Source organism: Rhizobium sp. RHZ02 (genome assembly GCF_014851575.1).
Taxonomy (GTDB): domain Bacteria; phylum Pseudomonadota; class Alphaproteobacteria; order Rhizobiales; family Rhizobiaceae; genus Rhizobium; species Rhizobium altiplani.
In genome coordinates this window covers 1-111,667 of record NZ_JACUZX010000010.1, presented here as the reverse complement: position 1 = coordinate 111,667, position 111,667 = coordinate 1, and the positions used below count along the sequence as shown (strand labels likewise).

At 59.9% G+C, this 111,667-nt stretch carries 118 protein-coding genes, 2 tRNA genes, 3 pseudogenes and 1 riboswitch (1 of these 124 cut by a window edge); of the genes and pseudogenes, 40 read left to right on the top strand and 83 right to left on the bottom strand.

What is annotated here, in order from left to right; genetic code table 11:
* From gatA to IB244_RS16885, 3 genes are all read right to left on the bottom strand, one after another.
* Nucleotides 1-962 carry the 5' portion of an Asp-tRNA(Asn)/Glu-tRNA(Gln) amidotransferase subunit GatA gene (gene gatA / locus IB244_RS16895; protein WP_018857012.1) on the bottom strand. It extends 520 nt beyond the left edge of the window, so the window shows 962 of its 1,482 coding nt (coding positions 1-962); it begins with the start codon at nt 960-962; its stop codon lies off the left edge, out of view.
* Nucleotides 963-1,016: 54 nt separating this feature from the next.
* Complete coding sequence (gene gatC / locus IB244_RS16890) at nt 1,017-1,304, bottom strand: Asp-tRNA(Asn)/Glu-tRNA(Gln) amidotransferase subunit GatC (RefSeq protein WP_018857013.1); 288 nt, start codon at nt 1,302-1,304, stop codon at nt 1,017-1,019.
* Nucleotides 1,305-1,428: 124 nt separating this feature from the next.
* The gene (locus tag IB244_RS16885) at nt 1,429-2,133 is read right to left on the bottom strand and encodes a metal-dependent hydrolase (RefSeq protein ID WP_018857014.1); all 705 of its coding nucleotides are present in this window, start codon (nt 2,131-2,133) and stop codon (nt 1,429-1,431) included.
* 115 nt (nt 2,134-2,248) lie between these two features.
* Between IB244_RS16885 and ruvX the strand changes: the two genes are divergently transcribed.
* On the top strand, nt 2,249-2,743 hold the full coding sequence (gene ruvX / locus IB244_RS16880; RefSeq protein ID WP_018857015.1) for a Holliday junction resolvase RuvX: 495 nt from the start codon (nt 2,249-2,251) through the stop codon (nt 2,741-2,743).
* On the opposite strand, the gene IB244_RS16875 is transcribed toward ruvX, so the two are convergent.
* The 4 genes from IB244_RS16875 to IB244_RS16860 all read right to left on the bottom strand — a co-directional run bounded on the left by IB244_RS16875 (nt 2,680) and on the right by IB244_RS16860 (nt 6,384).
* The gene (locus IB244_RS16875) at nt 2,680-3,012 is read right to left on the bottom strand and encodes a DUF6105 family protein (protein WP_018857016.1); all 333 of its coding nucleotides are present in this window, start codon (nt 3,010-3,012) and stop codon (nt 2,680-2,682) included. The genes ruvX and IB244_RS16875 overlap by 64 nt on opposite strands.
* Before the next feature lie 292 nt (nt 3,013-3,304).
* The gene (locus IB244_RS16870; RefSeq protein ID WP_192304848.1) at nt 3,305-3,967 is read right to left on the bottom strand and encodes a TetR/AcrR family transcriptional regulator; all 663 of its coding nucleotides are present in this window, start codon (nt 3,965-3,967) and stop codon (nt 3,305-3,307) included.
* Between the two features lie 150 nt (nt 3,968-4,117).
* Nucleotides 4,118-4,735 (bottom strand): GNAT family N-acetyltransferase, encoded by a 618-nt coding sequence (locus IB244_RS16865; protein WP_018857019.1) that lies wholly within the window; start codon nt 4,733-4,735, stop codon nt 4,118-4,120.
* Nucleotides 4,735-6,384 carry an acyl-CoA dehydrogenase family protein gene (locus IB244_RS16860; protein WP_018857020.1) on the bottom strand — a complete coding sequence of 550 codons (1,650 nt, stop codon included), beginning with the start codon at nt 6,382-6,384 and terminating at the stop codon, nt 4,735-4,737. The genes IB244_RS16865 and IB244_RS16860 overlap by 1 nt, the downstream gene beginning before the upstream one ends.
* 180 nt (nt 6,385-6,564) lie before the next feature.
* Here IB244_RS16860 and IB244_RS16855 point away from each other — a divergent pair, with 180 nt between their 5' ends.
* From IB244_RS16855 to dprA, 4 genes and pseudogenes are all read left to right on the top strand, one after another.
* Complete coding sequence (locus tag IB244_RS16855) at nt 6,565-7,521, top strand: aspartate carbamoyltransferase catalytic subunit (RefSeq protein ID WP_018857021.1); 957 nt, start codon at nt 6,565-6,567, stop codon at nt 7,519-7,521.
* Complete coding sequence (locus tag IB244_RS16850; RefSeq protein ID WP_018857022.1) at nt 7,518-8,807, top strand: dihydroorotase; 1,290 nt, start codon at nt 7,518-7,520, stop codon at nt 8,805-8,807. Before IB244_RS16855 ends, IB244_RS16850 begins: the two co-directional genes overlap by 4 nt.
* A gap of 20 nt (nt 8,808-8,827) precedes the next feature.
* Nucleotides 8,828-9,445 (top strand): glycerol-3-phosphate 1-O-acyltransferase PlsY, encoded by a 618-nt coding sequence (gene plsY, locus IB244_RS16845; RefSeq protein ID WP_192304846.1) that lies wholly within the window; start codon nt 8,828-8,830, stop codon nt 9,443-9,445.
* Between the two features lies 1 nt (nt 9,446).
* Nucleotides 9,447-10,555, top strand: a pseudogene (gene dprA / locus IB244_RS16840) (DNA-processing protein DprA).
* Between the two features lie 5 nt (nt 10,556-10,560).
* Here dprA and IB244_RS16835 read toward each other — a convergent pair.
* Nucleotides 10,561-10,740: a hypothetical protein gene (locus tag IB244_RS16835; RefSeq protein ID WP_018857024.1), complete on the bottom strand. Its 180-nt coding sequence runs from the start codon at nt 10,738-10,740 to the stop codon at nt 10,561-10,563.
* Between the two features lie 258 nt (nt 10,741-10,998).
* Between IB244_RS16835 and topA the strand changes: the two genes are divergently transcribed.
* The 5 genes from topA to rpmG all read left to right on the top strand — a co-directional run bounded on the left by topA (nt 10,999) and on the right by rpmG (nt 18,211).
* Nucleotides 10,999-13,650 (top strand): type I DNA topoisomerase, encoded by a 2,652-nt coding sequence (topA, locus tag IB244_RS16830; protein WP_192304897.1) that lies wholly within the window; start codon nt 10,999-11,001, stop codon nt 13,648-13,650.
* Nucleotides 13,647-16,019 (top strand): ribonuclease R, encoded by a 2,373-nt coding sequence (gene rnr / locus IB244_RS16825; RefSeq protein ID WP_192304845.1) that lies wholly within the window; start codon nt 13,647-13,649, stop codon nt 16,017-16,019. The genes topA and rnr overlap by 4 nt, the downstream gene beginning before the upstream one ends.
* 31 nt (nt 16,020-16,050) lie before the next feature.
* Nucleotides 16,051-16,506 carry a DUF983 domain-containing protein gene (locus tag IB244_RS16820; RefSeq protein ID WP_018857027.1) on the top strand — a complete coding sequence of 152 codons (456 nt, stop codon included), beginning with the start codon at nt 16,051-16,053 and terminating at the stop codon, nt 16,504-16,506.
* 256 nt (nt 16,507-16,762) lie between these two features.
* Nucleotides 16,763-17,950 (top strand): MFS transporter, encoded by a 1,188-nt coding sequence (locus IB244_RS16815; protein WP_018857028.1) that lies wholly within the window; start codon nt 16,763-16,765, stop codon nt 17,948-17,950.
* Nucleotides 17,951-18,043: 93 nt separating this feature from the next.
* On the top strand, nt 18,044-18,211 hold the full coding sequence (gene rpmG / locus IB244_RS16810; RefSeq protein WP_003587245.1) for a 50S ribosomal protein L33: 168 nt from the start codon (nt 18,044-18,046) through the stop codon (nt 18,209-18,211).
* Nucleotides 18,212-18,917: 706 nt separating this feature from the next.
* Here rpmG and IB244_RS16805 read toward each other — a convergent pair.
* A complete protein-coding gene (locus IB244_RS16805) occupies nt 18,918-20,288 on the bottom strand; it encodes a PleD family two-component system response regulator (protein WP_018857029.1) in 1,371 nt (456 codons plus the stop codon).
* Nucleotides 20,289-20,306: 18 nt separating this feature from the next.
* On the bottom strand, nt 20,307-20,678 hold the full coding sequence (locus IB244_RS16800; protein ID WP_007531841.1) for a response regulator: 372 nt from the start codon (nt 20,676-20,678) through the stop codon (nt 20,307-20,309).
* 132 nt (nt 20,679-20,810) lie between these two features.
* Between IB244_RS16800 and IB244_RS16795 the strand changes: the two genes are divergently transcribed.
* Nucleotides 20,811-21,119 carry a DUF3572 domain-containing protein gene (locus IB244_RS16795; protein WP_018857030.1) on the top strand — a complete coding sequence of 103 codons (309 nt, stop codon included), beginning with the start codon at nt 20,811-20,813 and terminating at the stop codon, nt 21,117-21,119.
* A 2-nt stretch (nt 21,120-21,121) separates the two neighbouring features.
* A complete protein-coding gene (locus tag IB244_RS16790; RefSeq protein WP_018857031.1) occupies nt 21,122-21,793 on the top strand; it encodes a hypothetical protein in 672 nt (223 codons plus the stop codon).
* On the opposite strand, the gene IB244_RS16785 is transcribed toward IB244_RS16790, so the two are convergent.
* On the bottom strand, nt 21,768-22,355 hold the full coding sequence (locus tag IB244_RS16785; protein WP_192304843.1) for a GNAT family N-acetyltransferase: 588 nt from the start codon (nt 22,353-22,355) through the stop codon (nt 21,768-21,770). The genes IB244_RS16790 and IB244_RS16785 overlap by 26 nt on opposite strands.
* Before the next feature lie 75 nt (nt 22,356-22,430).
* Here IB244_RS16785 and IB244_RS16780 point away from each other — a divergent pair, with 75 nt between their 5' ends.
* Together IB244_RS16780 and IB244_RS16775 are read left to right on the top strand one after the other, a co-directional pair.
* Nucleotides 22,431-23,720 (top strand): DNA polymerase IV, encoded by a 1,290-nt coding sequence (locus IB244_RS16780; protein ID WP_026371766.1) that lies wholly within the window; start codon nt 22,431-22,433, stop codon nt 23,718-23,720.
* A gap of 94 nt (nt 23,721-23,814) precedes the next feature.
* On the top strand, nt 23,815-25,050 hold the full coding sequence (locus IB244_RS16775; protein ID WP_018857034.1) for a L,D-transpeptidase family protein: 1,236 nt from the start codon (nt 23,815-23,817) through the stop codon (nt 25,048-25,050).
* A gap of 2 nt (nt 25,051-25,052) precedes the next feature.
* Here IB244_RS16775 and dnaE read toward each other — a convergent pair whose 3' ends face one another.
* Nucleotides 25,053-28,553 (bottom strand): DNA polymerase III subunit alpha, encoded by a 3,501-nt coding sequence (gene dnaE, locus IB244_RS16770; protein ID WP_169681808.1) that lies wholly within the window; start codon nt 28,551-28,553, stop codon nt 25,053-25,055.
* Between the two features lie 303 nt (nt 28,554-28,856).
* On the opposite strand from dnaE, the gene IB244_RS16765 reads away from it, so the two are divergent.
* Nucleotides 28,857-29,441, top strand: coding sequence for a hypothetical protein (locus tag IB244_RS16765; RefSeq protein WP_113470093.1), 585 nt, complete (start codon nt 28,857-28,859; stop codon nt 29,439-29,441).
* Between the two features lie 68 nt (nt 29,442-29,509).
* On the top strand, nt 29,510-29,974 hold the full coding sequence (locus tag IB244_RS16760; protein ID WP_018857038.1) for a DUF5680 domain-containing protein: 465 nt from the start codon (nt 29,510-29,512) through the stop codon (nt 29,972-29,974).
* Here the strand turns inward: IB244_RS16760 and IB244_RS16755 are convergent, their stop codons facing one another.
* From IB244_RS16755 to IB244_RS16635, 25 genes are all read right to left on the bottom strand, one after another.
* Nucleotides 29,975-30,658 carry an ABC transporter ATP-binding protein gene (locus IB244_RS16755; protein WP_018857039.1) on the bottom strand — a complete coding sequence of 228 codons (684 nt, stop codon included), beginning with the start codon at nt 30,656-30,658 and terminating at the stop codon, nt 29,975-29,977.
* Between the two features lie 14 nt (nt 30,659-30,672).
* Nucleotides 30,673-31,980 carry a lipoprotein-releasing ABC transporter permease subunit gene (locus IB244_RS16750; RefSeq protein WP_018857040.1) on the bottom strand — a complete coding sequence of 436 codons (1,308 nt, stop codon included), beginning with the start codon at nt 31,978-31,980 and terminating at the stop codon, nt 30,673-30,675.
* A 16-nt stretch (nt 31,981-31,996) separates the two neighbouring features.
* A complete protein-coding gene (proS, locus tag IB244_RS16745; RefSeq protein WP_018857041.1) occupies nt 31,997-33,319 on the bottom strand; it encodes a proline--tRNA ligase in 1,323 nt (440 codons plus the stop codon).
* A 575-nt stretch (nt 33,320-33,894) separates the two neighbouring features.
* The gene (locus IB244_RS16740; protein ID WP_018857042.1) at nt 33,895-34,176 is read right to left on the bottom strand and encodes a DUF1467 family protein; all 282 of its coding nucleotides are present in this window, start codon (nt 34,174-34,176) and stop codon (nt 33,895-33,897) included.
* A gap of 124 nt (nt 34,177-34,300) precedes the next feature.
* On the bottom strand, nt 34,301-34,705 hold the full coding sequence (gene mce, locus IB244_RS16735) for a methylmalonyl-CoA epimerase (RefSeq protein ID WP_018857043.1): 405 nt from the start codon (nt 34,703-34,705) through the stop codon (nt 34,301-34,303).
* Between the two features lie 3 nt (nt 34,706-34,708).
* Nucleotides 34,709-36,379, bottom strand: coding sequence for a ribonuclease J (locus tag IB244_RS16730; RefSeq protein ID WP_018857044.1), 1,671 nt, complete (start codon nt 36,377-36,379; stop codon nt 34,709-34,711).
* Nucleotides 36,380-36,396: 17 nt separating this feature from the next.
* A complete protein-coding gene (locus tag IB244_RS16725; RefSeq protein WP_192304841.1) occupies nt 36,397-37,161 on the bottom strand; it encodes a biotin--[acetyl-CoA-carboxylase] ligase in 765 nt (254 codons plus the stop codon).
* A complete protein-coding gene (gene nuoN / locus IB244_RS16720; RefSeq protein WP_018857046.1) occupies nt 37,161-38,606 on the bottom strand; it encodes an NADH-quinone oxidoreductase subunit NuoN in 1,446 nt (481 codons plus the stop codon). The genes IB244_RS16725 and nuoN overlap by 1 nt, the downstream gene beginning before the upstream one ends.
* An 18-nt stretch (nt 38,607-38,624) precedes the next feature.
* Nucleotides 38,625-40,136, bottom strand: a complete 1,512-nt coding sequence (locus tag IB244_RS16715) for an NADH-quinone oxidoreductase subunit M (protein WP_018857047.1) — start codon at nt 40,134-40,136, stop codon at nt 38,625-38,627.
* Nucleotides 40,136-42,136, bottom strand: coding sequence for an NADH-quinone oxidoreductase subunit L (gene nuoL, locus IB244_RS16710; RefSeq protein ID WP_018857048.1), 2,001 nt, complete (start codon nt 42,134-42,136; stop codon nt 40,136-40,138). The genes IB244_RS16715 and nuoL overlap by 1 nt, the downstream gene beginning before the upstream one ends.
* 7 nt (nt 42,137-42,143) lie before the next feature.
* Entirely contained in the window at nt 42,144-42,452 is a 309-nt protein-coding gene (nuoK, locus tag IB244_RS16705) for an NADH-quinone oxidoreductase subunit NuoK (RefSeq protein ID WP_007531803.1), read from the bottom strand.
* 29 nt (nt 42,453-42,481) lie between these two features.
* The gene (locus tag IB244_RS16700; protein ID WP_018857049.1) at nt 42,482-43,096 is read right to left on the bottom strand and encodes an NADH-quinone oxidoreductase subunit J; all 615 of its coding nucleotides are present in this window, start codon (nt 43,094-43,096) and stop codon (nt 42,482-42,484) included.
* A 141-nt stretch (nt 43,097-43,237) separates the two neighbouring features.
* On the bottom strand, nt 43,238-43,729 hold the full coding sequence (nuoI, locus tag IB244_RS16695; protein ID WP_007789671.1) for an NADH-quinone oxidoreductase subunit NuoI: 492 nt from the start codon (nt 43,727-43,729) through the stop codon (nt 43,238-43,240).
* A gap of 40 nt (nt 43,730-43,769) precedes the next feature.
* On the bottom strand, nt 43,770-44,813 hold the full coding sequence (nuoH, locus tag IB244_RS16690) for an NADH-quinone oxidoreductase subunit NuoH (RefSeq protein WP_018857050.1): 1,044 nt from the start codon (nt 44,811-44,813) through the stop codon (nt 43,770-43,772).
* A gap of 12 nt (nt 44,814-44,825) precedes the next feature.
* Nucleotides 44,826-46,907 (bottom strand): NADH-quinone oxidoreductase subunit NuoG, encoded by a 2,082-nt coding sequence (gene nuoG / locus IB244_RS16685; protein WP_018857051.1) that lies wholly within the window; start codon nt 46,905-46,907, stop codon nt 44,826-44,828.
* 219 nt (nt 46,908-47,126) lie between these two features.
* Entirely contained in the window at nt 47,127-47,750 is a 624-nt protein-coding gene (locus IB244_RS16680) for a 5' DNA nuclease (protein WP_169681802.1), read from the bottom strand.
* A gap of 4 nt (nt 47,751-47,754) precedes the next feature.
* A complete protein-coding gene (nuoF, locus tag IB244_RS16675) occupies nt 47,755-49,059 on the bottom strand; it encodes an NADH-quinone oxidoreductase subunit NuoF (protein ID WP_018857053.1) in 1,305 nt (434 codons plus the stop codon).
* Between the two features lie 10 nt (nt 49,060-49,069).
* Nucleotides 49,070-50,206, bottom strand: a complete 1,137-nt coding sequence (locus IB244_RS16670; protein WP_018857054.1) for an NADH-quinone oxidoreductase subunit E — start codon at nt 50,204-50,206, stop codon at nt 49,070-49,072.
* A gap of 16 nt (nt 50,207-50,222) precedes the next feature.
* Nucleotides 50,223-50,495, bottom strand: coding sequence for a hypothetical protein (locus IB244_RS16665; RefSeq protein WP_025659948.1), 273 nt, complete (start codon nt 50,493-50,495; stop codon nt 50,223-50,225).
* Nucleotides 50,495-51,685: an NADH-quinone oxidoreductase subunit D gene (locus IB244_RS16660; protein ID WP_025659947.1), complete on the bottom strand. Its 1,191-nt coding sequence runs from the start codon at nt 51,683-51,685 to the stop codon at nt 50,495-50,497. Before IB244_RS16660 ends, IB244_RS16665 begins: the two co-directional genes overlap by 1 nt.
* A gap of 73 nt (nt 51,686-51,758) precedes the next feature.
* Nucleotides 51,759-52,361 (bottom strand): NADH-quinone oxidoreductase subunit C, encoded by a 603-nt coding sequence (locus tag IB244_RS16655; RefSeq protein WP_192304839.1) that lies wholly within the window; start codon nt 52,359-52,361, stop codon nt 51,759-51,761.
* A gap of 15 nt (nt 52,362-52,376) precedes the next feature.
* Nucleotides 52,377-52,961, bottom strand: a complete 585-nt coding sequence (locus IB244_RS16650) for a NuoB/complex I 20 kDa subunit family protein (protein ID WP_018857058.1) — start codon at nt 52,959-52,961, stop codon at nt 52,377-52,379.
* Nucleotides 52,952-53,317, bottom strand: a complete 366-nt coding sequence (locus tag IB244_RS16645; protein ID WP_018857059.1) for an NADH-quinone oxidoreductase subunit A — start codon at nt 53,315-53,317, stop codon at nt 52,952-52,954. Before IB244_RS16645 ends, IB244_RS16650 begins: the two co-directional genes overlap by 10 nt.
* A 314-nt stretch (nt 53,318-53,631) precedes the next feature.
* Nucleotides 53,632-53,708, bottom strand: a tRNA-Asp gene (locus IB244_RS16640).
* A 52-nt stretch (nt 53,709-53,760) separates the two neighbouring features.
* A tRNA-Asp gene (locus tag IB244_RS16635) sits at nt 53,761-53,837 on the bottom strand.
* Between the two features lie 543 nt (nt 53,838-54,380).
* Here IB244_RS16635 and IB244_RS16630 point away from each other — a divergent pair.
* Both IB244_RS16630 and IB244_RS16625 read left to right on the top strand, forming a co-directional pair.
* Nucleotides 54,381-55,427: a GGDEF domain-containing protein gene (locus IB244_RS16630; RefSeq protein WP_018857060.1), complete on the top strand. Its 1,047-nt coding sequence runs from the start codon at nt 54,381-54,383 to the stop codon at nt 55,425-55,427.
* Nucleotides 55,428-55,560: 133 nt separating this feature from the next.
* On the top strand, nt 55,561-56,166 hold the full coding sequence (locus tag IB244_RS16625; protein ID WP_018857061.1) for a class I SAM-dependent methyltransferase: 606 nt from the start codon (nt 55,561-55,563) through the stop codon (nt 56,164-56,166).
* A 6-nt stretch (nt 56,167-56,172) separates the two neighbouring features.
* Here the strand turns inward: IB244_RS16625 and IB244_RS16620 are convergent, their stop codons facing one another.
* Nucleotides 56,173-56,574, bottom strand: a complete 402-nt coding sequence (locus IB244_RS16620) for a cupin domain-containing protein (protein WP_026371768.1) — start codon at nt 56,572-56,574, stop codon at nt 56,173-56,175.
* Nucleotides 56,575-56,882: 308 nt separating this feature from the next.
* Between IB244_RS16620 and IB244_RS16615 the strand changes: the two genes are divergently transcribed.
* A complete protein-coding gene (locus IB244_RS16615) occupies nt 56,883-57,869 on the top strand; it encodes an aldo/keto reductase (protein WP_018857063.1) in 987 nt (328 codons plus the stop codon).
* 65 nt (nt 57,870-57,934) lie between these two features.
* Here IB244_RS16615 and IB244_RS16610 read toward each other — a convergent pair whose 3' ends face one another.
* From IB244_RS16610 to clpP, 6 genes and pseudogenes are all read right to left on the bottom strand, one after another.
* The gene (locus IB244_RS16610; protein WP_246734429.1) at nt 57,935-60,133 is read right to left on the bottom strand and encodes an esterase-like activity of phytase family protein; all 2,199 of its coding nucleotides are present in this window, start codon (nt 60,131-60,133) and stop codon (nt 57,935-57,937) included.
* An 83-nt stretch (nt 60,134-60,216) separates the two neighbouring features.
* Nucleotides 60,217-60,874 (bottom strand): annotated as a pseudogene (locus tag IB244_RS16605) (EamA family transporter).
* 81 nt (nt 60,875-60,955) lie between these two features.
* Nucleotides 60,956-61,105: riboswitch (FMN riboswitch) on the bottom strand.
* A gap of 122 nt (nt 61,106-61,227) precedes the next feature.
* Nucleotides 61,228-61,503, bottom strand: a complete 276-nt coding sequence (gene hupB, locus IB244_RS16600; RefSeq protein WP_007531759.1) for a DNA-binding protein HupB — start codon at nt 61,501-61,503, stop codon at nt 61,228-61,230.
* Between the two features lie 207 nt (nt 61,504-61,710).
* Entirely contained in the window at nt 61,711-64,125 is a 2,415-nt protein-coding gene (lon, locus tag IB244_RS16595) for an endopeptidase La (protein WP_192304837.1), read from the bottom strand.
* Nucleotides 64,126-64,538: 413 nt separating this feature from the next.
* Nucleotides 64,539-65,816 carry an ATP-dependent Clp protease ATP-binding subunit ClpX gene (clpX, locus tag IB244_RS16590; protein WP_018857068.1) on the bottom strand — a complete coding sequence of 426 codons (1,278 nt, stop codon included), beginning with the start codon at nt 65,814-65,816 and terminating at the stop codon, nt 64,539-64,541.
* 294 nt (nt 65,817-66,110) lie between these two features.
* Nucleotides 66,111-66,740, bottom strand: a complete 630-nt coding sequence (gene clpP / locus IB244_RS16585) for an ATP-dependent Clp endopeptidase proteolytic subunit ClpP (protein ID WP_007792131.1) — start codon at nt 66,738-66,740, stop codon at nt 66,111-66,113.
* 424 nt (nt 66,741-67,164) lie between these two features.
* Here clpP and IB244_RS16580 point away from each other — a divergent pair, with 424 nt between their 5' ends.
* Complete coding sequence (locus IB244_RS16580; protein ID WP_113470091.1) at nt 67,165-68,370, top strand: GGDEF domain-containing protein; 1,206 nt, start codon at nt 67,165-67,167, stop codon at nt 68,368-68,370.
* A gap of 43 nt (nt 68,371-68,413) precedes the next feature.
* A complete protein-coding gene (locus tag IB244_RS16575) occupies nt 68,414-69,658 on the top strand; it encodes a cytochrome P450 (protein WP_018857071.1) in 1,245 nt (414 codons plus the stop codon).
* Nucleotides 69,659-69,733: 75 nt separating this feature from the next.
* On the opposite strand, the gene IB244_RS16570 is transcribed toward IB244_RS16575, so the two are convergent.
* Nucleotides 69,734-71,068 (bottom strand): dicarboxylate/amino acid:cation symporter, encoded by a 1,335-nt coding sequence (locus tag IB244_RS16570; protein WP_026371773.1) that lies wholly within the window; start codon nt 71,066-71,068, stop codon nt 69,734-69,736.
* A 239-nt stretch (nt 71,069-71,307) separates the two neighbouring features.
* On the opposite strand from IB244_RS16570, the gene IB244_RS16565 reads away from it, so the two are divergent.
* Nucleotides 71,308-73,170, top strand: coding sequence for a sensor histidine kinase (locus IB244_RS16565; protein ID WP_018857073.1), 1,863 nt, complete (start codon nt 71,308-71,310; stop codon nt 73,168-73,170).
* Nucleotides 73,167-74,528, top strand: a complete 1,362-nt coding sequence (locus IB244_RS16560) for a sigma-54-dependent transcriptional regulator (RefSeq protein WP_113470088.1) — start codon at nt 73,167-73,169, stop codon at nt 74,526-74,528. Before IB244_RS16565 ends, IB244_RS16560 begins: the two co-directional genes overlap by 4 nt.
* A gap of 54 nt (nt 74,529-74,582) precedes the next feature.
* Here IB244_RS16560 and IB244_RS16555 read toward each other — a convergent pair whose 3' ends face one another.
* The 3 genes from IB244_RS16555 to IB244_RS16545 form a co-directional block, all read right to left on the bottom strand.
* Nucleotides 74,583-74,927 carry a cupin domain-containing protein gene (locus IB244_RS16555; protein WP_113470087.1) on the bottom strand — a complete coding sequence of 115 codons (345 nt, stop codon included), beginning with the start codon at nt 74,925-74,927 and terminating at the stop codon, nt 74,583-74,585.
* A gap of 4 nt (nt 74,928-74,931) precedes the next feature.
* Entirely contained in the window at nt 74,932-76,215 is a 1,284-nt protein-coding gene (locus IB244_RS16550) for an O-acetylhomoserine aminocarboxypropyltransferase (protein ID WP_192304835.1), read from the bottom strand.
* Between the two features lie 111 nt (nt 76,216-76,326).
* Entirely contained in the window at nt 76,327-76,755 is a 429-nt protein-coding gene (locus IB244_RS16545) for a CoA-binding protein (RefSeq protein WP_113470086.1), read from the bottom strand.
* Nucleotides 76,756-76,859: 104 nt separating this feature from the next.
* Here IB244_RS16545 and IB244_RS16540 point away from each other — a divergent pair, with 104 nt between their 5' ends.
* On the top strand, nt 76,860-77,189 hold the full coding sequence (locus tag IB244_RS16540; protein ID WP_113470085.1) for a hypothetical protein: 330 nt from the start codon (nt 76,860-76,862) through the stop codon (nt 77,187-77,189).
* 412 nt (nt 77,190-77,601) lie between these two features.
* A complete protein-coding gene (locus tag IB244_RS16535) occupies nt 77,602-78,438 on the top strand; it encodes an EamA family transporter (RefSeq protein WP_192304833.1) in 837 nt (278 codons plus the stop codon).
* Here IB244_RS16535 and IB244_RS16530 read toward each other — a convergent pair whose 3' ends face one another.
* Nucleotides 78,439-79,272: an enoyl-CoA hydratase gene (locus tag IB244_RS16530; protein WP_018857080.1), complete on the bottom strand. Its 834-nt coding sequence runs from the start codon at nt 79,270-79,272 to the stop codon at nt 78,439-78,441.
* Nucleotides 79,273-79,345: 73 nt separating this feature from the next.
* On the opposite strand from IB244_RS16530, the gene IB244_RS16525 reads away from it, so the two are divergent.
* The 8 genes from IB244_RS16525 to IB244_RS16490 all read left to right on the top strand — a co-directional run bounded on the left by IB244_RS16525 (nt 79,346) and on the right by IB244_RS16490 (nt 85,107).
* Nucleotides 79,346-79,777, top strand: a complete 432-nt coding sequence (locus IB244_RS16525; protein WP_018857081.1) for a PaaI family thioesterase — start codon at nt 79,346-79,348, stop codon at nt 79,775-79,777.
* A gap of 224 nt (nt 79,778-80,001) precedes the next feature.
* On the top strand, nt 80,002-80,466 hold the full coding sequence (gene rplM, locus IB244_RS16520) for a 50S ribosomal protein L13 (protein ID WP_018857082.1): 465 nt from the start codon (nt 80,002-80,004) through the stop codon (nt 80,464-80,466).
* A gap of 2 nt (nt 80,467-80,468) precedes the next feature.
* Complete coding sequence (gene rpsI, locus IB244_RS16515) at nt 80,469-80,936, top strand: 30S ribosomal protein S9 (protein ID WP_018857083.1); 468 nt, start codon at nt 80,469-80,471, stop codon at nt 80,934-80,936.
* A gap of 136 nt (nt 80,937-81,072) precedes the next feature.
* Nucleotides 81,073-81,375, top strand: coding sequence for a putative quinol monooxygenase (locus tag IB244_RS16510; protein ID WP_018857084.1), 303 nt, complete (start codon nt 81,073-81,075; stop codon nt 81,373-81,375).
* A 95-nt stretch (nt 81,376-81,470) separates the two neighbouring features.
* Nucleotides 81,471-82,430, top strand: a complete 960-nt coding sequence (gene speB / locus IB244_RS16505; protein WP_192304831.1) for an agmatinase — start codon at nt 81,471-81,473, stop codon at nt 82,428-82,430.
* A 63-nt stretch (nt 82,431-82,493) separates the two neighbouring features.
* Nucleotides 82,494-83,426, top strand: a complete 933-nt coding sequence (gene argC / locus IB244_RS16500; RefSeq protein ID WP_113470083.1) for an N-acetyl-gamma-glutamyl-phosphate reductase — start codon at nt 82,494-82,496, stop codon at nt 83,424-83,426.
* 14 nt (nt 83,427-83,440) lie between these two features.
* Nucleotides 83,441-84,232 carry a sulfite exporter TauE/SafE family protein gene (locus IB244_RS16495; RefSeq protein ID WP_192304829.1) on the top strand — a complete coding sequence of 264 codons (792 nt, stop codon included), beginning with the start codon at nt 83,441-83,443 and terminating at the stop codon, nt 84,230-84,232.
* A 101-nt stretch (nt 84,233-84,333) separates the two neighbouring features.
* Complete coding sequence (locus IB244_RS16490; RefSeq protein WP_018857088.1) at nt 84,334-85,107, top strand: DUF4239 domain-containing protein; 774 nt, start codon at nt 84,334-84,336, stop codon at nt 85,105-85,107.
* 5 nt (nt 85,108-85,112) lie between these two features.
* Here the strand turns inward: IB244_RS16490 and IB244_RS16485 are convergent, their stop codons facing one another.
* The gene (locus IB244_RS16485) at nt 85,113-85,520 is read right to left on the bottom strand and encodes a DoxX family protein (RefSeq protein ID WP_018857089.1); all 408 of its coding nucleotides are present in this window, start codon (nt 85,518-85,520) and stop codon (nt 85,113-85,115) included.
* Between the two features lie 158 nt (nt 85,521-85,678).
* Entirely contained in the window at nt 85,679-86,569 is an 891-nt protein-coding gene (locus IB244_RS16480; RefSeq protein WP_192241572.1) for an aminoglycoside phosphotransferase family protein, read from the bottom strand.
* 293 nt (nt 86,570-86,862) lie between these two features.
* On the opposite strand from IB244_RS16480, the gene IB244_RS16475 reads away from it, so the two are divergent.
* From IB244_RS16475 to IB244_RS16460, 4 genes are all read left to right on the top strand, one after another.
* Nucleotides 86,863-87,006 (top strand): hypothetical protein, encoded by a 144-nt coding sequence (locus IB244_RS16475; protein ID WP_156828753.1) that lies wholly within the window; start codon nt 86,863-86,865, stop codon nt 87,004-87,006.
* A gap of 7 nt (nt 87,007-87,013) precedes the next feature.
* On the top strand, nt 87,014-87,925 hold the full coding sequence (locus tag IB244_RS16470; RefSeq protein WP_192241570.1) for a dihydrodipicolinate synthase family protein: 912 nt from the start codon (nt 87,014-87,016) through the stop codon (nt 87,923-87,925).
* A 116-nt stretch (nt 87,926-88,041) separates the two neighbouring features.
* Nucleotides 88,042-88,305 (top strand): hypothetical protein, encoded by a 264-nt coding sequence (locus tag IB244_RS16465; RefSeq protein WP_051085589.1) that lies wholly within the window; start codon nt 88,042-88,044, stop codon nt 88,303-88,305.
* Nucleotides 88,306-88,408: 103 nt separating this feature from the next.
* Nucleotides 88,409-88,711 carry a DUF1883 domain-containing protein gene (locus tag IB244_RS16460; RefSeq protein WP_018857094.1) on the top strand — a complete coding sequence of 101 codons (303 nt, stop codon included), beginning with the start codon at nt 88,409-88,411 and terminating at the stop codon, nt 88,709-88,711.
* Here the strand turns inward: IB244_RS16460 and IB244_RS16455 are convergent, their stop codons facing one another.
* Entirely contained in the window at nt 88,712-90,028 is a 1,317-nt protein-coding gene (locus IB244_RS16455) for a replication-associated recombination protein A (protein WP_018857095.1), read from the bottom strand.
* Nucleotides 90,025-91,428 carry a DegQ family serine endoprotease gene (locus IB244_RS16450; protein WP_018857096.1) on the bottom strand — a complete coding sequence of 468 codons (1,404 nt, stop codon included), beginning with the start codon at nt 91,426-91,428 and terminating at the stop codon, nt 90,025-90,027. The genes IB244_RS16455 and IB244_RS16450 overlap by 4 nt, the downstream gene beginning before the upstream one ends.
* Nucleotides 91,429-91,837: 409 nt before the next feature.
* Here IB244_RS16450 and IB244_RS16445 point away from each other — a divergent pair, with 409 nt between their 5' ends.
* The gene (locus tag IB244_RS16445; protein ID WP_245267949.1) at nt 91,838-92,137 is read left to right on the top strand and encodes a lysozyme inhibitor LprI family protein; all 300 of its coding nucleotides are present in this window, start codon (nt 91,838-91,840) and stop codon (nt 92,135-92,137) included.
* A gap of 35 nt (nt 92,138-92,172) precedes the next feature.
* Here IB244_RS16445 and ilvD read toward each other — a convergent pair whose 3' ends face one another.
* A complete protein-coding gene (gene ilvD / locus IB244_RS16440; protein WP_018857098.1) occupies nt 92,173-94,011 on the bottom strand; it encodes a dihydroxy-acid dehydratase in 1,839 nt (612 codons plus the stop codon).
* Between the two features lie 325 nt (nt 94,012-94,336).
* Here ilvD and msrP point away from each other — a divergent pair, with 325 nt between their 5' ends.
* A complete protein-coding gene (gene msrP / locus IB244_RS16435; protein WP_192304827.1) occupies nt 94,337-95,284 on the top strand; it encodes a protein-methionine-sulfoxide reductase catalytic subunit MsrP in 948 nt (315 codons plus the stop codon).
* Complete coding sequence (gene msrQ / locus IB244_RS16430) at nt 95,284-95,940, top strand: protein-methionine-sulfoxide reductase heme-binding subunit MsrQ (protein ID WP_018857100.1); 657 nt, start codon at nt 95,284-95,286, stop codon at nt 95,938-95,940. The genes msrP and msrQ overlap by 1 nt, the downstream gene beginning before the upstream one ends.
* A gap of 37 nt (nt 95,941-95,977) precedes the next feature.
* Here msrQ and IB244_RS16425 read toward each other — a convergent pair whose 3' ends face one another.
* The 29 genes and pseudogenes from IB244_RS16425 to tuf all read right to left on the bottom strand — a co-directional run.
* Entirely contained in the window at nt 95,978-96,361 is a 384-nt protein-coding gene (locus IB244_RS16425) for a VOC family protein (RefSeq protein WP_026371776.1), read from the bottom strand.
* Nucleotides 96,362-96,622: 261 nt separating this feature from the next.
* Nucleotides 96,623-97,045 carry a 50S ribosomal protein L17 gene (gene rplQ, locus IB244_RS16420; protein ID WP_192304825.1) on the bottom strand — a complete coding sequence of 141 codons (423 nt, stop codon included), beginning with the start codon at nt 97,043-97,045 and terminating at the stop codon, nt 96,623-96,625.
* Between the two features lie 45 nt (nt 97,046-97,090).
* Nucleotides 97,091-98,101, bottom strand: a complete 1,011-nt coding sequence (locus IB244_RS16415; RefSeq protein WP_007531694.1) for a DNA-directed RNA polymerase subunit alpha — start codon at nt 98,099-98,101, stop codon at nt 97,091-97,093.
* A 100-nt stretch (nt 98,102-98,201) separates the two neighbouring features.
* Nucleotides 98,202-98,591 carry a 30S ribosomal protein S11 gene (gene rpsK / locus IB244_RS16410; RefSeq protein WP_003547577.1) on the bottom strand — a complete coding sequence of 130 codons (390 nt, stop codon included), beginning with the start codon at nt 98,589-98,591 and terminating at the stop codon, nt 98,202-98,204.
* 134 nt (nt 98,592-98,725) lie between these two features.
* A complete protein-coding gene (gene rpsM / locus IB244_RS16405) occupies nt 98,726-99,094 on the bottom strand; it encodes a 30S ribosomal protein S13 (RefSeq protein ID WP_016553566.1) in 369 nt (122 codons plus the stop codon).
* A 219-nt stretch (nt 99,095-99,313) separates the two neighbouring features.
* The gene (locus IB244_RS16400; protein WP_026371777.1) at nt 99,314-99,964 is read right to left on the bottom strand and encodes an adenylate kinase; all 651 of its coding nucleotides are present in this window, start codon (nt 99,962-99,964) and stop codon (nt 99,314-99,316) included.
* Nucleotides 99,961-101,301 (bottom strand): preprotein translocase subunit SecY, encoded by a 1,341-nt coding sequence (gene secY / locus IB244_RS16395; protein WP_018857104.1) that lies wholly within the window; start codon nt 101,299-101,301, stop codon nt 99,961-99,963. Before secY ends, IB244_RS16400 begins: the two co-directional genes overlap by 4 nt.
* A gap of 239 nt (nt 101,302-101,540) precedes the next feature.
* Complete coding sequence (gene rplO / locus IB244_RS16390) at nt 101,541-102,014, bottom strand: 50S ribosomal protein L15 (protein WP_016553563.1); 474 nt, start codon at nt 102,012-102,014, stop codon at nt 101,541-101,543.
* A 15-nt stretch (nt 102,015-102,029) separates the two neighbouring features.
* On the bottom strand, nt 102,030-102,239 hold the full coding sequence (gene rpmD, locus IB244_RS16385) for a 50S ribosomal protein L30 (protein ID WP_018857105.1): 210 nt from the start codon (nt 102,237-102,239) through the stop codon (nt 102,030-102,032).
* Nucleotides 102,240-102,253: 14 nt separating this feature from the next.
* Nucleotides 102,254-102,823, bottom strand: a complete 570-nt coding sequence (rpsE, locus tag IB244_RS16380; protein WP_007531680.1) for a 30S ribosomal protein S5 — start codon at nt 102,821-102,823, stop codon at nt 102,254-102,256.
* Between the two features lie 132 nt (nt 102,824-102,955).
* On the bottom strand, nt 102,956-103,318 hold the full coding sequence (rplR, locus tag IB244_RS16375; protein ID WP_192304824.1) for a 50S ribosomal protein L18: 363 nt from the start codon (nt 103,316-103,318) through the stop codon (nt 102,956-102,958).
* 12 nt (nt 103,319-103,330) lie between these two features.
* Nucleotides 103,331-103,864, bottom strand: a complete 534-nt coding sequence (rplF, locus tag IB244_RS16370) for a 50S ribosomal protein L6 (RefSeq protein WP_018857107.1) — start codon at nt 103,862-103,864, stop codon at nt 103,331-103,333.
* A gap of 42 nt (nt 103,865-103,906) precedes the next feature.
* Nucleotides 103,907-104,305, bottom strand: a complete 399-nt coding sequence (gene rpsH, locus IB244_RS16365; RefSeq protein ID WP_004674934.1) for a 30S ribosomal protein S8 — start codon at nt 104,303-104,305, stop codon at nt 103,907-103,909.
* 12 nt (nt 104,306-104,317) lie between these two features.
* Entirely contained in the window at nt 104,318-104,623 is a 306-nt protein-coding gene (rpsN, locus tag IB244_RS16360) for a 30S ribosomal protein S14 (protein WP_003573787.1), read from the bottom strand.
* Between the two features lie 32 nt (nt 104,624-104,655).
* Entirely contained in the window at nt 104,656-105,213 is a 558-nt protein-coding gene (gene rplE, locus IB244_RS16355) for a 50S ribosomal protein L5 (protein ID WP_016553557.1), read from the bottom strand.
* Nucleotides 105,213-105,515, bottom strand: a complete 303-nt coding sequence (gene rplX, locus IB244_RS16350; RefSeq protein WP_007531676.1) for a 50S ribosomal protein L24 — start codon at nt 105,513-105,515, stop codon at nt 105,213-105,215. The genes rplE and rplX overlap by 1 nt, the downstream gene beginning before the upstream one ends.
* A gap of 12 nt (nt 105,516-105,527) precedes the next feature.
* Nucleotides 105,528-105,896, bottom strand: a complete 369-nt coding sequence (rplN, locus tag IB244_RS16345) for a 50S ribosomal protein L14 (protein WP_018857108.1) — start codon at nt 105,894-105,896, stop codon at nt 105,528-105,530.
* 260 nt (nt 105,897-106,156) lie between these two features.
* Nucleotides 106,157-106,396 (bottom strand): 30S ribosomal protein S17, encoded by a 240-nt coding sequence (gene rpsQ, locus IB244_RS16340; protein WP_007787739.1) that lies wholly within the window; start codon nt 106,394-106,396, stop codon nt 106,157-106,159.
* Nucleotides 106,397-106,407: 11 nt separating this feature from the next.
* A complete protein-coding gene (rpmC, locus tag IB244_RS16335) occupies nt 106,408-106,608 on the bottom strand; it encodes a 50S ribosomal protein L29 (protein WP_007531673.1) in 201 nt (66 codons plus the stop codon).
* Between the two features lie 12 nt (nt 106,609-106,620).
* Nucleotides 106,621-107,034, bottom strand: a complete 414-nt coding sequence (gene rplP / locus IB244_RS16330; RefSeq protein WP_003573792.1) for a 50S ribosomal protein L16 — start codon at nt 107,032-107,034, stop codon at nt 106,621-106,623.
* A 33-nt stretch (nt 107,035-107,067) separates the two neighbouring features.
* The gene (rpsC, locus tag IB244_RS16325) at nt 107,068-107,787 is read right to left on the bottom strand and encodes a 30S ribosomal protein S3 (protein WP_018857109.1); all 720 of its coding nucleotides are present in this window, start codon (nt 107,785-107,787) and stop codon (nt 107,068-107,070) included.
* The gene (rplV, locus tag IB244_RS16320) at nt 107,787-108,176 is read right to left on the bottom strand and encodes a 50S ribosomal protein L22 (RefSeq protein ID WP_018857110.1); all 390 of its coding nucleotides are present in this window, start codon (nt 108,174-108,176) and stop codon (nt 107,787-107,789) included. The genes rpsC and rplV overlap by 1 nt, the downstream gene beginning before the upstream one ends.
* 2 nt (nt 108,177-108,178) lie before the next feature.
* Entirely contained in the window at nt 108,179-108,457 is a 279-nt protein-coding gene (gene rpsS, locus IB244_RS16315) for a 30S ribosomal protein S19 (protein ID WP_007531666.1), read from the bottom strand.
* 15 nt (nt 108,458-108,472) lie between these two features.
* Nucleotides 108,473-109,309: a 50S ribosomal protein L2 gene (rplB, locus tag IB244_RS16310; RefSeq protein ID WP_018857111.1), complete on the bottom strand. Its 837-nt coding sequence runs from the start codon at nt 109,307-109,309 to the stop codon at nt 108,473-108,475.
* A gap of 11 nt (nt 109,310-109,320) precedes the next feature.
* The gene (locus IB244_RS16305) at nt 109,321-109,614 is read right to left on the bottom strand and encodes a 50S ribosomal protein L23 (protein ID WP_016553551.1); all 294 of its coding nucleotides are present in this window, start codon (nt 109,612-109,614) and stop codon (nt 109,321-109,323) included.
* Nucleotides 109,611-110,231, bottom strand: coding sequence for a 50S ribosomal protein L4 (rplD, locus tag IB244_RS16300; protein WP_192304822.1), 621 nt, complete (start codon nt 110,229-110,231; stop codon nt 109,611-109,613). Before rplD ends, IB244_RS16305 begins: the two co-directional genes overlap by 4 nt.
* Nucleotides 110,232-110,244: 13 nt before the next feature.
* A complete protein-coding gene (rplC, locus tag IB244_RS16295) occupies nt 110,245-110,886 on the bottom strand; it encodes a 50S ribosomal protein L3 (RefSeq protein WP_025659906.1) in 642 nt (213 codons plus the stop codon).
* A gap of 34 nt (nt 110,887-110,920) precedes the next feature.
* Nucleotides 110,921-111,229: a 30S ribosomal protein S10 gene (rpsJ, locus tag IB244_RS16290; RefSeq protein WP_003547547.1), complete on the bottom strand. Its 309-nt coding sequence runs from the start codon at nt 111,227-111,229 to the stop codon at nt 110,921-110,923.
* A gap of 311 nt (nt 111,230-111,540) precedes the next feature.
* Nucleotides 111,541-111,667 (bottom strand): annotated as a pseudogene (gene tuf, locus IB244_RS16285) (elongation factor Tu); the annotation flags it as partial.

The window sequence follows — 111,667 nt, the reverse complement described above, 5'->3', positions numbered from 1 at the left end:
TCGGCCGGGGCGACGATGTAGTAGGCCGGCAGGGCATATTTGGTGTGCGGCAGCGAGATGTTGACGATCTCGGCGCCGGCGTCTTTCAGCCAGGCAATTCCCTGCTGCCAGAGCGTTTCGATTTCCTCCGGCATGCCATCGACACGGTACTCGTTCGGAATGCCGATCTTCATGCCCTTCAGCGACTGGCCGAGGGCTGCCTCATAGTCCGGAACCGGCAGATCGACGGAGGTCGTATCCTTGGGATCGACTGAGGCCATCGACTTCAGGAGGATTGCGGCGTCGCGCACATCGCGCGCGATCGGGCCAGCCTGATCGAGCGACGACGCGAAGGCCACCGTGCCCCAGCGCGAGCAGCGGCCGTAGGTCGGCTTGATGCCGACCGTGCCGGTGAAGGCTGCGGGCTGGCGGATCGACCCGCCGGTATCGGTTGCCGTGGCGCCGGCGCAGAGGTGAGCTGCAACGGCTGCTGCCGAGCCGCCGGAGGATCCGCCGGGCACCAGCTGCTGGTTGGAGCCGGCCGAACGCCAGGGGTTGATCACTGCGCCGTAGTAGGAGGTCTCGTTGGAGGAGCCCATCGCGAACTCGTCCATGTTGAGTTTGCCGAGCATCACGGCACCGTCGTCCCACAGGTTCTGGGTGACGGTCGACTCGTAATGCGGCTTGAAACCGTCGAGGATGTGGCTGCAGGCCTGCGTATGAATACCTTCGGTGGCGAACAGGTCCTTGATACCGAGCGGGATGCCTTCAAGCGCACCGCCCTTGCCGCTGGCAAGCCGCCCATCGGAGGCTTCGGCCATCTGCAGCGCCTTCTCCGGCGTAACCTTGACGTAGGCGTTGAGCTTGTCGTTGGCGGCCTCGATCGCCGAGATGTAGGCCTCGGTCAGTTCGGTCGCTTTGATCTCCTTGGCGCGCAGCTTCGTGCGGGCTTCGGCAATGGTCAGGCTGGTAAGTTCGCTCATGGTAATTCGCTTCAAATCTGGAATGGCAACGGGTTCGGAAAGCGGCGAAAAGCCTTATTCGACGACCTTGGGTACCAGGAAGAAATTCTGATCGGTAACGGGCGCATTCGAGACGATGTCGGCGGCCTTGTTGCCTTCGGTAACTTCGTCCGTGCGCTTCTTCATCTTCATCGGCGTGACCGATGTCATTGCCTCGACGCCTTCGACATCGACTTCGGAGAGCTGCTCGACAAAACCGAGGATACCATTCAACTCGCCAACCATGCGGTTTGCCTCTTCCTCCGAAACGGCAATACGGGCAAGGCGCGCTACGCGCTTAACGGTGGCAAAGTCGACGGACATGACATTCTCCGGATAGGATTTTTCCTACCCGCTATAAAGGCCATGCCCGCCACGTGCAACGGGCATGGCCTTTGGATTGTGTAGAATTCCGCGACCGAAGTCGACGCGGTTCAGCGGACCTCGACTAGAGAGAAAGGCTTTCGCCCGGCGTCGGCGTTTTCACCGCCGTCTTCGATCCATCCATGCCGGAGACGAACTTCTCGGGCGTCTGGTCGATGATCGGGAACGTGCCGTAGTGGCAGGGTATGGCGGTCTTGAAGTTAAAGTAACGCTGGCAGGCGAGAGCGGCAACCGCGCCGCCCATGGTGAATCGGTCGCCAACCGGCACGAATCCGATATCCGGCTGGTGCAGTTCGTTGATCAGCGCCATGTCGGAGAAGATGTCGGTATCGCCCATGGCAAGAATAGAAGCCTCCTCGTCGAAATGCAGCATCAGGCCGTTGGCATTGCCGAGCGCATGAGAGACGCCGTCCTCGGTGATCTGCGCGGACGAATGCAGCGCATTGGTGAAAGTCGCCGAAAAACCGTCGAACGAGATCGTGCCGCCGGTGTTGCCCGCTTCGATCTTCGTCAGGCCCTTCGAACCTAGCCAGGCGGCGAGATCGGCATTGGCGAGAACGACCGCACCGGTTTCCTTGGCAAGCGCAACCGAGTCGCCGACATGGTCGCCGTGACCGTGCGTCAGAAGAATATGCGTGACGCCGCGGGCAACATCCTTTGCAGCCTGCCCCGCAAAGGACGGATTGTGCGTGAGGAACGGATCCAGCAGGATTTTTGCCCTTCCGATCTCGATGCGGAAAGCAGAGTGACCAAGCCAAGTGATCTTCATGAAATTCTCCTTTATTGCCGATGCAAAAGCCTGCTTTGCTCGTTATGGACATATCCGATGCCGCTACAAAGAAAAGCGGCACTGCTTCAAATTCTTTTGACGGGATGGAACGACGATGACGGTGCTGACGATCGAAGAACTGGCAACTGCGCTGCAGCCGGGACAGGCGATCGCGGGTCTCGATCTCGGCACGAAAACGATCGGGCTTTCGATGTCCGATCTCGGCCGGCGCTTTTCGACGCCGCGCCCTGTCATCAAGCGCGAGAAATTCACGATCGATGCGGCAACGTTGCTGGAATTTGCCGAGAAGGAGAAGGCCGCGGCCTTCGTCATCGGCCTGCCTATCAACATGGACGGATCGGCCGGGCCGCGCGTGCAGGCAACACGCGCCTTCGTGCGCAACATGGAGCAGAAGACCGCCTTGCCCTTCGTCTACTGGGACGAGCGTCTGTCGACGGTCGCTGCCGAGCGCGCGCTACTGGAAATGGACGTATCGCGCAGGCAGCGTGCCGAGCGCATCGACTCGGCGGCGGCAAGCTTCATTCTTCAAGGAGCGCTCGACAGGCTTTCCTTGCTCGGCAGAGCGGCATGGGACGATTTCGATGCGTGACGGGCACGCCACCATGCGGTGATCGCCTTACGCCGGCGGAACCCAATAATTGCGAAAACGACAAGACTGTCGACGACGATCGCACGGGCGACCAGCGGCGGAATGGTTTCCGGAGGAATGCCGAGCACCTTCCCATAAATCTCGAAGGTCAGGTCATGGACTTGCCTGCTGAGCATGAAGATACCGAAATTCATGTCGTAGTAAGAGAGCCAGTACCATCCCGCTAGGAAGACAATGGGACCGGCCCAGAAGATCAGGAACCACTTCATGCGGTCGTCTCTCGTTCTTTTCGAATGGATAGTCCCTCGTAAGACACCGCCCATATCGACAACGCCATCGAACCCAAAACCAGCGCCGGTACGGCAATATCCAGCGCAAGCACAGCGAAAAACATCATCGCGGCAACAAGAAACGTGGCTCTCGCGATTTTGGTTCCCATGGTCCCAGACACCCAACATTTTGGACTGCCCAGCAACGTGACTTGTTAACCGCGAGAGCGCAACGTAAACCATTTGTTAAGGTTAACGCGTAACGGGACGCCTGTGGATGGCCGAACTCGCCTCAGCCGTAGACTCCGCGAACGATGCGCTTCAGGGCGGTCGCCGCCTTCTCCCAATCCCTCGGCGTTTTCAATGCGAGGCCCGCGCATTGATCGCTCGAGGACGCGGAAAGCACGAGATGCTGGATAGCTGCGATCAGAATCGCATTGACGGCCAGGACGTCGACACCCTTCGGCGGCGTCAGCGATCCGCGCATGCGATCGAGCCAGTTTGCCAAGGCCTTCGACCGCGCCTCCGAAAGCCGCCTCACCTGCTCGGTGTTTTCGGAAACTTCCCAGGCGACGATGCGGCGAACAAGCGGATCGTCTCGCAAGGCCTCGAGGAACAGCAGCGATAGCCGCTCCATCAGATCGCCGTAAGTCAGGAGAAACATGCCGCCGGTATCTTCGGGAATGCGATCCTTGACCCAGGTACCAAGATCCGCGCCGATCGCCTCCACCAGCCCGTTGAGGCCGCCATAGTAGCGGTAGATCAGCTGCTTGTCGCACCCCGCGCGGCGGGCAACGGCGTTGATGCCGAAATTCTGGAACCCCTCCTCCGCCAGCAGCGACTTGGCTGCCCAGAGGATCGCTTTCTCCGTCGCGCTTCGGTCGCGGATACGCTTTTCGGGTTCGACGACGACGCTGCCGACTACGGGCGCCAACACTATGGGATCATTGAGCATCAGGGATTCGGTCCGAATTGTCACTTTGCGGTGAGTAGCAACGCCGCTCGGACCCGGCAACGGACAGGCCGCTCAAAGATTGTGGACAGTTTTCTATGGGTGCAAACAGGTGAGCAGGTGTCACCGCTCAGCGACACAAGTGCTGTGCCCCTAGAGTTTCTGCCCAAACCAGACGGTCCGGTCGGAAGGCTCCACCAGCGGTGGAGCGAGGCGGGCGAAACCGCGAGAGCCCCAGAATCGTACCGCACCATGATTGCTCGCGCTGGCTCCGAGGTGGACACCCTCCACGCCTGCCTCCAGCGCATCGGCAAACCATCGATCGAGCAGCTTGGTGCCCATCCCCTGTCCCTGTAATCGCGGCAGGAGGTTCATGTGGATGTGGGCCGGAAAGGATTCGACCAGCGCTGCAGGCGCATGCGCCGGGTGATGGATTGTGGCAATGCGCTTCTGATCCGCGTCCCAGCCGGCAGAATCGCCCTGCGGGTCGGCGTAAACCTTGCGAAGCGCCGGCCACCACTCGCGCTCCAGCCGCTCCTCGAAGGAACGCGTGTCGTGAACGCCGACGATATACCCGGCCACGCCCTCAGAATCTTCCGCCACTAAAGCGGTTTCCGGACTGAGCAAGACGTAAGGCGCAGCATAGATGTGTCCGATCAGCTTGCCGTCGCGATGCAATCTGGTCGCATCGCCGCCAGCATCGCCCGTCACCAGCGATATCAGATAGATCTGCTCGAGATCATCGGTGCGGATGGGACGCAGCGCTGTCATCAGCTTGCCGGCGGATAAAGAAGATCGACGATGTAGCTGGCGTCGAAACGTGAATCCAGCATGCCATAGGTCGAGCGCCAGCCGCCCGCGAGGCGGGTCTCGATGAAGGCATCGGCGATCCGCCCCGCCCCAAGGCGATAAAGCTCGGCGGCGCCGGCGGCGAGCGCCAACTGCTCGACCAGGAGGCGCGCAGCGCCCTCGTCCCGCTCGCAGAGCGCCATGGCGGCGCGCAGCACATCAATCGTCTTCTTCCCGGCCGGGCCGAGATCGCGCGCGAGCCCGGCAAACACCGTCTCGAAGAGATCCTTGCCGCGGTTCAGAATGCGCAGCACGTCGAGCGCCATGACGTTGCCCGAGCCCTCCCAGATCGCATTGACCGGCGCTTCGCGATAATGACGAGCGATCGGGCGCTCCTCAATGTAGCCGCTGCCGCCGATGCACTCCATCGCCTCGTAGATCAATGGCGGCGCGATCTTGCAGCACCAGTATTTCGCAACCGGCGTCATGACACGCGCGTAGGCTGCTTCTTCAGCGCTGCCGCGCGCCTTGTCGAACGCATCGGCAAGGCGGAAGGACAGCGCTGTCGCCGCCGCCACATCGAGCGCCATATCGGCCAAGACGCGCGTCATGATCGGCTGGCTGACCAGCATCTTGCCGAAGACGCTGCGCCCACGGGTGTGGTGCACGGCTTCAGCCAGCGAGGCGCGCATAATGCCCGAGGAGGCCAGCGCGCAGTCGAGCCGCGTCAGTGTCACCATGTCGAGAATAGTGCGGATACCGCCATCCGGCGTACCGAGCAGAAATCCGAACGTATCGCTGAATTCAACTTCTGACGAAGCATTGGAGCGGTTGCCGACCTTGTCCTTCAGACGCTGGAAGTGCAGGCCGTTTGCCGAGCCATCTTCCAGCAGACGTGGAACGAGGAAGCATCCCATTCCATCCTTCGTCTGCGCCAGCATCACGAAGGCGTCGCTCATCGGCGCCGACATGAACCACTTGTGACCGGACAGACGGTAAATGCCTTCGCTGACCTTTTCCGCCGTCGTCGTGTTGGCGCGGACGTCAGTGCCGCCCTGCTTCTCGGTCATGCCCATGCCGATGGTCACGGCGGACTTCTGCATGGCCGGCTTGTTGGTGGAATCATATTTGCGCGACAGGATCTTCGGCGCCCAGTCCTTCTGCACGGCCGGCGAAGCCGACAGCGCCGCGACGGACGCACTCGTCATCGTCAGCGGGCACAGGTGACCGGATTCCAGCTGTGCGGTCAGGTAGAAGCGCGCTGCCCTGACCTTGTGCGCCTGGTTCTTCGCCTCGGTGTCCGCCTGCGGATCCCAGACCGACGAGTGGAGTCCCGATGCCATCGAACGGCGCATCAGCGCGTGCCACGCCGGGTGGAATTCGACGACATCGAGCCGCTCGCCGCGCGGACCGTGCGTGCGCAGCTGCGGCGTGCCCTGATTCGCCATGCGCGCCAGCTCCTGCGCTTCCGGCGAGGTCACGTACCGCCCCATATTGTCGAGGTCGTCGCGGATCCCACGCGGCAACGTGCCGGTCAGATCGACGATCAGCGGATCGGACCTGTAGGCATTGATGCCGGACCAAAGGCTCGGCTGGTTGAGTTCGGCAAGTTTCTCTTCGGCAGGCGTCATGAATCGCTTCTAGTGTAAGAGGCAGGCAAAGGGAAACCGGAAGTTATAATTTCCCTACCTCTGCAATAGTTGAATTCGGGTAAAATTGCAGGGGGAGACGGGCCTTTGCCCACAGCGCAAGCTTGCCGCCGCCCGGCTCACTCTTTATAGACCCCGCAGACGACAGCAAGAGGCAGGTTCATGGTCTTCTTTCCCCACCGCCACCTCATCGGTATCAAAGGGCTCACCGAGCAGGATATCACCTTTCTCCTCGACAAGGCCGACGAGGCCGTCAAGATCAGTCGGCAGAGAGAGAAGAAAACCTCGACGCTGCGAGGCCTGACACAGATCAACCTGTTCTTCGAAGCTTCGACGCGCACCCAATCTTCCTTCGAGCTCGCCGGAAAGCGCCTCGGCGCCGACGTGATGAATATGTCCGTCGGCAATTCTTCGGTGAAGAAGGGCGAGACGCTGATCGATACGGCGATGACGCTGAACGCGATGCGGCCCGATGTGCTTGTCATCCGCCATTCGAGCGCTGGTGCCGCCGCCTTGCTCGCGCAGAAGGTTTCCTGCTCGGTGGTCAACGCCGGCGACGGCCAGCACGAGCATCCGACCCAGGCGCTTCTCGACGCGCTGACAATCCGCCGCGCCAAAGGCAAGCTGTCGCGCATCATCGTCGCGATCTGCGGCGACGTCCTGCATTCGCGCGTGGCGCGCTCGAACATCCTTTTGCTGAATGCCATGGGCGCACGCGTGCGAGTTGTCGCGCCGGCAACGCTACTGCCGGCTGGCATCGCCGACATGGGCGTCGAGGTCTTCCATTCCATGAAGGAGGGCCTGAAGGACGCTGATGTGGTGATGATGCTGCGCCTGCAACGCGAGCGCATGTCCGGGGCCTTCGTGCCGTCGGTTCGCGAGTACTATCACTTCTATGGGCTCGACGCGGAGACCCTCAAGGCGGCGAAGGAAGATGCCCTCGTCATGCATCCCGGCCCGATGAACCGTGGCGTCGAGATCTCCTCCGAGGTTGCGGATGGACCGCAGAGCGTGATTGCAGAACAGGTGGAAATGGGGGTCGCGGTGCGCATGGCCGTGATGGAGACGCTGCTGGTCTCGCAAAATCAGGGTCCGCGTACCGAAGGAGCCGGCGCATGAAGAACTCGATCGTCCTCAAGAACGTTCGTATCATCGACCCCTCGCGCAATCTCGATGAAGTCGGCACGATCATTGTCAAGGATGGCATGATCGTGGCAGCCGGCGCGGATGCGCAGAACCAAGGAGCGCCCGCTGGCGCCGACGTGCGCGATTGCACCGGTCTCGTCGCCACCCCAGGCTTGGTGGATGCCCGCGTCCATATCGGTGAACCCGGAGCCGAACATCGCGAGACAATGGCATCGGCGAGCCGTGCGGCGGCAGCCGGCGGCATCACTTCGATCATCATGATGCCGGATACCGATCCTGTCATCGACGACATCGCGCTGGTCGAGTTCGTCAAGAAGACGGCGAAGGACAAGGCGCTGGTCCACGTCTATCCGGCTGCGGCGATCACCAAGCATCTTGCCGGCGAGGAAATGACCGAGATCGGCCTGCTGATGGAAGCGGGCGCAGTCGCGTTCACCGACGGCCGCTCGAGTGTCCACGACACGCAGGTCCTGCGCCGGGTGATGACCTATGCGCGCGAATTCGGCGCGGTGATATCCTGCGAGACCCGCGACAAATATCTCGGCGCCACCGGTGTCATGCATGAGGGACTGTTTGCCAGTTGGCTCGGTCTCGGCGGCATCCCGAAGGAAGCGGAACTGATCCCGCTCGAGCGCGACCTGCGCATCGCCAAGCTGACGCGCGGCAACTACCACGCCGCGATGATCTCCGTGCCGGAATCGGTCGAGGCGATTGAGCTTGCCCGGAGCCGCGGTGCGACCGTGACCTGCGGCATCTCGATCAACAATCTCTCCCTCAATGAGAACGACATCGGCGAGTACCGCACCTTCTTCAAGCTCTACCCGCCGCTGCGATCCGAAGACGATCGCGTCGCGATGGTGGATGCGCTGGCGCGCGGCGCGATCGATATCATCGTCTCCTCGCATGATCCGCAGGATGTCGACACAAAGCGCCTACCGTTCGGCGAAGCGGCTGATGGCGCCATCGGCCTTGAAACGATGCTTGCTGCGGCACTCCGCCTGCATCACAGCGGCCAGGTCAGCCTGATGCGCCTCATCGATGCCATGTCGACGCGGCCGGCGCAGATCTTCGGCCTCGAGGCGGGCACGCTGAAGCCGGGCGCGAAGGCAGATATTACGCTGATCGACCTCGATGACCCTTGGCTGGTTTCGAAGGACATGCTTCTTTCCCGCTCGAAGAATACGCCGTTCGAAGACGCGCGCTTCAGCGGACGCGCTGTAGCGACCTATGTCGCCGGACAGTGCGTGCATAGCATATAAAAAGACCACCGGAGGGGAACATGGTCTCGGATCTTATGACCTGGCAGATCACGCTGCCTATCGCGCTCGTGGCTGCCGCCATCGGCTACTTGCTCGGCTCCATTCCTTTCGGCCTGATCCTGACGAAGGCAGCCGGGCTCGGTGACGTCCGCAGCATCGGATCCGGCAATATCGGCGCGACCAATGTGCTCAGAACCGGCAACAAGAAGCTTGCAGCCGCAACGCTTCTTCTCGATGCTCTGAAGGCGTCTGCAGCAGCCTGGATCGTCGGCTTTTTGGGCAGCGAGGCGGCGCTGATCGCCGGCTTCTTTGCCTTTATCGGTCACCTCTTCCCGGTCTGGATCGGCTTCAAGGGTGGCAAGGGTGTTGCCACCTATATCGGAACACTGCTCGGCATTGCGCCGATCATGGTTCTCGTCTTCGCCGCGGTCTGGCTGGCCGTCGCCTTCACGACCCGGTACTCATCGCTTTCAGCACTGGTTGCAATGCTTGTAATTCCGGTTGCATTGTGGATACTGGGCGCCGAGAAGGTCGCAGCTGTTATGGCCATCATGACTATTATCTCCTACTGGAAGCACAAGGCCAATATCTCCCGCCTGATGAGCGGGACGGAAACCAAGATCGGGGCGAAGGGATAGGATGGACGCTCTCAGCGCCGCGTGGCTGCGTCTCATTCGCTCGGACAATGTCGGGCCTGCGACCTTTCGCGATCTCGTCAATCACTTCGGATCCGCCGAGACGGCGCTGGCCGCCCTGCCCGAGCTTTCTGCGCGCGGCGGCGCCACGCTCTCCATCCGGATAGCGACGGAGAGCGAAGCGCATAAGGAGTTGGAGGCCGCGCGCCGCTTCGGCGCCCGCTTTGTTGGCATCGGCGAGCCAGAATACACACAGGCGTTGAAGCAAGTCGACGTGCGCCGCCGCTGCTTGCCGTCAAAGGCAATCTCGCCGTCTCTTCGCAGCCTGGCGTCGGTATCGTCGGCTCCCGCAATGCCTCCATCAGCGGCGCCAAGTTCGCCGCCACGATTGCGCGCCAGTGCGGCCGAGCCGGCTATGTCGCGGTCTCCGGCCTTGCGCGCGGCATAGATACCGCAGCGCATCGTGCAAGCCTCGATACCGGAACGGTGGTCGCCATGGCCGGAGGTCTGGATCAGCCCTACCCGCCGGAGAATGCCGATCTGCTTGACGATATCTGGAATGGCAACGGGCTCGCCGTCAGTGAGATGTCGTTCGGCTGGGAACCGCGGGCACGCGACTTTCCGCGCCGAAATCGGCTCATCGCCGGCGTTTCGCTGGGGGTCGTTGTCGTCGAAGCAGCGATGCGCTCGGGCTCGCTGATCACCGCAAGACTGGCCGGCGAGTTTGGCAGGCTGGTATTTGCGGTGCCGGGTTCACCGCTCGATCCGCGCTGCCATGGCACGAATGGATTGTTGAAAGACGGTGCCATGATTGTCACGACGCCAGATGACGTCACCGAAGCTCTGGCGCCCCTCTCGCAGATCGAACGGTACTCAACGCCGGTCGCCGAGGAGCCGGAGCGCGAGGGTGGCCGTTCGATGCTTCCGCCCGACGAATCCGATCGCTCGCTTTTCGTCGATGCGCTCTGCCCGAGGCCCGTCGAGATCGATGATATCATCCGTCACACCGGTTTGCCGGCGGCTTCGGTTTATCTTGTCCTGCTGGAGCTTGATATTGCCGGACGGCTTCATCGCCATCCCGGCGGCTTCGTCTCTCTTGCGATTGGCGACTGAGATCCCTACATCCGGGCCTGCAGATCGCCGGCCTCCACATAGGCCATCACGATCAGATAGCAGAGCATATCGGCGTTCTCTTTTTCCGCCACTCGCCGCAACTCAGCCAGCATCTGCCTGATGAACGCGATGTTCTCTTGCGAGCCGGATCGTCCGGTATCTTTCTTTGCGAACTTGGCCGCCATGGGATAGTCTCTGAGGAAAGAGAAACGCCGCCTTTCGGCTAGCCCGAACCACACTCCAAAAACGATACCTAAATTATCCTAACTTGCAATACGTTCGCTATCTCGCATTGGTTGCATCGCGTTGTAATACGCAAAAATGAGGTCAGACCACTTGACCGAAACGATTTCCCTGTCCATGTCGAAGAGCCGGTTATCCTGGCACGGCAGGGATTCCATCTGCTTATGCACCGGCTTGGCACGTTTTTTTAGAGAATCATGATGAATGTTGTAGTGGTAGAATCGCCCGCCAAGGCAAAGACGATCAACAAGTATCTGGGCTCCGGATACAAGGTGCTCGCCTCCTTCGGCCATGTCCGCGATCTGCCTGCCAAGGACGGCTCGGTCCTTCCCGACCAGGATTTCGAGATGCTGTGGGAGGTCGACGGCGCGTCTGCCAAGCGACTGAAGGACATCGCCGACGCTGTGAAGTCATCCGACAGCCTATTCCTCGCAACCGACCCGGATCGCGAGGGTGAAGCGATTTCCTGGCACGTCCTCGACATGCTGAACAAGAAGCGCGTCCTGAACGGCAAGACCGTGAAGCGGGTCGTTTTCAATGCCATCACGAAGAAGGCCGTGCTCGACGCCATGGCCGACCCGCGCGACATCGACGTTCCGCTGGTTGATGCGTATCTCGCTCGCCGTGCCCTCGACTATCTCGTCGGTTTCAATCTGTCGCCGGTTCTCTGGCGCAAGCTCCCCGGCGCGCGTTCGGCCGGCCGCGTACAGTCAGTGGCGCTGCGCCTGGTCTGCGATCGCGAATCCGAAATCGAACGCTTCATCTCTGAAGAGTACTGGAACCTTTCGGCTCTCCTGAAAACGCCGCGAGGCGACGAGTTTGAAGCGAAACTGGTTGCGGCTGATGGCAAGCGGTTGCAGCCTCGCGCGATCGGAAACGGCGAAGAAGCCGGCAAGCTCAAGGCACTTCTGGAAGGCGCGACCTATGTCGTCGACACGGTCGAGGCGAAGCCGGTCAAGCGCAACCCGGGACCACCCTTCACAACCTCCACGCTTCAGCAGGCAGCGTCCTCGAAACTTGGCTTTTCGGCGTCGCGGACGATGCAGATCGCCCAGAAGCTCTACGAGGGTGTTGATATTGGTGGCGAAACAGTTGGTCTGATCACCTACATGCGTACGGACGGCGTCCAGATGGCGCCCGAAGCCATCGACGCGGCACGCAAGGCCATCGTCGATCAATTCGGCCAGCGCTACATGCCCGAGAAGGCGCGCTTCTATTCGACCAAGGCAAAGAACGCACAGGAGGCGCACGAAGCGATCCGCCCGACTGATTTCAATCAGTCGCCCGACCGCGTGCGGCAGTACCTGGATGCCGACCAGTTGAGGCTTTACGACCTCGTCTGGAAGCGGGGCATTGCGAGCCAGATGGCATCGGCTGAGATCGAACGCACGACGGCTGAAATCACCGCCGACAACAAAGGTGAGAAAGCTGGGCTGCGCGCTGTCGGCTCGGTGATCCGTTTCGACGGCTTCATCGCCGCCTATACCGACCAGAAGGAAGATGGCGAACAGAGCGACGACGGTGACGAGGATGGTCGCCTGCCCGAGATCAACGCTCGTGAGAACCTTGCGAAGCAGAAGATCAATTCGACTCAGCACTTCACTGAGCCGCCACCGCGCTACTCCGAGGCAACGCTGATCAAGAAGATGGAAGAGCTCGGCATCGGGCGTCCGTCGACTTACGCGGCGACGCTGGCGACCTTGCGTGACCGCGAATACGTCACCATCGACAAGCGCAAACTGATCCCGCAGGCCAAGGGCCGGCTGGTGACGGCCTTCCTCGAAAGCTTCTTCACCAAGTACGTCGAATACGATTTTACGGCAGATCTTGAAGAGAAGCTCGACCGGATCTCTGCCGGGGAGCTGAACTGGAAGCAGGTGCTGCGCGATTTCTGGAAGGACTTCTTCTCCCAGATCGAGGATACGAAGGAACTTCGTGTCACCAACGTCCTCGATTCGCTTAACGAGGCACTGGCGCCACTTGTATTCCCGAAACGAGAAGACGGCGGTGATCCGCGCATCTGTCAAGTTTGCGGCACCGGCAATCTTTCGCTTAAGCTTGGAAAATACGGCGCCTTCGTTGGCTGCTCGAACTATCCCGAATGCAACTATACCCGCCAGCTTTCGTCAGAAGGCGGTTCGGAGGCCGAAGGCGTTGCGCTGAACGAGCCTAAGAATCTCGGTTCCGATCCGGTGACTGGCGAAGAACTGACCCTGCGTTCAGGACGCTTCGGCCCCTACATCCAGCGTGGCGAAGGCAAGGAAGCCAAGCGTTCTTCCCTGCCGAAGGGCTGGAAGCCTGAGGACATCGATTACGAAAAGGCGATGGCGCTGATTTCGTTGCCACGCGACATCGGCAAGCACCCGGAAACCGGCAAGATGATTTCTTCCGGCATCGGCCGTTATGGGCCGTTCCTGCTGCATGATGGAGGCTACGCCAACCTTGAAAGCGTCGAAGACGTCTTCTCGATCGGCCTCAACCGCGCTGTCACCGTGATCGCCGAGAAGGCGAGCAAGGCGCCGGGTGGGAGGACGGCGGCGGCAGCTCTGAAAGAGCTCGGCGACCATCCCGACGGCGGCGCAATCACGGTTCGCGACGGCAAGTACGGCCCCTATGTGAACTGGGGCAAGGTCAATGCGACGCTGCCGAAGGGCACCGATCCGCAGGCCCTGACCGTCGAGGAAGCGCTGGCGCTGATCGCCGCCAAGGCCGGCAAGGCACCGGCTTCGAAGAGTAAGGCAAAACCGAAGGCGAAGGCCGCTGCGGCTGAAACCAAGACGACCAAGACCGCGGCCAAGCCGAAGACGGCGAAGGCCAAGGCGCCGGCAAAGACGAAAAAGAGCAAAGAGTGAGCAAAATCCCGCGGGAAAGAATGAAGGGCATGGGCAAGCGTCCCGGCAAGATTGGACGCGCCAGCCAACAACCCGCAGCCGAACCGCTGAACATCGCTCACGGAGCCCTGCCTTCCCGCGACGTGATCCTGCGCTTCATCGCCGATCATCCGCAGAAGGCCTCGAAGCGCGAACTCGCAAAGGCCTTCGGGCTGAAAGGCGACAGCCGGGTCGAGCTGAAACACCTCCTGCGCGAACTGGAGCAGGAAGGCATGCTGCAGAAGACGCGCAAGTCGCTGATCCGGCCGGGCGCACTGCCGCCTGTCACCGTGCTCGACATCACGACGCGCGACAAGGATGGCGAACTGATCGGCCGCCCGGCGGAGTGGCCTGACGATCAGGGCGTTGCGCCTGCTGTCGCTATTCGCCAGTCGACCTCGCCTGCCGGGCGCAACGGCAAGGGCAAGGCGCTGGTTGCCGGCATGGGCGATCGCATCCTGGCGAAGATCTTTCCGGCCGCCGACCGTGGTGGGCCGGCCTACACGGCGCGCATCATCAAGATTTTGGACAAGCGCCGCGGTGCGCTGCTCGGGGTCTTCAAGGATGCGCCGGGAGGAGCCGGCCGTCTGCTTCCGATCGACCGACGCGGCGAGGAAATGGTGATCGACCCTGACTACAAGGGCGAGGCCAAGGACGGCGATCTGGTTGAAGTCGAAGTCGCTCGCCTTGGGCGCTTCGGCCTGGCACGCGCCAAGGTCCTGTCGATTGTCGGTTCGGTCGCATCCGAGAAGGCGATCTCGATGATCGCCATCCATGCTCACGGAATCCCTTATATATTTCCGCCTGCTGTGGTCGCCGAAGCCGACGATGCCAAACCTGCGACGATGTCGCATCGCGAAGATTGGCGAGATGTCCCGCTGATCACCATCGACCCGGCGGATGCGAAAGACCATGACGACGCCGTCTATGCGGAAACTGACCCTTCTCCCGACAATCCGGACGGCGTTATCGTTACGGTCGCCATCGCCGACGTCTCCTATTACGTCCGCCCGAGCTCGCCACTCGACCGCGAAGCTCTGAAGCGCGGCAACTCGGTCTACTTCCCCGACCGGGTCGTGCCGATGCTGCCGGAGCGCATCTCGAACGATCTCTGCTCGCTGAGAGAAGGTCAGGACCGGCCGGCGCTTGCCGTTCGCATGGTGTTTTCGAAGGAAGGCCGCAAAATCGGCCACACCTTCCACCGTGTCATGATGAAGAGCGCTGCAAAGCTCTCCTATCAGCAGGCGCAGGCGGCCATCGATGGCAAGCCGGATGACAAGACGGGACCGCTTCTGGAACCAATCTTGAAGCCGTTGTGGAATGCCTACAGGATCATGACGCGCGGCCGCGAGCGCCGGCAGCCGCTTGAACTCGACATGCCGGAACGCAAGATCCTGCTAAAGCCTGACGGCACCGTGGAGCGCGTCTTCGTGCCGCCGCGCCTCGATGCACACAAGCTGATCGAGGAAATGATGATCCAGGCCAACGTCTCGGCCGCCGAGACGCTGGAGAAGAAGCGGCAAGTCCTGATCTACCGTATCCATGACGGGCCGACGCTCGCCAAGCAGGAAGTGCTGCGCGAGTTCCTGGCAACGCTTGGCATATCGCTTGCCAAGGGCGGCAACATGCGCGCCAACAATTTCAACATGATCCTCGCCAAGGCAGACGACACGCCGCACCAGACGATGGTCAACGAGATGGTGCTGCGTTCTCAGAGCCAGGCGATCTACAGCCCCGAGAATATCGGGCATTTCGGCCTGAACCTCATGAAATACGCGCACTTCACCTCGCCCATCCGGCGCTATGCGGACCTGATCGTGCATCGGGCGCTGGTCGGTTCGCTCGGCTTCGGTGAAGGCGGGATCACGCCCGACGAAGAGGCCGCGCTCGACGACATCGCCGCCGAGATCTCAACCTTCGAGCGCCGCGCGATGGCGGCCGAGCGCGAAACGGTGGACCGCCTGATTGCGCATCATCTTGCCGGCCGCGTCGGCGAGGAATTCGAAGGACGCGTATCAGGTGTGACGAAATCGGGACTATTTGTCACTCTCCCGGACTATGGAGCAGACGGCTTCGTTCCTATATCTACGCTCGGAACGGACTACTTCATCTATGATGAGGCGCACCAGGCGCTGTCTGGCGAAAAGACCGGGCTCGGATATCGCCTCGGCGACAGTGTCACGGTCAAGCTTGCAGAAGCCGTTCCGCTTGCCGGTGCGCTACGCTTCGAGATGATCAGCGAAGGGCGAAAAATGCCCACAGCTGTACGTTCGTTCCACAAGGCGGGCCGGCGGGACGCAAGCCGGGCACGCAAGAAGGCCGGGACAAGGCCGCCAAGAGGGCGGCGATAGGCGTGTAGGGCGCCGCGAAAGGAAACGAACGATGACGACCACCTCGAGCGACCAGACGATCCGTTACGGAAGCAATCAGGAGGCGGAACGTCCGCTCGGCCGCTCTGTCAAGCGCGGCATGATGAACACCTGCCCCGCATGCGGCAGCGGCAAACTCTTCAAAAGCTTCCTGAAGCCGGTGGACAATTGTGCCGCGTGTGGCGAGGCCATGTACCATCATCGCTCGGACGACCTACCGCCTTACCTTGCAATCGTGGTGATCGGCCATGTCATCATCGGCGGCTACATGGCAACGGATCTCGTTTGGCCAATGCCCCTCTGGCTGACCTTCGCGATCTGGACACCCATCACATTGATTGCCACGCTTTTGATCATCCAGCCGATCAAGGGCGGTGTCATCGGTCTGCAATGGGCGTTGAAGATGCACGGCTTCGGTGGACAAACCGACGATCATGACGCCTACGAGATACCGGGCCGCAAGCGCTAGGACATTTCTGCCTTCACCTTGACGACACAATTGACGTGTAGTGGCAGCCCCAACGGCGCTGCGGTTCCGCGGGGCGAAATCTCATGTGTATTCGGTAAGCTTCTTTGACTATACGACTTCAAGATCATCCAGGTTATTGCCGCCAGCGCATTTCATCTTGTAAAGCACAGCCGTCACTTGGATTTGGCACGCCTGTGCCTTTCTATGGTGCGTCGCGGTGAGCGATTCTGTGCAGCAGGTCTCTAAGGATGCGTATATGTCTCAGCCGCGGAACGGCACAACACCAGGCGATGTCGAAGAAATTCACTGGCCTTCACTGGTGGCAGCCATTTCGTCCATCTCCGCTGTCGGCATAGCAATCGGCCTGGGACTCCCGCTTCTCAGCATCATTCTCGAAAAGCGCGGCATTCCATCGACACTGATCGGACTGAATACGGCGATGGCCGGGGTTGCCGCCATGGCGGCTGCGCCGATCACCACGAAACTGGCGCACAAATACGGCGTCGCCCCGACGATGATCTGGGCCGTCGTGATTTCAGCGATCAGCGCACTCGGCTTCTACTATGCCCAGGACTTCTGGATGTGGTTTCCGCTGCGGTTCGCTTTTCACGGCGCGACGACGACGCTGTTCATCCTATCGGAATTCTGGATCAATGCCGCCTCGCCGCCCTCCAAGCGCGGCTTCGTGCTCGGCATCTATGCAACCGTCCTTTCGCTCGGTTTTGCAGGCGGGCCGCTGCTCTTTTCGATTCTCGGCAGCGAGGGCGTGCTTCCATTCGCGGTCGGCGCTGGTGCCGTCTTGTTGGCCGCCATTCCCATCTACATCGCACGCTACGAAAGCCCGGTTCTCGAGGAGAAGCCTGAACTTCATTTCATGCGCTACGTCTTCCTTGTGCCCACCGCAACGGCCGCCGTCTTCATTTTCGGGGCCGTCGAAGCCGGCGGTTTGGCACTGTTCCCGATCTATGCGGTGCGCGCCTCCTTTACGGAATCTCAGGCCGCGCTGCTGCTGACGGTGATGGGAATCGGCAACGTGATCTTCCAGATCCCGGTTGGGCTGCTCTCGGACCGAATGAAGGACAAGCGCCCGCTGCTGGCCGCGATGGCCTTCATGGGCCTGATAGGTTCCCTGATGCTGCCGGTTCTCGTGCACAGCTGGATTCTGATGGCGACCGTACTTCTGTTCTGGGGCGGCTGTGTCGCGGGCCTTTATACGGTGGGACTCAGTCACCTCGGCTCTCGCCTGACCGGCTCGGACCTCGCAGCAGCCAACGCGGCCTTTGTATTCTGTTACGCGGTTGGCACTGTGGCCGGGCCGCAGGTTATCGGCGCCGCCATCGACGTTGCCGGCAACAACGGTTTTGCCTGGGCGATCGCCGGATTCTTCGGGCTTTATGCCCTGCTTTCCTCGATCAGGCTGCTTTTCCTCCGAAAGCGGGCTTGACTTTTCGGGCGGGATTCGTAGTTTCGCGCCAGAATTTGCCGTGGAGCCTATCCGGCCTGCCACGGCTTTCATTTTATTAAAGGCAGGACGACCATGGCCAAGGCTACCACAATCAAGATCAAGCTGCTGTCGACGGCCGACACCGGTTTCTTCTACGTCACGACGAAGAACAGCCGTACGATGACCGACAAGATGACGAAGACCAAGTACGACCCGATTGCTAAGAAGCACGTCGAGTTCAAGGAAACCAAGATCAAGTAATCGCTTGATCTGACGTTTTTCGAAGAGGCGCGCGCCCATGGGCTGCGCGCCTTTTTGTTTGCCGGCTTTGCCGTCTGGTCTCGAGGCCTGAAAACAGAAACGCCGTCCTTCCTAAAATGCGGAAAGGACGGCGTTTTCCTGAAAGGGGGTCGACCAGCAAGCAACGCGGCACGAGGAACCGCTTATTGTTGCAAACCAGCCGACCGACCCCACGACCCAGGAGATGCGGCGGACCTGAGCATCATGGGGTACCTCGGACTCCTCACGGGAGTACTTATCTCTTATGGCCGATAATTTGCTCGAAAATGAAAGAAAATCAACAAATTCTTAATGGTTAGATTTCTGGGCTTGATTTCATGGTTAAAAGTACGGCTTTGGGACAGTTTTTAAAGCTTGGAATCGCGTACTTTTGCAAGAATAGCGCCTAATGGGCAAAGAAGGCCGAAACTATAGCCCAATAGTATTAGCTTCCGCCGATGCGGGCCAAAGCTTGTCCATTCGCGGCTACTTGCGAAATGCCGGCTACATCCGATTGATCCTCACATTTGTCCCAGCAACCGCGCGGCATCTGCCTAGCATGATATCAAGAGCGAGCAAACCTTCGGAGGGAAATGCCGGCTTTGCAACTGCAATTACTTCGTTGCCGTGCCGTCCGCCCTTAATTAGCAAGTTGTGGATGACCTGAAATGCCTCATAGAAGCATTGCTCAAGCGGCGGCGACCACGCGATTACGGCCACCCGTTTTTGCCTCGTAAAGCGCAAGGTCCGCCTGCTTCATCAACTGCCCTGGAGTGAGGATGGAGGAGATCCGCGACGAAATGCCGAAGGACGCCGTGACGTCCAGTTCCTGCCCCGTTGACTTCAGCAGAAACGGTACCGTCTCGACCACCGAGCGCAGTCGCTCCGCGACGGCTGCCGCCACTTCGGGTGAGGTATCCGGCATAACCACTACGAATTCCTCGCCGCCGTATCGGCAGGCCAGATCGGCACCACGGACGGTGGAGCGGATGCGCCTTGCAAACTCCCGCAGCACATCATCCCCCGCATCATGGCCATAGGTGTCGTTGACTTGCTTGAAGCGATCGATATCGGTGATCAGCACCGATAGCGGACGACCTCGCGCCATCGAGCGATTGAAGAGCGTGCTGAGGTGATTATCCAGGTAGCGGCGGTTGCTGAGCCCGGTCAGCGGATCGGTCACGGCAAGCTCGATCGTTTGCTTCACGCTCGCGCGCAGGCGATCATTATAACGCTTGCGGCGCATCTGCGTCAGGCTGCGCGCCACCAGCTCATTGGGATCGACCGGCCGGACGATATAGTCGTTGACGCCGAGTTCCAGGGCCCGGATCACCATGTCGTCGTCGCCCTGCTCGGTGATGATCAGGATCGGTAGAAAGCGCGTGCGCTCGAGCGAACGAAGCTGCGAGCACAGGCGCAGCGGATCATAGTTGTCGAAATTGGCGTTGACGATAACCAGTTCAAAGGGGGTTTCCGACGCTTCGAAGAGTGCCGCCTGCGGATCCGAGATTGCCGAGACATCGGCGATGGGCTTCAGCGCCTTGATGATGCGTTCCTGCGAATTGGCGCGTCCGTCGACCAGCAGCACCTGGCCCGATTCGTCGCCCCGCCCCTCGCCGGTTCGCAGCAGTTCATCGATCCCCATGGTCTGCGCTGTTTCGGCGCGAATGCGCAATTCGTCGCTGAGCGTCTTCAGCCGCAACAGGCTCTTCACCCGGGAAATCAGCTGAAGGTCATTGACCGGTTTGGTGAGAAAATCGTCTGCGCCGGCTTTCAGACCACGCACGCGATCGGCCGACTGATCCAAGGCCGTCACCATGACGACAGGTATGTGCGAGGTCTTGGGATTGGCCTTCAGGCGCTCGCAGACCTCGAAGCCGTCCATCCCCGGCATCATGATATCAAGAAGGACAAGATCGACCTGGTTGCGCTCGCATATTGCGAGGGCCTGATAGCCGTCGCCGGCGGTCAAGACATCGAAATACTCCGCGACTAGCCGCGCCTCGAGCAACTTGACGTTGGCCGGAATGTCATCAACCACGAGAATGCGCGCAGTCATAGGCTTCTTTCCGATGCGTCAGGCATCGCCCAAATAGGTCTTGATCGTCTCAATGAATTTAGGAACGGAAATGGGTTTGGAGACATAGGCCTCGCAGCCGCCCTGGCGTATGCGTTCCTCGTCACCTTTCATGGCAAATGCTGTAACGGCGATAACAGGAATGACGTGCAGGTCATCGTCTTCCTTCAGCCATTTGGTAACCTCGAGACCAGAAACCTCGGGGAGTTGGATATCCATCAAAATCAGATCGGGCCGGTATTTGCGCGCGAGGTCGAGCGCTTCCATGCCGTTTCGGGTCTGAATCGTCGTGTAACCGGACGCCTCGATGAGGTCGCGAAAGAGCTTCATGTTGAGCTCGTTATCTTCTACAATCATCACCTGCTTGGGCATGACACGCGTCCTACGTCCGTTCCGGTACCGCTTCCCCGCATGAAGAAGACTTCTGCGATGGCATGGTTCCATAGAACCGATCGCGGCACACTATCGCTATTTGGTTGAAAAATAGGTAATTTACCCAGAAAAATGCAAAGCAACTTCAAGACTTCGAAACAACTCGCGGCCGATCCGCAGCAGACTGCAATCTCCGTTCTTGCCTGGCTTGCCAACGATCCGGATCTGTTCGGTCGTTTTCTCGCATTGACCGGTGTTGAACCGGCCCAGGTGCGCCGCGTGGTCAGCGATCCCGGCTTCCTTTCCGGCATGATGGATTTCGTCATGCAGCACGAGCCGACGGCGATGGCCTTCTGCCAAGCGACCGGCACCGCGCCCGACGCATTGAATGCGGCATGGCTGCACTTTTCGCCGCCGGGACTTGGCTCGGGAGAATTTTGAGCATGGATATTGCTACCAACGTCAGCCAGGTGCGCCTCGGCGACCGGCCTTTGGTTGTGTGCGACATCGACGAAGTGGTTCTCGAGTTCCTCACTCCCTTCACCGCTTTCCTGCGCTCGCACAGCTACGACCTCCTGCCGCGGTCGTTCCGCCTCTACGGTAATATCGTCTCTCTGCTTGACGGCAGCGAGCTGGATAGGGACGCCGTCGATTCGTTCGAGGAAGTGTTCTTCGCGAACCAGCACCTCTGGCAGAAACCGGCGGAAAAAGCCGTTGAAACACTGCAGTCGCTTTCGGCCGACGCCGACATCGTCTTCTTGACCGCGATGCCACCTCGGCACCACGGTATCCGGCGCGAATTTCTCAATCAGCTCGACCTCTCGTTCGACCTGATCGCCACGGAAGAGCCCAAGGGGCCCGTCGTCGCAAGGCTGCATGATGGCCGAAGCCTGCCAGTCGCCTTCATCGATGATATGCAACGCAATCTCCTTTCCGTTGCCCATCATGTGCCTAAGTGCTTGCTCCTGACCATGATGGCCAACGCGGATTTCAAGCCGTTCGCGCCACCGCCAGTTGGAAACATCGTCGCCGCCGCCGGCTGGGACCATGCCGCAGAGTTGCTGAGGGCGCATTTCTCGGCGGATGTCCTCAAGGGCGCAAGTCCAGCCGCATGAGCGGTCGGCCATCCTTTCGTCTGGCCACGGTTTCAAATCCAGCCGCATCGAAGATCGCGGTTGATCCAATACAGAGCGTCACCGACTTCGATTGCTTGACGTGGTCAATCGGACAGCCCTCGAGGTAGCGGGCACCGTGGCGCCACGCATGGTCGATCGCACCGGCAAGCAGTTGATGGCTGAGCCCCTGCCCACGCAAATGCGATGTCAGGAAGAAACAACTCACCGCCCAGAATGACGGATCGTGTGCATCACCCTCTTCCATCGGTCGGGACACTGTCCGCGACGAGTTGAATTGCGGTACGTCGTGCCTTGGCCCGACCTGAACCCAGGCGACCGGTTCCTCATCGGCATAGGCCAGAATACCTGGCGGCGGCCCGACAGCGATCCTGCCAAGCATGTGCGACTTTCGCTCGTCCGGCCTCATCCTCGTCCGCACGGCATGAGGCAAGCGAAGCGCGACACACCAGCAATCATAAAACGCTCCGCGGGGACCGAAGAGCCGTTCGAAGTCACTCCACCGGTCTGCTGTCACCGGCTCGAAACGGAGATCGATATCCAATGCAAACCTCCCAGCCTCTCTTGAGACTCGAAAGTTTAGAGGCTAATGTTGCGATGTTCAATCTTTGTTCTCATCATGACACTTGCCTACGCCAAGACACCCGGCTTCTGTCGCGACTGCCTTGCCGAGCAGAAGGCCGAAACGTGCCGTTGTGTGGCGTGCGGCAGCCCCCGGCTTGTGCGACACAAGGAGCTGTACGAACTGACGCTGGCGCATATCGATTGCGACGCCTTCTATGCAGCGATCGAGAAGCGTGACAATCCAGAACTCGCCGATAAGCCCGTCATCATCGGCGGCGGCAAACGCGGGGTGGTCTCGACCGCATGTTACATTGCGCGTATCCACGGCGTTCGTTCTGCAATGCCGATGTTCAAGGCTCTTGAGGCCTGCCCCCAGGCAGTCGTCATCCGACCCGACATGGAAAAGTACGTGAAGGTCGGACGCGAAGTCCGCACCTTGATGCAGGAACTGACCCCGCTCGTTCAGCCGCTTTCGATCGACGAGGCGTTTCTGGAACTCGGCGGCACCGAGCGGCTGCATCACGATCCGCCGGCGCGCACGCTTGCCAAGTTCGTCCAGCGCATCGAGAAGGAGATCGGCATAACCATCTCCGTTGGGCTCTCCTACTGCAAGTTTCTCGCCAAGGTCGCGTCCGACCTTCAGAAACCTCGCGGCTTCTCGGTCATTGGCCGCGAGGAAGCAGTTTTTTTCCTGGCACCGCGGCCGGTGACGACGATCTGGGGCGTCGGCAAGGCGTTTGCAGCCACGCTGGAGGCCGACGGCATCCGGACGATTGGCCAGTTGCAGACGATGGAGGAAAACGACCTGATGCGCCGATATGGCAGCATGGGGCAGCGGCTGGCGCGTCTTTCCCGCGGCATCGACGACCGCGAAGTGCATCTGAACGACGCGGCGAAGAGCGTCTCGTCCGAAACGACTTTCTTCGACGATATATCCCGCCATGACGAGCTTGTTCCGATCCTCCGCAGTCTTTCCGAAAAGGTCTCCTGGCGGCTGAAGAAAGATGATATCGCCGGCCAGACCGTGGTTCTCAAAATGAAGACGGCGGACTTCAAGCTGCGCACCCGCAATCGCAAACTTGAAGACCCGACCCGGCTTGCCGACCGGATATTCCGTACCGGGCTGGACCTGCTGGAGAAGGAAACGGACGGCACGAAGTTTCGCCTCATCGGGATCGGCGTCACCGACCTTTGCGACCCCGCGCGCGCAGATCCGCCCGACCTTATCGATGAGCAATCGGGTCGTAGGGCCGCAGCCGAAGCGGCAATGGACAAGTTGCGCGACAAGTTCGGCAAAGGCACCGTCCAGACCGGATATACGTTTGGCGGCAAGCGCGATCACTAATACGTGAGGCTGCCTCAGGGTTCCTTATATCAAGTTTTCCTTAAGCTTCACCGACTAGGCTTCGGCTTCAAGTATTGCGTATCGGTTGAGTCATATGTTGTCGCGTCTCGTTTTTGGCCTCGGCTTGCTGTCGGCCACCGCGCTCGTGCATCCCGCTCTCGCGGCGGATGCACGCACGCTGCAGATCTTCGTATCGAAGGATGCGCAGTCGCTTACGCTCTACGACGGCACAGAGGTCGTGGCGACCTCGAAGGTTTCGACGGGGAAGCCGGGCCATACGACGCCGAGCGGCATCTTTTCCGTCATCGAGAAGCAGAGATATCACGAATCCAATATCTATTCGGCTGCGCCGATGCCGTTCATGCAGCGGCTGACCTGGTCTGGCATCGCGCTTCACGAGTCGCATTCCGTGCCGCGCTACCCAGCATCGCATGGCTGCGTCCGAATGCCGGCAGCCTTCGCCAAGCAGCTCTACAAGATGACGGCAATGGGCGTTCCGGTTGTCATTACCGACGCGGAAGTAACGCCGGAACCGATCGATCACCCGACGCTCTTCCGGCCGGATATGCCGGAGCCGCCAGCACTGCTTTCCGACGCTTCGCTGAGGCCGACGATCGGGCAGGCTCCCGTTCAGGTCGCCATGAACGACGTCGCGCCACCGCCTGCACAAATGCCGGCAGCGAGCGCTCCCGCAAACGACACACCGATCCGTATTCTCATTACGCGCCGCAGTCTGCGCGAGGAGATCATCGACCTTCAGACATATCTCAACGAGCTCGGATTTGCCGCGGGTGAACCGGATGGCCTCCTCGGGTCGGCAACGCTTCAGGCAATCAGTGATTTCAAGTTGCAGCATCCAGTCGAGCCGACCAACGACAAGTCACCGGCAAGTGACGCGCTCATTAAGGCGGTCTATGCCGCGGCGGGCAAGGGAGCGCCGCCGAACGGCGTCATCATGGTTCGCCAAGGCTTCCAGCCGGTTCTTGAAGCGCCGATCTCGATCGAGAACCCGGGCCTTGCCCTCGGTACGCATTTCTTCTCTGTCCACAACGTCGATTTCGAAACCGGCTCGGCGGACTGGATGGGAGCGACGCTTCCCAACACACTCGCCCGCGCGATCATGAACCGGCTCGGCATTAGCAGCCTGGAAAGCTCGATCATATCAGGCACGCCGATCGCCAATGCGCTGAGCCGTATCGATATTCCTGAGGAGGCGCGGCGGAAGATCGACGCCATGCTGACCACCGGCTCGACGTTGACAATCTCAGACACCGGCCTCGGACCGGAGACCGGCGAAGGAACCGACTTCATCACCCTTACAAGAGGTTGACGTCAGACCAGCTCGACGTCGATGACGCCGGGCGCTGCGCGCAGTGCGGCAGCAATCTCCGGCGTGATACGATATTTCTGCGGAAGCTCGACTTCCACCTCGCGCTTGCCTTCCTCCTTGATCACGATGAAGGAGACAAGGCCATCGCCCTTGGCATTGAGGTGTGCCGCGACGGCACGAAGCGGCCCGGAATCGCGCACGTAGACGCGCAGGGCCTTCTGCATCTGCAGCGATTTCTCTTCCAGCGACTGAATGGTCTGCAGGCGAAGGCCGATGCCTTCCGGCCGCTCTTCCCCTGTCGCCGTGATAACGAAGGACTTTCCGGACTCCAGCACGTCGCGATACTGGTTCAACATCTCGGAGAACAGAACGGCTTCGAACTGACCCGAGGAGTCGGAGAACACGATGATACCCATCTTGTTGCCGGTCCTGGTCTTGCGCTCCTGCTTGGAAATGACGGTGCCCGCAAGGCGGCCGTTGCTCGCGCCCTGCTTCACGGCCGCCGAAAACTCGGCGAAGGTCTGCACGCGCATCTTCTGCAGAATGCTCTGGTAGCTATCGAGCGGATGCGCGGTCAGGTAGAAGCCTAGGACCTGGAATTCCTTGAGCAGCTTTTCCGAGGCCAGCCACGGCGAAAACGGCGGCAGCGAGATTCTCTCTGGGCCGGATGAAAGAGCGCTGCCGAAGATATCCGACTGGCCGCTCAGCTTGTTTTCCTGCGCACGCTGGGCGTAGCCCATGATGCGGTCGAGCCCGCCCGCCAGTTGCGCGCGGTCGAGCCCGAAACAATCGAAAGCACCGGCGAAGATCAGGCTTTCCAGCACGCGGCGGTTCACCTGTCGCGGATCAATGCGCAGGCAGAAATCCTCAAGGCTCGCGAATGGAGTGCCACCGCGGACCTCCACGATATGATCGACAGCCGATTCGCCGACCCCCTTCAGCGCCGCCAGCGCGTAGTAGATCCTGTTGTCGCCGGTCTCGAAATGGCGGAACGAGGTCTGTACCGAAGGAGGGATTACCTCGATGTCGAGACGCTTGGCGTCCTGCCGGAAGTCGTTGACCTTTTCGGTGTTCGACATATCGAGCGTCATCGACGCGGCGAGGAACTCGACCGGATAATGCGCCTTCATATAGGCGGTCTGGTAGGAAACGATCGCGTAAGCGGCGGCGTGAGACTTGTTGAAACCGTAGTTGGCGAACTTGGCGAGCAGGTCGAAGATCACATCGGCTTGCGGCTTCTTCACGCCGTTCTTGACGGCGCCATCGACGAAGCGCTCGCGCTGCTGGTCCATCTCCGCCTTGATCTTCTTACCCATGGCGCGACGCAGAAGGTCGGCTTCACCGAGCGAGTAGCCCGACAGGACCTGGGCGATCTGCATCACCTGCTCCTGGTAGACGATAACCCCCTGCGTTTCCTTCAGCAGGTAGTCGATCGTCGGATGGATCGACTCGATCTCTTCCTCGCCGTGCTTGCGGGCATTGTAGACCGGGATGTTTTCCATCGGGCCTGGGCGATAAAGCGCCACGAGTGCGATGATGTCCTCGATGCAGTCCGGCTTCATGCCGATCAGCGCCTTGCGCATGCCCGCACTTTCAACCTGGAACACGCCAACCGTTTCGCCGCGCGAGAGCATCTCGTAGGTCAGCTTATCGTCCAGCGGGATCGAGGCAAGATCGACCTTGATGCCACGCTTGGCGACGAAATCGACGGCGACCTTCAACGTGGTCAGCGTCTTCAGCCCGAGGAAGTCGAACTTGACGAGGCCGGCCTGCTCGACCCACTTCATGTTGAACTGGGTGACAGGCATGTCGGAACGCGGATCGCGGTACATCGGCACCAGCTTCGACAGCGGGCGGTCGCCGATGACGATACCGGCAGCGTGGGTCGATGCGTGGCGGTAGAGACCTTCAATCTTCTGGGCGATATCGAGCAGGCGGGCGACGACCGGCTCCTTGTCGGCCTCCTCCTGCAGCTTCGGCTCTTCCTCGATCGCCTTCGACAGCGGCGTCGGGTTGGCCGGATTGTTCGGCACCAGCTTACAGATCTTGTCGACCTGACCGTAGGGCATCTCCAGCACACGGCCGACGTCGCGCAGCGCCGCGCGGGCCTGCAGCGAACCGAAGGTGATGATCTGCGCGACCTGTTCGCGGCCGTACTTGCGCTGCACATAACGGATCACCTCTTCGCGGCGGTCCTGGCAGAAGTCGATATCGAAGTCGGGCATCGAGACGCGTTCCGGGTTGAGGAAGCGTTCGAAGAGCAGCGAGAAGCGCAAGGGATCAACGTCAGTGATCGTCAGCGCGTAGGCAACGAGAGAGCCTGCACCGGAGCCGCGGCCCGGGCCGACGGGGATGTCATGCTGTTTTGCCCATTTGATAAAGTCCGAAACGATGAGGAAGTAACCCGGGAATTTCATGCGCTCGATGACGCTCAGCTCGAATTCCAGGCGCTCGCGGTAATCCTTCTCCTCATAGCCGGGCGACATGCCGAGAGTGGCAAGGCGCTTATCCAGCCCCTCCTCCGCCTGCCGGCGCAGTTCGAGTGCCTCTTCGCGTTCCGCCTCCTCGGGATCGGCGGTGGCGCCGGTGAAACGCGGCAGGATCGGCTTGCGCGTCTTCAGGATGAACGAGCAGCGCCGCGCGATCTCGATGGTGTTTTCCAGCGCCTCCGGCAGATCCGCAAACAGCTTCGCCATTTCGGCGCGGCTTTTCAGGTAGTGATCAGGCGTCAGGCGAAACCGGGTATCATCCGAAACGATGGCGTTGTGGGCGACGGCCATCAGGGCGTCATGCGCATCATAGTCGTCACGGGTCGGGAAAAAGGCTTCGTTGGTGGCGACCAACGGCAGGTCGTGCTCATAGGCAAGGCCGACGAGCTTCTGCTCATGACGCTTGTCGTAAGTGCCGTGCCGCTGCAACTCAACATAGAGCCGGTTACCGAAATGGCGCTTCAGCAGCAGGAGGCGTGCTTCCGCCTGGGCGGCATGCCCATCCTTCAGCGCCACGTCGACCGGCCCCGTCAGGGCGCCGGTCAAAGCGATCAGGCCGTCGGTGCCGATCTCGTCGAGCCAGGAGGCACGAATGTGGATCGATTGACCGTTGCCCTCGCCGCCGAGATAGGCGCGGCTGACAAGGTCCACCAGCCGCTCGTAGCCGGCGTCGGTGGCCGCAAGGAGCACCAGCGACGGCAGCTTGGCGAGCGCCTGCTGGCCGCCGCGCCGTTCCGTCTCCAGTCCATCCTCCATGTCGATCGAGACCTGGCAGCCGATGATCGGCTGAAGGCCCTCGTCCATCGCCTTCTGTGAGAATTCGAGGGCGACGAACAGGTTGTTGGTGTCGGTGATCGCTATGGCCGGCTGGCTGTCGCCCGACGCCTTGTAGAGGATCTTCTTAAGCGGCAGCGCACCTTCAAGGAGCGAATAGGCCGAGTGGACCCGAAGGTGAACGAAGCCCGGCGTACCACCGATGAAACCGCCTTCCGCGTCTTTCTCCGCACCCGCCATGACATGCCTTCCGATCACCTGAATCAATCAGGTCTATTCTCAGCATTGAGGGGTTGATGTCCAGACAAGGGCTGCGCTCGGACCGCATGGCAGCCATGCGGTCCCCGGAATTCTTACATTGCCATGCAGATAAGCGAGAAGCTGGCAACGAACATTGCGATGGAGGTGAATGCTGCGATATCACGGATCAAGTCAGTCATTTGGCTCTCCTGTTCTCTTATGTTTTCAATTTGTTCCGCTATTGTTCTATTGTCAACAGGATTCTTTTCCGTTTTGCTGACCGCATGGCGATGGGAGAAAAGCATGTTTAAGTTTGTATTAATTGCTGGATTGGCTCTATCGGCGGCGTTTACCGCTCGAGCCGAGCAAATCGATCCCACGCGGATCGTCGACGCGGCGACGGGGGATTGGGATGGCGATGGGCGTGCGGACCTCGCGCTGCTGGTTGCTCCCGAGGAGGGCGCCAACTATGATCAAATCGGCATCTACCTCTATCTTCGTGACAGCGACCACGAACTTCTGCGGCTTTCGCTGGCCGCACCAAACAAGATCTGGGGCAGCACCAATGCGGACGGCGTCTTCGGACAGGAACCGTCGTTGAAGGCCGTCGGCAAATCCTCCATCGCCGTACACTCACAGAACAGCGCGATCGGGCGCGATCGCTGGGACCAGACGCTGACGGTGGCCTATCGGAACAAGCAGTTCGTCGTTGCCGGCTATACCTACAACCACTACGACACGCTCGACCCCAATGCCGCCGGCTCCTGCGACTACAATGCACTGACCGGCAAGCTGCAGAAGGATGGCAAGGATGTCAAAGCCGAGCCACGTGTCCTCCCGATCGCTGAGTGGAACGACGACACTGGACAAACGATCTGCGGACCGTGAGGCTTGTTCTTATTTTGTTCTTTACATTTAATAGCGTTGTTGAGACGCTGTCGAGCGGAGGGAACGCCATGGATATTGTCGCATTGAACAGTTTCATCGTCGAGGCGAAGGCGAATACCTATGTCGGTGGCGGAAGCCCTGTGCCCGCCTGCCGGACAGGATCGCGCGACATCGGATATCAGCGCGGCGCCTGGCGCTATCTCGACAGCTATTTCGGCGGCGCAGATTTCGCCGGGCAAGAAGTGGTCTGGCTGGAGAGCGAACCGGTCTGGGCGATGAACTACTTCGGACGCATCGTCGAGCATTCGCTGATCGACGGAGAACGGGCGGGAACGGTGATCAAGGCTGCACTGTCAAAAATGTATGCCGAATATCGGCGCTTCCTCGGCGGCATGGAGTTCGAGCACGCCTTCGGTTACTATGCCGATCAAAGCATAGGGGACTGCAGCCATTTCAGCGGTCGCGAAGTGATCGTCGTGAACGAGCGCAGAGCCTACGAATTGGACTACCGTGGCGGTCTCATCCACCCCTAATCAGAAATCCACGACCTTGCCGTCGGCGATAGTCACGCGGCGGTCCATGCGCCCGGCGAGTTCGTGATTGTGGGTCGCGATCAGCGCCGCCAGGCCTGATTGACGCACCAGCGCTTCAAGCGCGTCAAAGACATAGCTTGCCGTTTCAGGATCAAGGTTGCCAGTCGGCTCGTCCGCCAGCAGCAGGCTTGGCGCATTCGCGACGGCACGCGCAATCGCCACACGCTGCTGCTCGCCACCGGAAAGCTCTCCGGGGCGATGCGCGCCGCGATGGCCTATGCGCATATAATCGAGCAGCTGGCCGGCTCGCTCCTTCGCTTCCTTACGCGGCAGCCCTGCGATCATCTGCGGCATCATGATATTCTCGATCGCAGAAAATTCCGGCAGCAGGTGGTGGAATTGATAGACGAAGCCGATTTCGCTGCGGCGAATCGCGGTGCGCTTATCGTCCGGCAAACCATCGCAGGCCTTTCCGTTGATGATCACCTCGCCGCCATCGGGGTGCTCAAGCAGGCCGGCAATATGTAGAAGCGTCGACTTGCCTGTGCCTGACGGCGCGACGAGGGCGACGATTTCGCCGCTGTTCAGCGTGAAGTCCGCACCCTTGAGGATCGAGAGCAGCGTCTCGCCCTGACCATAGTGGCGCTCGACACCGGAAAGCTTGAGAACGGTATTCCGCTTCATGAAGAGAGCATTCCTTATTCGTAGCGCAGGGCCTGCACGGGATCGAGCTTGGAGGCTCGCCATGCCGGGAAGATGGTGGCGAGGAAGGACAGGGTCAGCGCCATGATCACAACTGAAAGCGTCTCTCTCATACTCATTTCCGCAGGCAGCTGGCTGAGGAAGTAGAGTTGCGGGTCGAACAGCACCGTGCCGGAAACCCAAGAAAAGAACTCGCGGATTTTCTCGATATTGATACAGACAACGACACCAAGCAGGACACCGGCTATCGTTCCGACGACACCGATCGCCGCACCGGTCATGAAGAAGATGCGCATGATCGCGCCAGAGCTCGCGCCCATCGTGCGCAGGATCGCGATATCGCTGCCCTTGTCCTTCACCAGCATGATGAGGCCGGAAATGATGTTCAGCGCCGCAACGAGGACGATGAGCGTCAGGATCATGAACATCACGTTCCGTTCAACCTCGAGCGCCGAGAAGAAGGTCTGGTTGCGTTGGCGCCAGTCGGTAATCGCAATTTGCCGACCGGCTGCGGCCTCGACCTTCGGCCGCATATTGTCAATGTCGTCGGGATTGTCGACGAAAAGCTCGATGGATTGAACCAGGCCCTCGGCATTGAAATAGAGCTGCGCTTCCTCAAGCGGCATGTAGATGATCGTCGCGTCGTATTCCGACATGCCGATCTCGAAAATGCCGGAGACCTTGTAGGACTTCACCCGCGGATTGACGCCCATCGGTGTGACGTCACCTTCCGGTGATATCAGCGTAATGTTGTCGCCTGCCTGGAGGCCGAGTTGGGCAGCCATGCCCGAACCGATCAACACGCCCTGCCCGGCGGCAAAACCGACCAGATCACCGGACTTGATATTACCGGAGACGGTCTTCACCTTTTCCAGGTCTTCAGGTCGGATGCCGCGTACCAGCGCGCCCGTGCCCGCACCGCCCTGACCTGAGGCCAATGTCTGGCCCTCGACCAGCGGCAGCGCAAGCTTAATGCCCGGCACGCCGGCAAGCTTGTCGGTCAACGCCGGATAGTCCGTGAACGGAGTATCGACGGGCTGAACGATCATGTGACCGTTGATGCCCAGAATGCGGGAGATCAGCTCCGTACGGAAGCCGTTCATGACAGCCATGACGATGATCAGCGTCGCAACGCCGAGCATGATGCCGATGAAGGAGAAACCGGCGATCACCGAAATGAACGCCTCCTTGCGGCGGGCGCGCAGATAGCGCCACGCCACAAGCCGTTCGAAGGCGGAAAATGGCCGGCTGGCCGGCGCCGAGCCGGATTTAGAACCCTGCTGGCTCACCGCTACATCTGCCATCCTGCCTCCCGCCTTCTTAGCCCAAGAGCTTGTTGATCGCCGCGTCGATGGTCATCGTTTCGCGGGCGCCCGTTTTGCGGTCCTTCACTTCGACTTCGCCGCTCGCGACCGCACGCGGGCCGGCGATGATCTGCAGCGGAACACCGATCAGGTCGGCGGTCGCAAATTTCGTTCCGGCGCGATCGTCCGTATCATCGTAGAGGACGTCCTTGCCGGCATTCGAGAGCGCCGCATAGATCTTCTCGCAGGCTGCATCGCACGCCGCATCACCGGCCTTCATGTTGATCACGACCGCATCGAACGGCGCTACCGACGCCGGCCAGATGATTCCGTTCTCATCATGCGATGCTTCGATGATGGCGGGAACAAGGCGGGTCGGGCCAATCCCGTAGGAACCCATGTGGACCGTATGTTCCTTGCCATCAGGCCCTTGCACTTTCGCGCCCATCGGCTCGGAATACTTCGTGCCGAAGTAGAAGATATGACCCACTTCAATGCCGCGCGCAGAGAGACGCTCGCCTTCCGGAACGGCGTTGAACGCCGCTTCGTCGTGCATCTCCGATGTGGCGGCATAAAGCGACGTCCACTTGTCGAAAACAGCCTTCAGGCCCTCGACGCTGTCGAAGTCGGTGCCTTCAGCCGGGATATCGAAGTTCACGAAGTCCTTGTGGCAGAACACTTCGGATTCGCCGGTGTCGGCCAGGATGATGAATTCGTGGCTGAGATTGCCACCGATCGGACCAGTGTCTGCACGCATCGGGATCGCACGCAGGCCGAGGCGATCGAACGTCCGCAGATAGGCGGTGAACATCTTGTTGTAGGAATGCTCCGCACCTTCGCGAGTCAGATCGAAGGAATAGGCGTCCTTCATCATGAATTCACGCGAGCGCATGGTACCGAAGCGCGGGCGGATCTCGTCGCGGAACTTCAGCTGGATGTGATACAGGTTGAGCGGCAGGCTCTTGTAGGACTTCACGTAGGACCGGAAGATATCCGTGACCATTTCCTCGTTCGTCGGGCCGTACAGCATCGGGCGATCCTGGCGGTCCGTGATGCGCAGCATCTCCTTGCCATAGGCGTCGTAGCGACCGCTTTCCTGCCAGAGCTCGGCGGACTGCAGCGTCGGCATCGACAGTTCGATCGCGCCGGCGCGATTCTGCTCCTCGCGGATGATGTTGTTGACCTTGTCGAGAACGCGCTTGCCGAGGGGCAGCCAGGAATAGATGCCCTGCGACTGCTGCCGGATCATGCCGGCGCGCAGCATCAGCCGATGAGAGACGATTTCCGCCTCCTTGGGATTTTCCTTAAGGATGGGCATGAAATAGCGAGACAGGCGCATGGCGAATTCCAGAACTGTTGAGACACCGCATGTCGCGGAATCGAAGGCGGATCACAAATATTGGCAGCGTTCATAGCTGCTTCGCGAAAGGAAAGAAACCCGCCGCGGGCTGAAGCGGTCTGCCGTTAAAGCAAGTTCGCACCCGCAAAGCAGACAAAGTAAGAAAAAGGCGAAATTATAATGGTTTGTACGATATTCTTATGAACAGAAAAAATTTGCTGGAGTGTAGCAAAAATGCAAAAAAACCTGATGACAAAGCCCATTCTTTGAGCTAGCTTTAGCCCACAAAACAGGCAGGGAGCTAAATTCCTGCCGATTTCGCGGTCAAGTCTTGGGAGGATCAGATCTTAGGCGCGCTCGTCGCAGCCCCGGCAACGGATAAGGATCACGCGATACTTAAAACAAGGCTTTCAGCCTTGTTTTTTTTTGGCTTTTCTCAACCACGTTCTGCCATCCGAGCCCCTCGCTGCCGTTGCGTGAGGCCTCGCCTGCCGTTACGGCAACTGCATGCCGCAACTTCATGACATGTGTGTGACAGCGAATATCTGTATCCGCCCAAAAACTGGGCAAACGCCCTAAACGTTTGAGAACGATGGGCCAATCTGCGGCAGGGCGTCGAAACCCCAACCGAAGTAATTCGAAGCGATATACCAGAGCCCGTAGATGACAGCCGAGATGATCGTCGTCATCGAAAAGACGAATACCGGCCGAAACCGGCTCGGGGCGCTGTGTACGGTCCCCAACACGATATCGTTATCTTCCGCTTGCGTGCGCAGGCCAATCGGCAGGACGGCAAAGAGCGTGATCCACCAGACGATAAAGTAGACGGCAAAGCCCTGTAGAAATATCTGCAGCATCGAATTGTCCCGCTAGGCTCTCTGCGACTGCGGTGCTTATAAGCCGAAATGTCCGTTAACTCAAAGCCGGTTCGGACCCCAATGACGGTTTTTGCCGCGTCTCGGTCACTCTGCCGCAGCCCGCTCAGACCTGCTCCAGCTCGATCAGGGTGCCGAAAAAATCCTTCGGATGCAGAAAGAGCACCGGCTTTCCATGGGCGCCGATCTTCGGCTCACCATTGCCGAGCACTCTTGCACCACCTTGCACCAGTTGGTCGCGAGCGGCGAGGATGTCGGCAACTTCGTAGCAGATATGGTGCATTCCTCCAGATGGGTTCTTCTCCAGGAAAGCAGCGATCGGCGAGTCCGCTCCCAGCGGCTCCAGCAGTTCGACCTTGGTATTCGGCAGCTCCACGAAGACGACTGTGACGCCGTGCTCCGGCAGAGCCTGCGGGGCAGAGACAGTTGCGCCGAGCGTGCCCCGGTAGGCGGCCGTTGCGGCCGCAAGGTCCGGAACGGCGATGGCGACATGGTTGACCCGGCCGAGCATGGGTCAGACCTTCGTAACAAAGACCGTGACCACAGGCTTTTTGCCCCAGGTCTGGTTTGCGGTTGCGCGGATCGCACGGCGGACCGACTCCTGCAGCAGGTCGAGATCCTTCCGGCGTGCCCGCGGTATGCTCTCGATGGCGCCGACAGCAGCGTCGTAAAGCGTATCTTCCATATCGTCGCCCTCGTCGTCGTAGACAGGCAGACCGATCGCAACAAGGTCCGGATCGCCGACGATATCGTAGCGGCTGTCGATCACGACGTTGACGGCAACGTGGCCGACATAGGAGAGCTTCTTGCGCTCGCCAATGCCCATCTCGTCGAAATCCCCGATGAGCGAGCCGTCCTTATAGATACGGCCGTGCGGCGCCTCGTCGATAACCTCGACTGGTCCTGGTGCCAGACGAAGAATGTCGCCGTTGCGCACGCGCGGCACGATCGGGATGCCGGATTGCTCCGCCAGTTCCTTGTGCGCCGTCAGGTGAGTCGCCTCGCCGTGCACCGGCACGACGATCTTCGGCCGCGTCAGCTCATACATCTTCTGCAGCTCGTTGCGGCGCGGATGTCCGGAAACGTGAACAAGGGCTTCGTTGTCGGTGATGACATGGACACCCTGCTCGATGAGGCCGTTCTTGATGTCCTGGATCGCCTTCTCGTTGCCCGGGATGGCGCGGGAGGAAAATACGACGATATCGCCTGCTGCAAGCGCCACGTTGCGCATCTCGTCACGCGACAGCTTCGCAAGGGCCGCGCGTGGCTCACCCTGGCTACCGGTCAGAATGACGACAACCTTGTCGCGTGGGACGTAACCGTATTCCTCCTCGGAAATGAACGGCTTGATGCCCTCCATCAGGCCGATATCGCGGGAAACGTCGACCACGCGCTTGAGCGAACTGCCAAGCAGTAGTACCTCGCGGCCCTCAGCCTCGGCCGCCTCGGCTACCGTTCGGATACGGCCGACGTTCGATGAGAACGTCGTCACCGCAACGCGGCCCTCGGCGTTCTCGATGATTTTGCGCAGGCTCTCGGAGACGTCCTTCTCGGATGGCGATACACCATCCCGCAGGGCATTCGTGGAATCGCACATCAACGCCAGAACGCCTTCATCGCCAAGCTGGCGAAAACGGGTCTCGTCCGTCAGCGGACCGAGCGACGGCTCATGGTCGATCTTCCAGTCGCCGGTATGGATCACATTGCCGAGTGGCGTGCGGATCACCAGCGACATCGGCTCGGGAATGGAGTGGTTGACCGCCACGCCTTCGACGCTGAAGGGGCCGGCATTGACGGTGTCGCCCGCCGTAAACAATGTCACCGGGATCTCCCCGATGGCCGACTTTTCAAAGTTGCGCTTCGCCTCGAGCAGGCCAGCCGTAAAGCTAGAGGCATAGACCGGCACATTGAGACCGGGCCATAGATCGGCGAGCGCGCCGTAGTGGTCCTCGTGCGCATGCGTGATGAAGATCGCCTTCAGGCTCTTGCGCTCGGTGGCGAGATAACGAATGTCCGGCAGCACAAGATCGACACCTGGCAGATCAAGCCCCGGGAAGGTAACGCCGCAGTCAACCATGATCCACTGGCGGTGGGTCGGTGGGCCGTAGCCGTAGAGGGCGAGATTCATTCCAATCTCGCCAACGCCACCCAACGGCAGAAATACCAATTCGTCCTGCTTCGCCATATTATTCTTTTTTCCAATCAACCAAAGAAGACGTCGCCGGCGGCAATCGTCATCATCCTGCCTGCGCCAATATCGAGCATCAACAGGCCATTATCATCAATTCCGGCGAAGTGGCCGGAAATCGACCGGTCCGGCAGGTTCACCGTTATCTTTTCGCCAATGCCGCAGGCGACCTGGCGCCAGCGTTCCGTGATTTCGCGCACACCGCGGCCCCGATCCCATGCTTCCAGGACTTCGGCCATCGATGCAAAAAGATGGGCGAAAACCTCTTCGGGGGAAGCAGAGCTCCCTTGCTCACGCAGGCAGGTCACCGGATAGAGCGGGTTGTCAGGCATGAATGCGACGTTGATACCGATGCCTATGACGAGCGCATGGCGTCCCTCCGACAGGGCTTCGCCTTCCACGAGAATGCCACAAGTCTTCTTGCGTCCGATCAGGATATCGTTCGGCCACTTCACTTCCAGCGGCTCGGCCGTATGCCGGAGCACACGGCGAACGGCCTGATGCACGGCGACGGCAATTGCCAACGGCAGCGAGCCGAGGCGCTCCATGGGCGCCGGATCGATGAGAAGAAGCGAGGCGTAGAGATTGCCCCGCTCTGAAACCCAGGGGCGTCCCCGGCGGCCACGGCCGCCGGTCTGTTTTTCCGCCGTGATCCAGAGGTGACCGCGGTCCCCTGCCCGCGCACGGGCAAGGCATTCACTGTTCGTGGACGACGTCTCCGGCAGAGCCTCGTGCCTGAAATCGTCGAGCGATATCCGGCGCCGTGCCTCGGAGTTCATCAAAAGAGTGTCGCAGCTGCAAGCTCGGCCGCACCGCCAATCGGACCGCCGATGATGACATAGGCGAGAACGAAGAGGCCGGAGAGACCAAAGACAAGACGGAGCGAGCCCGAAACGCGAGCGAACTCGCCCGTGGCTTCATCGAACCACATCAGCTTGATGACGCGCAGGTAGTAGTAAGCGCCGACAACCGATGCAAGAACGCCGATGATCGCAAGAGCGTAGAGCTTCGCCTCGATCGCAGCGACAAACACGAAGTACTTCGCGAAGAAGCCTGCGAGCGGAGGAATGCCTGCCAGCGAGAACATCAGGATGGTCAGTACCGTCGCCATGAACGGATTGGTGGTCGACAGGCCAGCCAAGTCGTTGACTTCCTCGACAACCGTGCCGTCCTTGCGGCGCATCGACATGATGATCGCAAAGCTGCCGAGCGTCATGACCATGTAGATGACCATGTACAGCATGACGCCCGAGACGCCGGTCTGATTGCCTGCAGCAAGGCCAACCAATGCGTAACCCATGTGACCGATCGACGAATAGGCCATCAGTCGCTTGATGTTCCGCTGACCGATTGCGGCGAAGGAGCCGAGCAGCATGGAAGCGATCGAAATGAAGACCACGACCTGCTGCCAGTCAGCCACGACCGGCTGGAAGGCAGTGATTACAATGCGGGTCAACATCGCCATTGCCGCGACCTTGGGAGCGCTGGCAAGGAAAGCGGTGACCGGGGTCGGAGCGCCTTCGTAAACGTCCGGCGTCCACATATGGAATGGAACAGCGGAGATCTTGAAGGCGATACCGGCCAGGATGAACACGAGGCCGAAGACGAGGCCAAGCGAACGAGCACCTTCGACAGTCAGGGCCTGAGCGATTGCAGCGAATTGCGTGTGACCGGTGAAGCCGTAGACCAGCGACATGCCGTAGAGCAGCATGCCCGAGGACAGCGCGCCGAGCACGAAGTACTTCAGGCCGGCTTCAGTGGACTTGACGCTGTCGCGGTTGATCGCAGCGACGACATAGATTGCCAGCGACTGCAGTTCGAGGCCGAGATAAAGCGAGATGAGATCGTTGGCCGAAATCATCAGCAGAATGCCCAGTGTGCAGAGCACGAGCAGCACCGGAAACTCGAACTTGTCGAGCTGATTTTCCTTGGCAAGCCCCAGCGACATGAAGAGCGCCGTAATCGATCCGACCAGCGCGGTGATCTTCATGAAGCGGCCGAAGCCGTCCGACAGGAAGACGCCGCCATAGGCAACGCCTTCGCTCGGAAGGAAGATCAGCCAGAGCGCAGCAGCGGCCAGCACGATTATCGCGAGAACGCTGACCATACGGCCGGAGCGCTCTCCCGAGAAGACGCCGATCATCAACAACGCGAGGGCGCCGACCGCGAGGATCAGCTCCGGTATGGAAAGATGCAGGCTTGCGAGAATAGTTTCAGAGGTCATGTCCCAAAAGTCCCGTCATCATTTCATCGACAGCGCAACGTCCTGCGCTGCCTGGACTGCGGCTGTATAGCTATGGATCAGCTGGTCAACCGATGCAGCGGTCACATCGAAGACCGGAGCCGGATAGACGCCGAAGAAGATGGTCAGTGCGATCAGCGGATAGAGGATCAGCTGTTCACGCCGAGAGAGGTCGAGCAGCGCTTTGAGCTTTTCCTTCTCCAGCGCGCCGAAGATGACCCGGCGATAGAGCCAGAGCGCATAGGCGGCGGAGAGGATAACGCCCGTCGCGGCGAAGAGTGCGACCCAGGTGTTGACGCGGAAGACGCCGATCAGGGTCAGGAATTCGCCGACGAAGCCCGAGGTGCCCGGCAGGCCGACGTTCGCCATCGTGAAGACCATCATCGCAACAGCGTATTTCGGCATGTTGTTGACCAGGCCGCCATAGGCCGCAATCTCGCGGGTATGGGTTCGGTCGTAAATCACACCGACGCAAAGGAAGAGAGCGCCGGAGACGATGCCGTGCGACAGCATCTGGAAGATCGAGCCCTGCAAACCCTGCGCGTTGGCCGCAAAGATACCCATTGTCACGTAACCCATGTGGGCGACCGACGAATAGGCAATCAGCTTCTTCATGTCGTCCTGCATCAGCGCCACCAGCGAGGTGTAGATGATGGCAATGACCGACAAAGCGAAGACGAGCGGTGCGAAGAACTCGGAGGCAACCGGGAACATCCCGAGCGAGAAGCGGATCAGGCCGTAGCCACCGAGCTTCAGAAGCACGCCTGCCAGAATGACCGAGCCGGCCGTCGGCGCCTGAACGTGCGCGTCCGGAAGCCACGTGTGAACAGGCCACATCGGCATCTTCACCGCGAAAGACGCGAAGAAGGCAAGCCAGAGCCAAGTCTGCATCTGCGGCGGGAACTTATAGGCGAGCAGCGCCGGAATATCCGTCGTGCCGGCCTGCCAGTACATCGCCATGATGGCGAGCAGCATCAGAACGGAGCCGAGCAGCGTGTAGAGGAAGAACTTGTAGCTGGCGTAGACGCGATCCTTGCCGCCCCAAACGCCAATGATGAGGAACATCGGGATTAGGCCGGCTTCGAAGAACACGTAGAAGAGAACGATATCGAGCGAAACGAAGACGCCGACCATCATCACTTCCAGGATCAGGAAGGCGATCATGTAGTCCTTGAGGCGCTTCTCGATCGACAGCCAGCTCGCCAGCACGCAGAAAGGCATGAGGAAGGTCGTCAGGATCACGAAAAGCATCGAGATCCCGTCAACGCCGAGATGATAGCTGATGCCGGTGCCGAGCCAGTTGTGCTTCTCGACCATCTGGAAACCGGGGTTCGCATTGTCGAAGCCGATCCAGATGAGGAGCGAAAGGACAAAAGTCACGACCGTCGTGATCAGCGAAATGTTGAGCACGTTGCGGCGGCCACTCGGACCGTTTTCATTCATCAGCAGCAGGAGCACCACGCCGACGAGCGGCAGGAAGGTGACCGTTGAAAGAATAGGCCAATCGGTCATCAGAAGGAACTCCCGAGCATCATCCAGGTAACGAGCGCTGCGACACCGATCAGCATGGCGAACGCATAGTGATAGAGGTAGCCCGTCTGCAGACGGACGACGCGGTTGGTAACATCGACGACGCGCGCGGCGACGCCATCCGGGCCGTAGGCGTCGATGACGCCGACATCACCCTTCTTCCACAGGAAGCGGCCAAGGGCCTTGGCGCTGCGGACGAAGAGGAAGTCGTAGAGTTCGTCGAAGTACCACTTGTTCAAGAGGAACTGGTACAGGACGCGGTGCTGCTGAGCGAGAACGCGCGGCGTCGATGGCGACTTGATGTACATGTACCAGGCGGTGACGAAGCCAACGAGCATGGCGATGAACGGGCTGAGGCCAACCCAGGCCGGAACGTGATGGAATTCTTCCAGCAGTTCGTTGTGCTCGGAGGTGAAGAGCGCGCCCTTCCAGAACTCGGCATATTCCTCGCCGTAGAAGCGACCCTCGAAGAGAACGCCTGCGAGAACCGCGCCAGCGGCAAGAATATAGAGCGGCACGAGCATGACCTGGGGAGATTCATGCACGTGGTGCATTACTTCGTGCGAGGCGCGCGGCTGACCAAAGAAGGTCAGGAACGCCAGACGCCAGGAATAGAAGCTCGTGAACAGCGCAGCGATGACCAGAAGCGTGAAGGCGAAACCTGCGACCGGTGAATGCGACGCGTAAGCGGCTTCAATGATGACGTCCTTCGAGAAGAAGCCGGCAAAACCAAACGGCGTGAACGGAATGCCGACGCCGGTCAGTGCCAGCGTGCCGATCGTCATCATCCAGAAGGTCACCGGAATGTGCTTCCGCAGGCCACCCATGTAACGCATGTCCTGCTCGCCATCGACGGCGTGGATCACCGAGCCGGCGCCAAGGAACAGCAGAGCCTTGAAGAAGGCGTGCGTGAACAGGTGGAAGATGGCCGCGCCATAAGCACCGACGCCGAGAGCAACGAACATGTAGCCGAGCTGCGAGCAGGTCGAGTAAGCGATGACACGCTTGATGTCGTTCTGCACGAGGCCAACGGTTGCTGCGAAGAAGGCCGTGATCGCACCGATCGTCGTTACGAAGACGAGCGCATCCGGCGAAAGCTCAAACAGCGGCGACATGCGGGCGACGAGGAAGACGCCTGCGGTAACCATCGTTGCAGCATGGATGAGTGCCGACACCGGTGTCGGGCCTTCCATGGCATCCGGCAGCCAGGTGTGCAGCAGGAACTGTGCCGACTTACCCATCGCGCCCATGAAGAGCAGCAGGCAGGCGCCGGTCAGTGCGTGTGCCTTGTCGAGGTGCATGCCGAAGAGGTTGAGAACGACCTCTCCGCCCTCACCGCCGGCTTCGCCCGGGGCAAAGCTCGCAGCGTTCGCAAAGATGGTGTCGAGGTTGATCGCGCCGAAGAGCACGAACAGGCTCGCAATGCCGAGGATGAAGCCAAAGTCGCCGACGCGGTTGACCACGAACGCCTTGATCGCAGCGGCGTTTGCCGACGGCTTCTTGAACCAGAAGCCGATGAGCAGATAGGACGCCAGACCAACGCCTTCCCAGCCGAAGAACATCTGGGCCAGATTGTCGGCCGTCACCAGCATCAGCATGGCGAAGGTGAAGAGCGAGAGATAGGCGAAGAAACGCGGACGATGCGGATCATGATGCATGTATCCGATCGAATAGACGTGCACCAGGGTCGAGACCGTGTTGACGACGATCAGCATGACGGAGGTGAGCGTATCGACGCGTAGCGACCAGGATACGTCGATGCCGCCGGACTGGATCCAGCGCAGCACTTCGACCTTGATCGGGCCGCCTTCGTGGTGGCCCATGCCGATGGTCATGAAGACATACCACGACAGCACCGCAGCGATGATCATCAGGCCGCAGGTAACGTATTCCGATGCCTTGGCGCCGATCGCGCGGCCGAAGAGGCCTGCGATGATCGCGCCAATCAGGGGAAGAAAGACGATAGCCTTATATAAAAACATAGCCTTATCAGCCCTTCATCATATTGACGTCTTCAACGCCGATCGAGCCGCGGTTGCGGTAGAAGACGACGAGAATTGCAAGACCGATAGCCGCTTCAGCCGCAGCAACGGTCAGAATGAACAATGCGAAAACCTGGCCGACGATGTCGTTCAGGAACGACGAGAAGGCGACCATGTTGATGTTGACCGCAAGCAGAATGAGCTCGATCGACATCAGGATAACGATGATGTTCTTCCGGTTCAGGAAGATACCGAAGACGCCGAGCGTGAAGAGGATGGCGCTGACCGTCAGGTAATGGGAAAGTCCGATGACCATTGTATTTGTTCCTTAAGCTCGCGCCTGCTTCAAACGCCCTGTCCCGGCTTCACCTTGACCACCTCGACGGCGGTCTTAGGATTGCGGGCAACCTGATTGGCGATATTCTGTCGCTTGATGTTCTGGCGATGCTTGAGCGTCAGCACGATCGCACCGATCATTGCGACGAGCAGCACCAGACCAGCGATCTGGAAGAAGTAGACGTAATTCGTATAGAGCACGTCGCCGAGTGCGGCGGTGTTGGTGCGCTCTGTCAGCGCCGGGATCGGCATTGCCACCGACTTGGCGATTTCCGGCGAGATTACGCTACCACCCACAACGACGATCAGCTCAGCCGCGAGGATCAGGCCGATGATCGCACCGATCGGCGCATATTCGAGAACGCCGGCGCGCAACTCCGTGAAGTCGATGTCGAGCATCATGACCACGAAGAGGAAGAGAACGGCCACGGCGCCGACATAAACGACGAGCAGGATCATCGCCAGGAATTCGGCGCCCAGCAGCAGGAAGAGGCCGGCCGCATTGAAGAAAACCAGGATCAGGAAGAGAACCGAATGAACCGGATTCTTCGACCAGATGACCATGAACGCCGACGCTACCGCGACAAAGGCGAAAAGATAGAAAAATAGAGCCTGCAGACCCATGTTGGTGCCTTTTTCATCTTCCCCCGGGCAGCCGGGAGTTTCCCTGCCCGATGAAGCTTCGCGCGGAAAGATCCAGCAAAGCCTCGGTGCATGTTGACCGGAAGCCGCGCAAGGGGCGGCACTCCGGCATTTCAATTCCGATCAACGGTACGGCGCGTCCAGTGCGATGTTGCGCGCGATTTCGCGCTCCCACCGGTCGCCGTTCTCCAGAAGCCGCGCCTTGTCGAAGTAAAGTTCTTCGCGGGTTTCCGTTGCAAATTCGAAATTCGGACCTTCGACGATCGCATCGACAGGGCATGCCTCCTGGCAGAAGCCGCAGTAGATGCACTTCACCATGTCGATGTCGTAACGAACCGTGCGGCGCGTGCCATCGTTGCGGCGGGGGCCGGCTTCGATGGTAATCGCCTGGGCAGGACAGATCGCCTCGCAGAGCTTGCAGGCGATGCAGCGCTCTTCGCCGTTCGGATAACGACGCAGTGCGTGTTCGCCGCGGAAGCGCGGGCTGACCGGTCCCTTCTCGAAGGGGTAATTGATCGTTGCCTTCTGCTTAAAAATGTACCGGAAGGTCAGCCAGAACGCACTGACGAATTCCTTCAGGAACAGCGAGCTGACCGCGTTGGACAAGCCTGCCATCTTCAACCTCCAATATTGCTTGAAACGAGGGCCGGCACGATCATGCCCAACCCGTCAGCTTCAGCACGAATGCAACGATAACGACCATGGCAAGCGACAGCGGAAGGAAGACCTTCCAGCCGAGGCGCATCAGTTGGTCGTAGCGATAGCGCGGGACAAATGCCTTCACCATCGCAAACATGAAGAACACCAGGCACGACTTCAGCGTAAACCAGATGACACCAGGGACCCAGTTCAGGAACCATACGTCGACTGGCGGCAGCCAGCCCCCGAGGAACAGGATCGTCGTCAACGAGCACATCAGAACGATGGCCGCATATTCGCCGAGCATGAACATCATGTAGAGCGAGGAACCGTATTCGACCATGAAGCCGGCGACGAGTTCCGATTCCGCTTCCGGAAGATCGAAAGGTGGGCGGTTCGTTTCGGCAAGCGCGGAAATGAAGAAGACGATGAACATCGGGAACAGCGCCAGCCAATGCCAGTCGAGGAACGACGCCGGGAGACCCAGGCGCGTGCCGAGGCCGGTCTGCTGTGCATGGACGATATCCGTCAGGTTCAGCGAACCTACGCAGAGCAGAACGGTGACGATAACGAAGCCGATGGAGACTTCGTAGGAAACCATCTGTGCCGCGGAGCGGAGTGCGCCAAGGAACGGGTACTTCGAGTTGGAGGCCCAACCGCCCATGATGATGCCGTACACTTCAAGCGATGAAATCGCGAAGATGTAGAGGATACCGACGTTGATGTTGGCGATGACCCAGCCATCCGCCAGCGGCACGACGGCCCAGGTGGACAGAGCCAGCAGCACGGTCACGAGCGGCGCCAGCAGGAAGACTGCCTTGTTGGCGCCAGCCGGGATCACCGGCTCCTTGAAGACGAACTTCAAAAGATCCGCGAAGGACTGGAAAAGGCCCCACGGACCCACCACATTCGGACCACGACGGAGCTGTACTGCTGCCCAGACCTTGCGGTCGGCCAACAGGATGTAGGCGATGAAGACGAGCAGGCAGACGAGGAGAAGAAGCGACTGACCGACCATGAGAAGGCCGGGCAAGACATAAGTTGAAACAAACGAATCCATAGTCCCCTGCCCTTACTCTGCCGCGACTTTGAAGTTGTTGCGGGCCAATGCCGAGCACTCGGCCATCACTGCCGAAGCGCGCGCGATCGGGTTCGTCAAATAGAAGTCTTTGACCGGCGACGCAAACCCGGATTTGTTCATCTTGCCGGCTTTTTTCGCTACTGCGGCAATTTTGGCGCTGTCGCTTTCGGCGATCTCGTCAAGCGCTGCGAAATGCGGGAAGGCCGCATAGAGCCTTGCGCGCAGTTCGCTAAGCGAATCAAACGGAAGCTTCTTGCCGAGCACGTCGGAAAGCGCACGCAGGATCGCCCAGTCTTCGCGGGCGTCGCCCGGTGCGAAGCCAGCGCGATTGCCCATCTGGACGCGACCCTCGGTGTTGACCCAAATGCCGGACTTTTCGGTGTAGGCAGCGGCTGGCAGGATGACGTCGGCATTGTGGGCGCCGTTGTCGCCGTGCGAGCCGATGTAAACAGTCAGCTTTGCCTTCTTGGCCGTGAAATCAAGCTCATCGGCGCCAAGCAGGAAGAGAACGTCCATCGACGACAGCATTTCTGCAGCGTTGACGCCCTTTGCGCCCGGAACGAAGCCGAGATCGAGGCCGCCGACGCGCGATGCCGCGGTGTGGAGCACGGCAAAGCCGTTCCAGCCTTCGACGACCGCGCCCACCGTGCCGGCAAGCTTTGCGGCAGTTGCGAGAACGCCAGCACCATCGGTGCGCGACAGTGCGCCCTGGCCGGTGAGGATCATCGGCTTCTTGGCATCCGTCAGAACCTTCGCGAAAGCGTGGTTGCCGTCGGCGAGGTCCTTCAGCGTATCCGGGCCAGCGCCGAGATATTCATAGTCGTAGCGTAGTTCGCCAGCTTCACCGATCACGCCGATCGGGAAGTTGCCGCGACGCCAGCGCTTGCGAATGCGAGCGTTGAGAACGGCGGCTTCGAAGCGCGGGTTCGCGCCGATGATCAGCAGCGCGTCGGCCTGTTCGATGCCTTCGATCGTCGGATTGAAGATGTAGCTTGCGCGGCCGAGCGACGGATCAAGTGCCGTCCCATCCTGGCGACAGTCGAGGTTCTCGGAACCGAGCGACTTCACGAGTTCCGACAGTGCGTACATTTCTTCGACGGATGCGAGGTCGCCGGCAATCGCGCCGACCTTCTCACCGCTGGTTGCGGCAACGGCGGCCTTGATCGCGCCAAAGGCTTCGCCCCAAGTCGCAGGCTGCAGGCGGCCATCCTTGCGAACGTATGGGCGGTCGATACGCTGCGTCTTCAGGCCGTCCCAGATGTAGCGGCTCTTGTCGGAGATCCACTCTTCATTGATCTGGTCGTTGACGCGCGGCAGCACGCGCATGACTTCACGGCCACGCGTATCGACGCGGATCGCAGAACCGAGGGCGTCCATGACGTCGATCGATTCGGTCTTGTTCAGCTCCCACGGACGGGCCGTGAAGGCGAAGGGCTTGGAGGTCAGCGCACCGACCGGGCAGAGGTCAACGACGTTGCCCTGCAGCTCGGAGGTCATCGCCTGCTCGAGATAGGTGGTGATTTCGGCGTCCTCGCCGCGACCGATCAGGCCGAGTTCGGAGATGCCGGCAACTTCGGTCGTGAAGCGAACGCAGCGCGTGCAGTGAATGCAGCGGTTCATGACCGTCTTGACGAGCGGTCCGATGTACTTGTCTTCGACGGCGCGCTTGTCTTCCTGATAGCGCGAGCTGTCGATACCGAAGGCCATTGCCTGGTCCTGCAGGTCGCATTCGCCGCCCTGGTCGCAGATCGGGCAATCGAGCGGATGGTTGATCAGCAGGAACTCCATCACGCCTTCGCGGGCCTTTTTGACCATCGGCGTGTTGGTGAAGACCTCAGGAAGTTCGCCATTCGGGCCGCCGCGGATATCGCGCACGCCCATGGCGCAAGATGCCTGCGGCTTCGGCGGACCACCCTTTACCTCAACGAGGCACATGCGGCAGTTGCCGGCAACCGAAAGGCGCTCATGGAAGCAGAAGCGCGGAACTTCAGCACCGGCTTCCTCACACGCCTGAATGAGGGTGTAATGATCCGGAACCTCGATCTCGTTGCCGTCAATCTTCAGTTTTGCCATCGTCACTCAGTCCTGTTTTCCGTTTGCCGGATGGCGGCAAACAAACCCACTTTGCAACAGTTTCGCTGCCAGGCCGGATTCTTATCCCGTTGGCATCGGTGTCGCTCAAATTCTCCGCCAATCCCGAGACCCGGGATCAGCCTCGGGCCTCAATAGTGTCGGGCCCCTGCCCTTTCACTCTTCAGCCTTGACCTTGCTCCGGCCTATTCGGCCGAAAATTCACTTCCGCTTTCGCCCCTTGGCGACCAGGGCCTTGGCTTGGCCCACCCAACCATCACGAGCGATCCGCCCATCAAACCCAAGCTCTGCGTCGATCCGCGCCGCGTCCTCGTCCGACCAGCCGGCGATGACGGCAAAGGAGCGAATACCCTTGCTATTCAACACCTGCTCGATCTTCGGACCGATGCCGGAAATCTGCTTCAGATCGTCAGCCCTGCGAGCGCGCGAAGCGGGCTTGGCCGCGGGCTTTGCGACCGGCTCTGCTGGAACGACAGACAGCTTGACCTTCTCTGCAGCTTTCCTGGCAGGCGCCGGACGAACGTTCTCCGGCCGGATCTCGACCTGCGGCTTACCTTCGTCGGGCGGCGTTTCGTGGAGAACTGCTGCAAGCTTGCTCGTTGCATCGAGCGCCCCCTGCAGCGCGCCGAAAAAAGCGCCCGCCATCTGCGTCGAAAAGCCGAAGCCGATCGCCGTGGCCGCCGCCATTGCCGCAGCCGGGTTGACCATCACAGGCGGCACCGGAAGCGCGCGGGCGTTCTCCAGCATCTCGGCAGCAAGACGGCCGAAGTCGGCCGAGAAATCAGCCGCTCCTTCCTTGCCTATGCTGTCGGACGCCTTCGTCATCAGCTTACTCTGCCGCCTCGAGAACCGCACCGTGATCCAGTGCGCTTGCGGTATACTGGTCGATGCGCGCTTCGATCTCATGACGGAAGTTGCGGATCAGACCCTGCACCGGCCATGCGGCCGCATCGCCGAGCGCACAGATGGTATGGCCCTCGATCTGCTTGGTGACCTGGAACAGCATGTCGATTTCGCGCTTCTGGGCATTGCCCTTGGCCATGCGCTCCATCACGCGCCACATCCAGCCGGTGCCTTCGCGGCACGGCGTGCACTGGCCGCAGCTCTCGTGCTTGAAGAAGGCCGAGATGCGGGCGATAGCCTTGATGACGTCGGTGGACTTGTCCATGACGATCGCAGCCGCGGTACCGAAGGACGAGCCGACAGCGCGCAGGCCGTCGAAATCCATCGGGCAGTCGATGATGTCCTTGGCCGGAACGATCGGGCACGATGCGCCGCCCGGAATAACCGCGAGCAGGTTATCCCAACCGCCGCGGATGCCGCCGGCATGGCGATCGACCAGCTCACGGAACGTGATGCCCATTTCTTCTTCGACCGTGCACGGCTTGTTGACGTGGCCGGAAAGCATGAACAGCTTGGTGCCGACGTTGTTCGGGCGACCGATCGACGAAAACCAGCCAGCGCCACGACGCAGGATGGTCGGAGCAACGGCGATCGACTCGACGTTGTTGACCGTCGTCGGGCAACCGTAGAGACCCATGTTTGCCGGGAACGGCGGCTTCAGGCGCGGCTGACCCTTCTTGCCTTCCAGGCTTTCGAGCAGCGCGGTTTCTTCGCCGCAGATGTAGGCGCCAGCACCGTGATGGACGAAGATGTCCATGTCCCAGCCCAGCTTGTTGTTCTTGCCGAGCAGGCCGTAGTCATAGCACTCGTCGATTGCCGCCTGCAGCGCTTCACGCTCGCGGATGTATTCGCCGCGAACGTAGATGTAGGCAGCGTTCGCACCCATAGCGAAACTCGCGATAACGCAGCCTTCGATCAGCGTATGCGGATCGTGGCGCATGATGTCGCGGTCTTTGCAGGTTCCGGGCTCGGACTCGTCGGCATTGACGACGAGGTAGTGCGGACGACCATCGCTTTCCTTCGGCATGAAGGACCACTTGAGCCCGGTCGGGAAGCCTGCGCCGCCACGGCCGCGAAGACCCGAAGCCTTCATCTCGTTGATGATCCAATCGCGACCCTTTTCGAGGATCTGCTTGGTGCCGTCCCAGTGGCCGCGGCTCATCGCGCCCTTCAGAGACTTATCCTTGAGGCCGTAGATGTTGGTAAAGATGCGGTCTTTATCTTGTAACATGCTTCACCCCTTACCGCGGCTTCTTACCGAAGACTTTAATGTATTCGGCTTCGCCGCCCTTGGCGAGCGCCTTGGCCTGCTTGACCCAGTCGTCGCGCTCGATGCGGCCCTTGAAATTCAGGTATCCGTCGACCCATTCGCGCTCAGCCTTCTTCCAGCCCGCGACCTGCGCGAAGGTGAAGATGCCGATCTCATGCAGTGTCGCCTCGATCTTCGGGCCGACGCCGGAGATCATCTTCAGATCGTCAGGCGTCGCGGGCTTCTCGATGCCCGCCGGGCGGTTCTTGTCGCTGAGGGAGGGCTTGCCAGTAGCAGCGGCCTGTGCGGCCGTCGCCGGCGCCGGCTGCTCTTCGACAGCCTTGACGTTCTTCGCGGCCGCCTTCGGCGCGGTGGCCGGCGTCTTCAGCGCAGCATTGGTCTCGGCGTCGGTGCTCTTTGCACGTGCGGCCTCAGACGGGGGAACCGGGGCTGCGTCAACGGTTGCCGTCGCGGCATCCTCGACAGCCTTCTTGGCGGAAACCCTCTTGGCCTTCGGCTCGTCGGCTACGAGCGTCGTCGGACCACCCTCGGGGGAGGAGAAGTGACGATCAATCTGCGGGCCGGGCGTGATGCTGGCGCCATTGCCGGCTTCGAAGGTATCAATGATCTCTTCGAGACGTTCCGGCGTCAGGTCCTCGTAGGTATCCTTGCCGATCATCACCATGGGCGCGTTAACGCAGGCCCCGAGACATTCGACTTCTTCCCAAGAGAGCGTGCCTTCAGCGTTACGTTCGAAGGGGTGATGATGGATCTTGCTCTTGCAAACGGCCATCAGGCTTTCCGAACCGCGCAGCATGCAAGGCGTCGTGCCGCACACCTGGATGTGGGCGCGCGTGCCGACCGGGTTCAGCTGGAACTGCGTGTAGAAAGTCGCAACTTCGAGAACGCGGATATAGGCCATGTCGAGCATGTCGGCGACCTTTTCGATCGCGGCGCGGGTGACCCAACCATCCTGTTCCTGCGCCCGCATCAACAGCGGGATGACCGCGGATTGCTGACGGCCTGCGGGATATTTCTTGATCGTCTTTTCCGCCCAAACCGCGTTCTCGTCATTGAAGGCGAACGCGGCAGGCTGGAATTGATCTTCGGCTAATCGACGAACGGACATTCTTCCTCACGCCTTGTCAGTTTAGGGTCCCACACTGCGATGCCGTCAGAGACTTCATCTCGCAAGCGTAGGCCGACTGGTCTTTTTGCAAAAACACAACGAACTTGCCGCCGTTCGGAACGGCAGCCTTGATTTCATAGCCCTTGGACAAAAGCTCGCCCATGGAGGCTTTTGCTGCAGGCGGCTGCACCTCGCTCTGGCCCAGCTTTGGACCCATTCCCCCAACCTCCTGGGCGAAAGCTCCGGAGGCAGTGAAAAGAGCGATGGTGGCAAGCGGCAGCAGCTTCATCAGCGGTCCACCTCGCCGAACACGATGTCGAGCGAGCCGAGCACGGCCGTCACGTCAGCGAGCATGTGACCCTTGCAGAGGAAGTCCATCGCCTGCAGGTGGGCGTAACCCGGTGCACGGATCTTGCAGCGGTACGGCTTGTTGCTGCCATCGGCGACGACGTACACGCCGAATTCGCCCTTCGGCGCTTCGACGGCCGCGTACACTTCGCCGGCCGGCACGTGATAGCCTTCGGTGTAGAGCTTGAAGTGGTGGATGAGCGCTTCCATCGAACGCTTCATCTCGCCGCGCTTCGGCGGCACGACCTTACCGTCGATCGACGAAACAGGGCCGGTCTTGGCGCTGCCCATCAGGCGCTCGACGCACTGCTTCATGATGCGAACCGACTGGCGCATCTCGATCATGCGGATCAGGTAGCGGTCGTAGCAGTCGCCGTTCTTCCCGATCGGAATGTCGAATTCGAGATCGGAATAGCATTCGTAAGGTTGCGAGCGGCGCAGGTCCCAAGCGGCGCCGGAACCGCGAACCATCACGCCCGAGAAGCCCCATGACCAGGCATCCGCCAGCGACACGACGCCAATATCGACGTTACGCTGCTTGAAGATGCGGTTGTCCGTGAGCAGGCCTTCGATATCGTCGAGGATCTTCAGGAACGGATCGCACCACTTGCCGATATCCTCGACCAGCTCCGGCGGGAGATCCTGATGGACGCCGCCCGGACGGAAATAGGCCGAGTGCATACGGGCGCCGCAGGCGCGCTCATAGAACACCATCAGCTTTTCGCGCTCTTCGAAGCCCCAGACCGGCGGCGTCATCGCGCCGACGTCCATGGCCTGGGTCGTCACGTTCATGATGTGAGACAAGATTCGGCCAATTTCGGAGTACAGAACTCGAATCAGCTGACCGCGAATCGGAATTTCGAGCTTCAGCATCTTTTCGACAGCGAGCGCGAAAGCGTGTTCCTGATTCATCGGCGCGACGTAGTCGAGACGGTCGAAATAAGGGACGGCCTGCAGGTAGGTCTTCGTCTCGATCAGCTTCTCGGTGCCGCGGTGCAGCAGGCCGATGTGCGGATCGACGCGCTCGATGATTTCGCCATCGAGTTCGAGCACGAGACGCAGAACACCGTGCGCGGACGGGTGTTCCGGTCCGAAATTGATCGTAAAATTGCGAACGTTATGTTCAGTCATAGCGACGCGCTCCGCGCTTGCAATTGGCATGAGACGGCAAATAAAGAGGCTTCAAGAAATCCGAGCCTCATCTTTACTTCGCCGCCTTCTCGTCTCCCGGCAGCACATATTCGGTGCCTTCCCAAGGGGACATGAAGTCGAAATTGCGGAATTCCTGCTTCAGCTCGACGGGTTCGTAGACGACGCGCTTGGCGGCATCGTCATAACGCACTTCGACGTAGCCAGTCGTCGGGAAGTCCTTGCGCAGCGGATGGCCTTCAAAGCCGTAATCGGTGAGAAGACGGCGCAGGTCGGCATGGCCGGAGAACGGAATGCCGTACATGTCCCAGGCTTCACGCTCGAACCACTCGGCACCCTTGTAAACCGCGGTTGCCGACGGCACGGACTCGCCGTCAGCCACAGCAACCTTGATGCGGATGCGCAGGTTCTGCTTCGGCGACAGTAGGTGATAAACGACATCGAAACGCTCTTCGCGCTGCGGCCAGTCGACACCGCAGATATCGATCATGCTAATAAAGCCGCAACGTGCGTCGTCGCGCAGGAACGTCAGCAGCGCCAGAATCGTTTCCGGCGTAGCAGTTACGTTCAGCTCGTCATAGCTGATGGATGCATCGAGAAAGAGATCACCACGCATCTCCCGGAGATACGAGGACAGTTCGCTCAAGGCTTCACTCATGACAGTCCTCCGCCCTTAGCGCTCAATCGTTCCGGTTCGACGGATCTTCTTCTGCAGAAGCAGCACCCCGTAGAGCAGCGCTTCCGCCGTGGGGGGACAGCCCGGCACGTAGATATCGACAGGAACGACACGGTCGCAGCCACGCACGACCGAATATGAATAATGATAGTAGCCGCCGCCGTTTGCGCAGGAGCCCATCGAAATGACGTAACGCGGCTCAGGCATCTGGTCGTACACCTTGCGGAGCGCAGGCGCCATCTTGTTTGTCAGCGTGCCGGCAACGATCATGACGTCGGACTGGCGCGGCGAGGCGCGCGGAGCAACGCCGAAGCGCTCCATGTCGTAACGCGGACCGGAGACCTGCATCAGGCCTTCAACGGCACAGCAGGCGAGACCGAACTGCATCCACATCAGCGAGCCGGTGCGGGCCCAGGTAATCAGATCGCGGGTCGACGTAACGAGGAAGCCCTTGTCGGCCAACTCATCGTTGATTTCGCCGAAGAAGGCGCTGTCGCTGCCGATCGGCTTGCCCGTTGCGGGATCAATGATGCCTTTCGGGTGCGGCGCGACGAGCGCCTTGTCGCTTGGGGCTACTCCCATTCCAGGGCTCCCTTTTTCCATTCATAGATAAAGCCGATGGTCAGCACGCCGAGGAAGACCATCATGGACCAGAAGCCGAACCAGCCGATCGCGCCGAACGAAACGGCCCACGGAAAGAGGAAGGCCACTTCGAGGTCGAAGATGATGAAGAGGATCGACACCAGATAGAAGCGGATATCGAACTTCATGCGAGCGTCATCGAATGCGTTGAAGCCGCACTCGAAGGCCGAAAGCTTTTCCGAATCAGGCGCCTTGAAGGCAACGGCAAACGGCGCAATCAGAAGCGCCAGGCCGATCACAAGGGCGATAGCAATGAAGATAGCGATCGGAATATAGGAACTGAGCAGTCCAGTCATCAGGTTCTTCCCTGCTTGCGGGCTGCGCCAGGCGGCGCACCTGGGCAATTGCCCGGCAAGCGAACGTGCGTTGCAACAGAGCCGTGGTTAGCGCAGCCGGGGCCACGGCGCAAGACTTTTAGAGCACCAATTCGACTGTCGAGGCGCGACATTATCAAGCAGATGCAATGATGTCGCGACAAATCCACACAAGTTGATTCAGACTGCATGCCAGCCCGTCGGATATTGCATGGCTAACGGCAAAAGACAAAGTCGCAGCAGAGCGATAACAGCGAAATCGGCGACCACCTAGACGTCAATATAGAGAGGGAGAATGGCGCGAGTGACGGGGCTCGAACCCGCGACCTCCGGCGTGACAGGCCGGCACTCTAACCGACTGAGCTACACCCGCGCATCATGGACAAAAAGACCGGATCAAGCACTATGCAGCGCCTTTCTTGAAATGGCGCGAGTGACGGGGCTCGAACCCGCGACCTCCGGCGTGACAGGCCGGCACTCTAACCGACTGAGCTACACCCGCATTCATTTCAAGCGATCCGGAAGCTTTCGCGTCCGTGTCAAAGCAGCTTCGCCGCTTCGATGAGCGGCTAACTAAGGGGTTCGCATTTGAGTGTCAAGCAGCTTTGGAGACAAAACGATGACAGTCCGCGAATTGTTTTTAGCGAGCCAAGTTCTCCGGGAAAATTCAGAGCATTATTAAAGACGTGCCTTTAGAGCCACGCGGAAATAACCACCTGTCCCTGACGCCCGCCCCGCCTGCCAGCGGTGTCCGGTTTACGCATTTGGCCGTGCCACCACGTTTCTCGCCCAAAGCTGGGGCCGCAAACACTAATTTACCTCGTTTTAATTGAGCTCGGTAGATAACATTCCTCTAAGTTGCTTTGCCGCTTACGCATGATGCGTCAGCGGCGCTTTATCACCCCTGCCTCATGCCCTCGGCAAACCCGATGAAGGCCGCCGAGATTCACAGCATATCTTGCCTACCTCGACGAAAGTGCATCGGGGTCACCGCCCCAGGTGCAATTCGTTGACGATAACGCAGCGTCACGTCGGAGAGCATCTGGTGCAGCCTAACACATCTACGAATCTCGCCTTTCGCGTTGCAACGATTCTGCAGCAACTAGGCATCGAGGGCCTGCCAAGGAATTATGAGCTTATATTCGAGGCGATGACCGGCAACGCGCCTGATCTCGCTCGCGAGATCAGGTCGCTCGGCGCGATAAAGACGCAGGAGGCCCTGGATCGACTTGGCCGCCGGTATCTGCCGCATCATTTCGAGGCCGGTCTGCTTGAAGCACGCTCGAGCCAAGTACAGCAAGAGCTGCAAAGCATCCTGTCCTTGCTCGACGAGGAGAAGTCGGCGCTCTCGCGCTACGGCAGTGTCATCAACCAGGCTGCGCGGATATTCGACAGTAACGATCTAAGCGACAAGGGTGCCCTCACCCATTCGCTCCAATCGGTGAGTTCTGCAACGCACGCACACGCGGCACACAGCGCCATGCTCGCCTCGAAGGTTGTCGAAAAATCGCAGAAGCTCGAAGAGGTGCAGCGGGAGGCGGCCGCCGCGAACGCCGCAAGATTCACCGATCCCGTGACCGGATTGGGCAATCGCCGGGTATTCAACAAGGAGCTCGCGAGAATCTATGAGAAGGCAGGCCTGCCGGACCTGTGTGGAATCGCGTTTGCGGACATCGACAACTACGAGACAATCGCGAGCATTCCGAATCTCATCGAGCCTGTTCTGAAGAAAACGGGTGAATTGATCCGCGCTGTGTTCGGCAAGGAGGATGTTGCCTGCCGATTCGACCGCGGCCGTTTCGGCTTCGTTTTCCGGACCGCCGACGAATCCGAGATCATGCGGCTTGTCGACCGGCTTCGCGATCGCTTGAAGGGAATTTCCGTTGCACACCCGGTAACTGGCAAACAGGCGGCGGTTCTGTCGCTGGCCGTGGGGATATGCATGTCCAAGCAGGCACGCACAGCCGATTCCCTGATGGCCTTTGCCGAACAGGCGCTTGGCATGGCGAAGGCATCGGGCGGAGACAGCGTTTCCGTGCACGGCGTGACCAATGTCGCGACTGTACCCAAGGATTGGCTGATCTATCGTTAGACTTTGCATCGCGGCCAACGGTGTCGCACGTTGTTCGTCCGATAAAGCCTAGCCAAGGTTGCTGAGGGATGGCTATAAGGTCGTTTCGCGGGCCTAAGCCCTAAGACACTGAAGCCATATCCGAGACATCATCATGAAGACACGCGAAGAACGGCAGGCGCAGCGGGCGGGGATGCCGCGCACGCAGTTGAGCGCGCACCATATGGAAAATGCACGGCTGCTGCCGGATCGCGGCGAGCTCTTGTACCGGATCCCGAATGGCGGCGTTGGCGTCGAGGTGGGAGCAGCGTTCGGAGAATACACGGCCGAGATTCTCGAGAAGAACCGGCCCGCGCAGCTTTACCTGATCGACCCCTGGAGCATGGACCGCTACAGTTCGGGGCTCGATCAAATCCACACCCAGTTCAAAGACCAGATCGAGAGCGGGCAACTGCACCTGATGCAGGGAACCTCGCTCGAAAAGCTTGCCGAATTCGAGGACGACTTCCTCGATTGGGCCTACATCGACACGGACCATTCCTTCGAGCTCACCTGGCAGGAACTTCTGCTCTGCGAGAAAAAGGTCAAGCGAACGGGAAGAATTGCCGGGCATGACTTCTGCACCGGCAACACTGTGAAGCCAATCGTCTATGGCGTCGTCGAAGCGGTCACCAAGTTCTGCAAGGACCACGGCTGGCAATTCGAATTCCTGACGGTCGAATCGCACGCGCACTTTTCTTACTGCCTGAAGCGGCTCTGACCGGCTTCAGGCCTTTCCGGCGTATTGCTCGTCGCTGACGTGCTCCATCCAGTCGGCGGCGCTGCCATCAAGTGCTTCCTGAATTGCAATGTGCGTCATCGCGGTATCGGGTGCGGCGCCATGCCAGTGTTTTTCGCCTGGCGCAAACCAGATCGTGTCGCCGGCGCGAATTTCACGAAGAGGGCCGCCTTCGCTCTGCGCGAGACCCTTTCCGGCCGTCACCACAAGGGTCTGCCCTAGAGGATGCGTGTGCCAGGCGGTTCGCGCGCCCGGTTCGAAAGTGACGCTGACCACCCTGACTCGCGCCGGGCTCGGCGCGTCCATCAACGGATCCTGGCGTACCGCTCCCGTGAAATATTCCGCCGGCGCCTTCATTGAGGGCCGCGATCCGCAGGGTTTGATCTCCATCAGATTTTCCTTTCGAAGATGATCTGGCCAGTTGAGCCGACCGTAAGCCAAGCGTCCCCGGCATCCAAGCGATACCTGCTTGATCGCACGTGCTGTCATGTCAACTTCCTCCGCCGCATCACCAGTCGGAGACTTCGGCGCGTCCGACGATAGGCAACTCGCAAATCACTCGCTCAGCTACGCCATTGCGTCGCTTCTCGGAAGAAATGGCGACGACCGCAACACACCGCCCTATCTCCGCTGCAGGCGCTTGCTCCTTGCCTGGGCGACTGCTAGTGGCGAGGCATTTCATCACGCGGAGGATTTCCATGAAACAGCATTCTTTCGGCCACCTGCCCCATACCGTCACGAATATCGGCTTCGGCGCATGGCAGATCGGCGGCGCCTGGGGCGATGTGAGCGAAGCGGACGGTCGCGATGCGTTGAATGCGGCGCTCGATGCCGGTATGACCTTCATCGATACCGCCGACGTTTACGGCGACGGCCGGTCGGAAAAGATCATCGCCGACGTTCTTGCGACCCGTGGCGGAGAACGGCCGATGGTTGCGACAAAGGCAGGTCGCCGGCTCAACCCGCATGTCGCCGATGGCTACACCAAAGCCAACCTCGAAGGCTTCATCGATCGTAGCCTGAAGAACCTGAGGGTCGACAGCCTCGATCTCGTACAATTGCATTGCCCCCCGACCGAAGTGCTTTATCGCCAGGAGGTCTTCGAAGGCCTGAACGAATTGCAGAAAGCCGGCAAGATCATGGGATACGGCGTCAGTGTCGAGAAGGTCGAGGAAGCGCTGAAGGCAATCGAATATCCTGGCGTCGTCAGCATCCAGATCATCTACAACATCTTCCGCCAGCGGCCCGATCACCTGTTCTTCCAGGAGGCTCGACGGAGGAACATCGCCGTCATCGCCCGCGTGCCGCTCGCAAGCGGGCTGCTGTCAGGGAAGATCACCCGCGAGACGAAATTTGCGAGCGACGACCACCGCAATTTCAACCGCCACGGCGAGGCTTTCGATGTCGGCGAGACCTTCGCTGGCGTTCCCTTCGAGGTCGGCCTGCAGGCCGTGGAGGAAGTGCGCAAGCTCGTGCCATCAGGCACGACCATGGCGGCCTTCGCGCTGCGCTGGATCCTGATGAGCGATGCGGTCACTGTCGTCATTCCGGGTGCACGCAACGCCGAACAGGCACGCGCCAACGCTGCTGCAGCAAGCCTCGCGCCGCTCTCACACGAAGTGATGGAGGCCACGCGCGAGATCTACGACCGACTGGTCGCCCCTTACGTCCACCAGCGCTGGTAAGGCAGGCATTGCAAGAAAAATGGCCGGGCATAGACCCGGCCATTCTGTTTCTGGCTCAATCAATCTCAGTTCGTACCGACGAGGTTGACCTCGAAGAACAGAGTTTCACCCGAGGAATCATCCACGCCATCATTGTCCGTGACAGCGTAAGCCTTGCCGGAGGCGTCGAAGGCGAAACCTTCCAGCTTGTCGAGGACGTAGCCGTTGGTGGCAGTCTTCAGCTCCGGAAGGAAGTCGTGGGCTTCCGTCTTCTTGACGAGCGGCAACTCGCCTCCAAGCTTGCCGGGCTTCAGATCCGATACCGCGACCTTGTAGAGCTTCTTCAGCTTGGCTGCGTCACCGACGAGGTTGTCGCGCTCGATGATATAGACGCCGTCGCCCTGAGCGGAAATCTCAGACAGACCAACCCAACCGGCTTCGGACTTGTCCAGCGGATAGCGGACGGCGCCCCACTCCGTGCTCTTCGGGTTGTACGAGACGAGCTTTACGAAACCCTTCTCGTCATCCTTCCATTCGCGCTGAACAGCCATCCACAGGGTGGCATCGTCGCCGGAACCGATGATCGTCACGCCTTCGAAGCCGTAGCGGATTTCGTTGGCGGTCAGTTCGCACGGCAGAGCGATTTCTTCCTTGATCTCGCCCTTCGGGTTTACGTGGTACAGCGCGTGCGGCAAAAGCTTCTCGCTGTTGCCTTCCGAGGCCAGCCAGAACCAGCCCTTCTCGTCGACGGCGATACCCTCGATATCGAGCTTTTGGGCCGGCTGGCCATCGCGCTTGACGGTCAGCGATTCGGTGATGACGGCCGGTTTCTTGGTGGCGTCGATAGTGTAGATCGTCGGCTGCATGCCGAGAACGCTGTCGCTGACGGCAAACAGCTGGCCCGGCTTTTCCGGAACGGCGGCAAGACCCGAAAGTGCTGCAAAGCCGAGCGGATTGCCCTCCTTCTCCGCCGCAACGATCTGCGGATAGGCCATTTCGCCTTCCGCAAGTTGATAGATCATTACGTGGGATCGCGGTCCGCCATCCTTGCCGAGATCGACTTCGTTGGCGGTGGCAAACAGATTGCGCGACGGGACGGCCACGCCACCCTCGGGCGAGACGCCGGACGGAAGGATCTGGACGAGTTGCGGTTCCGCGCCGGTATCCTTGTAGACGCCGACGACCGAAGCGCGCTCCGAAAGCAGGAAGATGTATTTCTGGCCGCCGAAGGTCGCGACCTCCAAGCCTTCCGGCTCAACACCCTTGGCGGAAGAGCGCTTGTCCGGATAGTGGCCGATATTGGCGACAGCGCGTTCGAACGAGGCACCGGATTCGTAAAGTACCTTTCCGGTCTTGTCGAAAATCGTGAAGCCGCGCGAGCCGCCTTGATAGTCGCCTTCGTTCGCAACGACCAGACGGTCGTTGTCCAGCCACTTCACGGCGTCGGGCTCGCGCAACACGCCCTTGAGTTCGCCGGTGAACCTCAGCGCGCCGTCGCGCTTGGTATCGATACCCGCGAGATCGACGCTGCCCGCAGGGAAGTGCGCCTTTACCGTTGCGGTCGCCGCGTCGATAATGACGATCTCGTTGTTTTCCTGCAGGGTCAGGGCGATCTCGTTCTGGTCGTTGAAGGAGACGAATTCCGGCTCCGGATCTTCGGGTGCGATGCCCGCCAGTCCAGTCAGCATCACGTGCTTGATCGAACCGCAATCGACCGCGCCGTTCTTGACCTGGAACACGACAAGGTTGCCTGCCGGCATCTGCGGAATCTTGCCGTCGTTCACCTCTTCGTCACGCTCGTTTTCGATCGCGATCGCGCCGAGCGTCTTGTCCTTGTTGAGTGCGATCGAATCCGGCTGCCCCCCAAGGTCGCATGCGTTCTCGATCTTCTTGGTGGCAACGTCGACGATCGCGAGACGCCCAGAAGGCTTTGCCTTGCTCTTCGACGTATTGACGGCAACGAGCGCCTTTCCGGCGGTTGATGTCACGGATGTCGGCTCGCCGTCCATCATCAGCGCGCCCCCGGCCTTCGGAGCCTTGGCGTCTGAGATATCGACAAAACCAATCGCTCCGAGTGGGCTGTCGCTATAGATCAGCGTCATGCCGTCGTCGGTAGCCGTGATGATTTCCGCCGAAGTGGCCGAGAGCTTGTCTTTCTCCTGTGGCAGGTTGGATGCCACCGGAAAGGTTGCGATACGATTGAAGACGGGCTCTGCGGCGGCCGGAAACGCGGCCGTCGCCAGGAGCGCCGCAACGAGCACTGTCTTGCGCGATACAGTTGTCATGAAATCCCCCATGAGTTCACACAAGGTTTTTCTGGGGGATGGGCATGACACCGGGATGACACCGATGTCATATTTTGAACGCGCTAGCGGGTCTCCCGCTCCTTCTTCATTTCGTTCCGCATGATGAAGAGCGATGCCCCAAGGATCAGCACCGCGCCCAACCACAGATAGCCGGTCGGCGCATAGCCGAAGACCAGCCAGCCGGCGAACACGTTGAGCGGCAGCTTGAGATCGTCGAATGGCTGAATGTAAGCGGCATCGGCTGCCGAATAGGCTAACGTCAGGAAAATACTGCGCCATCACGGTCAGGAGGCCCGCCGCACGGTTGCGGTCGCGGCCCATCGCGCAGGGCCGATATACTCACCAAGGTAGATGCGTGCGCCCATGATGATGAAGAACGGAGACGTCATTACCAGCGCAATCGCCTGCCAGATGGGTACTTGCGCAAGCCCCGCGACCCAGGTCGTTACCCCCAAAGGCAGCCAAGGCGACTCGTACAACATGACGCCAGTGATAACGCGTTCTCATTGCCCCAAGACCGGCGCGCCAGAGAAAGGGCAGCGAGAACACCAGGGCAAAGGCATATTGCCAGAAGGCTGCCGAGGCCGAGAGGAAAGCGAGCTTCATCGTCAGCCATTGCGTGACGATATTGAGGATAGAGAAGGCGATGCCCGCGGCAATCATCCAGGCAGCACCGACCATTGCTCGCGAAGCGGAAAACGTAGGGGAAGTCTGATTCATGTCTTTCTTTCCGAAACCAACACAAATCAGGACGCATGAGCGCGATATGCAGCGAGGGCAGAATCCACCCTCGCCCGCTCCGCTCATTCTCTTTCATCCGGACTGTAACCGTCGGCTCCGGAATTGCACCGGATCTGCTGACCCTCTCGGCACACGACCAAAAGGCGCTCGCGGGCTGGGGCCAAGGCCTTTACCGCCGGTAGGTACTTTCACCCCGCCCTGAGAACGGTCATTTCGTATGACATGCCGCGCGTGCCGACAAGGCCGCGAAAAGCAAAAAGGGTTCGGCCGTGGCCGAACCCTTCGAAACTTGTGCCGCCGGTCTCGTTGCCCGGCCGCCAAGTAAATTCATATCAGCCGTTGACGGCGTCCTTCAGGCCCTTGCCGGGCGTGAACTTCGGCACGTTGCGAGCCGGAATATCGACTTCTGCGCCGGTGGACGGGTTGCGGCCCTTCGTGGCTGCGCGATGGGAGACGGTGAAGCTACCAAAACCAGCGAGGCGAACGTCGCCCTTGCCCTTCAGTTCAGCCTGGACGACTTCGAAAACAGCATCAACCGCGGAAGCAGCGTCGGTCTTCGAGAGTCCTGCCTTTTCGGCAACTGCGGACACGAGTTCATTCTTGTTCATGTTTCCACCCCTTTCTAAATGGTTCGAAACGACTCAAATCTATAAGCCAGGCGCAGAATAGAGTTCATCAGGCCCGCCGCACCCCAAAGAGCCTGCAAATCAAGGAAATGCAAGCACCCGTGTGCCAATTTCACAAAAAAAGGCTGGCGAAAACGCCAGCCTTTTCAGGGTTTTTAAGCAATTGGGCACGAATGTGGCAAACAAAGCTCAGTGAGCTATGGTTGCACCCGTTTCGTCGAGCCCTTCGACCGTCGCGATGACGGGCGTTTCCACCGTGCCATCCCACTCGATTGCTTCCGGTCTGCGGACCAGCGCATGCTTAATCACCTCGCCCATGCGGGACACCGGGATGATCTCCATGTTGTTCTTCACGTTATCCGGAATCTCCGCCAGATCCTTGGCGTTTTCTTCCGGAATCAGCACCTTCTTGATGCCACCGCGAAGCGCTGCGAGCAGCTTTTCCTTGAGGCCGCCGATCGGCAGAACACGACCGCGAAGGGTGATTTCACCCGTCATCGCCACGTTCTTGTCGACCGGGATGCCGGTCATGATTGAGACGATCGCGGTTGCCATGGCAACACCGGCCGACGGACCATCCTTCGGCGTCGCACCTTCCGGTACGTGCACGTGGATGTCGCTCTTGTCGAAGCGCGGAGGCTCGATGCCGAAATCGACGGCGCGCGAGCGGACATAGGATGCCGCTGCGGAAATCGATTCCTTCATGACTTCCTTCAGGTTGCCGGTCACGGTCATGCGACCCTTGCCCGGCATCATGACGCCTTCGATCGTCAGCAGTTCGCCGCCGACTTCCGTCCAGGCCAGGCCCGTTACCACGCCGACCTGATCTTCGCGCTCTGCTTCGCCGTGGCGGAAGCGCGGAACGCCCAGGTAGTCGTCGATGTTTTCGGCCGTCACATGAACGGACTTCGTCTTGCCCTTGATGATCTCGGTGACCGCCTTGCGGGCGAGCTTCATCAATTCGCGTTCGAAGTTACGAACACCAGCTTCGCGGGTGTACTGCTGGCTGATCGCCATCAGGGCATCGTCGCTGACCGAGAATTCATTCGGCTGCAGCGCATGTTCCTTGATGGCCTTCGGCAGCAGGTGCCGCTTGGCGATTTCGCGCTTTTCGTCTTCGGTGTAACCGGCGATACGGATGACTTCCATGCGGTCCATCAAAGGTGCCGGAATGTTCAGCGTATTCGCCGTCGTGATGAACATCACGTCCGACAGGTCGTATTCGACTTCCAGGTAGTGATCCATGAAGGTCGAGTTCTGAGCCGGATCCAGCACCTCGAGCAGAGCCGACGACGGATCGCCACGGAAATCCTGGCCCATCTTGTCGATTTCATCGAGCAGGAAGAGCGGGTTGGACTTCTTCGCCTTCTTCATCGACTGGATGACCTTGCCGGGCATCGAACCGATGTAGGTGCGGCGGTGACCGCGAATTTCAGCTTCGTCACGAACGCCACCGAGAGCCATGCGGACATACTCACGGCCGGTCGCCTTGGCGATCGACTGCGCGAGCGAGGTCTTGCCCACGCCCGGAGGACCAACGAGGCACAGGATCGGACCCTTGATCTTGGTCGCGCGGGCCTGGACAGCCAGATACTCGACGATACGCTCCTTGACCTTATCGAGACCGAAGTGATCGGCTTCGAGGATCTTCTCGGCGTTGTTGAGATCCGACTTGATCTTCGACTTCTTGCCCCACGGAATTCCGAGCAGCCAGTCGAGATAGTTGCGGACAACAGTCGCCTCAGCCGACATCGGGCTCATCTGCCGCAGCTTCTTCAGCTCGGCGTCAGCCTTTTCCTTGGCTTCCTTCGAAAGCTTGGTCTTGGCGATGCGCTCTTCCAGTTCGGCCATCTCGTCGCGGCCTTCCTCGCCGTCGCCAAGCTCCTTCTGGATCGCCTTCATCTGTTCGTTCAGGTAGTACTCGCGCTGGGTCTTCTCCATCTGGCGCTTGACGCGCGAGCGGATGCGCTTTTCGACCTGAAGGACCGAGATCTCGCCTTCCATGAAGCCGAGCGCCTTTTCGAGGCGTGCCTTGACACTGGTGGTTTCCAGCATCTCCTGCTTCTCGGTGATCTTGATCGACAGGTGCGAGGCAACCGTATCGGCGAGCTTCGAATAGTCGTCGATCTGGCTGGCAGCGCCAACGACCTCGGGCGAGATCTTCTTGTTGAGCTTTACGTAGCTCTCGAACTCGGAAACGACCGAGCGGCTGAGCGCTTCAAGCTCGACCGGATCGTCATGCGGTTCTTCGAGAACGTGACCAAGGGCTTCGTAAAAGTCCTCACGATCCGTGTAAGCTTCGATCTCGGCGCGGGCGCGACCTTCGACCAGAACCTTGACGGTGCCATCAGGCAGCTTCAGCAGCTGCAATACGTTGGCGACTGTACCGACATTGTGAATGGCAGACGGTTCCGGATCGTCATCGCTCGCATTGATCTGCGTGACGAGCATGATCTGCTTGTCCGATCCCATGACCTCCTCGAGCGCACGGATCGATTTCTCTCGGCCGACAAACAAGGGCACGATCATATGCGGGAAGACGACGATGTCGCGCAGGGGCAAAACCGGATATGCTGTGCTCGCAACTGACGTTTTCTTCGTCATTTTATTTCCTTTCCATCGTCCCGTTGCCGGGCTCTTCTGGCGCGGCCACTAGAACCGGGCCGCACTCCACTTGAGACAACAAGTGGAGGTTCTGATTATGCTTTTCAAGCTGCGCCATGGCCGGTGTCCCCCTGGACATGACAGCTATGCTACAACGGAATACCTTCATTCTGGAGCGCCGTGCCAAGTCAGCGGCTACCACTTCCGAAGCGGCTAAAACACAAGACCGAAACACACCAACGGAATCATTCCATAATTGCCAAGGGCGGGGGAATCCGCAACGGCAACAGAAGTGGTTTCAGACCTCTTTAGCAAGATTTATCAGGGTCGTGCACTGATTTTGAAATAGAAAGGGGCCCGCCAACGGCAAGCCCCTCAAATTCACAGTTCGTATCGTAAAGATATCTCTAAGGTCACGCGGAAGCGTTGGCCTTCTCATCTTGACGATCGGCGTAGATGTAAAGCGGACGGGCGGAGCCGCGTGCCACTTCCTCGGAGATGACGACTTCGCGTACGCCTTCCAGCGCCGGCAGTTCGAACATCGTGTCGAGGAGGATCTTTTCCATAATCGAACGAAGGCCGCGGGCACCGGTCTTGCGAATGATCGCCTTGCGGGCGATCTCGCGGAGAGCGTCCTCGTGGAAGGTGAGTTCCACGTCTTCCATCTCGAACAGGCGCTGGTACTGCTTGATCAGTGCGTTCTTCGGCTCCGACAGGATCTGGATCAGTGCATCCTCATCGAGATCCTCGAGCGTCGCCAGGACAGGCAGACGGCCGATGAATTCCGGGATGAGGCCGAACTTGACCAGATCTTCCGGCTCCAGTTCGCGCAGGACTTCGCCGACACGACGGTCGTCCGGGGCCTTAACCGTTGCACCGAAGCCGATCGAGGTCTTCTCGCCGCGAGCCGAGATGATCTTGTCGAGACCGGCGAATGCGCCACCGCAGATGAACAGGATGTTCGTGGTGTCGACCTGCAGGAATTCCTGCTGCGGATGCTTGCGGCCGCCCTGCGGGGGCACCGAGGCAACCGTGCCTTCCATGATCTTCAGAAGCGCCTGCTGCACGCCCTCGCCCGATACGTCGCGGGTGATCGACGGGTTGTCGGACTTGCGGGAGATCTTGTCGACTTCGTCGATGTAGACGATGCCGCGCTGGGCGCGCTCGACATTGTAGTCGGCAGCCTGCAGCAGCTTCAGGATGATGTTTTCGACGTCTTCACCGACATAACCGGCTTCCGTCAGCGTCGTCGCATCGGCCATCGTGAACGGAACGTCGATGATGCGGGCGAGCGTCTGGGCAAGATAGGTCTTGCCGCAACCGGTCGGTCCGACCAGCATGATGTTCGACTTCGCCAACTCGACTTCGCCGTTCTTGGAGGCGTGTGCGAGGCGCTTGTAGTGGTTGTGAACGGCAACCGACAGGATCTTCTTCGCCTGGCGCTGGCCGATGACATATTCATCGAGGACCTTGATGATGTCCTGAGGCGTGGGAACGCCGTCACGGGACTTGACCATCGAGGATTTGTTTTCCTCGCGGATGATGTCCATGCACAATTCGACGCATTCATCGCAGATGAAAACGGTCGGTCCGGCTATAAGCTTCCGGACTTCGTGCTGGCTCTTTCCGCAGAACGAACAATAGAGGGTGTTTTTGGAGTCGCCGCCGTTGCTGCCGCTGACCTTGCTCATATCACTTTCCTTCCAGCACGCCGCATTTCAAGGTGAAATAACGGTCCACTCATTGGCCTGCTCCACGCTTGGAGCCCCAGCCGGCCAAGGCCGTTTAAGGGGTACGAACCGGTCCAAACTAAGCTGTCCTGGCGCCGGCGGCAACGAACTCCCCTTCGACTGCCGATGCTATGTCATAAAAATTCAACATAGCATTAATACTTGAGATTGCCGCACCCGCCACCGGGTTTCTTCCCTTGTTCGATCACAAATGAGATAGAACTGTGGCGGATACAACACCATTCCTACTTCTCACTAGGCGGCATCACCTTCCATCTCGACGCGAGATGTCAGGACCTTGTCGATGACACCCCAGGTCTGAGCCTCGTCCGCATCCATGAAGTGGTCGCGGTCAAGGGTCTTTTCAACTTCCTCGTAGGTGCGGCCTGTATGCTTGACGTAAACTTCGTTCAGGCGGCGCTTCATCTTGAGAATATCGCGGGCGTGACGCTCGATGTCAGATGCCTGACCCTGGAAGCCGCCTGATGGCTGATGCACCATAATGCGGGAATTCGGGGTGGCAAAGCGCATGTCCTTGTGGCCGGCAGCAAGCAGCAGCGAGCCCATGGACGCAGCCTGGCCGATGCAGAGCGTCGAGACGGCTGGCTTGATGAACTGCATCGTGTCGTAGATCGCCATGCCGGCAGTCACAACGCCGCCTGGAGAATTGATGTAGAGCGCAATTTCCTTCTTCGGGTTTTCGGCCTCGAGGAAGAGGAGCTGGGCGCAGACGAGCGTCGCCATGTGATCCTCGACAGGCCCGGTCAGGAAGATGATGCGTTCCTTGAGCAGGCGCGAATAGATGTCGTAGGAGCGTTCACCGCGATTGGTCTGTTCCACGACCATCGGCACGAGGGCCATAGCGGTATCGACTGGGTTTCTCATGTGCGTCCTTTGTCAACGTCTGCCGGCTATGGCCGGGAATCAAAGAAAATGCCTATCCCTACATAGAGCTTCCCTGCCCTCCTCTTCAAGACGCGCCGATGGATAACGTGAAGAGGGACCGGAGCAAGGCGAACAACTTTTCGCCCGATGTACGCTGATTCCGACGAAATAGATTCGAGGAACGGGCTACGATCGCGCTGTCGCACAGCTTTTGTCGGCATCAGGATAAACGAATTCTGAATCCGCCCGCAACTGCCCTTCATTCACAGAAAGGAAAGCCTAAAGACAACTCCGCACAAAAATGCAGTGGCGCGCAAGCACAATTAATGAAGTTGCCAGTTTTTTCCGAAAGGATACGCGCAATACAAGGGGTACTGCCGTGTTCAATGTTACGACTGGATTAGCCATTTGGTGCTCCGAAGCCATGACGCTCGCGCTGGTAGCGTTCATGGCCTGGCGCCACAATGTCCGAAACAAGGCCTATTTCTATTGGGGAACGGGCTTTCTCCTTAGCGGCGTGGGTTTCGCAATGGCGGCCCTGCGCGGGCAGATACCCGCCATCCTTTCCATCGAGATCGCCAACACGATCGCACTATCTGGGCAGAGCGCGTGGGTTGCCGGGTACCTCGCGCTTGATCGTCGCAAGCTCGAATGGTGGGCATTGCTGCCACCGCTCGTCTGGCTGGGCGGCGTCTTCCTGCCGTGGGTCAACGACGACTACACCAATCGCGTCATTCTCTACAATCTAGCCTCAGCCACCGGCGCGACGGCACTCGCGATGGCAGTCTGCATGGCAGGCAAGCGCAACGAGGGCTCGAGAGGCAAACTCGGCGCCATCTTCGTGGTCCAGGGCGTCCTGTGCTTCGGTACTGCGCTGGCAATGGCAATCCTCGGCCCCACTGATGCGGAAGCTGTCAACTTCGCGGGCAGCGCCGCGATGGCAACGGGCTTCCTGCTCATCCTGGCGTGCGCTCTCACCTGCCTCGTCATCATGGAGCGCTCGGAGAAGCATCTTCGCATGCTCAGCCTCACCGATTCTCTGACTGGCGTCTTGAACCGACGCGGCCTCTTCGGACGCTTCGATGCCATCCGGGAACGTGCATTCAACAGTAACCGTCAGGTCGCCGTGTTGCTTTTCGACCTCGACCACTTCAAGCGCGTCAACGACCGGTTCGGCCATCAGGCCGGCGACGTCGTGCTGACAGTGTTTGCCCGATTGGCCAATCAATTCGTGCCGGATGGAGCTTTCGGCCGCATGGGGGGCGAGGAGTTTGCAGCCTTCACGACCGTCGCCGACCAGACAGAAGCTGAAGCGCTGGCAGAGACGATCCGGGCGGAGTTTTGCCGTGTGCCCGTGAGCACCGGCGACGCGATCGTCCCGGCAACATTCAGCACCGGCGTTGCCCTTGCCTCAGCCATCGAGGCAAACATGGACAAGCTCGTATCGGCAGCCGATCGGGCGCTCTATGCCGCAAAGGCAGCCGGCCGCAACTGCACCGTCATCTTCGGTGAAGCCGAAGCCGCGGCACCACTGCCTCCGCAGCCGGATCAAACAAGTGGCGAACTGGTTCCAACACTCGACGACCAAATCCACGCGCTCCGCCGCGTTGGATCGCTGTCGAGAGGCTGACCCTATCTTTTCGAGGCTTGGCAAATCCGCTAAGCCTCGAAGCATGATGATCCCACCATTTCTTTCCATCGATCCCGCCACACGCCACGTCTCGCTGGACGCAAGCAATCCTGCCTTTTACAGCGATCCGAACAGCGTCTACGCGGCTCTGCACGCGCATTGCCCCACATTCTATTGGGAGCAGCAGAAGCAGTGGTTCTTCACAGGCTATGACCATGTGAACGGCCTGCTGCGCGATCGCCGCTTCGGCCGCCAGATCCAGCACATCGCAAGCCGTGAAGAACTCGGCCTTCCCGAACCGGAACAGCACGTGGCGAATTTCGATCTCGCGGAACGATACTCGCTGCTTGAACTGGAGCCGCCTGAGCACACGCGTCTGCGAACGCTCGTCAACCGCGCCTTCGTGTCTCGTCACGTTGAGAAGATGAAGTCGGAAATCGCCGAGCTTGCCAACAAGCTCATCGACGGCTTCGGGAAAAACAACGAAGTCGAGCTGCTTTCGGCGTTTGCCGACATCATTCCGGTGACGATGATTGCCCGCATGATCGGCATTCCGGAGGAAATGGGACCGCAACTCCTGGAGTGGTCGCATGCCTACATCCGCATGTATCTCTTCGGCCGAACCCGCGAGGACGAGGATGGCGCCGAACGGGCCGCGAAGGCGTTCTCGGACTATGTAAAGACGGTCATTGCCGAGCGTCGCGCCAACCCGCGGGACGACCTTCTGACGCACATGATCCACACCGAACACAAGGGCCAGTATCTCACAGAGGACGAGCTCGTTTCGACGACGATCGTATTGCTCAATGCCGGTCACGAGGCGACGGTGCACCAGATCGGCAACTCGGTGCGCATCATTCTGGACAGCGGACGCGATCCGGCCGACCTTTTTAAGGACGAAGCCACCACCGAGCGAACCGTCGAAGAGTCCCTGCGTATTTGCGCACCGGTCCACATCTTCCAGCGCTGGGCGCTGGAGCCCGTCGAGATCGACGGCATTTCGTTCAAGCGCGGCGACAAGGTGAGCCTCATTCTGGCGGCAGCCAATCTCGACCCGACAAGATTCAGTGATCCGCTGACGTTCAAGCCTGACCGCAATGAGGCCGCCAACGTGTCCTTTGGCGCGGGTATCCACTTCTGCATCGGGGCGCCGTTGGCTCGGCTCGAACTGAACGTCGTCCTGCCAATTCTCTTCGAGAGACTACCTGGGCTCAGGCTTGCCCGTACACCTGTTGTGAAGGACGTCTATCACTTCCACGGATTGGATCGGCTGGATCTCGCCTGGTAGGCACCAATGGAAAGGGTCCGCGTTCCGGAGAACGCGGACCTCTCTGTCATGCTTCCAACACCTTACGGTTAGGCGTTATTCCGCGGCCTGCAGAGCCGGCACACCGTCGACCGGTTCCGGAGGCAACCTGCCGGCCATGGCCGCAGCAAACCTCGTCTGATCAAGTTCATTTTCCCAGCGGGCGACGACGACCGTCGCGACCGCGTTGCCGACAAAGTTGGTCAGCGCGCGGCATTCCGACATGAAGCGGTCGATACCGAGGATTAGCGCCATACCTGCCACTGGAACCGAGGGCACTACCGAGAGCGTTGCGGCAAGCGTAATGAAGCCGGCACCGGTGATGCCGGCAGCGCCCTTGGAGCTCAGCATCGCGACCAGCAGAAGCAGGATCTGGTCTGCCAGCGTCAGCGGGGTATCCGTCGCCTGAGCGATGAAGAGGGCTGCGAGCGTCATATAGATGTTCGTGCCGTCGAGGTTGAAGGAATAGCCGGTCGGAATGACGAGACCGACGACAGAGCGCTTGCAGCCTGCCTGTTCCATCTTGGCCATGAGGCCCGGAAGCGCGGCTTCCGAAGAAGACGTACCGAGCACCAGCAGCAGCTCCTCCTTGATGTAACGGATCAGCGCAAGGATCGAAAACCCGTTGTAGCGGGCAACCGCACCGAGAACGACCAGAACGAAGAGCAGCGATGTCAGATAGAAGGTACCGATCAGCATTGCCAGGTTTGCAATGGAGCCGATGCCGTATTTGCCGATGGTGAACGCCATGGCGCCGAAAGCGCCGATCGGAGCTGCCTTCATCAGGACCGCCACCAGCTTGAAGACCGGCACCGTCAGTGACTGCAGGAAGTCAGCGACCGGCCGACCGCGATCGCCGACCATGGCAAGCGCGATACCGAACAGGACGGAGAAGAACAGCACCTGAAGAATGTCGCCGTCGGCAAAAGCACCAACGATCGTGTTCGGGATAATGTTCATCAGGAAGCCCGTGACGGTCGAGTCATGAGCCTTTTCCGCGTAGCTTGCGACGGCCTTGGTATCCAGCGTCGCCGGATCGATATGCATGCCGGCGCCCGGCTGTATCACGTTGGCCACCAGCAGGCCGACAGCCAATGCCAGCGTCGAAAAGACGAGGAAGTACAGCATCGCCTTGCCGGCAACGCGTCCAACCTTCTGCAGGTCCGACATGCCGGCGATGCCGGTTGCAACGGTCAAGAAGATGACGGGGGCGATGATCATTTTGACGAGCTTGATGAAAGCGTCGCCGAGCGGCTTCAGAGCCGTGCCGATATCGGGATAGAAATGACCGAGCAGGATGCCAGCACAGATGGCGGCAAGAACCTGCACGTAGAGAAGCCGATAGAAGGGAACCTTGCCGCGCGGCTGCGCGACTGGAAGTGCTGCACCCATGATGTCCTCCATGTGCCCCAAAACCAACGGTGGCCTCCCGGGGCGATTGCGTTACCAATTCAACAGCCACGCGGCTGTTTGCGGAGGTTTTGCAACATGCGTGCCAAGTTGCGACACCGCTATTAAGATATTGATTTCGCAACAGTCTATTGTTCGTCCGCGCCGTAAAGCAAAAGAGATGAGCGCATTTTCGCACAAATTGATTTGACGTGAGTGCGGAATTACGCACAGAGTGAACAATGCTTCAATCCTCTTCGAGATCGGATTTCGGTTCCTTCCACCGTGCCAGCCGGCGGGTACGGCGAACGTGGATCCTCTTTGCTTCGGTTTCGGCAGCGCTGATCCTTGCCACGCTGTTCGGCGCGACCGTCTATGGGCGTCGCGCCGCCATCGATACGATTGTGAGCCAGAGCCGGACCGATGCGAGCCTGAAGGTGGCGCTGCTCAACGCCGTTCTGGAGAGGCCACGCGCCCTGCCCCTGCTTCTTGCCGAGGACCAGCAGGTTCTCGATGGCCTCTCGTCCAAAAGCAGCGATGCAATCGACATCTTGAACCGGAAGCTGGAGCGACTTGTCACGGGAACGCAGGCCGCGGTGCTCTACGTCATTGGTCCCAACGGTATCGCTGTCTCCTCGAGCAACTGGCGGGAGCCCATCAGCTTCGTCGGCAACGACTACGCCTTCCGCGATTACTTCCGAAAGGCGATGGATGAAGGAACCGCCGAGCATTTTGCCCTAGGCAGTGTCAGCAAGCGCCCTGGCCTCTACATTTCGCGCCGCGTCGGCAGTGCGGCGGCGCCCCTTGGCGTCGTGGTCGTCAAGCTCGAGTTCGACCAGCTTGAGAGCGATTGGCGCGATACGCATCGTCCTGTTTATGTCACCGACAATCGCGGCGTTGTTCTGATCACCAGTATCCCCTCCTGGCGTTTTATGATCAACGGTCCGGTGCCTGAGGCTGAGCTTGCCGCCATCCGCAACAGCCAACAGTTCGGCGATGCGCCGTTGGCGAAATTGCCTATCATGCGGCCCCGGCCAATCGATGCCGAGGCCTCGCTTGTTTCCGCCGTTCTTCCCGGCAGTGGCGAAGGCGAATATTTGCGCCTAGCAACGCCAGTTCCCACCACCCCATGGCATCTCGAGTATCTGGTACCGACCGATGCCCCGGTCGCCGCGTCCGTTCGAGAAATGCGCCTACTGTCGCTTGCCGTCCTTCTGCCCATTCTCGCCATCGCAGCGTTTCTCCTATGGAGGCGCCAGGCGGCCGCGACCAAGATCGCGGAAGAACAAGCCATGCGCGAGGAGCTGGAGCGAAGGGTCGTCGAGCGAACCGACGATCTCAGCAGGGCGCGCGACCGTCTGCAGGCCGAAATCTCCGATCACAGGGAAACCGAAGCAAGGCTGCAGGTCGTGCAGCAGGAACTGGTGCAGGCGAACCGGCTCGCGATCCTCGGCCAGGTGGCGGCGGGCGTGGCCCACGAGATCAACCAGCCGGTCGCGACCATACGCGCCTATGCAGACAACGCCCGCGTCTTTCTGGAACGCCGGCAGACGAATCAGGTGGACGAAAACCTGGAGGCGATTGCCGGCCTCACCGAACGGATCGGAGCGATTACCGACGAGTTGAAGGCATTTGCGCGCAAGGGCCGCGTGGCGCCGGAGCCCGTGGAATTGCTGAGTGTTATTGATGGAGCGGTTGTTCTGCTGAAAAGCCGCTTTGCCGGACAACTGGAAGCACTCGATATTCGGCCGCCTCCAGCGAGGCTATGCGTACTCGGCAACCGGATCCGGCTTGAACAGATCCTGATCAACCTGTTCCAGAATGCTTTGGAGGCCCTTGACGGGCGAGCCGACGCGAAGGTCGACGTCTCGGTGACAGAGACGGGCGACGAAGTTGCAATCAAGGTCGCCGACAACGGCCCGGGGATTTCGCCTGACATCCTGAAGTCGCTCTTCACGCCGTTCAATACGTCCAAGGAAAGAGGTTTGGGTCTCGGCCTCGTCATTTCCAAGGACATCGTGGCCGACTATGGCGGCCGCATCGACGTGACGAGCGATGCGAACGGAACCTGCTTTACGGTGCACCTGCGGAAGGCCATGGCATGACCGATGTAACGCCGATTTTTCTCATCGATGACGACAAGGACCTGCTGCGGGCAACGAAGCAGACGCTTGAGCTCGCCGGCTTTTCCGTTTCGGCTTTTTCCGACGCGGGGGAAGCACTGGCGGCATTGAGCCCGGAATTCGCAGGCGTCGTAGTTTCCGATATCCGGATGCCTGGGATCGATGGCCTGCAGCTCTTCGGTCGCGTGCGACAACGGGACGAGGATCTGCCGGTCATCCTGGTTACAGGACATGGCGATATTCCGATGGCGGTGAAAGCCATGCAGGACGGAGTCTATGATTTCATCACCAAGCCGTTCGCGACAGACCGGCTCATCCAGAGCGTGCGGCGCGCCGCCGAAAAGCGTCGTCTCGTGATGGAAAACAGGTCTCTGCGCAAGGCGACCGAAGAGGCACGCGACGACCTTCCGCTGATCGGCCAGACGCCGGCGATGGAGCGGCTGCGCCACACCCTGCGACAGATTGCCGACACCGATGTCGACGTTCTCCTGATGGGAGAAACCGGCAGCGGCAAGGAGGTCGTGGCAAGCCTGCTCCACCGCTGGAGTCGACGCGCATCCGGCAATTTCGTCGCACTCAACTGCGGTGCGCTGCCGGAAAGCGTGGTTGAAAGCGAGCTGTTCGGTCATGAGCCCGGCGCCTTCACCGGCGCGCAGAAAAAGCGCATCGGTCGCATCGAGCATGCGAGCGGCGGAACGCTTTTTCTCGACGAGATCGAGAGCATGCCGCCGGCAACCCAGGTGCAGATGCTGCGTGTGCTCGAGATGCGCGAGGTTACGCCGCTTGGCACCAACGAGGTCCGACCGGTCGACCTGCGTGTTGTCGCCGCCTCCAAGATCGATCTCAGTGATCCCCGCCAGCGTGGCGACTTTCGTGAGGATCTTTATTATCGGCTCAATGTCGTGACGATCTCGATCCCGCCACTCAAGGAGCGAAGGGATGACGTTCCGCTGCTTTTCGGCTACTTCGCCGAGCGCGCCGCGAGCCGCTTCAAGCGAGACGTGCCCACGATCCCCTCGTCGATCCATCGCCACCTGCGGGAATACGACTGGCCGGGCAACGTGCGCGAACTGTCACATTTTGCCGAACGGTTCGTGCTCGGCGTCGGGCAGGTCTCGGATCGTGCTCCGGCAGCAGAACCGGAGACGGATGGAGCCTTGTCGCTTCCGGACCGGCTCGAACGCTACGAGGCCCACATCATTCGCGAAGCTCTGAACGCCAATGACGGCGACGTCCGCCGCACGATCGCGGACCTCGGCATTCCCAGGAAGACATTCTACGACAAGCTCCAGCGCCACGGCATCGTCCGCAGCGATTTCGCCTCTTCCGACAGAAGCTAGCCCCTGTGACCGCCGTGCCGATCGGTGACCAGACCTTCGCCTTCCGCCACGCAGTCAAAGGCGGACGACATAATCCTTGCGAGTCGTTTCAACCACTTCCCAGGTTCCCCTAAAGCCGGGCCTGAGGATCATCCGATCGCCTGCGCGAAGATGCACAGCGTCACCACCGTCCTCCGTGACAACAGAGTGGCCCGAAAGCACGTTGAAATATTCCCACTCGTCATAGGCGATCCGCCACTTGCCGGGCGTCGCCTCCCATATGCCGGAATAGAGGCCGCCATCGGCCTCCTCCAAGTTCCAGGTTTTGAACTGCGGGTCGCCGGCCAGTATGCGGTCGGCATCCGGGGCGCCGAACTCCGGTTCGACGCCGTTGATGTCAAAAGTCAGGTAGTTTGCCATTGCCTCAAATCTTCGCCAGCGATTGCTCGAGATCGGCGATGATATCCTTCACGTCCTCGATGCCAACCGAAAGGCGAACGACGTCGGGCCCGGCGCCGGCGGCGATCCTTTGCTCGTCCGTCAATTGCCGGTGCGTGGTCGATGCCGGATGGATCACGAGCGAGCGTGTGTCGCCAATGTTGGCGAGATGCGAGAACAGTTCCAACCCCTCGACCAGCGTCTTGCCGGCCTCGTAGCCGCCCTTGACACCAAAGGTGAAGACGGAGCCGGCGCCCTTCGGCGAATAGCGCTGCTGCAGCGTGTGGTTCGGGTCGTCCTCGAGGCCGGCATAATTCACCCAGGCGACCTTGCTGTGCGCCTTCAACCACCTTGCGACGGCTATCGCGTTATCGCTGTGGCGCTGCATGCGCAGCGGCAACGTCTCGATGCCGGTCAGGATCAGGAATGCATTGAAGGGAGAAATGGCCGGACCGAGATCGCGCAGGCCAAGCACGCGGCAGGCGATGGCAAATGCGAAATTGCCGAATGTCGAATGCAGGACCACGCCGTTATATTCCGGCCGCGGGCTAGACAGCATCGGATAGTTGCCGGACTTCGACCAATCGAAGGTCCCGCCATCGACGATCATGCCGCCCATGGAGTTGCCGTGACCGCCCAGGAACTTCGTCAGTGAATGCACGACGATATCGGCACCGTGTTCGATCGGCCGGATGAGATAGGGGCTCGCCATGGTGTTGTCGACAATCAGAGGCAGGCCATGCTTGTGCGCCACTGCCGCGATCGCAGCGATGTCGACGAAGGTACCGCCGGGGTTTGCGAGGCTCTCGATGAAGATTGCCCGCGTCTTGCCATCGATCTGGCTTTCGAAGCTCGCGGGATCCGCGGGATCCGCCCAGCGAACCTGCCAGCCGTAATTATCGAAGGCATGACCGAACTGGTTGATAGAGCCTCCGTACAGGCGCTTCGCGGCCACGAAATTCTCGCCGGGGCGCATCAGCGTGTGAAAGACAATCACTTGGGCCGCATGGCCGGACGCAACGGCAAGCGCCGCGGTGCCACCTTCGAGTGCCGCGACGCGCTCTTCGAGCACGGCCTGGGTCGGGTTCATGATCCGGGTGTAGATGTTGCCGAACTGCTGCAGACCGAAGAGGGCCGCCGCGTGATCCGAATCGTTAAAGACAAAAGCCGTCGTCTGGTAGATCGGTGTCGCGCGTGCGCCGGTCGTGGGGTCGGGCTGTGCCCCCGCATGAACTGCCAACGTATTGAAACCCGGACCGCTCTTGGCCATGAAATCCTCCCATTCAGCTTGATCGAATGGCGGCGAGCATAGCGAACAACCGCGAAAAGTTAATCGCGTTCTTTTTCAACCCAGGCACGTTATTTGGAAAATCCCAACCACTCAGCCGATGAGGCGGGGATACTCAATTGCCGGGCAGCGATCCATGGCGACCTTGATGCCGGCAGCCTCGGCTCTTGCCGCTGCCGCATCGTCACGTACACCAAGCTGAGACCATATCACCTTCGGCCGCGGGCTCATTGCCAATGCCTCGTCGACAACACCCGACAGAAATTCCGAAGCCCGGAAGACCTCGACCATATCGACCAATACCGGGACATCGGCAAGCCGAGCGTAGACCGTCTGGCCATGGATCTGCTTACCTGCCTGACCGGGATTCACGGGGATAACGTTGTACCCCCGAGACAGCAGATAGCCCATCACGCCATTGCTCGGTCGCGCGGGGTTCGGTGACGCGCCCGTCAGGGCAATCGTCTTCACGGAACGCAGAATACCGAGGATGTAGTCATCCTCATACCTATCGTGATTCAAGGACTTCGCCTCCAATAACAATCGCGTTTACTTCGGGGTTGGTTGAAACCAGGCTGATCGTTTCAGCGTATATAGGAATTAGGACGCAGCAGGAGGATTTTCCCATGAAAAAATTGGTTGTCGCGATCGCCTTCGTCATGGCCGCCTCCCCGGCACTGGCCATTTCGAGATACAATGCGCTCAACATGAGCTGCCAGGCAGCGCGCGCGGCGATCCATAACGAGGGCGCCGTGATCCTTCGGTATCCGTCGAAACGAGTGAGCGGCATGACATTGTTCGACCGCTACATTCGCAACAGCAACTATTGCGACCCCAATCAATATGCTGAATGGACGACCATTCCTACGAAGGACAATCCGAGGTGTCGCGTGCTGAACTGCCAGAATATAGACAACTTAGACGGGATGTTTATCATTCCCGATTATTCGCTGTAAAAGCTTGTTTCTGCTGTCCCAAATCGCGACGCTTTAGCCTCGCGGGCTCAAGCGCGCGCGTCACAAAATTTCGGCTAAGCGATGGATTCCGTGATGGCTTTTGTCACAGTTTTGTGAGAATCTGCGGTGGCAAATCCGTAGCCTCCGTCACCGTTCTATGTATATCCTGTATATGTTCACATATGTTCTTGCATATGTTAGCAACGCCTCATGGTTGAACAGGCGACCATCGAGCAAATACCTCTGGTGTACGTTCCTCTTTTATCGATTTGAGGGCCAGCATCCTCAGGTTGCTTGACGGGCGACCGGGAGCCAGTGTGGTCCGTCCTGTCATCGAACGGGATTGATTTTTACCAAGAGCGGCGTAACAACAATTCCACAATCGCTGTTTTCACACCGCCCGGTGGTCTTTTTGCCAATCCACGTCATTTTGCTCGTTCTATTTGGTGCCCTGTTGCACGCGACATGGAACGCCATGATCAAGGCGGGCACGGACAAATCGCTCGATGCCAGCCTCATTTCGGCAGGCGGTGCCGTGTGCGCTCTTCCCTTCCTGATGTTCCTGCCATTGCCGAACTCGGCCGCATGGCCATTCATCGGCGCTTCCGCTGTTCTCCAGTTCGCGTATTTTCAGCTCGTCGCAGGCGCATATCGCGCAGGCGACATCGGCCTTGTCTATCCGCTGATGCGCGGGTGCGCTCCGCTGCTGATTGCGGGCACCAGCGGTTTCATCCTGAACGAGACACTGTCGACCGGCTCGCTCCTCGGCACGATGACGATCTGCGCCGGTATCCTGACGCTGGCCTTCGAGGCGCGAAAAGGCAGCGGCCACGCGATCAGGCTGGCCCTCGCCAATGCCTGCGTGATTGCGACCTACACCTATGTCGACGGTGTCGGCGCCCGCGTCTCGGGCAATGCCGTCTCCTATACGCTATGGATGTCGCTGCTGCCGCCGGTATTGCTATTCACCTGGGCGATCTCTAAGCGCGGCGCCGTCGCAGTCGCCATGCATGTCCGCTACAACTGGTGGCGCGGCCTGATCGGTGGCGGCGGATCGATCGCGTCCTACGGCCTCGCCCTTTGGGCGATGACCAAGGCCCCGGTGGCAACTGTTGCGGCGCTGCGCGAGACGTCGATCCTCTTCGCCCTGCTGATCTCAGTCATCGTTTTGAAGGAAAAGGCCAGTCCCTGGCGCTATCTCGCCGGCGCAATCATCGCCGCAGGCGGGCTGATCCTGAAACTCGGCTAGCTATTCGCCGGTCCACTGCGGCATGCGCTTGGACAGGAAGGCCCCAATCCCCTCCTCGGCATCGGCGGTCAGCATATTGTCGACCATGACCTGAGCAGCATAGCCGTAGGCTTCCTCGACGGGCATTTCGAGCTGGCGGTAGAATGCCTCCTTGCCGATCTTCAGCGTCAACGGCGATTTGCTTGCAATGACGGACGCGTATTTGGTGACGACCTGCGTCAGATATTGCTTCGGCACGATGCGGTTCACCAGGCCGAAATCCTTCGCGGTCGAGGCGTCGATCGTCTCACCGGTGAGCAACATCTCCATCGCCTGCTTGCGATGCGCCGCGCGGGACACGGCCACCATGGGGGTCGAGCAGAACAGGCCGATATTGACGCCGGGCGTACAGAAGGTTGCCGTATCGGTGCAGATCGCAAGATCGCAGGAGGCGACAAGCTGGCAACCGGCAGCCGTTGCGAGGCCGTCGATCTCGGCGATGACAGGCTTTGGCAAGCGGGTGATTTCGAGCATGAGATCAGCGGCCAGCGCAAAGGTTTCTTCGAAGAATGCCTCGCCGCCGTCCTCATCGGCCCGATGCGCGGTCAATTCCTTGAGGTCGTGGCCGGCAGAGAAGACATTGCCGGTCGATGCGATGATGACCACGCGAACGGCAGCGTCCTCGGCGGCGCTCTGGAGCTCACCGATCAGGGTCTCCATGACGGCGATCGAGAGCGCATTTGCAGGCGGATTGCTGAGCGTCAGCCGCAGGATGCCATCGCTCAATTGCGGGATGACGAGCGCGCCCTCGCCCGCTTTGCTCGGGTCCTTCCGAAAGGATACGACTTCGGCCATGGTCTAACTCCCTGCATTGCTATTTCGTGCTAATTGTTCTGCCACAGGCGACAAGCAATTTCGAGGCAAACTCATGCAGCCGGTCATGACGATCGACGAGCTCCACCGTTTTCTGGATACGGACTTTCCGCAGATCCACACGGGTGGGCGCGTATTTGCGATCACCGAGATCACACCCGGCAGCGTCTCGATGCGGCTGGACCCGAGCGAGAGGCACTTGCGCCCCGGCGGCACCGTCTCCGGACCAGCCCTTTTCACCTTGGCGGATGTGACGGCCTATGCAGCAGTATTGGCGCATATCGGGCCGGTGGCGCTGGCGGTTACCGCCAATCTCAACATCAATTTCCTGCGCCTGCCGAAGCCTAGACCGACGACTTGCACCTGTCGGATTCTCAAGCTTGGCAAGCGGCTCGCCGTCATCGAGGCCTCGATTTTCCAGGAAAGTGCGGACGAGTTGATCGCTCATGCGACGGCGACTTACTCCATTCCGCCGCGCGAAATATGAGGTAACACAATACCACATATATAACATATTGATTTTACTGATACATTTTTGCTGCACGCCAATTCGTAAATATTGACCCCAGGCTGCTTTGCCTCTATAAACACCACCAGAAATGCAGCCTTTCCGGGCTGCTTTCTTTTTGGTGCGTCTTCGGACAGCCAAACCAAGCAACAAGAAACGCCCTCTCGCCTTCGGGCCGAGGGATCCAAAAGAGAGTAACAACTATGGCAACCTTCTCCCAGAAGCCTGCAGAGGTGGAGAAGAAGTGGGTCATCATCGACGCCGAAGGGCTCGTCGTTGGTCGTCTCGCTTCCATCATCGCTATGCGTCTGCGCGGCAAGCACAAGGCAACTTTCACGCCTCACGTTGACGACGGCGACAACGTTATCGTCATCAACGCCGACAAGGTCGTTTTCACCGGCAAGAAGTACTCCGACAAGGTTTACTACTGGCACACCGGTTATGCCGGCGGCATCAAGGAGCGTACCGCTCGCCAGCTCATCGAAGGCCGCTTCCCGGAGCGCGTTCTCGAGAAGGCTGTTGAGCGCATGGTTCCGCGCGGCCCGCTCGGCCGTCGTCAGATGAAGAACCTCCGCGTTTACGCTGGTTCCAATCATCCTCATGAAGCACAGCAGCCTGTCGTTCTCGACGTCGCCAAGCTGAACAAGAAGAACGTAAGGAGCGCCTAAGAATGGCTGACCTCTCCTCCCTGAAGGATCTCGGCACGTCCGAAGCAGCTGCTGCTCCGGCTCACGTCCGTAAGGTCGACTCGCTTGGCCGTTCCTACGCGACCGGCAAGCGCAAGAACGCTGTTGCCCGCGTTTGGGTCAAGCCGGGTTCCGGCAAGATCATCGTCAACGGCAAGGAATTCGCGGAATACTTCGCACGCCCGGTTCTGCAGATGATTCTGCGTCAGCCGATCGTCGCTGCTGCCCGTGACGGCCAGTTCGACATCGTTGCAACGGTTGCAGGCGGCGGTCTTTCCGGCCAGGCCGGCGCCGTTCGTCACGGTCTTTCCAAGGCCCTCACCTACTTCGAGCCGGGCCTGCGCTCGGTCCTGAAGAAGGGCGGCTTCCTGACCCGCGACAGCCGCGTTGTTGAACGTAAGAAGTACGGTAAGGCCAAGGCCCGCCGTTCGTTCCAGTTCTCCAAGCGTTAATCGCTGCGGAATATCGACTACGAAAGGCCGGGCGCTTCGCCCGGCCTTTTTGTTTGGTGGCTGCTTGAAGCGGCCCGTTCCCTTGCCAGTTCTACTGCATTCCAGGCGCTTCACGCGCATCCCAAGGGAGGCAGGAATGACCAAGCAAGCAATCTATGTCGAACTGAAAGCAAAATCCGGCAAGGAAGAAGAAGTGGCGACGTTCTTGAAGAGCGCGCAGGCGCTTGTCGAACAGGAGCCCGGTACCGTGACGTGGTTTGCCATTCGCTACGACCAGAGCACATTCGCCATCTTCGATACCTTTGACGATGAGGCAGGCCGGCAGGCGCATTTGAACGGCAAGGTGGCCGCGACGCTGATGGCACGAGCAGCTGAACTGCTTGCCGAAGCGCCGCAACTGAAGACACCCGAGGTGTTGGCCGACAAGCTGCCGGGGTAAAACCAGTTTGGCCGAGCGACCAGAACCGTTTTGGCCTTTCGGTTTGAGATTCGTTTCTGGTAGGCATAGCGACCAACACCCTCGAGGAGCATCTCTTGGCCAACAAGTCGATCGACCACGCATTCACGGCAACGAGCCTCACATCGGCCGCCAGCGACCCCACCTTCGCCGGGGCGCTGTCGTTCATGCGTCGCCGCTTCACCAAGGAACTGGCCGGCGCGGATGCGGTCGTCTGGGGCATCCCTTTCGATGCCGCGACATCCAATCGGCCGGGCACGCGGTTCGGACCGCAAGCGATACGGCGTGCGTCGGCGATCTTCGACAACGACCCGCAATATCCATTCAACCGCGATCTCTTTGCCGAGATGGCCGTGATCGACTATGGCGACTGCTTGCTCGACTACGGCAACCACCACGAGACGCCCGCAGCAATCGAACGGCAGTCGAAGGCGATTGTCGACAGCGGTGCATTCATGCTGACCCTTGGCGGCGATCATTTTGTCACCTGGCCGATCCTCAAGGCGCATGCCGCCAAGCACGGACCGCTAGCACTCGTCCAGTTCGATGCGCATCAGGACACCTGGTTCGACGACAACAGGCGGATCGATCATGGCTCGTTCGTGGCGCGGGCCGCGCGGGACGGCATCATCGATCCCGATCGGTCGATCCAGATCGGCATCCGCACCCACGCACCCGAGGATTTCGGCATTCATATTCTCTACGGCCATCAGCTTGAGGAGATGACTCCGAGCGATATCGCCTCGACGATCATCTCGCATACCCGCGGCGCGCCGGCCTACCTGACCTTCGATATCGATTGCCTCGATCCCGCCTATGCGCCCGGCACCGGTACGCCTGTGGCAGGTGGTCCCTCGAGCGCCAAGATTCTCTCGGTGCTGCAGCGTCTGCACCAGCTGGATATCCGCGGCGCCGACGTCGTCGAGGTCTCGCCGCCCTACGATCATGCGGACATCACCGCCATTGCGGGGGCGACGGTCGCGATGTATATGCTTGGCCTACATGCCGAGCGCCGCGCAAGCGCGTCACACGGCTGACTCATCCCTCTTACAAAATGATTCCGGACTTCTTTCTAACCTGTTGAAAGTGTGAGCGAGACAATGGCACCGAAGATCTTCATCGATGGCGAACATGGCACGACGGGCTTGCAGATCCGCACGCGCATGGCCGGCCGCCGCGATGTCGAGCTTCTGTCGATCCCGGAAGCGGAGCGTCGCAACGCCGCGATGCGCGAGGACATGCTGAACAGCGCCGATATCGCGATCCTCTGCCTGCCCGACGACGCTTCGAAGGAAGCGGTGCAGATGGTCTCGGGCAACAACAACGTGCGTGTCATCGACACCTCCACGGCGTTCCGTGTCAATCCTTCCTGGGCCTATGGCTTCGCGGAGATGGACAAGGAGCAGGCAGAGACGATCAAGGCGGCGCGTTTCGTCGCCAATCCGGGCTGCTACCCCACCGGCGCGATCGGCCTCATCCGGCCGATGCGCGCTGCCGGCATTCTGCCCGACGGCTATCCGGTCACGGTCAATGCGGTCTCCGGCTACACCGGCGGCGGCAAGCAGATGATCGCGCAGATCGAGGATCAGAGCCGGGAGGATGCGATCACCGCGCCGCACTTCCTCTACGGGTTGACGCTGGCACACAAGCACGTGCCCGAGATGAAGATCCACGGCCTGCTGGATCGCGCACCGATCTTCTCGCCGTCTGTCGGCAAGTTCCCGCAGGGCATGATCGTTCAGGTACCGCTGCATCTCGACGATCTTGCCGAGGGCACGACGCTCGAAAGCATCCACGCTGCTCTTGTCGCTCACTATGCGGGCCAGGACATCGTGACGGTGGTGCCGCTGGACGAGAGCCGCAAGCTCCCCCGTATCGATGCCGTCGAGCTTGCCGGCAAGGACACGATGAAGCTCTTCGTGTTCGGCACGCCGGGTGCGTCTCAGGTCAACCTCGTTGCGCTGCTCGACAACCTTGGCAAGGGTGCCTCGGGCGCCGCGGTTCAGAACATGGACCTGATGCTCGCCTCCTAATCCCGGAACCGATCATGTCGCTTGAGACGCTGCTGGCGAACACGAGCGCGTGGTTTGTTGCCGCCCTACCAGACCGCGGCATTTCATCGCTCGTCGCCATAGCCTTGATTGCGGGACTGGCACGCGGCTTCTCCGGATTCGGCGCGGCGCTGATCTTCGTTCCGCTTGGCGGCGCAATCATAGGTCCGAAGCTGATATCGCCCGTCCTGCTCGTCATCGATGGCCTGGCGACGCTTGGTATGATTCCCCCGGCTTGGCGCAGCGCAAACCGGCGTGAAGTCTTCACCATGGCAGCGGGCGCGGTGCTTGGCGTGCCTGCCGGGACGGCAGCGCTGGCGCTGGTGGATCCGCTGACGTTGCGCTGGGCGATCACCGCGATCGCCATTTGCCTGCTTGCGTTGCTGGTTTCCGGGTGGCGATACCATGGCGAGCCACTGGTATCGCTGACCTCCACGACAGGTCTCGTTGCCGGCCTCTTCAGCGGCGCTGCCCAGCTCGGTGGACCGCCGGTCGTTGCCTATTGGCTCGGCGGCAAGACCGATTTTGCCCGGGTGCGGGCAAACGTCATTCTCTATTTCGCGATCTCCACCTGCTTCAGCGTCGTCAGCTACTATTTTGGCGGGCTGTTCGTTGAGGCCGTGTTTGCCCTGACGATCGTTATCCTGCCGAGTTACACCATCGGTCTCTATGCCGGCTCGAAACTGTTCGGGCTCGCCAAGGAGAGCACGTTCCGAACGATCTGTTATCTGCTGATCGCAGCCTCCGCCATCATGGGAATGCCGCTGCTCGATGGGGTCCTCCGGTAGGGTCAACACACCGCCGAATGGCGGAGCGCGAAGCCGCGCAACCGTCGTTGATCAATGGTCCACTGCCGCATAAAGTCGTGCCCGACCTTGGGGGAGCGCGCATGAGTGCAGTCGTCCTGTTCGGTGTTGCCTTTATCGGCGGTACGGTTCTCGTAACGCTGGTCTTCTATTTTGTGATGCGTCTGATCATGGGCGGCGATCCGACTGGCAAGGACAGAGAGCTAGCCGGCGCCATCGTCATGCGAATATCGTCGCTGCATGCGCTGATCCTGGCGCTCGTCTTCGCCCAGGAGATGATCGAGTACCAGCAACTGAAGTTCGAAAGCGTCACGGAAGCGAACGCAATCGCAGACGTGTATTTCGACGCTGATCGCTACGGCGTCAACGAGAAGGCGCCCATCCAGCAAGCGCTCTTCGAGTATGTGCAGATCGTCGTCGACGAGGAGTGGCGCATGCTTGGAGACACTGGGCAGCTATCGCCCACGGCGTGGAACAAGTGGGACAGCGTCTATCAGCGGGTGCTCGACCTGACGCCGACCAATGTGCGCCAGCAAAGCATTCGCGAACATATGCTTGGTGATGTGCACCGTATCGCGGAGGCGCGGGACAAGCGTGAAAACAGCGGCACCGATTCCATCAGCATCATCTTCTGGTTCGCGGCGATTTCGGGGCTCGTGTTCATGGCGCTCGGCTACTATCCCTACCCGCCGGATGCGCGAAACCTGCTGCTGCTTTCGGTGCTCGGCGCGTTCACCGGCATCATTCTTTTCTTCATCTACGCGTTCTCAGACCCCTACAACCCGCCGGCTACGATGAAGCCGACGGCGTTCGAGCGCCTGCTCGATGAATTGGCAAACCCTCCGCCCTCCGGATAGCTGACCTATCGAGCCATCAGCGGCGAGCGCGTCTTCAGGACCAACGCGTCCCCCGGTCCATGCACCGCCGCGTAGAGCAGGCCTGCGAGGAAGGTGAAGTGATCCACGAAGAAACCGAACTCCGCCTGATTCGCGCTCCAATGGCTTGGGCCATGGAAGGCGAAGGCCAGGAATATCACGTAGATGCCGGCCAGAACCGAGGCTTCCGAGAAGAAGGCTCCCGTCAGGAATGCCAGCGTCAGGGCAAGTTCGAAGAACGCCGCTATCCACGCCAGGAAGAGCGGGAAAGGAAAGCCCGCCGCGGCGATATAGCTCGCGGTGGCTTGTATATCCATGAACTTGAAACTCATGGCCATCGCGAAAATGGCGCCGAAGATCAGTCGCGCCAGCAGAATTGCGAACGTTTTGCTCATGCTATCTCTCCCTCGGCCCGAAGCCGTTCGTTGTCCAAATTTCCGGCTTTCTGCGTCCCGCGATTGCGGTTCTACTAACCTTCCCCCATAGGACGCAGCGGGACCTTCTCTCCCGACATCCAGCCGCCATTATTTTCGACAGCGCAATTCCGAGAGCGTCATGCCCACGCCAGGTAATCGGCCAGCACGTCTTCGATGACCTGCCAAGATCTCCTGACGTCTACGGGATTTGCGCCGGCCATGCCGGCGGCGACGATCAGGGCCTTCCATAGCGTCCATCCGCGGCCGCGTGCCCACGTCCCCGCGTCGAGCGGACGTGCCTTTCGAAACACCTGGCGGCTCTGTCCCTCGAACATGTGCCAGGTGATTGCGAGATCACAGGCGGGGTCGCCGACGCCCGACGTCCCGAAATCGATCACGGCATCGAGGCGACCGTTCCTGACTAGAAGGTTGCCATAGGCGACGTCGCCATGAAACCACACAGGCGCGCCTTGCCACGAAGTCGAAAGCGCGGCTTCCCAGACGTCCGTCGCCAGTTGCGTGTCGATCCGACCATCCAAACGCACAAGCGCCTCGCGCGTTTGCGCGTCGTAGACATACAGCGATCCGCCGCGAAAAAAGTTGTGCGAGCCGGGCGGAGGTCCCCCTCTGGCGTCCACCGCCTGCAACGCATCGAGGAAACCGGCCAGGGTGGTGGCGAACTCACTGAGGTCGTCGATGCGTTCCGTCAGCGCCGTCTCACCGTCACGCCACTCATAAACCGACCACGGCCAGGGATAGCTCTCGTCCGCCCTCCCCATCGCCAGAGGCACGGGTATCGGCAGAGGCAGCTGCGGCGCAAGAACCGGCAGCCACTGCTGCTCCTTGGCGACCTGTTCGGCATAGTGAGCAGCGCTCGGCAACCGAACCGTCATCGCCGCGCCAAGGTGGAATGTCCTGTTGTCCCATCCGCCGAACTCGACGGGCCGGATCGCCAGATCAGCCCACTCCGGAAACTGCGTGGCAATCAGCCGACGCACGAGCGCGGTATCGATTACTGGGCCATCCATTGTTCTGGCAGTCCTCCCTGAAGGTGCCGGCATAATGTCGGCCTTTCCCAGCAGAGATCAATCCTAAGGTTGTCTTCGACCTTTCGACTTTGAATCAAGACCCTGAGAAGATGAATCCAAGCTCGCCGCTAATCGCCTGAAATTCATGGTATTTCTCCGGCGCCGCCGCCTTCGTCGGATCCGCGTCTTTATACGATTTCTATATCACGCTGCTTGTACTCGAATGGAATTCCTACCGTGAATGGCGTTAGCCTTCCCATGAAATGCGAAGGTTGAAAGCCATGCGAGATTTCATGCTACCCAATGCCCCGATCCCCCGCCCGCGCCGCCCGGCACCGAAACGGCAGATGCGCGAGCGACGCACGGCCCAGGCGCTCATCCTGTTCGGGGTCGTGCTTGCCGCTGTTGAACTCTACGTCATTCTGGGCGGCCTTTGAGCGCAGCATGCCAGCTGACAGACCGTTGCGCCTCGGCGCCACCACGACCGCGCTCATCACGCCGTTTCGCGACGGAGCACTCGACCTTCCCGCACTGGAACGACTGGCGGAGCGACAGATCCGCGGCGGTGTCGACGGGCTTGCCGTCTGTACACTGACCGGAGAAGGACCGACCCTCACCAGAAGCGAGCGCGCCGCAGTCATCCGGACCTGTGTCCGCGTTGCCGGCGATCTTGTTCCCGTCATTGCCGCAACCGGCACGAACGCTACGGCAACGACGATCGCCTTTACGCTAGACGCCGAGGAGCTTGGCGCCAGTGCTGCCCTAGTGACGCTTCCGTACTATTCCAAGCCTGGACAGAAGGGCATTGTCGGTCACTTCGCTCAGCTCGCGACCGCAACGAGCCTTCCCTTGATCGTCGAAAACAACCCGATGCGCACGGCAATCGATATGACCTTGCCGACACTCGCCGCGCTCGCCGATATCCCGTCAATCGTCGGCTTGGCCCTTGCGGAGGGCAACGCCGTCGCTAGGTGCCCGGTGCCCTTCTGGCGTCAACGCTTCCTGCTTCTTTCCGATCGCGACGCAACGGCCCTCTCCTTCCTCGGCAGCGGCGGCAACAGCATCATCTCGGCTGGCGCGAACGTGTACCCGCGTCTGTATGCCTCGCTGCAGCAGGCGGCGCTCGGCGGCAATCTCCCAGCTGCGCGCTTGCTCGATGACAGGCTGGCCCCACTGACAGGAGCGCTAGGCCCCGAGGCCGACCCCGCTGCAATCAAGAACGCGTTGCGGACATTGTTGCCGATCGATCCGGAAGTCCGAATGCCGCTTCTGGCCCTGGATGCCGATGGAGAACAGCTTATTTCGCAGGCGCTCTCGCGCGTTTCCGAGATTCAAGATGCCGCTTTATATATATGATATTTTTATATTTTCCTGATCACCGGCCAATGGAAGGCGAATGCGAGTACCACTACCTTCCTGAGCGTGGCACAGCGCTGCAATCCAGCGCAGAAGACAATTCGAAAGGAAATTCGATGCCCTCTCTTCAATCTGCGTCCGCAATCGAACCCCTCCAACGCCAGGGTTCTGCACGCTTCACCATCGGCCAAGACCGAAATGGCCGCTGGGTCGTGCAGGACCGCAAAGGGCTCGTTGGAGGCGTCTTCATCAGCGAACACGCAGCACGCCATTTCGCAGCCGATGAATGCGATCACAAGCCCGAGCAGATTTGCCGCGCCGCGGATGGCATCGTCCTGCAGTTCGGCGCGCTAGAGCGCGGCGAAAAGGAAATCCACTGATACATCGTGATTGGTGGCGGGCCAGCTGGCCCGTCGCCAATGGCAAACGCTTCCTTAACTGGAAGGGCCTATGGTGCTGGCGTAGAGAAGATGCCACGAGACCATGCCGAAACCAAACTTTCGCTTTACCCACTACGATCTGAAGGAACAGCGCGCCGGGACGATTATCGAGGTGACGTTGAACGCGGTGGCGAATGTGCGCCTGATGACTGCGCCGAACTATCAGCGCTTCACCGAAGTCCTCGACTTCAAATATGTCGGCGGCGTCGCGCGGAAGTCTCCCATCCGTCTGTCCATTCCCGACAGCGGACATTGGCATCTGGTCGTGGACATGGAAGGCCATCATGGCCTTGCGGAATCAGCGGTGAAGCTCGTCGCTCCCGCAGGGCAGATGCGAGCCTCCTGATCAGCGCTGATTGCGCTCCTTCCTGAGCTTTGCCCACCATTCAAGGCGTTTGCGGATATCCCGCTCGAAGCCGCGTTCTGGTGGATCATAAAAGGTCTGTCGGCCCATTTTCTCCGGGAAGTAATCCTGGCCCGAAAAGGCGTCCGGCTCGTCGTGATCGTAACGATAGCCCTCGCCGTAACCCTCGCCCTTCATCAGCTTCGTCGGCGCATTCAGGATGTGCTTCGGCGGCAGAAGCGAACCATTCTGCTTGGCGGCCATGGTCGCGGCCTTGAAAGCCGTATAGACGGCGTTCGACTTCGGTGCGGTCGCGAGATAGACGCAGGCCTGCGCCAATGCCAGTTCGCCTTCGGGTGAGCCCAGGTAGTCGTAGGCGTCCTTCGCCGCGTTGCAGATCACCAGCGCCTGCGGGTCGGCAAGGCCGATGTCCTCGACAGCCATGCGAACGAGGCGCCTGCCTAGATAAAGGGGATCTTCGCCGGCGTCGAACATGCGCGCGAGATAGTAGAGCGCTGCATCGGGGTCGGAGCCACGGACGGACTTGTGAAGCGCGGAGATGAGGTTGTAGTGCCCATCCTGGGCCTTGTCGTAGACCGGGGCGCGGCGCTGCACGATGCGCGTGAGGCCCTCCGTATCAAAAGTCTCCTTCTCGCGCGCGGCACGCCATACTTCCTCGGCAAGCGTCAGAACGGCGCGTCCGTCACCGTCCGCCATTCTAAGCAGACTGACACGGGCGTCTTCCGTCAGCGGCAGCGCCTTGCCTTCGGCAGCCTCGGCACGCTTCATCAATTCTTCGAGGCTTTCATCGTCATGCGACTTGAAGGTCAGCACCCGTGCGCGGGACAGCAAAGCCGCATTGAGCTCGAATGAGGGATTCTCGGTGGTGGCGCCCACGAGGATGACGGTGCCGTCCTCCATCACCGGAAGGAAACTATCCTGCTGCGCCCTGTTGAAACGATGAATCTCATCGACGAAGAGCAGCGTCTGCCGGCCATCCATTCGACGCAGCCGTGCCGCCTCGAATGCCTTCTTGAGATCGGCCACGCCTGAAAAGATCGCGGAGATCTGTTCGAAGGCGAGACCCGCCTCGCCCGACAACAATCGGGCGACAGTCGTCTTGCCGGTGCCGGGCGGCCCCCAGAAAATCATCGAGCCGAGCGAACCGCTCTCGATCATGCGCCGCAACACGCCGTCTTCGCCGGTCAGATGCTCCTGGCCAGTGACTTCCGAAAGCGTGCGGGGCCGCAGGCGATCGGCAAGAGGCCGCCGGTTGGCGACCTCCTCGGGAATGCGCGGTGCAAAGAGATCGTCACTCATCGGAAAAACTGTCGGATTCGCTGGCCATCGCGCTCGATCTCGACGCGCCAGAAGCTGGGATCCTCGTCGGCGATCGCTGCGAGTTCCTTGGTATTCTTCACTTCCGTGCCATTGATCGAGATTATGATGTCTTTTGGCTCAAAGCCGAGGCGAGCGGCAAGGGAGTCTTCCTTCACCTCGGAAACAACGACGCCGGTCGATTCCGAAGGCATGCGCAGCTCGTCGGCAACACGCGGTGAGAGATTTTCGACAACAGCGCCCGTGAAGGGCGTGCGGCCACCGATCGTACGCTGGTCGCGTGGCGCCGTCTCGGGCGCTCTGTCGAGCGCTAGTGCGATCTGCTGCTCGCGGCCGTTCTCGACCACGGTCAATTTAACCGACTTGCCAAGCCCTACCGTGGTCAGGCGATAGAGCAGCGCATCCGGATGCTCGACCGGAATGCCATCGACGGCGGAGACGATCTGCCCGGCTTTCAATCCGGCCTTGGCCGCCGGGCCACCCTCGGTAACCTTGACGACAAGCGCACCGCGCGCCTTGTTGAGGCCGAGCGCTTCGGCAACCTCGGACGTCACCGCATCGAACGTGGCGCCAACATAGGGCCGCTCGAAGGACTTCACGCCGGCATCCGCAGACGCAAGGAACACCTTCACGAGATTGGCCGGGATCGCAAAGCCGATGCCGTTCGAACCGCCGCCGCGCGAGAAGATCGCCGTGTTGATCCCGATCAGCTCGCCATTCATGTTCATCAGCGCGCCGCCGGAGTTGCCGGGGTTGATCGACGCATCCGTCTGAATGAAGAAGCCAAACTCGTTCTTGACCACCTGATTACGTGCCAGCGCCGAAACGATACCGCTGGTGACCGTCTGGCCGACACCGAAGGGATTGCCGATCGCCAGGACGAGATCACCGACCTCGACGGCATCGGAATTGCCTAGCGCGAGCGTCGGGAAGGTCTCTTTGGTGTCGACCTTGAGGACGGCAAGGTCGACACGGTCATCTCGCAGGACAACCTTGCACGGAAACTCCCGCCCGTCCGAAAGCGCGACCTTGATGTCATCCGCGCCTTCCACGACGTGGTTGTTCGTTACGATCGTTCCGTTCGCCTCGACGATGACGCCCGATCCCAGCGACGACTGCTTCTCGCTTCGGTTCGGCATCTGCTGACCGAAGAACTCTTCAAAGAAGGGGTCGCCCCCGAAAGGCGACTGCCTGCGGACGGTCTTTTCGGCATAGACGTTCACAACGGCGCCTGCCGTCTGCTTGACGAGCGGCGCGAAGGAGAGCTGCATCTCCAGCTGGCTCTGCGGTACGGTCTTGGCGGTTTGAGCATTGGCGGAAACCGGCAGCGCAAGCACCAGAGCCACGAGAGGCAGGGCCGTGCGCTTCAACAGGTCATGCATGGGGATTCCTTCTGAAATTCGCTCTTGAACACGTTGTAGCGCCGGACGCTAGAAAGGAAAGAGGGCGGAAGCATGGAAGAACAAGGCAGCTCACGGACTACTGATCAAGCTTCGCAAACTGATTCAAAAACGAACTCTATGCGACTGATATCTAATGCCAAAGGCAAGCCGAAGTCACCCGAAGGAGACATCGCGCTCGAAGCATGTTGCACCTCTGCCCCATTCCTGGTGCCCAAGCTGTTGAAGCGCCGTTCGCCCACCGATTCCTTTAAGCCAAAGCAGGACCCGTCCTTGCCGCGTCGGCCAACTGCATCATGTTTGTCGCTGGACCCAATGAAACAGGAACTGATGCATGAGAGCTTTTCACCCCACGCTTTTCCCCGTCGCAGCATTCACCCTTTCAGCGCTCATGGCAGGCGCTTCCCATGCCGCGAGCTTTGATTGCGACGCAAAGGAACTGAAGCCGGATGAAACAGTGATCTGCGAAAACCGCGCGCTGAACGATGCCGATGTGAAGATGGTAACGACGTTCAACCTGCTGTCTGGGCTTATGGCGATGGGCTCGCGCGGCACCTTGCAGGACGAGCAAACGGCCTGGCTCAAGAAACGCCAGGAATGCGCCGCAGACGCGGCATGCATCAAGGCTGCCTATGACGAGCGCCTGAAACAGCTCGATGAAACCTACAAAAAAATAAACCGGCCGCTTTAGCGACCGGTCCATTTCACATTCTCTTGACAAGAAGCTCAGCGGCTGCCGAGATCGCGAACGGCTCCCCGATCGGCGCTGGTTGCGAAGGCGGCATAAGCCTTCAGCGCCGTCGTGACGTTGCGCTTGCGCTGCTCGGCCGGATGCCAGCCCCTCTCCTCCTGCTCGGCACGACGGTTCGCCAGCTCCTTGTCGTCGACGCGCAGGCTGATGATGCGGTTCGGGATGTCGATGTCGATCATGTCACCTTCGCGAACCAGACCGATCGTACCGCCGTTTGCCGCTTCCGGCGAGACGTGGCCGATGGAAAGCCCGGAGGTGCCGCCGGAGAAGCGGCCGTCGGTGATCAGCGCACAAGCCTTCCCGAGGCCCTTCGATTTCAGGTAGCTCGTCGGATAGAGCATTTCCTGCATGCCGGGGCCACCCTTCGGGCCCTCGTAGCGGATGACGACGACATCGCCGGCAACGACCTGGTTCGACAGGATGGCCTTCACGGCCGCGTCCTGGCTTTCGTAGACCTTGGCCGGGCCGGAGAACTTCAGGATGGATTCGTCAACGCCTGCCGTCTTCACAATGCAGCCGTCAAGCGCCAGGTTGCCCTTCAGAACAGCAAGACCGCCGTCCTTCGAGAACGGATGCTCCACGGAGCGGATAACGCCCTTTTCGCGGTCCGTGTCGAGATCGTCCCAACGCGCTTCCTGACTAAAGGCGACTTGGGTGGGGATGCCGCCGGGCGCGGCGCGGTAGAAGTTACGGACCGTCTCGCTGTTGGTGCGGGTAATGTCCCAGCGGTCGATCGCGTCGCCGAGCGTTTCGGCATGGACCGTCGGGCATTCGCGGTTCAGCAGGCCGCCCTTGTCCAGCTCGCCGAGGATCGACATGATGCCGCCGGCGCGGTGAACATCTTCCATATGGACATCACTCTTTGCCGGTGCGACCTTGGAGAGGCAGGGAACGCGGCGCGACAAGGCGTCGATGTCGGCCATCGTGAAATCGATCTCGCCTTCGTGAGCAGCCGCGAGGATGTGCAGGACGGTATTCGTCGAACCACCCATGGCGATATCGAGGGCCATCGCGTTCTCGAACGCCTTCTTGGACGCGATCGTGCGCGGCAGAGCCTTGACGTCGTCCTGCTCGTAGTAACGGCGCGCGAGATCGACGATCAGGTGACCAGCTTCGACGAACAGGCGCTTGCGATCGGCATGCGTTGCGAGCGTCGAGCCGTTGCCGGGCAGCGACAGGCCGAGCGCTTCGGTCAGGCAGTTCATGGAGTTGGCGGTAAACATGCCCGAGCACGAGCCGCAGGTCGGACAGGCAGACCGTTCGATGACCTTGACGTCCTCATCACTGATCTTGTCGTCGGCGGCGGCAACCATGGCGTCGACGAGGTCGAGCGCGTGGGTCTTGCCATGCAGGACGACCTTGCCGGCTTCCATTGGGCCACCGGAGACGAAGACGGTCGGGATGTTGAGGCGGAGTGAGGCCATCAGCATGCCGGGCGTGATCTTGTCACAGTTGGAGATGCAGACCATCGCGTCGGCGCAGTGGGCGTTGACCATGTATTCGACGCTGTCGGCAATCAGTTCGCGCGACGGCAGCGAATAGAGCATGCCGTCATGGCCCATCGCGATGCCGTCGTCGACGGCGATCGTGTTGAATTCCTTGGCGACGCCACCAGCAGCTTCGATTTCGCGGGCCACGAGTTGACCAAGGTCCTTGAGATGGACGTGGCCAGGCACGAACTGGGTGAAGGAGTTCACCACCGCAATAATCGGCTTGCCGAAATCCGAATCCTTCATGCCCGTGGCGCGCCAAAGGCCGCGCGCACCCGCCATGTTGCGGCCGTGGGTCGTGGTTCTGGAACGGTAGGCTGGCATTGGCGTATTCCTTACGTGTCGGAAATCGTCGGCGATTGCGGGTCGCAGGCTTCAAGCGGCCGGGTTGTCGCCGTTTTTTGGAATTGTCCTAATCCAAACGGTGTGGGCTGTCACTACCGGGAAGGCCGAAACCGGTACGCTTCGGCTCCTGGGCACATCGAGCTTATACGGTCACGGCAGTCGTTTCGTTACAGACTATTGCATCAAGCAGCGAACACAAAAAGTTGGCTTTTCGCAGCCGTGCCTGTGGGCATAAACAATGATCTAAAGATGTGTTTAATGCGTTGAAGGTTTATACCGAGCTTACTTGCTCAGGAGGTTTCCGATGCCAGCCTATCGCCCCCCCAAGATCGCATCCTCGGAGATTACGCCGCAACAACTCTATCTGCGCCGCCGCGAATTCCTCGGCGCTGCGACGCTGGGCGCCATGGCGCTGTACGGAGCCGGCAAGGCCAGTGCAGCGGCACTGTCGGTCGTCGAAAGCAAATATACGGTCGATGAGAAGACGACACCCCTGAAGGCCGTCACGACCTACAACAATTTCTACGAATTCGGCCTGGATAAGGGCGATCCCGCTGCGCTCTCCGGCGACTTTAAACCGCTGCCTTGGACGATTAAGGTTGACGGCATGGTCAACAAGCCCGGCACGTTCGATGTCGAAGCGCTGATCAAGGAATTCCCGATCGAGAGCCGCACCTACCGCATGCGTTGTGTCGAGGCGTGGTCGATGGTCATTCCGTGGGATGGCTTTCCGCTTGCTTCCCTGCTCAACCAAGTCGAGCCGCTCGGAAGCGCAAAGTACGTCGCCTTCGAAACGGTCGTGCGGCCAGAAGAGATGCCGGGACAGAAAGGCATCTTCCAATCGCTCGACTGGCCCTATGTCGAAGGCCTGCGGCTCGACGAAGCGCGTCACCCACTCGCCCTGCTCGCCGTCGGTCTTTATGGTCAGACCTTGCCGAACCAGAACGGCGCGCCGATCCGGCTGGTCGTGCCATGGAAGTATGGCTTCAAGGGCATCAAGTCGATCGTCCGGATCACCCTGACGGATAAGGAGCCGAAGAACACCTGGCAGGTGACCAATCCCCAGGAGTATGGCTTCTTTGCCAACGTCAATCCGGAGGTCGATCACCCACGCTGGAGCCAGGCGACGGAACGGCGCATCGGCGAAAGCGGCTTTTTTGGCGCCAGCCGCCACCCCACCCTGCCGTTCAACGGCTATGCCGACGAGGTCGCCAGCCTCTATAGCGGCATGGATCTTCGGAAGAACTTCTGATGCCGGGATTTTCGCTCAGCCTTGCGAAGCGGTGGCAATCGGCCTCTGTCTGGGCGCTCTATGCTATCGGCCTGTTGCCCGCCGCATGGACCTTCTATCTCGGCGCGACCGATCAGCTCGGCGCCGATCCGGTAAAGACCTTCGAACTGTTCCTCGGCCTTTGGGCGATCCGCTTCCTTATCCTGACGCTCGCCGTCAGCCCTGCCCGCGATCTGTTCGGCTGGAACTATCTGCGCTATCGCCGCGCGCTTGGGCTCCTCTGTTTCTATTACGTGGCGATGCATTTGACTGTTTACATGGTGCTGGACCAGGCACTTGATCTCTCAGCTGTGCTCAACGACGTGCTGAAGCGGCCCTTCATCATGTTCGGCATGGCCGGGTTCGTCATGCTCGTTCCGCTTGCCGTGACGTCGAACAATCTTTCGATCCGCCGCCTCGGACCGAACTGGGTCCGGCTGCATCGCCTCGTCTACATCATCGCCGCTGCCGGCGCCGTACACTTTGCGCTATCGACGAAGGTCATCGACCTCGAGCAATACGTCTATGTCACGGTGATCATCCTGCTGATCCTCTACCGCTCATGGCGGCCGATCGCGCGGAGCAGGAAACGCGGCCAGGGCCGCCAGCGCACACGGGCTGCAGCGACCGCCTCATGATTTGCGCACGCTCCTTCGACTATCGGCTAGCGACCAATCACGATTCTGTCGCTGGCTGATTGATCATGGCTTCGATGTTGTAGCCATCGGGATCGAGAACGAAGGAGGCGTAATAGCCTGATGCATATTGTGGGCGTGGGCCGGGGGCGCCATTGTCCTTTGCGCCAGCATCAAGCGCGGCGTGATAAAACGCATCAACTTCGGCCTTGCCTCGAGTGCGAAAGGCGACGTGCACACTCGTCAAAGGCGGCTGGCTGTCGACCTGCTGGATCTCGAAAAGGCACCCATTGCCGATATCGAAGGCCCAGAACACGCTCTCCTTTCCGAAGGAAAGTTTGTATCCTAGCGGTGCAAGCGCCTTCTCATAGAAGAGCTTGCTCTTTGCCAAGTCACTCACAGCAACGGTTATATGGTCTATCAAGCGCCCACTCCTTGAGACGTTGGCGGGAACACCAAGCTAGCTCCGATCTCAAGACTGCTCAACATGCCAAGCGGCAGCACGATACAGCATTGGCCTGCGGCTGCATCCAAGGGCAGCGATCCGCTCCTGAATACGCCTTGTCTTGGTGGAAACACGACGACCCCGTCCACGACCGCCGTCTCCCGTGCCCAGCAAGGGCTACAAACGAAAACAGCCGGGCTTTGCAGCCCGGCTGTTTTGCTTCCGGCAAACCGGAAAGGATTAAGCGGCTTCAGCTGCAGCTTCGGCTTCAACGCGAGCCTTGTCGGCTGCGCCCTTGGCGTAGGTGTCGCGGTCAACGAACTCGATGACGGCGAGAGCGGCGTTGTCGCCCTGGCGGAAGCCAGCCTTCATGATACGCAGGTAACCGCCGTTGCGGGTTGCGTAGCGCGAAGCGATCGTGTCGAAGAGCTTCGAAACAACAGCGGCGTCGCGGATCTGCGAGATCGCCTGACGACGAGCATGCAGGTCGCCCCGCTTGCCGAGGGTGACGAGCTTTTCAACGATCGGACGGATTTCCTTTGCCTTCGGCAGGGTCGTCACGATCTGCTCATGGGTGATGAGCGAAGCCGCCATGTTGGCAAACATTGCCTTGCGGTGGCTAGCGGTTCTGTTCAGCTTGCGGCCGGATTTACCGTGGCGCATTGCTATTCTCCTTCACATGCAGGCATCTCGCCCGCCGTTTGATGGTTAGTATTGGTCTTCGTAGCGCTTGGCGAGATCTTCGATGTTCTCAGGCGGCCATGCCGGCACTTCCATGCCGAGGTGCAGGCCCATGGAAGCGAGAACTTCCTTGATTTCGTTCAGCGACTTGCGACCAAAATTCGGCGTGCGGAGCATTTCTGCTTCGGTCTTCTGAATGAGGTCGCCGATGTAGACGATGTTGTCGTTCTTCAGGCAGTTTGCCGAGCGAACGGACAGTTCGAGTTCGTCCACCTTCTTGAGGAGCGCCGGGTTGAAAGCGAGTTCGGTGACGGCTTCTTCTTCGGCTTCCTTCTGCGGCTCGTCGAAGTTGACGAACACGCCAAGCTGATCCTGGAGGATGCGAGCCGCGAAAGCGACGGCATCTTCGCCGGAGATCGAACCATCGGTTTCGATCGTCATGTTCAGCTTGTCGTAGTCGAGAACCTGTCCTTCTCGGGTGTTTTCAACCTTGTAGGACACCTTCTTGACCGGCGAATAAAGGCTGTCGACCGGGATGAGACCGATCGGAGCATCTTCCGCACGATTGCGGTCGGCCGGAACGTAGCCCTTGCCGTTGTTGACGGTGAATTCCATGCGGATTTCGGCGCCCTCGTCGAGCGTGCAGATGACATGCTCGGGGTTGAGGATTTCGATATCGCCGACCGTCTGGATGTCGCCAGCCGTTACAACGCCCGGGCCCTGCTTACGCACGACCATGCGCTTTGCGTCATCGCCATCCATCTTGATGGCGATTTCCTTGATGTTGAGGACGATGTCCGTGACGTCTTCGCGGACGCCCGGGATCGACGAGAACTCATGCAGCACGCCATCGATCTGCACAGCCGTCACTGCGGCACCGCGCAGCGAGGACAGCAGAACGCGGCGAAGCGCGTTGCCGAGGGTGAGGCCGAAACCGCGCTCCAGCGGCTCTGCTACGAGCGTCGCCTTGGTGCGCGAGCTCGAAGAGAACTCGACCTTGTTCGGCTTGATCAATTCCTGCCAGTTTTTCTGAATCATATTTTTGCCTTCCGTTCGTTACCACCATCCAATCGTGGCAACCGAGCTTGAGAAGCACCGGGAGCGAAAACCCGCTCACCGGTGTTGTGAATGGCGATGATCAGACGCGGCGCTTCTTGCGCGGGCGGCAACCATTGTGCGGGATCGGCGTCACGTCACGGATGGACGTGATCATGAAACCAGCAGCCTGGAGCGCGCGCAGAGCGGATTCACGACCCGAACCCGGGCCGCAAACTTCGACTTCCAGCGACTTCATGCCATGTTCCTGAGCCTTCTTGGCGCAGTCTTCAGCAGCGATCTGAGCAGCGAACGGGGTCGACTTGCGCGAGCCCTTGAAGCCCTTGGCGCCAGCAGACGACCAGGCAATGGCGTTGCCCTGAGCGTCGGTGATGGTGATCATCGTGTTGTTGAAGGTCGAGTTGACGTGGGCAACACCCGACGAAATGTTTTTACGTTCGCGACGACGAACGCGTACGGCTTCCTTGGCCATTTAAATCCCTTTCTTGGATCTCTGCACCGCCGTAATACCAGCGGCTACACCGGAACGAGACCTTACGGCCCTGCCCCAAACTCAAAAGAGGCCGGCGCAGACCGCCAGCCCCCTCACCTCCGGTTTCCCGGAAATTACTTCTTCTTACCAGCGATGGCCTTTGCCGGACCCTTGCGGGTGCGGGCATTGGTGTGCGTGCGCTGGCCGCGGACCGGAAGGCCACGACGATGACGCAGGCCACGGTAGCAGCCGAGGTCCATCAGACGCTTGATGTTCATCGAGGTTTCGCGACGCAGATCGCCTTCGACCTGATAGTCACGGTCGATGGTTTCACGGATCTGCAGAACCTCGGAGTCCGTCAGCTGATGGACGCGCTTGTCAGCCGACAGGCCAACCTTCTCCATGATTTCCTGCGCGAATTTTGGACCGATCCCGTGAATGTAGGTCAGCGCGATAACGACGCGCTTCGCAGTCGGGATGTTGACGCCAGCGATACGTGCCACGCCTATTCTCCTTGCGTTCCCGTTGCCATCCGGCAAGAGGCTTTTCGTTATGCAGCCGAACCGGCCGCTCGTTCAGATTTGGGTTCGTACATGTCAAAACGACCGAACCCGGACTTCTCTGGAAATCCGCGCCGATCGCATAAATGTCGCGAGTTGGCGCGGTGTTTAGCGGAATCAGTGCTGAAAAGCAACCGCTTCCGCCAAGTTTATTTTCAAAGACTAAAGCTTCGAAAGTATCTTATCGATCTCGCTGGTGACGTGATCGATATCCGCCATGCCATCAACCGACTTCAGCTTGCCCTTGGCATAGAAGTAGCCGATCAATGGAGATGTTTCCTTGTAGTAAGCCTGCAGGCGCGTGACGACCGTTTCGCGGTTGTCATCCGGGCGCCGCTTGAAGTGAGTCGAACCGCAGCGGTCGCAAACGCCTTCAATCTTCGGCTTGACGTTGGTGTCGTGATAGCCTGCACCGCAGTTGGCGCAGGTATAGCGTCCCGAGACACGGTCAGCGAGGACGTTGTCGTCAACCTGGATCTCGATCACGGTCGAGAGCTCAAGACCCTTGCTTTTCAGAATGGCTTCCGTTGCGTCGGCCTGAACCAGCGTGCGCGGGTAACCGTCGAGAATGAAACCCTTGGTGCAGTCCGGTGCATCCAGACGCTCGGAGACGATGGCATTGACAATCTCATCGGAAACAAGCTTGCCAGCATCCATGACGGCCTTTGCACGCTTGCCCACCTCCGTGCCAGCCGCAACGGCAGCACGCAGCATGTCACCCGTGGAAAGTTGCGGAATTCCGTACTTCTCCACGATCCGCTGAGCCTGGGTCCCCTTACCCGCGCCCGGCGGCCCTAACAGTATGAGTCTCATCGCCCCCTCTTTCCTCCGCGCAACTTCGATTTCTTGATCAGGCCTTCATACTGCTGTGCGATCAGATGACCCTGAATCTGCGCCACCGTATCGAGAGTTACGCTAACCACGATCAAGAGCGAAGTGCCACCCAAGGACAAAGGAATGCCTGTCTGAGACACAAGAATTTCAGGCAGAATGCACACGAAGACGAGGTAGATCGCGCCAATCACCGTAATGCGGGTCAGCACGTAGTCGATATACTCAGCAGTCCGCTCGCCCGGGCGAATACCCGGGATGAAGCCGCCATGCTTCTTCAGATTGTCGGCGGTGTCCTTCGGATTGAAGACGATAGCGGTATAGAAGAAGGCGAAGAAAGCGATCAGCAGGCCGTAGAGCAGCATATAGAGCGGCTGGCCGTGGCCGAGCGCGGCGACGATCGAGGTCGCCCAGGCCGGCAGTGCGGTCGTGTTGGCAAAGCCTGCAACGGTCGCCGGCAGCAGCAGCAGCGAAGACGCGAAGATCGCCGGGATAACGCCCGAGGTGTTGAGCTTCAGCGGCAGGTGCGACGTGTCGCCCTGGAACATGCGGTTGCCGACCTGGCGCTTCGGATACTGGATCAGCAGGCGGCGCTGCGCACGCTCGACGAAAACGATGATCGCGATAACGGCGATCGCAATGACGATGACGGCGAGAATCAGCGTCGTCGACAGGGCGCCGGTGCGGCCAAGTTCGAGGGTGCCGGCAAGAGCCTGCGGAAGGCCTGCGGCGATACCGGCGAAGATGATCAACGAGATGCCGTTGCCGATGCCGCGCGAGGTGATCTGCTCGCCGAGCCACATCAGGAACATCGTGCCGCCGAGCAGGGTCACGACCGTCGAAATGCGGAAGAAGATGCCAGGATCGACAACAAGGCCGTTGCCGCTCTCAAGACCGACGGAAATGCCGTAAGCCTGAAGCGCACCGAGGAGTACCGTGCCGTAGCGCGTATACTGGTTGATGATCTTGCGGCCCTGTTCGCCTTCCTTCTTCAGGTTTTCGAGCGCCGGAACGACCGAAGTCATCAGCTGCACGATGATCGAAGCGGAAATGTAAGGCATGATGCCGAGCGCAAAGATTGCCATGCGCTGCACGGCGCCGCCCGAGAACATGTTGAAGAGGCCGAGAATGCCGCCTGCCTGGCCACGGAAGGCCTGGGCATAAGCTTCTGGATTGAGGCCGGGGAGCGGAATGTGGGTACCGAGCCGGTACACGAGGAGAGCTGCCAGTGTGAACCACAGGCGCTTCTTGAGATCCTCGGCTTTGGCGAAGGTCGAGAAATTGAGGTTAGAAGCCAACTGTTCCGCTGCAGACGCCATGCGATTCTCCGCGCTACCAATTCCGGGCTCTAGCCAAGCGAGGTGCAGGACCCGGTATCAGCATTCTGAATTATTTCAAAAGCGGGTTTCGGACGGATTGCGAACGCAACCTATGCCTCACCCTTGTGTTCGTTCCTACCGTCCATGACGCACGTGCGTCCAGCCGGTTTTGTGAGGCTCACATATGGGAGCAAAATCGCCCGGTGTGAAGCACCCCGGGCGACTTATCATAAGATTAATTATTCTGCAGCTGCGGCAGAAAGAAGCGTGACGGAACCGCCAGCTTTTTCGATCTTTTCGACAGCCGGCTTGGAAGCGCCAGCAACTTCGAACTTGACCTTTGCCTTCAGCTCGCCGTCGGCGAGAACGCGAACGCCGTCCTTGACGCGACGGATAACGCCGGCAGCCTTGAGAGCTGCTGCATCAACCGTGGACTTGGCGTCGAGCTTGCCAGCGTCGATCGCAGCCTGAACACGCTCAAGCGACACGACGACGAAGTCGGCCTTGAAAATGTTGTTGAAGCCGCGCTTCGGCAGGCGACGGTAGATTGGCATCTGACCGCCTTCGAAACCGTTGATAGCGACGCCGGAACGGGACTTCTGACCCTTCACACCGCGACCACCGGTCTTGCCCGAGCCCGAACCAATACCGCGGCCGAGGCGCTTGCGGCTGTGGGTCGAACCTTCGTTGTCTTTAATTTCATTGAGTTTCATAGCGAATCTCCCGGCTTACTTCTCGTCGACGACGCGAACGAGATGCTGGACAGCACGGATCATGCCACGAACGGAAGGAGTATCTTCCAGCGTGCGGCGACGGTGCATCTTGTTGAGTCCGAGGCCGATCAGCGTGCGCTGCTGGACGTCCGGACGACGAATCGGGCTGCCGATCTGTTCGACAATAACCGTCTTCGCTTCAGTCTTCTTGGTAGCCTTAGCCATCTGTCAGACTCCTCTTATTCTTCAGAGGCATTGCCAGAAGCGGCACGGCGAGCCTGGAGCGTTGCATACTTGATGCCGCGCTGAGCTGCGATGTCCTTCGGGTGAACCTGGTGCTTCAGAGCGTCGAAGGTAGCGCGAACCATGTTGTATGGGTTCGAGGAACCGGTCGACTTGGCGACAACGTCGTGAACGCCGAGCGTTTCGAAAACAGCGCGCATCGGACCACCGGCGATGATACCGGTACCGACCTTGGCCGAACGAAGCAGAACCTTGCCGGCGCCATGGCGGCCATGAACGTCGTGATGCAGCGTACGGCCGTCACGCAGCGGTACGAAGATCAGTTCGCGCTTGGCAGCTTCAGTCGCCTTGCGGATTGCTTCCGGCACTTCGCGTGCCTTGCCGTGACCGAAGCCAACGCGGCCCTTCTGGTCACCAACGACGACGAGAGCGGCGAAACCGAAACGGCGGCCACCCTTAACAACCTTGGCAACGCGGTTAATCGCGACCAGCTTGTCGACGAATTCGCTATCGCGCTCTTCACGGGCCTGGCGGTCTTCCCGCTGCGGCCTTCTTTCCTGTGCCATTGTCCTCTTCCTTTTTCTTTTCCGGGTGCAATCGGCAAACAAAACGAGGACCGCATCGGCCTCCCCTTTTCGGGACGCCTGCGGTCCGGTGATATCCGGCCGGTACCCTAAGGCTGCCGGCCGGAAACTTTATTAGAAGGACAGACCGCCTTCGCGGGCTGCTTCTGCCAGGGCCTTGATGCGGCCGTGGTAGATGAAGGCGCCACGGTCGAATACGACGTCCTTGACGCCTGCCTTCGAGGCGCGCTCAGAAACGAGCTTGCCTACGAGGGCAGCTGCTGCCGTGTCAGCACCGGTCTTCAGAGAACCGCGCAGGTCCTTGTCGAGGGTCGAGGCAGACGCAAGCGTCTTACCAGCGACATCGTCAATGACTTGAGCATAGATGTTCTTCGACGAGCGATGAACCGACAGGCGCGGACGGCCGTTGGCCACCGACTTGAGGTGACGACGCACGCGGTTGGCACGACGTGCAAGTGCTTCTTTCCTGCTAGCCATTTCGCGTGATCCTTACTTCTTCTTGCCTTCTTTGCGGACGATCCGCTCTTCGGCATACTTGACGCCCTTGCCCTTGTAAGGCTCAGGACCGCGGTATTCGCGGATTTCAGCGGCAACCTGGCCGACCTGCTGCTTGTTGATGCCGGTGACGACGATTTCCGTCGGCTTCGGCACAGTGATCGTGATGCCCTGCGGCGGCTCATACACAACGTCATGGCTGAAGCCGAGTGCCAGCTGCAGGTTCTTGCCCTGAAGCGACGCGCGGTAACCGACGCCGTTGATTTCGAGCTTGCGCTCAAAGCCGTCCTTAACGCCCTTGAAGATGTTCTCGATCATCGTGCGGGACATGCCCCACTTTGCACGAGCATTCTTCGTCTGGCTGAGCGGCGTCACGACGACCGCATTATTTTCGAGCTTCACGCCGACTTCGTCGTTTGCGACGAAGAACAGCTCGCCCTTCGGGCCCTTAGCGGTAACCTTCTGGCCATCGACCGTAGCCGTGATCCCAGCAGGCACCTGAACGGGCTTTTTACCGATACGAGACATTTTTATATCCTGTCTGTTCGCTATGGAGATCCCTGCTCAGCCTTAGAAGACCGAGCAAAGAACCTCGCCACCAACGTTCTGTTCGCGAGCCTGGTGATCGGCCATCACGCCCTTCGGGGTCGAAAGGATAGTGATGCCGAGGCCGTTCGCGACCTGCGGAATGGACTTGACCGAGACATAAACCCGGCGGCCCGGCTTGGACACACGGCCGATCTCACGGATCACCGATGCGCCTTCATAGTACTTGAGTTCGATGTTGAGCTCAGACTTGCCATTGCCGAAATCGACAACGGAGTAGCCACGGATGTAGCCTTCAGACTGCAGAACATCGAGAACACGTGCGCGGAGCTTCGAAGCAGGCGTCGAGACCGACGACTTGCGGCGAGAAGCGCCGTTACGGATGCGAGTGAGCATATCGCCCAACGGATCAGTCATTGTCATCTAACCTGCTCCTTACCAGCTCGACTTGACGATGCCCGGCACCTTGCCGAGATTGCCGAGTTCACGCAGCGCGATACGCGACATGCGCAGTTTGCGGTAGTATGCGCGCGGACGGCCCGATACTTCGCAACGGTTGCGAATGCGGGTCTTGGATCCATCGCGCGGCAGGGATGCCAGCTTGATCGAGGCCTTGAACCGCTCTTCGATCGGAAGAGCCTGGTTCATGATGATCGCCTTCAGAGCTGCGCGCTTGGCAGCCTGGTTAGCGACCGTAGTACGGCGGCGCTTGTTCTTTTCAACTGCGCTTGTCTTCGCCATGTGCGGTTCCTTTTCTACGCTCGTCGTTACGGTTACTGACGGAACGGGAAGTTGAACTCTGTCAGGAGAGCCCGCGCTTCGTCGTCCTTCGTTGCCGTCGTGCAAACGATGATGTCCATGCCCCACATCTGATCAACCTTGTCGTAGTTGATCTCAGGGAACACAATGTGCTCCTTGATGCCCATGGCGAAGTTGCCACGGCCGTCAAAGCTTTTCGGGTTCAGGCCGCGGAAGTCGCGAACCCGCGGAAGCGCGATGTTCACGAGACGGTCCAGGAACTCGTACATGCGAGCGCCGCGCAGGGTGACCTTTGCGCCGATCGGCATCTGCTCGCGGACCTTGAAGCCAGCGATGGAGTTGCGTGCACGGGTGATGACCGGCTTCTGGCCGGCAATAGCGGCCAGGTCGGCTGCAGCAACAGTCGGCTTCTTCGAATCAGCCGTTGCTTCACCAACACCCATGTTGATTACGATCTTGTCGAGCTTCGGAATCATCATCTCGTTGGCGTAGGAGAACTTCTCCTGCATCGCCGCACGAATGCGCTCGACATATTCCTTCTTGAGCCGTGGCTCGTACTTTGCGTCAGCCATCAGATCACCTCACCGGAACGCTTGGCCACACGGACCTTCTTGCCGTCAACAACCTTGAAGCCAACGCGGGTCGGCTTGCCGTCCTTGTCGACGATTGCGACGTTGGACAGGTGAACCGAAGCTTCCTTGCTGATGATGCCGGCTTCCTGGCTCTGCGTCTGGCGCTGGTGGCGCTTTACGACGTTGACGCCACGAACAACGGCGCGATCTTCCTTGGGCAGAACCTGAAGGACTTCGCCGGTACGGCCCTTGTCCTTGCCTGCGAGCATGACGACCTTGTCGCCCTTACGAATCTTTTGCATCCTTCGCGCTCCTTACAGTACTTCGGGAGCCAGCGAGATGATCTTCATGTGGTTCTTGGCGCGAAGTTCGCGCGGAACCGGTCCGAAGATACGGGTGCCGATCGGCTCTTTCTTGTTGTCGATGAGGACTGCTGCATTCGTGTCGAAGCGGATGATGCTGCCATCAACGCGACGGATTTCCTTGGCGGTACGAACAACCACCGCCTTCATCACGTCACCCTTCTTCACTCGGCCGCGCGGGATCGCTTCCTTGATCGAAACGACAATAATGTCGCCGATCCCGGCATACTTGCGCTTCGAGCCGCCCAGCACCTTGATGCACATGACACGACGTGCGCCGGAATTATCCGCCACGTCGAGGTTTGTTTGCATCTGAATCATATCAGGTCGCCTTTTTGGTTTACCGGAATGGTTGGGCTTTCGCCCCCTACCCCGGCTTATGAAAATTGTCAGCCGGCCGCTTGCCACAAGGACAGGCGAAAACACGGCAATAGCTTGAATAGCGCGGGATCGATCGTGCCAGGGTGGTTTCCCGTCGGGACCTTCCGTGCGCTCAAAGCAAAAGAACGCTCGACGAACGAGCGTTCTGACGCTGCTTCATACAGATATTTCCGCGAGACGCAAGGCCTCGCGCAAAAATCTTACTTGGCCTGGGCGGAAACGACCGTCCAGCGCTTGTCCTTGGAAATCGGCGCGCATTCCTCGATGGATACGGTATCGCCGATCTTGTACTGGTTGTTTTCGTCGTGGGCCTTGTACTTCTTGGAACGACGAACGGTCTTCTGGAGCAGCGGGTGAGCGAAACGACGCTCAACGCGAACTACGACAGTCTTCTCGTTCTTGTCGCCAACGACAACGCCCTGCAGAATGCGCTTCGGCATGATGTTTTCCTTTACGCCTTTGCTTCTGCCGCCTTCTGGCGGGCAATGGTTTTCACGCGGGCGATGTCCTTACGGACTTCGTTGATGCGCGAGGACTTTTCCAGCTGACCGGTTGCCTTCTGGAAGCGCAGGTTGAACTGCTCCTTCTTCAGGTCGGCGAGCTTGTCCTTGAGCTGATCGGCCGTGAGGCCGCGTACTTCTTCGGCTTTCATGTGCCTTGCTCCTTACTCTGCAATACGCTGAACGAAGCGCGTCTTGACCGAGAGCTTGGCAGAGCCGAGGCGAAGCGCTTCACGAGCGATTTCTTCGCTGACGCCGTCGATTTCGAACATCATACGGCCTGGCTTGACCTTGCATGCCCAGTATTCGACAGAGCCCTTGCCCTTACCCATACGGACTTCGGTCGGCTTTGCGGTTACCGGAACATCCGGGAACACGCGGATCCATACACGGCCGGCGCGCTTCATGTAACGCGTGATCGCGCGGCGGGCCGCCTCGATCTCGCGTGCATTCACGCGGTTCGGCTCTTGAGCCTTAAGGCCGAATTCGCCGAAGGCCAGGTCAGAACCACCCTTGGCGACGCCCTTGATGCGGCCCTTGAATTGCTTGCGGTACTTGGTACGCTTTGGCTGCAACATTTTCTTATTCTCCGAACTTATCCACCAACGCTATTAGGCGTTGTCGCGGCGACGATCGCGATCACGGCTTGCCGGACCCTGAGCGTCACCCTCGAGTGCGCGGCGCTCGGAGGCCATCGGATCGTGCTCAAGGATTTCGCCCTTGAAGATCCAAACCTTGATGCCGCAGATGCCAAAGGCGGTTTCCGCTTCAGCTGTGCCGTAGTCGATGTCAGCGCGCAGCGTGTGCAGCGGAACGCGACCTTCGCGGTACCATTCCGTACGAGCGATTTCAGCACCGCCGAGACGGCCTGCGCAGGTGATCTTGATGCCTTCGGCGCCAAGACGCATTGCAGACTGAACGGCACGCTTCATGGCGCGACGGAAAGCAACACGACGCTCGAGCTGCTGAGCGATCGACTGTGCGACGAGCGTAGCGTCGACTTCCGGCTTGCGAACTTCAACGATGTTGAGATGCGTTTCGGAATTCGTCATGTCCGACAGCTTCTTGCGGAGCTTGTCGATGTCTGCGCCCTTCTTGCCGATGATCAGGCCCGGACGAGCCGAGTGGATCGTGACACGGCACTTCTTGTGCGGACGCTCGATGACCACCTTGGCGATACCAGCCTGCTTCAGTTCGCTCATCACGAACTTGCGCATCTTCAGGTCTTCGTGCAGCAGCTGACCGTACTCGGCATTGTCCGCAAACCAGCGGCTATCCCAGGTACGGTTGATGCCAAGACGGAAACCGATTGGATTAATTTTCTGACCCATTATGCGGCCTCCTCTTGTGCCTGCACTTCGCGGACAACGATCGTCAGGTGCGCAAACGGCCTCTCGATGCGAGAAGCGCGGCCGCGGCCACGAGCGTGGAAACGCTTCATGACGATCGACTTGCCGACATAGGCTTCGGCGACGACCAGGGAGTCGACGTCGAGGTCGTGGTTGTTCTCGGCGTTGGCGATCGCAGACTCGAGCGTCTTCTTGACGGCGCCTGCGATACGCTTGCGGGAGAATTCCAGCTCAGCGAGTGCACGATCGACCTTCTTGCCGCGGATAACCGCAGCAACGAGGTTGAGCTTCTGTGGGCTGACGCGGAGCGTGCGGGCGACTGCTTGCGCCTCGTTGTCCTTCAGCCGGCGTTCGGCTTTTGCCTTGCCCATTGTTACTTCCTCTTTGCCTTCTTGTCCGCACCGTGACCGTAGTAGGTCCGGGTCGGAGAGAATTCACCGAATTTGTGACCGACCATGTCTTCATTGACGCTGACCGGAACATGCTTGCTGCCGTTGTAGACGCCGAAGGTGAGACCGACGAACTGCGGCAGGATCGTGGAGCGACGGCTCCAGATCTTGATTACTTCTGCACGTCCGCCTTCACGAACCTTCTCAGCCTTCTTGAGAAGATAGCCGTCAACGAACGGACCTTTCCATACTGAACGAGCCATTGGAGACTTCCTCTCTTACTTCTTACGCTGATGACGCGAGCGCATGATCATCTTGTCGGTCGACTTGTTCGACCGGGTGCGCTTGCCCTTGGTCGGCTTGCCCCACGGAGTAACCGGGTGACGACCACCAGAGGTGCGGCCTTCACCACCGCCGTGCGGGTGGTCGACAGGGTTCATGACGACACCGCGGTTATGCGGACGCTTGCCGCGCCAAACAGTACGACCGGCCTTGCCGTCGTTGATGTTGGCGTGATCCGGATTCGAAACCGCACCGATCGAAGCAAGGCAGGTGCCGTGCACGAGGCGCTGTTCGCCAGAGTTCAGGCGAAGGATCGCCATGCCCTGGTCGCGACCGACGAGCTGTGCGTAGGAACCGGCGGAGCGAGCGATCTGACCACCCTTGCCCGGCTTCATTTCCACGTTGTGGATGATGGAGCCGACCGGGATGAACTGCAGCGGCATCGTGTTGCCGGGCTTTACGTCGACAGCCTTCTCGGAAGCGATGACCTTGTCGCCGGCAGCGAGGCGCTGCGGAGCGAGGATGTAGGCCTTTTCGCCGTCAGCATAGGTCACCAGCGCAATGAAAGCCGTGCGGTTCGGATCGTATTCGATACGATCGACAGTGCCTTCAACGTCGAACTTGCGACGCTTGAAGTCGACCAGACGGTAGGTGCGCTTGTGACCGCCGCCGATGAAGCGGGCGGTGATGCGGCCGAGGTTGTTACGACCGCCGCTCTTGGTCAGACCTTCCGTCAGCGCCTTGACCGGCTTGCCCTTGTAGAGCGAGGAGCGGTCGACGATGACCAGCTGACGCTGGCTCGGGGTCGTAGGATTGAATGTTTTCAATGCCATTTTATTATTCCTCAGAGACCGGTGGAGACGTCGATCGTCTGGCCTTCAGCCAGCGTCACAACTGCCTTCTTCACGTCCTGCTGCTTGCCGACAAAACCTTTGAAACGCTTGGTCTTGCCCTTGCGGAGCAGAGTGTTGACGGCCGTGACCTTGACGCCGAACAGCGCCTCGACTGCAGCCTTGATTTCCGGCTTCGACGCCTTCTTGGCGACGTTGAAAACAACCTGGTTGTTTTCCGATACCAGCGTGGACTTTTCGGTGATCGCCGGCGAGACGATCACATCATAGTGGCGAAGGTCGGTCACTTGAAACGCTCCTCTAGAGCTTCGACGGCAGCCTTGGAAAGCACGAGCTTGCCGCGGCGCACGATGTCGTAAACGTTGATGCCCTGGATCGGCAGAACATCGATGTTCGGGATGTTCTGAGCTGCGAGCTTGAAGTTGCCATCAAGTTCAGCGCCGCCGATGAAGAGCGCGTTGGTCAGGCCGAGCGTCTCGAAAGCCGATGCCAGTGCCTTGGTCTTTGCTTCTGCAGCAACCAGGCTGTCGATGATGATGACATCGTCGGACTTCAGCTTGGCCGAGAGGGCGTGACGCAGACCGAGAGCGCGAATCTTCTTCGGAAGGTCGTGTTCGTGGCTGCGAGCGACCGGGCCGTGGGCCTTACCACCGCCGCGAAACTGCGGAGCGCGAGCCGAATGGTGACGAGCGCGGCCCGTACCCTTCTGCTTGTACATCTTGGCGCCGGTGCGCGAGACGTCCGCGCGGCCCTTTGCCTGGTGCGTGCCCTGCTGCTTCTTGGCAAGCTGCCAGCGGATGACGCGGGCGAGAATGTCTTCGCGGGGCTCGAGACCGAAAATCGCGTCAGAAAGAGAAACCTTCCCTGCGTCTTTTCCCTCGAGGGTCTTGACGTTGAATTCCATTGGTCCGGCTCCCTTACTTCGCTGCCGATTTGACGGCATCGCGCACGATGATCCAGGCACCCTTGGAACCGGGTACTGCACCCTTGATCAGGATCAGACCACGATCTTCGTCGGTCGAAACCACTTCCAGGTTCTGAGTCGTTACGCGCGTCTGGCCCATGTGACCAGCCATCTTCTTGTTCTTGAATACCTTACCGGGATCCTGGCGCTGACCGGTCGAACCGTGCGAGCGGTGCGAAACCGAGTTACCATGCGTAGCACGGCCACCACTAAAATTGTGGCGCTTCATGACGCCGGCAAAGCCCTTACCGATCGTCGTGCCCGTCACATCGACGAGCTGACCAGCTGCGAAGTGACCAGCCTTGAGCTCGGTGCCAACCTCGAGGAGATTGTCTTCCGTGACGCGGAATTCCGTAAGCTTGGCCTTCGGCTCGACGTTGGCAACAGCAAAGTTACCGCGCATCGCCTTCGACGTATTCTTGACCTTCGCCGTGCCAGCACCGAGCTGGACTGCGGCATAGCCGTTCTTCTCAACAGTGCGCTGGGCCACAACCTGGCAGCCATCCAGACGCAGTACTGTTACCGGGACATGTTCACCAGCGTCGTTGTAGACGCGGGTCATACCCACCTTCTGTGCAATCACACCTGAACGCATCGGTTCAATCCTTCCAAATCCGCTCGAGCAAGGCTCAGAGCTTGATCTCAACATCGACACCGGCGGCGAGATCGAGCTTCATCAGCGCGTCTACCGTCTGCGGGGTCGGATCTACGATGTCGAGGAGGCGCTTATGCGTGCGCATCTCGAACTGCTCGCGGCTCTTCTTGTCGATGTGTGGGGACCGGTTGACCGTAAACTTCTCGATGCGAGTCGGAAGCGGAACGGGGCCCCGGACGCTTGCGCCGGTGCGCTTCGCCGTCGACACGATCTCGCGCGTCGAAGCGTCGAGAATGCGGTGATCGAACGCCTTCAGGCGAATGCGGATATTTTGGCCGTTCATTCGACGTTATCCTTGTGTTTGTTTCCCACGTGCCTGTTAGGCAGACACGGGTTGTTCTTTTTTCCTAAGGCGGACCACCGGTTTCAAAGATCGAGAGGGGCACCGGAATGCGGCATCCCTATCCAGTCTTCAGGCCTTACGGCCACCTTATTGCTTGTTGTAGTCACCCGCTCCAATGAACGAAGCAGGGCGCAAATCGCGCTCGCGCGCCATGTGCAACATTTCTCTGTAATAAGCAAGCGGCTAGCGCCGCTTGCATCATAATAATGTCATCGAATCGGCCGCTTCAGGCGAAACGGCCGGTCTTTCGATTACTCGACGATCGAGGCGACGATGCCGGCGCCGACGGTACGGCCGCCTTCGCGGATAGCGAAGCGCAGCTTTTCTTCCATCGCGATCGGAACGATCAGCTCGACGTCTACAGTGACGTTGTCGCCA

Coding starts and splice junctions, on each gene's coding strand:
- gatC (WP_018857013.1), bottom strand. CDS start 1,304: ATGTCCGTCGACTTTGCCACCGTTAAGCGCGTAGCGCGCCTTGCCCGT.
- IB244_RS16885 (WP_018857014.1), bottom strand. CDS start 2,133: ATGAAGATCACTTGGCTTGGTCACTCTGCTTTCCGCATCGAGATCGGA.
- ruvX (WP_018857015.1), top strand. CDS start 2,249: ATGACGGTGCTGACGATCGAAGAACTGGCAACTGCGCTGCAGCCGGGA.
- IB244_RS16875 (WP_018857016.1), bottom strand. CDS start 3,012: ATGAAGTGGTTCCTGATCTTCTGGGCCGGTCCCATTGTCTTCCTAGCG.
- IB244_RS16870 (WP_192304848.1), bottom strand. CDS start 3,967: ATGCTCAATGATCCCATAGTGTTGGCGCCCGTAGTCGGCAGCGTCGTC.
- IB244_RS16865 (WP_018857019.1), bottom strand. CDS start 4,735: ATGACAGCGCTGCGTCCCATCCGCACCGATGATCTCGAGCAGATCTAT.
- IB244_RS16860 (WP_018857020.1), bottom strand. CDS start 6,384: ATGACGCCTGCCGAAGAGAAACTTGCCGAACTCAACCAGCCGAGCCTT.
- IB244_RS16855 (WP_018857021.1), top strand. CDS start 6,565: ATGGTCTTCTTTCCCCACCGCCACCTCATCGGTATCAAAGGGCTCACC.
- IB244_RS16850 (WP_018857022.1), top strand. CDS start 7,518: ATGAAGAACTCGATCGTCCTCAAGAACGTTCGTATCATCGACCCCTCG.
- plsY (WP_192304846.1), top strand. CDS start 8,828: ATGGTCTCGGATCTTATGACCTGGCAGATCACGCTGCCTATCGCGCTC.
- IB244_RS16835 (WP_018857024.1), bottom strand. CDS start 10,740: ATGGCGGCCAAGTTCGCAAAGAAAGATACCGGACGATCCGGCTCGCAA.
- topA (WP_192304897.1), top strand. CDS start 10,999: ATGAATGTTGTAGTGGTAGAATCGCCCGCCAAGGCAAAGACGATCAAC.
- IB244_RS16820 (WP_018857027.1), top strand. CDS start 16,051: ATGACGACCACCTCGAGCGACCAGACGATCCGTTACGGAAGCAATCAG.
- IB244_RS16815 (WP_018857028.1), top strand. CDS start 16,763: ATGTCTCAGCCGCGGAACGGCACAACACCAGGCGATGTCGAAGAAATT.
- rpmG (WP_003587245.1), top strand. CDS start 18,044: ATGGCCAAGGCTACCACAATCAAGATCAAGCTGCTGTCGACGGCCGAC.
- IB244_RS16805 (WP_018857029.1), bottom strand. CDS start 20,288: ATGACTGCGCGCATTCTCGTGGTTGATGACATTCCGGCCAACGTCAAG.
- IB244_RS16800 (WP_007531841.1), bottom strand. CDS start 20,678: ATGCCCAAGCAGGTGATGATTGTAGAAGATAACGAGCTCAACATGAAG.
- IB244_RS16795 (WP_018857030.1), top strand. CDS start 20,811: ATGCAAAGCAACTTCAAGACTTCGAAACAACTCGCGGCCGATCCGCAG.
- IB244_RS16790 (WP_018857031.1), top strand. CDS start 21,122: ATGGATATTGCTACCAACGTCAGCCAGGTGCGCCTCGGCGACCGGCCT.
- IB244_RS16780 (WP_026371766.1), top strand. CDS start 22,431: ATGACACTTGCCTACGCCAAGACACCCGGCTTCTGTCGCGACTGCCTT.
- IB244_RS16775 (WP_018857034.1), top strand. CDS start 23,815: ATGTTGTCGCGTCTCGTTTTTGGCCTCGGCTTGCTGTCGGCCACCGCG.
- dnaE (WP_169681808.1), bottom strand. CDS start 28,553: ATGGCGGGTGCGGAGAAAGACGCGGAAGGCGGTTTCATCGGTGGTACG.
- IB244_RS16765 (WP_113470093.1), top strand. CDS start 28,857: ATGTTTAAGTTTGTATTAATTGCTGGATTGGCTCTATCGGCGGCGTTT.
- IB244_RS16760 (WP_018857038.1), top strand. CDS start 29,510: ATGGATATTGTCGCATTGAACAGTTTCATCGTCGAGGCGAAGGCGAAT.
- IB244_RS16755 (WP_018857039.1), bottom strand. CDS start 30,658: ATGAAGCGGAATACCGTTCTCAAGCTTTCCGGTGTCGAGCGCCACTAT.
- IB244_RS16750 (WP_018857040.1), bottom strand. CDS start 31,980: ATGGCAGATGTAGCGGTGAGCCAGCAGGGTTCTAAATCCGGCTCGGCG.
- proS (WP_018857041.1), bottom strand. CDS start 33,319: ATGCGCCTGTCTCGCTATTTCATGCCCATCCTTAAGGAAAATCCCAAG.
- IB244_RS16740 (WP_018857042.1), bottom strand. CDS start 34,176: ATGCTGCAGATATTTCTACAGGGCTTTGCCGTCTACTTTATCGTCTGG.
- mce (WP_018857043.1), bottom strand. CDS start 34,705: ATGCTCGGCCGGGTCAACCATGTCGCCATCGCCGTTCCGGACCTTGCG.
- IB244_RS16730 (WP_018857044.1), bottom strand. CDS start 36,379: ATGGCGAAGCAGGACGAATTGGTATTTCTGCCGTTGGGTGGCGTTGGC.
- IB244_RS16725 (WP_192304841.1), bottom strand. CDS start 37,161: ATGAACTCCGAGGCACGGCGCCGGATATCGCTCGACGATTTCAGGCAC.
- nuoN (WP_018857046.1), bottom strand. CDS start 38,606: ATGACCTCTGAAACTATTCTCGCAAGCCTGCATCTTTCCATACCGGAG.
- IB244_RS16715 (WP_018857047.1), bottom strand. CDS start 40,136: ATGACCGATTGGCCTATTCTTTCAACGGTCACCTTCCTGCCGCTCGTC.
- nuoL (WP_018857048.1), bottom strand. CDS start 42,136: ATGTTTTTATATAAGGCTATCGTCTTTCTTCCCCTGATTGGCGCGATC.
- nuoK (WP_007531803.1), bottom strand. CDS start 42,452: ATGGTCATCGGACTTTCCCATTACCTGACGGTCAGCGCCATCCTCTTC.
- IB244_RS16700 (WP_018857049.1), bottom strand. CDS start 43,096: ATGGGTCTGCAGGCTCTATTTTTCTATCTTTTCGCCTTTGTCGCGGTA.
- nuoI (WP_007789671.1), bottom strand. CDS start 43,729: ATGGCAGGCTTGTCCAACGCGGTCAGCTCGCTGTTCCTGAAGGAATTC.
- nuoH (WP_018857050.1), bottom strand. CDS start 44,813: ATGGATTCGTTTGTTTCAACTTATGTCTTGCCCGGCCTTCTCATGGTC.
- nuoG (WP_018857051.1), bottom strand. CDS start 46,907: ATGGCAAAACTGAAGATTGACGGCAACGAGATCGAGGTTCCGGATCAT.
- IB244_RS16680 (WP_169681802.1), bottom strand. CDS start 47,750: ATGACGAAGGCGTCCGACAGCATAGGCAAGGAAGGAGCGGCTGATTTC.
- nuoF (WP_018857053.1), bottom strand. CDS start 49,059: ATGTTACAAGATAAAGACCGCATCTTTACCAACATCTACGGCCTCAAG.
- IB244_RS16670 (WP_018857054.1), bottom strand. CDS start 50,206: ATGTCCGTTCGTCGATTAGCCGAAGATCAATTCCAGCCTGCCGCGTTC.
- IB244_RS16665 (WP_025659948.1), bottom strand. CDS start 50,495: ATGAAGCTGCTGCCGCTTGCCACCATCGCTCTTTTCACTGCCTCCGGA.
- IB244_RS16660 (WP_025659947.1), bottom strand. CDS start 51,685: ATGACTGAACATAACGTTCGCAATTTTACGATCAATTTCGGACCGGAA.
- IB244_RS16655 (WP_192304839.1), bottom strand. CDS start 52,361: ATGAGTGAAGCCTTGAGCGAACTGTCCTCGTATCTCCGGGAGATGCGT.
- IB244_RS16650 (WP_018857058.1), bottom strand. CDS start 52,961: ATGGGAGTAGCCCCAAGCGACAAGGCGCTCGTCGCGCCGCACCCGAAA.
- IB244_RS16645 (WP_018857059.1), bottom strand. CDS start 53,317: ATGACTGGACTGCTCAGTTCCTATATTCCGATCGCTATCTTCATTGCT.
- IB244_RS16625 (WP_018857061.1), top strand. CDS start 55,561: ATGAAGACACGCGAAGAACGGCAGGCGCAGCGGGCGGGGATGCCGCGC.
- IB244_RS16620 (WP_026371768.1), bottom strand. CDS start 56,574: ATGGAGATCAAACCCTGCGGATCGCGGCCCTCAATGAAGGCGCCGGCG.
- IB244_RS16615 (WP_018857063.1), top strand. CDS start 56,883: ATGAAACAGCATTCTTTCGGCCACCTGCCCCATACCGTCACGAATATC.
- IB244_RS16610 (WP_246734429.1), bottom strand. CDS start 60,133: ATGACAACTGTATCGCGCAAGACAGTGCTCGTTGCGGCGCTCCTGGCG.
- hupB (WP_007531759.1), bottom strand. CDS start 61,503: ATGAACAAGAATGAACTCGTGTCCGCAGTTGCCGAAAAGGCAGGACTC.
- lon (WP_192304837.1), bottom strand. CDS start 64,125: ATGACGAAGAAAACGTCAGTTGCGAGCACAGCATATCCGGTTTTGCCC.
- clpX (WP_018857068.1), bottom strand. CDS start 65,816: ATGAGCAAGGTCAGCGGCAGCAACGGCGGCGACTCCAAAAACACCCTC.
- clpP (WP_007792131.1), bottom strand. CDS start 66,740: ATGAGAAACCCAGTCGATACCGCTATGGCCCTCGTGCCGATGGTCGTG.
- IB244_RS16580 (WP_113470091.1), top strand. CDS start 67,165: ATGACGCTCGCGCTGGTAGCGTTCATGGCCTGGCGCCACAATGTCCGA.
- IB244_RS16575 (WP_018857071.1), top strand. CDS start 68,414: ATGATGATCCCACCATTTCTTTCCATCGATCCCGCCACACGCCACGTC.
- IB244_RS16570 (WP_026371773.1), bottom strand. CDS start 71,068: ATGGGTGCAGCACTTCCAGTCGCGCAGCCGCGCGGCAAGGTTCCCTTC.
- IB244_RS16565 (WP_018857073.1), top strand. CDS start 71,308: ATGCTTCAATCCTCTTCGAGATCGGATTTCGGTTCCTTCCACCGTGCC.
- IB244_RS16560 (WP_113470088.1), top strand. CDS start 73,167: ATGACCGATGTAACGCCGATTTTTCTCATCGATGACGACAAGGACCTG.
- IB244_RS16555 (WP_113470087.1), bottom strand. CDS start 74,927: ATGGCAAACTACCTGACTTTTGACATCAACGGCGTCGAACCGGAGTTC.
- IB244_RS16550 (WP_192304835.1), bottom strand. CDS start 76,215: ATGGCCAAGAGCGGTCCGGGTTTCAATACGTTGGCAGTTCATGCGGGG.
- IB244_RS16540 (WP_113470085.1), top strand. CDS start 76,860: ATGAAAAAATTGGTTGTCGCGATCGCCTTCGTCATGGCCGCCTCCCCG.
- IB244_RS16530 (WP_018857080.1), bottom strand. CDS start 79,272: ATGGCCGAAGTCGTATCCTTTCGGAAGGACCCGAGCAAAGCGGGCGAG.
- IB244_RS16525 (WP_018857081.1), top strand. CDS start 79,346: ATGCAGCCGGTCATGACGATCGACGAGCTCCACCGTTTTCTGGATACG.
- rplM (WP_018857082.1), top strand. CDS start 80,002: ATGGCAACCTTCTCCCAGAAGCCTGCAGAGGTGGAGAAGAAGTGGGTC.
- rpsI (WP_018857083.1), top strand. CDS start 80,469: ATGGCTGACCTCTCCTCCCTGAAGGATCTCGGCACGTCCGAAGCAGCT.
- IB244_RS16510 (WP_018857084.1), top strand. CDS start 81,073: ATGACCAAGCAAGCAATCTATGTCGAACTGAAAGCAAAATCCGGCAAG.
- argC (WP_113470083.1), top strand. CDS start 82,494: ATGGCACCGAAGATCTTCATCGATGGCGAACATGGCACGACGGGCTTG.
- IB244_RS16495 (WP_192304829.1), top strand. CDS start 83,441: ATGTCGCTTGAGACGCTGCTGGCGAACACGAGCGCGTGGTTTGTTGCC.
- IB244_RS16490 (WP_018857088.1), top strand. CDS start 84,334: ATGAGTGCAGTCGTCCTGTTCGGTGTTGCCTTTATCGGCGGTACGGTT.
- IB244_RS16485 (WP_018857089.1), bottom strand. CDS start 85,520: ATGAGCAAAACGTTCGCAATTCTGCTGGCGCGACTGATCTTCGGCGCC.
- IB244_RS16480 (WP_192241572.1), bottom strand. CDS start 86,569: ATGGATGGCCCAGTAATCGATACCGCGCTCGTGCGTCGGCTGATTGCC.
- IB244_RS16475 (WP_156828753.1), top strand. CDS start 86,863: ATGCTACCCAATGCCCCGATCCCCCGCCCGCGCCGCCCGGCACCGAAA.
- IB244_RS16470 (WP_192241570.1), top strand. CDS start 87,014: ATGCCAGCTGACAGACCGTTGCGCCTCGGCGCCACCACGACCGCGCTC.
- IB244_RS16465 (WP_051085589.1), top strand. CDS start 88,042: ATGCCCTCTCTTCAATCTGCGTCCGCAATCGAACCCCTCCAACGCCAG.
- IB244_RS16460 (WP_018857094.1), top strand. CDS start 88,409: ATGCCGAAACCAAACTTTCGCTTTACCCACTACGATCTGAAGGAACAG.
- IB244_RS16455 (WP_018857095.1), bottom strand. CDS start 90,028: ATGAGTGACGATCTCTTTGCACCGCGCATTCCCGAGGAGGTCGCCAAC.
- IB244_RS16450 (WP_018857096.1), bottom strand. CDS start 91,428: ATGCATGACCTGTTGAAGCGCACGGCCCTGCCTCTCGTGGCTCTGGTG.
- IB244_RS16445 (WP_245267949.1), top strand. CDS start 91,838: ATGGCAGGCGCTTCCCATGCCGCGAGCTTTGATTGCGACGCAAAGGAA.
- ilvD (WP_018857098.1), bottom strand. CDS start 94,011: ATGCCAGCCTACCGTTCCAGAACCACGACCCACGGCCGCAACATGGCG.
- msrP (WP_192304827.1), top strand. CDS start 94,337: ATGCCAGCCTATCGCCCCCCCAAGATCGCATCCTCGGAGATTACGCCG.
- msrQ (WP_018857100.1), top strand. CDS start 95,284: ATGCCGGGATTTTCGCTCAGCCTTGCGAAGCGGTGGCAATCGGCCTCT.
- rplQ (WP_192304825.1), bottom strand. CDS start 97,045: ATGCGCCACGGTAAATCCGGCCGCAAGCTGAACAGAACCGCTAGCCAC.
- IB244_RS16415 (WP_007531694.1), bottom strand. CDS start 98,101: ATGATTCAGAAAAACTGGCAGGAATTGATCAAGCCGAACAAGGTCGAG.
- rpsK (WP_003547577.1), bottom strand. CDS start 98,591: ATGGCCAAGGAAGCCGTACGCGTTCGTCGTCGCGAACGTAAAAACATT.
- IB244_RS16400 (WP_026371777.1), bottom strand. CDS start 99,964: ATGAGACTCATACTGTTAGGGCCGCCGGGCGCGGGTAAGGGGACCCAG.
- secY (WP_018857104.1), bottom strand. CDS start 101,301: ATGGCGTCTGCAGCGGAACAGTTGGCTTCTAACCTCAATTTCTCGACC.
- rplO (WP_016553563.1), bottom strand. CDS start 102,014: ATGAAACTCAATGAAATTAAAGACAACGAAGGTTCGACCCACAGCCGC.
- rpmD (WP_018857105.1), bottom strand. CDS start 102,239: ATGGCTAAGGCTACCAAGAAGACTGAAGCGAAGACGGTTATTGTCGAA.
- rpsE (WP_007531680.1), bottom strand. CDS start 102,823: ATGGCACAGGAAAGAAGGCCGCAGCGGGAAGACCGCCAGGCCCGTGAA.
- rplR (WP_192304824.1), bottom strand. CDS start 103,318: ATGGCTAGCAGGAAAGAAGCACTTGCACGTCGTGCCAACCGCGTGCGT.
- rplF (WP_018857107.1), bottom strand. CDS start 103,864: ATGTCTCGTATCGGTAAAAAGCCCGTTCAGGTGCCTGCTGGGATCACG.
- rpsH (WP_004674934.1), bottom strand. CDS start 104,305: ATGACAATGACTGATCCGTTGGGCGATATGCTCACTCGCATCCGTAAC.
- rpsN (WP_003573787.1), bottom strand. CDS start 104,623: ATGGCGAAGACAAGCGCAGTTGAAAAGAACAAGCGCCGCCGTACTACG.
- rplE (WP_016553557.1), bottom strand. CDS start 105,213: ATGGCTGACGCAAAGTACGAGCCACGGCTCAAGAAGGAATATGTCGAG.
- rplX (WP_007531676.1), bottom strand. CDS start 105,515: ATGCAAAAGATTCGTAAGGGCGACAAGGTCGTCATGCTCGCAGGCAAG.
- rplN (WP_018857108.1), bottom strand. CDS start 105,896: ATGATTCAGATGCAAACAAACCTCGACGTGGCGGATAATTCCGGCGCA.
- rpsQ (WP_007787739.1), bottom strand. CDS start 106,396: ATGCCGAAGCGCATTCTGCAGGGCGTTGTCGTTGGCGACAAGAACGAG.
- rpmC (WP_007531673.1), bottom strand. CDS start 106,608: ATGAAAGCCGAAGAAGTACGCGGCCTCACGGCCGATCAGCTCAAGGAC.
- rplP (WP_003573792.1), bottom strand. CDS start 107,034: ATGTTGCAGCCAAAGCGTACCAAGTACCGCAAGCAATTCAAGGGCCGC.
- rpsC (WP_018857109.1), bottom strand. CDS start 107,787: ATGGGTCAGAAAATTAATCCAATCGGTTTCCGTCTTGGCATCAACCGT.
- rplV (WP_018857110.1), bottom strand. CDS start 108,176: ATGGGCAAGGCAAAAGCCGAACGCCGGCTGAAGGACAACGAGGCGCAA.
- rpsS (WP_007531666.1), bottom strand. CDS start 108,457: ATGGCTCGTTCAGTATGGAAAGGTCCGTTCGTTGACGGCTATCTTCTC.
- rplB (WP_018857111.1), bottom strand. CDS start 109,309: ATGGCATTGAAAACATTCAATCCTACGACCCCGAGCCAGCGTCAGCTG.
- rplD (WP_192304822.1), bottom strand. CDS start 110,231: ATGGAATTCAACGTCAAGACCCTCGAGGGAAAAGACGCAGGGAAGGTT.
- rplC (WP_025659906.1), bottom strand. CDS start 110,886: ATGCGTTCAGGTGTGATTGCACAGAAGGTGGGTATGACCCGCGTCTAC.
- rpsJ (WP_003547547.1), bottom strand. CDS start 111,229: ATGAACGGCCAAAATATCCGCATTCGCCTGAAGGCGTTCGATCACCGC.